This is a genomic window from Aeromonas sp. R6-2 (genome assembly GCF_040908155.1).
GTDB classification, from domain to species: Bacteria; Pseudomonadota; Gammaproteobacteria; order Enterobacterales; family Aeromonadaceae; genus Aeromonas; species Aeromonas schubertii.
On the sequence record NZ_JBFODE010000006.1, the window covers coordinates 169998 to 262373 of the forward strand.

Genomic DNA, 92376 nt, shown 5'->3' on the forward strand with positions numbered 1-92376 from the left:
GCTGTTTGCCTTCCTGGCGCTCGCGCACCTTGAGCACCACCTTCTCCCCGTCCACACCGGTGACGGCGATAGCGGCCTGGACCATGTCGAGCAGGCGCTGGCGGGTCTTCTGGGCCGGGATGTCCTTGGGCGCGGCATACTCCTGCACGACCAGCCAGTCGCGGTAGCGATCGATGGCAGCGTTATATTCGGGCAAGTCCGCGTCATAGAGGCGGTAGCACTCAATCCCCTCTTTCTGGGCCCACTTCTCGAGCCCCTTGAGGTTCTTTTTCAGGCGATTGGCGAAGTCTTCCGCCACCTGCTTGTTCGAGGCAACCGAGTCGAGGGCGATCTGGTAGTTGCGCAGCTGGCACTCGATGCCGCCGTTAAAGAGGCGGTACTGCTTGTCGGCGCGCAGACGCAGGCAGCTCAGCAGCTCCGGCGAGGCCGAAAGGATGGAGACCTTCCACCCCTGGAACTCGCGGCGCAGGGCATCGCCGAGGGCCTGGTGCACCTCGATGAGGGCCGGGAACTCCCCCAAACGCTCGCCGTAGGGCGGGTTACAGATGAGCATGCCCACCTCTTCGGTCCCCTTGAGGGGGTTGGAGAGGTTGACCGCATCGCCAGCGGCGAACTGGATGAGGTGCCCCACCCCGGCCGCCTTGGCATTGGCACGGGCCTTGGCCAGTACCCGCTCGTCGCTGTCGCGGCCAAAGATCTTGCCACCGACGCGACCGAGGCCGCGTTTGGCGCGCACCTGGGCCTCCATCATCAGGCTCTGCCACAGTTCGGGATCGTGGCCGAGCCACTTCTCGAAGCCCCAGCGCGGGCGGTTGAGACCCGGCGCCACGTCGGCGGCCATGAAGGCAGCCTCGATGAGCAGGGTGCCCGAGCCGCACATGGGATCGAGCAGCGCCTCACCGGCCCAGCCACTGCGCAGCAACATGGCGGCGGCCAGGTTCTCTTTGAGCGGCGCCTCGCCGGTGCCCTGGCGGTAGGCACGCTGGTGCAGTGCCGAGCCCGACAGATCCAGGGTGATGTTCACCTTGCCCTTGCCGAGGTGACCGAGGATGCGGATATCCGGCTGCTTCTTGTCCACGTCGGGACGGGCGCTGCTGCGCTTTTGGAAGCGGTCAACGATGGCATCTTTAACCTTGAGCGCGCCGTACTGGGTGTTGCGAATGGAAGCGCTGGTACCGGTGAAGTCCACCGCGATGGACGAGGTGGCCGGAAAGTGTTGCTCCCAGGGCAGGGTATGAACACCCAGATAGAGGTCGAGATCATCCTTGACCGGGAATTCGGCCAGCACCAGCACGATGCGGGAGGCGAGACGGCTCCAGAGACAGGCCTTGTAGGCCTGCTCGAGCTCGCCCTTGAAGTGGACGCCGGCAACGGTCTCACGCACGTCACTCGCGCCAAGACCGGTCAGCTCTTCGGCCAGCAGGCCTTCCAGCCCCTTGGGGCAGGTTGCAAAAAATTGTTTCATCACGCTCACGGGGATGCCATAAAAAGGGCAGCATTATACCCTATTGTCTCCTCGCCACACAGACTCTGAGTGTGACCGGGGACAATAAGGGTGGCTTTAAGAGGGCCGCAACGAGGCGGCCGGAGGAAAAACAGGGCTCAACCAGCCTGACGATAGTCTTGCTGTGGTCGCTGACGCAGACTCATTCGATTATTCATCACCTTGATGACCCCAAAGCGGGGCAGCGACTTGCTGGTCGTCAGTACCAGATCATCGCTCAGGCAGAGGCAGACACTCGCCTGCTCACCAGCCTCGATGACGAGGAATTCACCACGGCCATGGGGGGTCACCATCTCAACCAGCAGCCCCGCCTCGACCATGACTCCCTCCTGCTCTGCGAAGAACCAACTCTGGGGCATCAGGGGCTTGTAAAAACGGGTTACCGCAATGGCATTGAGAACCAGCTGAACCTGATGGGGCACCGACCAGGCAAGATCCTGGGTACGTTCCATCAACTGGTAGTAGAGGGCCGCATCATCGACACAAAAGGGGGCATGAGTAAACGCAGCAGGAACCAGTTGCTTGCCACAATATTCGGTGGCGAACAGCATCTGCTCGGATAAATCGAGCATCAGACGATCAGCCTGATGGTCATAACGCCAGTGCCAGTGATCGTTGGGTGCAATGATCATGGGCGCCCCTTAAACTTGAAAATTGACTCAAATACCATTTTATGCAGAGAGTCAGGTCAATTTCAATTAGCGGGGCGCCCCTTAGTTAAATATTGGTCACAATATCTTTGATTAGTGCCGGCCCCTTGTAAATAAACCCGCTGTATATTTGGACCAGACTGGCTCCTGCGGCCATTTTTTCACGAGCGGCCATGGCACTGTCGATACCCCCTACCCCGATAATCGGCATGGACCCCTTCAGGTGACCTGCGAGCTGACGAATGACCTCTGTGCTGCGCGGCTGCAACGGGCGCCCCGACAGGCCACCGGCCTCCTGGGCATGGGGCATGTCATACACCATCTCCCGGGCCAGGGTGGTATTGGTCGCAATCACCCCGTCCAATTGATGACGAACAAAACAGTCGGCGACCTGTTCAATTTCATCGTCGCTCAGATCCGGAGCAATTTTCACCGTGAGAGGCACATACTTTTTGTAACGTTCGGCCAATTCTTGCTGACGCGCCTTCAAGGATCCCAGCAGATCGTCGAGGGCATCGCCATATTGCAGTTGCCGCAGACCCGGGGTATTGGGTGAAGAAATATTAACCGCAATATAACCCGCATGGTCATACACCTTGTCCATGCAGATCAGATAATCATCCTTGCCATGCTCGAGCGGGGTATCTTTGTTCTTGCCGATATTGATCCCGATGATCCCCTGATAGCGAGCACGTTTTACATTCTCAACCAGGTGGTCAACCCCTTTGTTGTTGAACCCCATTCGGTTGATGATCCCCTCCCCCGGAATGACCCGAAACAACCTTGGCTTGTCATTACCGGCCTGGGCGCGAGGTGTCACCGTGCCCACCTCCACAAAGCCAAACCCCATGGCACCAAAGGCATCGATGCACTCGCCATCCTTGTCCAGACCCGCGGCGAGGCCGACCGGATTGGCAAAATTAAGCCCCATGACGGTGACGGGGCGCGGTGGCAAGGTTTGGCGGAAGAGGCGATCGAGAGGGGTATTTTGGAGGCGGGAGAGCTGTTTGATGGAGAGTTCGTGGGCAACTTCGGGATCGAGCTTGAACAGGAAGTGCCTGGCGAGGGGGTAATACATCGTTGCTCCTTAAAAAAGCCCCGGCACATGCCGGGGCTTGTTCGTCTTATGCCGAGGTACGGCAATTCAACTGGAGCAGGTTCAACTCCCGCAAGGCCACCGAGAACTTGGCGAACTCGTGTGTGCTGGTGGTCTTGAAGTCGGCCAACATATGGGTCCAACGGGACAGGAGTTGCTCATGCTCCGAAATCCAGTCGGCCAGTATGGTACCGCATTCCCCCTGATCTTTGCACCCTTCAAACACCACGGCGGTCAATGCCCGCTGCTGCCAGTCGAGATCCTCGCGAAACGCCGCGCGGGCCATCGCCTGCCAGTGGTTGCCGACCGGCTGGTGGTTGATTTGGGCCAGGAACCAGTGCAGCTCGAGACGGGCACCGAGGCGATAGTAGACATCGGCCACCCGCAGTACATCAACCTGCTGCTCGGCCGCCACCTGGGCCAGATCCAGGCTGGAGAAGAGGCTGCTCATATGCGCCAGCTGGCGGGCGATAGGCTCGGGCACCCCCTCACCGACCAGACGGGCAACCCCCTCCTTGTGCTCTTCCACCTCACTCTCCTCCATCACCTCATAGAGGTGCTCGGAGAGGCTCAGGAAGGCAGGACGGAAGAAGGCGACCGTCTCTTCGATGCTCCAGTTGCGGTTGCGGGTGCGCAGGAACCAACGGGTCGCCCGGCGCAGGATGCGACGACTGTAGAACATCATCTCGAGCTGAGTCTCGGCACTGACCCGGTTATCGAGCCCCTCGATGCCACGCCACAGGGCATCGAAGCCAAACACCTCGCGGGCCATGGCAAAGCAGATGGCCACCTCGGCCACGCTGGCGCCAGTCTCATCGCGCAGACGGTAGGCGAAGTTGAGACCCATATCGTTGACCAGCATGTTGGCGACCCGGGTTGCGATGATCTCGCGGCGCAGGGGATGCTGCTGCATCGCCTCGCCGAAGCGCTGTTGCAGCTGGGTCGGGAAGCTCTTGACCAGCATACGGGCGAGGAAAGGATCCTCGGTCACCTCGGGTGTATTGAGCTGCTCTTTGAGCACCATCTTGCCGTAGGCAACCAGCACTGACAGCTCTGGGCGAGTCAACCCCTGGCCTGCGGCCATGCGTTCGGAGAGCTCCTCGTCGCTCGGCAGATGCTCGAGGGCGCGATCCAGCTTGCCCTCACGCTCCAGAGCCTGAATGAAGCGCTGCTGCTCCTTGATCTGTTCATCGCCACGATAGCGGGTCACCGAGATGGACTGGGACTGACGATAGGCGTTGGTCAGCACTATCTGGGCCACCTCGTCGGTCATCTCGTAGAGCATCTGATTGCGCTGCTTGACGGTCAGATCCCCGGCATCGACCAACTGGTTGAGCAGGATCTTGATGTTCACCTCGTTGTCGGAGCAGTCCACCCCCCCCACGTTATCGGTGAAGTCGGTGTTGAGACGGCCGCCGTTCATGGCGTACTCGATGCGCCCCTGCTGGGTGAAGCCGAGGTTCCCCCCCTCGCCCACGATGCGCGCCTTGAGCTCGCCACCGTTGACTCGCAGGGCATCGTTGCTGCGATCCCCTACCTCGGCGTGGCTCTCCTTGCGGCTCTTCACATAGGTGCCGATGCCACCGTTCCAGAGCAGATCCACATCGAGACACAGCAGCGCCTTGATGAGCTCGTTGGGGGTCATGGTGTCGCGCTCGGTGTGGAGCAGCCCCTTCATCTCATCTGACAGCTTGATGGACTTGGCCGAGCGCAGGAAGATGCCGCCGCCCTGGGAGATGAGCGACTTGTCGTAGTCGTCCCAGGTGGAGGTGGGCAGATCGAACAGACGCTGACGCTCGGCAAAACTCCTGGCCGCATCCGGGGTGGGATCGACAAAGATGTGCATGTGGTTAAACGCCCCCACCAGACGGGTGTGCTCGGAGAGCAGCATGCCGTTGCCGAAGACATCCCCCGCCATGTCGCCAATCCCGACGCAAGTGAAATCGGAGCTCTGGCAGTCGACCCCCATCTCGCGGAAGTGGCGCTTGACCGATTCCCAGGCGCCGCGGGCCGTGATCCCCATCTTCTTGTGGTCGTAACCGACCGAGCCGCCGGAGGCGAACGCATCACCCAACCAGTGGCCATACTCGAGGCTGATCTCGTTGGCGATGTCGGAGAAGGTGGCGGTGCCCTTGTCGGCGGCGACCACCAGGTAGTAGTCATCCTCGTCGTGGCGCACCACGTCTCTGGGCGGGATCACCTCCCCCTTGATGATGTTGTCGGTCACATCCAGGAGGCCTCGGATGAAGAGGCGATAGCAGGCCTTGCCCTCCTCCTGAATGGCGGCGCGGTTGGCCCCGACCGGCATCTGCTTGCAGTAGAAGCCGCCCTTGGCCCCGACCGGCACAATCACGGTGTTCTTCACCTGCTGCGCCTTGACCAGACCCAGTACCTCGGTACGGAAGTCCTCCTTGCGATCGGACCAGCGCAGGCCACCCCGGGCCACCTTGCCCCAGCGCAGGTGAACCCCCTCGACCCGGGGCGAATAAACGAAGATCTCGAACTTGGGCAGCGGCAGCGGCATGTCGGTGATAGAGGCCGGAGCCAGTTTGAAGGAGATATAGGGCTTGTCGAGACCGGCCTTATCCTTCTGGTAGAAGTTGGTGCGAAGAGTCGCCTCGATCATCTCCATAAAGCGGCGGATGATGCGATCATCATCAAGGTTGGCCACCTGATCCAGACGGTGGATGAGATCCCCGTGCAGCTTCTCGAGGGCGTGCTCGTTGCGTTCGATGGCCGGGTTCATCCGCTGCTCGAACAAGTCGAACAGACGGCGGGCAATCTCGGGATAACGGTTGAGGGTCTCCTCGATATAGGCCTGGCTGAAGGTGACACCGGTCTGGCGCATGTACTTGGCATAGGCACGCAGCACCGACACCTGGCGACCACAGAGCCCACCCCCGAGTACCAGACGGTTGAAACCGTCATCCTCGAGGCGCTTCTCCCATACGGCGGCAAAGGCCTCCTGGAAGCGGGTCTGGCACTCCTCCAGATCGAGCGCCTTGCCGGTGAAGGTCATGGCGAAATCGAGCACCCAGAACACCTCACCGGCACCGTTACGCACCTGATAGGGCGTTTCACCGATCACCCGCAGCCCCATGTTCTCGAGCATGGGGAGCACGTCAGAGAGGTGGATAGGCTCATTGCGGTGGAACAGCTTGAGACGGACCTTCTGGGCGTCGCTCTCCTCCTGGGGACGGTAGAAGAGCATGCCGAGGGGAGTCTCCTCGGAGAGAGACTCGAGCTGAATGATGTCGGCCACGGCAGAGCCGGGCAGCACGTCCTCTTTGTAGGCACGGGGGAAGGCAGCACTGAAACGGCGACGCAACAGGTTGCCACGAGTCTCACCAAAGTGGGAAAGCAGTACGGTATCGAGACGATCGTCCCAGCTGCGGGCAGCCTCGATGAGGTTGGTCTGGATCTCGTTCACATCCACATCCACGTTATTGTTATTGACGCGCACTATGTAGTGGGTGCGGGCCAGCACCCCTTCGGTGAAGTAGACGTTGAACTCCACCTCCTCCTCGCTGCCGAAGTACTGCTGCAACACCTGCTGGGTCTTGACCCGCAGGGCAGTGTTGTAGCGCTCCTTGGTCACATAGACCATGCAGGAGAAGAAGCGGCCGTAGACATCACGGCGCACAAACAGGCGCAGCATGTCGCGCTCTTGCATCTCGAGCACCCCGAGCCCGGTGTCGAGCAGCTCCTCATCGCTGGCCTGGATCAGCTCATCACGCGGGTAGGTCTCGAGGACGTTGAGCAGCGCCTTGTAGGCATGAGAGCCCTTCTCGAAGCCGGAAGCCCCCATGATGCGCTCCACCTTGTGGCTGATGAGCGGGATCTGGGTGGCACTGGTGTTGTAGATAGAAGAGGCATAGAGGCCGATGAAGCGATCTTCACCCACCACCTTGCCATGCTCGTCGAAGCGCTTGATGCCGATGTAATCGATATAGGCGGGGCGATGAACCCGGGACTTGCTGTTGGACTTGGTCAGGATCAGCAACTCCTGGCTCAGGGCCGCATGGCGGGCACTGGCCGGCATGGTGCCAAGGCGCATGCCCCCTTCCTTGATGGAGTTCTTCATCAGACCCAGACTGGAGCCGGCCACCGGGGTGATCTCGTGATCCCCTTCAACCCCCTTGACGTCGTAGCGGCGATAGCCCATCAGGGTGAAGTTGTGGGCTGCAACCCACTTGAGGAAGGTCACCGCCGTCTCGCGCTGTGCCTTGGTGTGGGGCGAGGGACGCTTGGGCAACTCATCGATGATGGCCTGCAGACGCTCCTGCATGGGGAGCCAGTCGCTAACGGCCAGTGCCACCTCTCCCGCAACAGAGTGGAGCTCGGCACTGAGCGCCTCCATCTGGGCTTCGTCGGTCAGGTGATCGATCTCGACCAGAAAGGCCGTCTCGACCGAGGTCTGGCCATCGATGTTGTCGATCCCAAGAATATCGGTGATCTCGCCATCCTTGCCACGCACCAGGTGCAGCGGCTGGTGGAGCATCATGTGTGCGGTGATCCCGAGGCGCTTGAGGGCCATGCGGAAAGAGTCGACCAGGAAGGGGCTGTCCTGCACGATCAGCTCGACGATGGTGTGGGGAGATTGCCAGCCATGGCGCGTCAGTTCGGGGTTATAGACCCGAATATGGGGAGTCGTCTCCTTGCGCCGGTTAAGGGCGTTCCAGAGACTGATAGCGGCGCCATAGAGATCGCTGTCGTTGCGATCGACCAGATCGTCGCTGCCCATGTTGCCATAGAACTTGGCGACGAAGCGCTCCACCAGAGAGGCACTCTTGTTGGGCAGTTTCTGATTAACGAGTTGGATGACGTTTTCGAGCAGGACGGAAACGGGTGCGTCTTTCAAAGCCATTTGTTGTTTTCCTTAGCGGACTTCACACCGCAAACGGCAACAAGGTGCCGCGCTGGGTACAAGGGTCAGCGCGAGTGTAATCCCAAGCATGTAACAAGGCGAGCCAAGGTGATAACAGTTTGTTAAAACTTAGGGCAAGATCACGGCGCCGTTTGTCAGATATGCTGCCAAGGGCGTTAACTGACAGGAAAAGCAACTGGCCCGACCGCCCTTTGACCGCAGGGGTGTCGGCAGGAGTGGGTAAAATGTGAGCAGATTGTTACGACAACCGCTCCAGACTGAGAAAGCGATGATCATCCTGGGTTTTAAGCAGAAAACGGCCATAGACGCCGCTCTGATTGACGAAGGGTCTGAGTTTGTCGGCAGAGAGCTCAAGCACCAGCCCCTGCTCGCTGCGCACCACCAGTTTGCGCACCTCCCCCCGATAGAGGCGCAGGATCTCATCGGCAGGCAGGCTGAGGCGAAACGTGTACTGTTTCATGACAGCTCCTAAGAAAGCGGGCGACTGGCGCCCGCCTGGATTTCCTTACATCTTGAGCGCTTTATCGATCTTCTCGAAGAGATCCGCCGCCAGGTTGGGCAGGGCGGCGAGTCGCTCCAGCTCGGCACGCACCAGGGCCTTGCGCCCAGCATCGAGCCGCTTGAACTGGATAAGCGGTGTGATCATGCGCGATGCGGTCTGCGGGTTGACCTCGTTGAGCACCACCAACTGATCCGCCAGGAAGCGGTAACCACTGCCATCTTTGGCATGGAACTGCACCGGGTTGCCAGCCGCGAAGCTGCCGATCAACGCTCGCACCCGGTTCGGGTTACGAATGCTGAACGTCGGGTGCGCCATGGCGCTGCGGATCTCGGCCAACGCATCACTCGCAGGCTTGCTACCCACCAGACGCAGCCAGTTATCGAGCACCAGACCATCGTGAGCCCACTTGGCTTCAAACTCGGCCATCAAACGCGCCCGACAAGGCAGCAGGAAACCGTTGGCCACCTGCAACGCCGCCAGCAGATCCGTCATGTTATCGCTCTGATCAGCCTGGGCTGCCACCAGATCATCGGCTCTGTCCCCATCCCGGGCTACCCGGTAACCGAGCAGCACATTACGCAGGGTACGGCGCGCGGCAGCCTCGTGGCTGTTCTCGTATCCTTCGGCTTTGAGGGCGTCGTGCTGCTCATCGAGTCGGGAGCCAAAGGCCACGGCCAGGGCATGCCGAAGCCCATGACGAACCTGATGGATGGCATCGACATCGGCGGTCTCGAACTGCTCAAACAGTGTCCCTTCACCCGGCAGGGTCAACAACTCGGCCTTGAAGGCAGGCTCGAGGGTATCGTCGCCCAGCACGGCCGTGAACGCCTCCAGCAAGGCCGGTGAGAAGACGATATCCTCCCCTTGCGCCAAACGGGTCACATTGCTGATCACGGCCTGATTGACCAGGGTCTGGGCCGCATCCCAACGGGCAAATTCATTGCGGGCATGAGCGATGAGGAAGGTCAGGGCCTCCTCCGAATAGGGATAATCGAGCCGCACCGGCGCCGAGAAGTCACACAACAAGGAGATGATCGGGCGCTCTGACAGGCCGTCGAAGAGGAAGGTCTGTTCGCACTCCAGAACATCCAGCACCGGGTGCAGCTGCTGACCGGCCCGCTGCAGTGGCAAGCGGCCACCATCCCGGCCATACAGCTCGATGGCCAGCGGAATGTGCAAAGGGAGCTTCTCGGCCTGATCCAGCGTGGCCGAGGTATACTGGGTGACATGAAGGCGATACTCACCGCTGGCGGCATCGAACTCGTCACGAACGGTCAACTCGGGCGTCCCCGATTGACTGTACCAGCGGCGGAAGCGGCCGAGATCGACCCCCGACGCCTCTTCCATGGCACAGACGAAGTCTTCGCAGGTGGCCGCCGTGCCATCATGGCGCTCGAAATAGAGGCGCATGCCCGCCTGGAACTTCTCCTCACCGAGCAGGGTGTGCATCATGCGGATCACTTCCGAGCCCTTCTCATAGACGGTCAGGGTGTAGAAGTTGTTCATCTCGATCACCACATCGGGGCGGATCGGGTGGGCCATGGGGCCTGCATCCTCGGCAAACTGGGGGCCACGGATGGTGCGCACGTTATTGATTCGGTTGACCGGTCGGGAGCCGACATCGGAGGAGAACTCCTGATCGCGGAACACGGTCAAGCCCTCCTTGAGGCTGAGCTGGAACCAGTCGCGGCAAGTGACCCGGTTACCGGTCCAGTTGTGGAAGTACTCGTGAGCGATGACCCGCTCGATACCGTGATAGTCGAGATCGGTGGCGGTGGCCGGGTTGGCCAGCACAAACTTGGAGTTGAAGATGTTCAGCCCCTTGTTTTCCATCGCCCCCATGTTGAAGAAGTCGACGGCCACGATCATATAGATATCGAGATCGTATTCGAGACCAAAACGCTCCTCATCCCACTTCATCGCCTTCTTCAGGCTCTCCATGGCGAAATCGGCACGCTCAAGATTGCCCTTGTCGACGAAGATCTCGAGGGCAACCTGACGGCCGGAGCGCGTGACATAGTGATCGCGCAGCACATCGAAGTCACCGGCGACCAGGGCGAACAGGTAGCTGGGCTTGGGGAAGGGATCTTGCCACTGAACGAAGTGACGCCCTCCGTCGAGGTCACCGCTGGCCACCTTGTTACCGTTGGAGAGCAGATACGGATACTTGCCCTTGTCGGCCGTGATGCGTGTGCTGTAGCGTGCCAGTATGTCGGGACGATCGAGATAATAGGTAATGCGCCGAAACCCTTCGGCCTCACACTGGGTGCAGAAGGCATCACCGGATTTGTACAGCCCTTCCAGCGCCGTGTTGGCGGCGGGATCGATTTCGGTCTCTATGGTCAGTACAAATTCGGCCGGCAGGTTCGCAAGCTCGAGCCCGCCCGGCAGCAATCGGTAATCCCCAAAGGGACGCCCGTCGACGGCGACGGTGATGAGCTCCATTTCGTCCCCGTCGAGCCGTAACGGCTCGTTGTGCTCGCCATTACGACGAACACGGGAGATAGCAGTCACCCGGGTCTGCTCCTCCCCCAGCTGAACATCGAGATCGATGGTGTCGATCAGATAGTGGGGAGCCTGATAATCCAGGCGATACTTGGCCGCAACGGCCTCAGTCGTGTGTGTCATTATTGTTTGCTTCCACGCTTATGTTGACCGTCAAAGGCTGTCACAGCCACCCGGCCCGGTCAACGGTTTCATCCTCCCCCCGAGCGCTATTGCCCCTGCTTTGCGCACGTTTTTCATCTGGGTTGCAGACGGTTGGATGTTGTTAACTCACACGCTTGTGTGATGGCATATCTATTTTATAGGTAAATAGACTGGGCGAGAGCGCCTTGCGAGTAGCCCCGGCACCTACTGAGCCCCCTCTCTTGCAAAGTGATAGATCCATCCATCATTCATCTGCGCCTGCGGTTCAACCAGCTCGGGTAGCGCTTCACAGCCCCCTTTACTGGCCTGCTGCAATGCCATCAGGGCGCACAGTGCCGCATCGTAAGGGTCTGTCCCAGGTACCAGATGTGACGGCAGATGAGGACGTAACTCTGGCCAGGCCTCACTGCCTCTGCCTGCGACCTTGGCAAGCGCCGGATACACCTCAATGGCCGAGTGCCCCTCCCCTTGCACCATAGCAGGCAAGATCGCCATGGCCAGGGTGGCGTTGTTACCCAGTCTGTCGAAGCTCGCCGAGAGGGGTTTCTTCCGGTATTGGCGATAGAGCCAACGGTCACAATCGCGATAGGCATAGGGGTTGTCTATCTCACGCTCCGGGATGTGACGAGGCCCCTGCCCTTCTCGCAGCAAGTCGACGAAGGCGGCTGGAAACGTGAGCGGAGCGTCAATCCCCAGGGTGACACACGGGTGAGCCAGTACCCGCTCGAGCAGCGGTGACTCGGGCAAGGCGGGAGCAAGCAGGGTACGCAAGTTGGGCTCACAGCGAGAGCTCAGACGAAAGAGCGGTGAGATACCAAGCCAGTCTAAGGGGCGACCCGGCGACCAGCCAACGACGGCAACCGCCTGAGCCTTGCCTTGCCACCCCCGTACATCCCAGCCAATACCGATGGCCTGCCATTGCTCATGTTGTTGCATCACACCTCCTCAAAGAGGCAGGAGAGTAGCGAAGAGCGCTCCCCTTTAGAAGGTATTCTTGCCATAACCCGGTACTCTCCCATTTGAAAGTACCCACCGCTGGGCCTAAAATGTCGCGCTTTGCACCCATTCGGACACAATCATGGAAACATTCAACCTGGAAGGCCACCCCCACGTCGAGCTGTGCGATCTGCTCAAGCATCTGGGATGGGCCGATAGCGGTGGACAGGCCAAACAGCTTATCGCCGAAGGCCTGGTCGAGGTCGATGGTCAGGTCGATACCCGCAAACGCGGCAAGATCCGCGCCGAGCAGGTGGTCAACTTCAACGGAATGAAGGCCGTTATCAAGCCGTGATCAGGCAGCCTTGAGCGATAACACCAGCTCAAAGCGAGCCATCGGCTCATCACCATCCCGCTCCGGACAGGTGGCCACCACCTCGATGGGGCGGTTGATCCGCTGCCCCGTGGCAATAGATTCCTCGATCATGGCGTCGATCTGCTCGCCGGCCGCACTGTAGAAGCGCACATCCGCCTCCGGGCGACGAATAAACTCTCCCGCCACACTCTTGAAGGCAAAGTGCACCTTGCGCTTGCGCTGACGACCCTTCTCCATGACCAGCAGGCCTCCGGCCAGATCGGCTCCGGTGGCAAGGGCACCAAAATACATGCTGCCCAGGTGGTTGCGGGTACGCCAACCGAGCGGGATCCGGATGGCCAGCTCCCTGGCATTAATGGTTTCGATGATCGGGGCGCAAAAACCGATGAGGGGAATGTAGCGCCACACGAAGAGGCGCAAGGCCAGATTGGTCTTGAAACGTTGCAGATCCATGGCAACTGATCCGATGAGTTGATGTTACGGAGATGTTGCCTGCATCGAATGGGGAATGCAAGCCGCCACTCGGGCGGCCTGCCACCTCAGGCTCGGCGCCCCTCCAGTTCGCGCCAGGCCCCCTGACTTTGCATATCGAACAGATGCGCATAATGGCCCCCTTTAGCCATCAGGGCATCATGGGTCCCCCTCTCCTGCACCTGGCCGCGCGAGAGCAGCAGGATCTCGTCGGCATCAACGATGGTCGAGAGGCGGTGCGCAACGGCGATCGTGGTACGCCCGCGTCTGGCATTGACCAGCGCCATCGAGAGGGCGGCTTCGGTCTGGGAATCCACGCTGGCCGTGGCCTCATCAAGGATGAGGATGCGCGGGTTACAGGCCAAGGCCCTTGCAAACGAGAGCAGTTGCCGTTGTCCGGCCGAGAGGTTTTGTCCCCCCTCGTCGAGCTCGCTATCAAGTCCCTGAGGCAGCGAACGAACGAAGTGATCGAGTTGAACCTCAGCCAGCACCTGCCAGAGGCGTTGCTCGTCAATGCCCTCACGGCCCAGTCTGATGTTGTCGGCCAGGGTGCCCGCAAAGATAAAGGGATCTTGCTGAACAAGCCCCATCTGCCTCCTGACACCAGCCAGCCCCAGCTCCCCAAGCGGGCGACCGTCGAGTCGTATCTCTCCCCTGCCCGCAGGGTAATAGCCCATCAGCAGGCTGATGATGGTGCTCTTGCCGCTACCGGTGTGCCCCACCAGCGCGAGCATCTCTCCCGACGAGATCTCGAAATCGACCTCGCTCAACACCGGCTGTACTCCGTCATAGGAGAAACCCACCCCGTCGAATGCCACCCTGCCGGCCAGCAGGATGTCGGCTCCTGCACTGGGCTCACGCACCTCATCGAGCAGCTCGAAGACCCGTTCACCGGCCACCATGGATTGCTGTAACTGGCCCAGCTGATTGGTGATCTCGATGATGGGCTCGATCATCCGCCCCAAATAGCTGATAAAGGCGTAGAGCACCCCCACCTGCACGGCACCGCTCCCCTGCCCTTCCCAGGCAAAGAGGCTCAGCAATCCCACCAGCACCAGCATATAGAGCAGGTCGATGAGGGGGCGTAACAAGAGACCATTGATCTTCAAACCACGCAGCCGAGCCTCACGATGCTCCCCATTGACTTTGGCAAACTCTTCGGCAAAACGGCGCTCCTGCACCAGTGTCTGGATCACCGTCATTCCCTGCAGCGATTCGTTGAGCCGACTGTTGATATCAGAGAGGAGACTACGAGTTGCCCGCACAACAGGTACACTCCAGCGCTGATAGAGCCACATGATGGCCCCCACCGAAGGCACCAGAGCCGCACACACCAGCATCAGGCGCAGATCGAGCAAGGCCATGGAGCAGAGGATGGCAAACAGCAACACCAGCTTTTGTACGAATTGGCCGATCACCTGCACATAAAGGTTCATGATCGCCTCGGTATCGTTGGTGATACGCGAAATGAGTGCCCCAGAGCGGTGCTTGTCAAAATAGCTGGCCGGCAGACGGATCGCCGTGGCGAAGACCTGCTCTCGCAAGCGCTGAACCACCGCCTGGGCGATATGATTGAACTGCAGGGACTGACGATAGAAACCCAGTGCCGAGAGCAGTTGCAGCGTCAGATAAGCCAACGCCAGGGTAGCGACGGCCGACCCTACCATCTGACGCGGCGCCAGATAATCATCGATAAAGAGCTTAATGAGCAGCGGCCCTGCCACTTCGGCCGCCGTGGCCAACATCAGCCATCCCAAGCCACGAATGAGCCAGCCTCTGTGCTCGAGGGCATAGGCGAGCAGGCGTTTAACGGTTGAATTCATGCCTCTTCCTCTTCGAGCCTCTGATAACGGACCATGTCGGCATACCAACCCCCCTGACTCATCAAGGCCGGGTGAGTGCCGCGCTGGGTTACCACCCCCTCATCGAGCACCAGGATCTCATCGGCCTGCTCGACCGCGGTCATGCGGTGAGAGGCGATAAGCAGGGTCCGCTTCTGCCGATGGAGCGCATGCAGAATATGTTGCTCCGTATGGGCATCGACTGCCGAGAGGGCGTCATCGAGCAACAGGATGGGTGCCTCCATCAGCAGGGCTCTGGCAATGGCGATCCGCTGCTTCTGTCCTCCCGAGAGCGTGATCCCTTTCTCACCCACTTCGGTCTCATAACCCCTTGGAAAACGGACTATCTCATCGTGGATGCAGGCGATACGTGCCACCGTCTCCACCTCTGCCGCCGAGGCATCGGGACGCCCCAGAGCGATGTTACCCCGTATGGTGGTCGAGAAGAGGAAAGGCTCCTGGGGTACATAGGCCAGCTGATGACGCAGCTCCCCCAGCGAAAGCTCAGGGAGCGGGGTGCCATTCATGGTAATGCGCCCCGTATCGGGATCGGCCAGGCGCAGCAGCAACCGGATAAGCGAGCTCTTGCCGGCACCGGTACGACCCACCACCCCAATCATGGAGCCCTCAGCCAGGGAGAAGTGGATATCCCGAAGCAAGGTACGCCCCTCACGACTCCAACCGACCCGCTCCAGAGTCAGTGGCCAGGGCTGCCGGCATGGCTGGGCAAGGGCCGGCTCGGCGATGGCTCCGCTCTCGGCCAGCAGGGTCTCGATACGGCTATAGGCCGCACTCCCGCGCTCGATAATGTTAAAAAGCCAGGCGATGGCGAACATGGGCCAGATGAGTTGGCCCAGATACATGGTAAAGCTGGTCAACTCCCCCAAAGTGAGATGCTCTTGCACCACCAGATACCCGCCGCCGGCCACGGCCAGAAAATAGGAGGCGCCGATACAGAGATAGATAACAGGATCAAACTTGGCATCGATACGGGCAACCGCCATGTTGCGCTGTCCGGCCTGACGGGTCAGTTCGGCAAAGGTGCGATCCTCCAACGCCTCGACCGCGTAGGATTTAAGTACGCGCACCCCGGATAGCGCCTCCTGAGTCTTGTTGTTGAGGCGCGAGAAGGCGGCCTGTGCCTCTTTGAACTCCCGGTAAATCTGTTTGCCAAAGCGATTCATGCATAACGCCATGACAGGCAGGGGGAGCAGAGAGAGCAGGGTCAGCTGCCAGGAGTACTGGGTTGCCATGATCCCCAGCACCAGAGCGCCGACGATAAAAGAGTCCACCAGCGTCAGCACCCCTTCACCGGCCGTCATCTCCACCGCCTGAATGTCGTTGGTGGCATGCGCCATCAGGGAGCCGGTGCGGTGGCGTTGATAAAAGTCCGGGCTCATGGCCAGGAAATGGGTAAAGAGCCGGTTGCGAAGCACATAAGCCAACCGGTATGAGGCGCCAAACAGGGTGACACGCCAAACATAGCGCAAGCCGTAGATGCAAAGCCCCAGCAGTAACAAGAGACCCAGATAACCCCAGAGATCCACCAGCAGGGCTCCCCCCGTGGTCACGCGATCCACGACTATGCCGACGATCCGGGGTGGAATGGCCGTAAGCAGGGCCACCAGCATCAACAGCGTGATAGCGAGCAGATAACGACGCCACTGCTCACGAAAAAACCAGCGCAAACGCAGAAAAATGGTCACAACCACCTCTTGGACGGATCAGAGTGACCCTATTGTAAGGCGTCATGAATAAAAATCAGTTTCATTCTTTGCCAAGGCCGACAACCCAGGGGGATGAATCCTGGTGCTCATGGAGCTCGGTACTCTCATGGCTCAACAGATAGCGTTCAAGCGCCGCCAGGGTTTGTGCGAAGATCGAGTGCAGCTCCTCGAATCGAGGAGACGCCCCTGACTGCACCGAGTGGATGCACTCACTGCAGGCCCGCTGCAATCGTTTGGCCATCAGGTTGCCGGCCAGTCTCTTGAGGCTTCCCAGGAGGCTACACAGATGGGCCCTCTCCTCCTGTTGCAGGGCAAGCTCTATCTGATACATGGCATGCCGGTGCTCGCTGACAAACTGGCTGGCCATCACCATCAGGGCCTCTTCATCGCCACCGACTCGCGACAGCGCCATGGCGCAGTCAAAGAGTGGCAGTGATTGGGAGGGGATGACGGCCTGTCGGTCACGGGCCGTGACCAGCTCGATAATGGCCTTGTAAAGCTCCGTCTTGCCAACCGGCTTGGTCACATAGCCATTCATGCCGGCATCGAAGCAGTGCCCCCGATCCTCGGGCATGGCACTGGCCGTCAGGGCGATGATGGGCAGTGACTCGGACGAGCGATAGCGACGGATCCTGCGGGTCGCCTCCAGACCATCCATGACCGGCATTTGCAAGTCCATCAGCACCAGATCGAACTCTTCTTGCAATACCCATTGCACCGCCTCGGCCCCGTTATCGACCACCTCGGTGTGAGCCTCTACCCGTCTGAGATACTCAACGATGAGCTGCTGATTGACCCGGTTATCTTCTGCCAACAAGATCCTGATACCGGCGAGCTCCCCCACCCAGTCGGTTCGCTCATCGGGAGACGGGACCCTCTCCTGTTCGCGTTGGGTGAGCAGCGCGTTCATCTTGTCCAGCAGCAAGGGCTCGGTCACCGGCTTGCTCAGGAAATGTTGCAGCTCCAAGGACTCCATACGCTGATGCAGGCCATCGCGGGACCAGGCGCTGATCACCAACACCGGCAACGTGGCGAGCCTGGGCTGCCCACGCAATACGGGCACCAGATCCAGGCCATCCTCATCCCCCAGTCGCCAGTCGAGGATCACCATAGTCAGACGATCCCCGATCATTCTCACCGACTCTCGGGCGTCGGCCAGGGTCGTCGCCTCATGGACGACCGCCCCGGCGCGCTGCAGTACACTGCGCAGCAGATCCATCACCAAGGGATTGTCTTCCAACAGCAGGATTTCGCTCCCTCCAGGAAGGAGGCGCTCTGTATGAGCTCCTCCATAGATGGCGGGTGAGAAGGGAATATCGAAGAAGAATCGAGCCCCCTGACCGGGTTCACTCTCGACTCCTATGGTACCGCCCATCAACCCCACCAACCGCTGGGAAATATTCAATCCGAGCCCGGTGCCCCCGTATTTTCGGCTATAACCGGCATCGAGCTGAGAAAAAGGCTTAAAGAGGCGCGAGCGCTTGTCGGGATCGATGCCGATACCGGTATCACTGACCGAAAATGCCAGCCTTCCCTGCTCGTCGACGCGGATGGAGAGGGTAACCATCCCCTCTTCGGTAAACTTGATGGCATTGCCGACCAGGTTGATGAGCACCTGCCCCAACCGAAGTGCATCACCACGTAGCCGTTCTGGCACCGACGGCGCCTTGTCGATCATCACCTCGAGGGCCTTGCGTTCGCTCATGTCTGCAAACATGGCCGCCAGCGAGTCCAACAACTCGTCGATACTGAAATCGCACTCCTCCAGGGTCAGGTTGCCCGACTCAACCTTGCTCAGATCCAGGATGTCATTAATGAGCAGCAGCAGGTTATCCGATGCCACCTTGATCTTGCCCAGATAATCACGCTGGGTCAGAGTCAATTCGGTTTGCAGTGCCAGGGAGGTAAAGCCGATCACCGCATTCATCGGTGTTCTGATCTCATGGCTCATGTTGGCCAGAAAATCGCTACGGCTCTTGGCCAGCCCCTGAGCGTGATCCGCCATGGCGCGCAGATGCCTGTCCCGATGCCAGAGCATTCCTCCAATGGTGATGGCAGTGAGCAGCACCATCAATGCAGTGGTCCCATAGAGCGCCCCCTTGAGGCGATTGATCTCCGAACTCTGGTCCATCTTCCAGCCGAGCAGGGTAGAGAGCTCCTCCCCCGCCGCCAGACGATCGCGCATTCGATGCATCAGCCCGTCAACCTCCTGCCACTGCAGATAGAGGGGCAGCAGCTTGTCGGCACTGTCTCCCTGCAGCGTGGATAACAGGTGTGGATTCAAGGCGTCATCATATGCCCCCTCTCCCTGAGGGAGCCGACCTGTCAGCTGCTGGCGATAGACATCGCCAAGGCGTCTGGCACGCTCGTGTTGCAAGCCAAATGCCATCAGATCGTTCATGTATCGAGTCAGGATGTTGACGATGTCACCTCCCTGGCTCACCGCATCGTCGAAGGCGGCGTCGCGATAGAAGTGCACAAACGCCTCCACTTCCTGATGCAACGGGGCCAGCGATCGTTCGAGGTCTCGGGTATTCATGGATTGTCCCAGCACGGCGACAGTGCCAAGGCTGATATGATGGAAAAGCTCATCGGCGCGCTGGGTCAGTGCCACGGCTCGTTCAAGTTGCCTTATCTGATAGATGCCGCCCCCAACCAGTAACAAAATGGAGAGCACCAGACAGGCCCATAGCCAGTTGTAGCTTCGTTCTGTCATGTTTATCCCGTGTTATTCTCGTCACTTTAGAATTATTAAGGAGCCGGCATGTCCTCCATCATCACCTATTGTAGCCACTGCTATGTAAAGAACCGAATGAACCTCAGTCGCCCCCCTCAGGAAGCCCGTTGCGGACGATGCCATCAACCCCTCATCGATCTGGCCCCTGTCGTCGCCACCGCTGCCAATTTCGAGGCATTGATCGCCTCCGATATCCCTGTGGTTATCGACTTTTGGGCCAGCTGGTGTGGGCCTTGCCTGCAATTTGCCCCCACCTTTAACGCGGTCGCCACCGAGCTTGAGCCACGCTTTCGCTTTGCCAAGCTCGATACGGAAAAAGAGAGCAATCTCGCCGCCCGCTTCGCCATTCGCAGCATTCCAAGTCTGCTGGTTTTTCAGCGCGGCCAGGTGATTGCGCAGCGCAGCGGCGCCCTGCCGGCATCCTTGTTCAGGCAGTGGCTGGAGACACTCCCCCGGGCATCCTGACTCACCCAGCGTCCCCGTCAACACAGGGAGGCGAGTGGATACGCCGCCGATTATTGTGAGTCTTACCATGTTTTCAGCAGGGTTGACTGTTCGTTACCGGTTACCTGGATGTAACATCCCAATCACCAATACAACAACAATCCAATGGAAACTCATGAGCGATCAACATATTTCTTCGCATCAGCCGCAGACTGTCACCCCACGCTGGCTGGATATGAAATCCGGCATCCTGATTGCCGATCTGCTGCTGCTCTTTGCCATGCTGAGCTGGCTTCCGTTCGACCCCAATGTCAACAAGGGGCTGGCGATCCTCGTCTTTATCGCCATTCTCTGGCTCACCGAGGCGGTGCATATCACCATCACGGCCCTGGCCATCCCGGTGCTGGCGACCCTGCTCGGGGTTGCCGACATGGCCAAGTCTCTCACCAGCTTCGCCAACCCGGTTCTGTTTCTCTTCTTCGGTGGCTTTGCGCTGGCGGCCGCCCTCTCGAAACAGCAGCTCGATGCCCAGCTGGCCGCCAAGGTGATGCAACTGGCCAAGGGGCACCTCGGCTGGGCGACCGTGGTCCTCTTTTCAGTCACGGCCGCCCTCTCCATGTGGATCAGCAACACCGCTACCACCGCCATGATGATGCCGCTGGCGCTGGGCATGCTCAAAGGGCTGGATGTTCACAAAGAGCGTCGGACCCTGGTGTTTGTACTGCTGGGGGTGGCCTATAGCGCCAGCATCGGCGGGATCGGCACCCTGGTCGGCAGCCCCCCCAATGCCATCGCCGCCGCCCAGATGGGGATCGGCTTCACCGACTGGCTCAAGTTCGGGATCCCGGTCGTCGTCATCTTCCTGCCGGTTGGCATTGGTCTGCTCTATCTGGTTACCCGTCCTACCCTCTCTCACCAGGTCCGGAGCCAGAAGGTCAGCATCGTCTGGAATGGCGAACGCAAGACGACCCTGATCATCTTTTTGGCCACGGTCGCTCTCTGGATCGGCTCCCAGCCGCTCTCCAAGGCACTGGGGGGCATTGCCCAACTCGATACCCTGATCGCCATGGGCGCCATTCTGGCTATCGCCGTCAGCCGGGTCGCCAGTTGGGAAGACATCAACAAAAACACCGACTGGGGGGTGCTGATGCTCTTTGGCGGTGGCCTCACCTTGAGCGTGGTCCTCAAAGATACCGGGGCCAATGCCTTCCTGGCGCAGCATCTCTCCAGTGCGCTGGCAACGCTACCGCTGTTTCTGGTTCTACTCTGCCTCGCCGCCTTCGTCATCTTCCTGACCGAGCTGGTCTCCAATACCGCCACGGCGGCCCTGCTGGTTCCTCTCTTCGCCGGGGTTGCCGAGGCAATGGGCGTCTCCCCTGTGGTGGTCTCGGTTCTGATTGCCATCGGGGCCTCTTGCGCCTTTATGCTCCCGGTGGCCACGCCTCCCAATGCCATTGTCTTTGCCAGTGGCCACATCCGCCAACGGGAGATGATGCGTGCCGGATTGGCCCTTAACCTGATCTTCACCCTGATCATCACCCTGCTGGCCTACTTTGTGGGGGACATACTCCACTAAACGCCCCTGTAACGACGAAGGCCAGTCATACGACTGGCCTTCTCTTTTTATCGCACCAAGCGACCTTCAGATCCCGCGTACCGCCTGGATCAGGGGGCTCATGTCTGCAGGAAAGGAGCGGCTGCGGATCGCCTCTTGCACGGCCCGCTCATCGTAGCGGTCAGCAGGATAGAGCACGACGCAGCTCACATCACCCGGGGCCAGGAAGTTGTGCTCACCGAAGTCGGTGTAGCGGGTCGCCCCTATGCTGACAAGCAGCCGAGAAGGATAACCGGCCCCCTCCAGCAGCCCGAGCAGATACTCGGCCGGCCCCTCATCCTCCTGATGATTGAGCTTGTCACACATCCACTCCACCAGCCGACCATGGAAATAGCTGTAGTCGACCACGGCACTGTCCACCCCATAGGGGATCAACTCACCATCGCGCTGCAGATAACAGGCGATGCGATAACCGTCGAGCAGGCCACCAGGCTGCAACCCATCGATGGGCAACAGGGTGGCTGAAAGCCCCTTGCTGCAAGGCCCCCAATTTTTCTTCTCGCTGATCTTGCGTGCATTGGGTCTGCGAATAGAGCAGTCATTGTAGGCACCAAACCCGGTGGGTCGCAGTGCGCTCACCTTGCCATCCCGATATTCGACCTGACACAGCAGGGCGACCTCCGGCTCAATCTGCACCTTTTCATCCCCGGATATGGCGGCCTCTGGCAGTAACAGGGTATCGCTGCTGACCGGAAAGACGCCCAGTTGGCCATCGTGCCCCGGCACATAAAAAGGAAACATCGCCTTGGGCGCCAACTTGTCACGCACCATGACGGCCACAAAATCGGAGGCCTCGCCGGCCTGCTCAAGGTGCCCGGCAAAATTACCGGCCACACCCAGTCCCATCATCTGATGCCACTGCTTCTCTTGCATTACTCCACTCCGCTGCATACCAGCCACTACGGGTGGCCGGGGATCACTCGAAACGCGCTATTAGAGCACAGCTCTTTGGGTGGCGCCCACTACTGAGAGACCAAACTGTGGTCCCCCTCTCTTCAGGTGGAACAAAGGTTTACCCCTCGCCAAGGGGGCAGCACAAGGATAGAATGCGCCCCAGCCTCCGGCTGCATACACCTAATCCGGCTCACCCCTCTTTTTGGATCCAATTGATGACCAAACCTATGCAACTGCTCGATACCGCCATGACCCTCTTCCTCGAGCTGGCCTCCGATAACCTTCCCGCCGACGAGATCGCCCGTTTCAATGCCCTCTATAACGAGCAGGGATTGATGGCCGAAGTAGAGCTCGGCGATGACTGGGAAGCCGATGTAGGCTTTGCCGTCAACGACGAGGAGTATGCCGAGGTGTGGATCGGCCTGGTCAACGAGAGCGAGGAGTTCACCCATTTGTTTGCCCGTCTGCTGCTTTCTCGATCAGACGAAGAGAAGTTCTGTCATATCGAATGGCTGCCGTGATGCCGTGAGCGACGTTATTCCCCTCACCCTGCCGCGCCCCCGCTGGCATTGGAGCCGGTTGCCCCGGCTGCTTGTGATCACGCTGTTGTGGGGGGTAATGCTCTCCATTCTCTGCGTAGGGATGCTGCGCTTTATCGATCCCCCCTTCTGGAGCTGGCGCCTCTTGCGAGCCATCGACCCGCCGGCCCCCATCAAGCAGGTGCAACACAGCTGGATTCCCCTCGAAAAGATAGCCAGTTCACTGCAACTGGCGGTGATCGCCGCCGAAGATCAACACTTCCCCCGACACAGCGGTTTCGATCTGCAGGCCATCGAGGCCGCACTCAAACACAACGAGGCGGGACGTACAGTGCGTGGTGGCAGCACCCTCAGCCAGCAGACCGCGAAAAACCTCTTCATGTGGAGCGATCGCAGTTTCCTGCGCAAAGGGCTGGAGGCCTGGTTTACCCTGCTGATGGAGCTTGGTTGGGATAAGGCTCGCATCCTCGAGGTCTATCTCAACATCGTAGAGTTTGGGCCGGGTATCTACGGCGCCGAAGCCGCCGCACGCCACTATTTTCATAAACCGGCCAGTCGCCTGAGCGCCTATGAGGCCTCCCTGCTGGCGGCCGCCCTGCCCAACCCCTGGCGATATAAAGTCAATCCTCCCTCCCCTTATGTCGCAAAACGCTCTGCCTGGATCCGTCGCCAGATGCAGCAACTGGGCAATGTGACCCTGCAGCAGGTTCAGCAGGCCCCCTGAGTTCCCACCATTTCACATCCACAGGAGATGCGTCACAGACTCCAGACATGGATTTGAACGGAAACCACCAAGACCGTAACATGATACCCACACTCAGCTGTTGGACGTATCAAGGATGAAGATTAAGAGTCTTGTTTTTTCACTCATTGCCACCGGATTTCTCTCTCCGGCCCAGGCTGCGACGCCCTATGCGGGTGCACGCATAGGCTGGTCATACTTTCAGGCCGGTTGTGAGTCATGGGCCACCGGCTGCCAACGTGATGCCCTTGGCGGTGGCGTGTTTGGCGGTATGGAAATCAATCAATGGCTTGCGCTCGAGGGCGGCTACACCTGGCTTGGCAAGGCCAAGGGAGAATACAGGGCCGGTGACGTAGACGGAACCATGCAAAGCGCCGATCTCTCCGCCAAAGTAACCTATCCCGTGCTCGATCCTCTTGCCCTCTATGGCCGAGTCGGCGCGCTCCACTGGTGGGGCAAGGTCGATGGTGAGGGATATCATTACTCCGATCGCGGCTGGGATGCACTGTTTGCCACCGGAATCGAATATCGACTGAACGAACGCTGGCTGGCCCGCCTCGAATATCAGTTCATTGATGGCCTGGGCAACGACAGGCTCGGGCAGAGTGACCATCACCTCACCAGCCTGGGCGTCGTCTATCGCTTCGCAGCCAGCACCCCATCTGCCCCCACCCAGACGACGCTGCCTCCCGTCCCGACCCGGCTCGTATTGGCCCCTCTCTCGGCTGAAACGTTGTTTGCCTTCGACAGCGCCACCCTGCGCGATACCGCAGTACTGACACCGCTGCTCAATCGCCTGCTCGAGGCGCCACAAAGCCGGTTACTCATTACCGGCCACACGGATGATCGTGGCTCGCAATCCTATAACCAAGGGTTGAGTGAACGACGAGCCCAGGCCGTTGCCGATTGGTTGGCAAGTCAGGGCATAGCACCCCAGCGCCTTAGCCCCCGCGGGGACGGGGCTCGCGCCCCTATTGCCGACAACAGCACAGAGGAAGGTCGCGCTCAGAATCGTCGGGTCGAACTGCAGTGGCAACCCTGAGGAGATGGATATGAAAAAAACACTCATCACGCTAACCCTGATCCTCGGGGGGTGCGGAGGCAATGGTGACGATGGTTTCCCCAGTCGGCCCGACGTCTCCCCGCCCGCCCCCCAGTGGCAAGTGCCCCAGGCTCAACTGCTCGATATCGACGGTGATGCGCTGGTTGGCGCGACCCTGGAAGGGAAATATCTCTTTGTGGATCCCAATACACCACCCCGTCTCGAGGGCGCCAGTGAACTACGCTGGCGTGACAGCCAGAACAGTACGCTGGGTATGGGCCAACGCCTTAACTTGACCTCCGCCATGGTGGGCAAACGGATCGCATTTTGTGTCAGCCCGGTAGCACAAGGCACCGCACAGACGCGCGGCGAAGAGCGTTGCAGCCTGCCCCTCCTCATCAGAATGCCAACCGGCTCCGCACCTGAGGCGAAAGCCGTCTCCCTGATGCCTGCCGGTGGGTTGACTGTTGGCGATACCGTCAACGGTCAATATACCTATCAGGATGCAGATCCACAGGACAGGGAGGGGAGCAGCCGTTACAGCTGGTTGGTCGATGGGGTCGTGCTCGCCGGAGCGAGTGGTCAAAGCCTGCTTCTGACCTCCTCGCTTCAGGGCAAGAGTGTGACCTTTTGCGTCAGGCCGGCTTCGGTTCCAAGAGACCCCCACAACAATCCGACACAGGGAGAGACCCGCTGCAGCGATGCCTCCCCCCACATAGGGGCAAAAACTGGCAAGGCTCCGGAGGTCATCAAGCTCGCAGCCCTGGGGTGGCCTGCTGTTGGCAATACCTTGCAGGGAGCCTATCTCTATGAAGATGAAGATGGCGATCAAGAGGGAACAAGCCTGCGCCAATGGAAGCGTGCCGGAGTTTCGATTCCGGGGGCAACCGGCCGCAGCTACCAACTGACCGCGAGCGATGCGGGCACTATAGTGGGTTACTGCGTCACGCCAGTGGCCAAGAGCGGCTTGCCCGATACGGGAATTGAACGTTGTGACACCCTGGGCCCGGTGGTCACCACCCCGCAGGGGATTCCTCCTTCGGCTGAATCGACCATCACAGTCGCCAACGGTGATTGGCCACACGCGGGAGCTCTCCTCACTGGTAAATACCAATACATCCCCTCATCGACGGGACGACCCGAGGGGAACAGTGTGTCATTCTGGCGAGTTTCAGGCCGGGATCAGATTTGCGCCGGCCAACCCTGCGATTACAACATTGCCAGCGATGATGTTGGGCAACCCATCCAATATTGTGTCGTCCCCATCGACAATGCCGGATTGTCAGGCCCCCTGACCTGTTCCCAGATTACCGGAGCGGCCATCAGGTTATATGGACACCTGGAGTACAACCGCACCCTCTATGCCGACATCATCGGTCTTAGCGGGCATTCCCGCTGGCTGGTCGATACCTCCAATATCAGCGGTCCCGGCCATAATGGGTCCATGAGTGAACCTCTTGGAGCCTTTCCGGTCCCGGCTTATCGTATTGGTACCACCCTCTTGGCCGCTTTGCGTGGCCTCCTTGGCTATGACACCAATGCGGTGCACGATCTCAACGGAAACGGCATGATAGACAATCGGGAGTGGGCCGATGCGATTCGAAACCACACAGCCCCCGCCATCGATGCGCGCCACTTTGTGGGCAAAGAGGTGACATATTGCCTGCAGACCGAGCAATATGGCGAGATCTGCCTCAACGCCTCCGAAAGCCGCGGCCCTGGCGACACCCTCTGCACCGATGACACCCAATGCGTCGTCGGGGGTGTTTATTACAATGGCGCCAATGCCGGGTTGAGAGGCATAGCCCCCGTCACACGTCTGCTGCTGGCAGGGGAAGATGCCTCGGGCACCCCCATCGACGGCTCGGCGTACTTCCACCGTCCGTTGAGCAGGGCAGAGGTCAACCTCAAGGATCTGGCCGGTCTTGGAGCCGGACTGCCGGCTCCCGATTCGTCGGGTGAGTTGATCCAGGGAGGCATCCACTGGGCAAGGCTGAGCCATGCCGCCCCCTCACCCACCCCCACCAGCCCGGCGCTGCAATTGTGTCGTCAATTGACCGATGGCGACCCGGTAGGCAGTTGGTCACTGCCCGTCGAGAACAATACCTACTCTACCGACAGCCATGCCGCCCCCAACGGCGACAACCAGGCTCCCACCGCGCAGGGTCTCAACAACTTGACTCTCTGGCAGGTTCATTTTGGAAGTCAGGTCACCCCCGTCAATGAACTCGATCCCGTGTTCGGTTGGCCCAAATATAAGAACTGGAGCGCGACCCAGGCCGGCTCGACAACACACAAGGCGCTGGACTGGCAAAATGGCAGTGACTTTGCCAACTGGGGCAACACCAGCCCACTTCTGGTCAACTGCATCCAGTAATCAGTCATAACCGCACGTCAAAGGGGCCGCGTCACGACGGCCCCTTTTTTCTGCCCTGCTCCAGCTGGGGCAAAAAGTGCCACCACCACACCTCTCTTCGGCGCCGCACCTTAAGCCTGTACCGCCGTGTCTTCATCGCGCCTCCTGTTGCGGCTTCAAGCATGGTCTTCCTCTGCCATCGGGGCAAGGTGGTTCCAGGGCGGGATTACTGTTAGAGTTGGGCCGCTTTGATGGAGGAGTTATGACACAGAGAACCCCGGACCAACTGGTTGAGTTGGCCTACGATCGCTTTTTGGAAGAGGCGGCGGATCACCTGACCCCGGAGCAAGTGGTCGATATCACTCTGGAGTTCGAGCAGCGTGGAGCGGTCGAGGCCACCCTGCCCGTCGAAGATTGGGCCAACGAGCTGGGTGCTCCGGTGAGCCTGACCGACTGGGCCGAGGTGTGGGTGGGACTGCTCGATCATCAGGACGAATTCGACACCATCTATGCCAAGTTTTTGGTCCCGCTCGAGAGCCGAGAGCAGACGCTCCATGTTCGCTGGTATCCGGCCCAATAACGAAGAGGCCCGTCATCATCGACGGGCCTCTTCGCGTTAGCGTCCCGCCTGCTGCTGAGCCAAAGCGTGGCAGCGGCGACACAGACATCGGGTAGCATCGGGCGCCATGGGCAGTGGCCGGGTCTGATTGCACCAGCAGGCCTCGATCCCCTCACCCGCCGAGACGGCGCAGTAGAGGGGCTCACCGCAGCGCTCACAGCGGGCCGAGCTGCGCTCGCCCTTGAGCTCCTCGATGAGCGCGCGCTGCTGTGCCTCGTCCATGGCGCTCCAGCGCCCGATCTCGCCAAGGGTGCGACCACACCCGAGACAGATACCGCCGACGGCGCGGCAATCGCCGATGCAGGGGGATGGCATCAGGAAGGCTCGTCCTCTGAGTTCACCAGCCGGATCCCCTCCCCTTCGATCTGGATGCGGCCCTGCTTGTAGAGTCCACCGATCGCCTTCTTGAAGGTGCCCTTGCTGATGCCAAAGAGTTGGTAGATGAGCTCGGGGTCGCTCTTGTCCCCGACGGCCAACCAACCGCCCTGGCGCTCGAGTCGGGCGAGGATCTTGCAGGAAGCATCATCGGCCTTGCCCATACCGGGCTGGTTCAGGGTCAGATCGAGCTTGCCGTCGTCGCGCACCTGCTTGACCCAGGCGCGGGTGGGACGCCCGGTCTGCAGGCGACCGAAGATCTCGTTTTTGAACAGCATGCCGGGCCAGCGGCCATTGACCACGACCTTGATGCCGAGCGGGGTGTGATCGCCACTTTGTACCGACACCTCATCCCCGGCCTTGAAGGGGGGACGGTCGGTGGCCAGATGACGGTCGATCTTGCTGGTCCCCACCATACGCCCCTCGTGGTCGAGGGAGAGATAGACCAGATAGGTACGGCCCACCTGCATCGCCTTGGCCTGCTCACGCTCGGGGACGAAGAGGTCTTTTTTCATGCCCCAGTCGAGGAAGGCGCCTATCTTGTTGGCACTGACCACCTTGAGACCGGCAAATTCGCCCGCCATCGCCTTGGGCTGGTCGGTGGTGATCACCGGCTCGCAATCCGCATCCAGATAGAGGAACACCTCCACCCCCAGCCCAACCTCCGCCTCGGGCGGCAGTTGGCGACGCGGCAGCAACAGCTCGCCGTAATCCCCCGCCTCGAGCCAGGCCCCCTTGGGTTCGAGCTCGACTATGGTCAGGGTATTTTTCTTGCCAATCTCAATCATCATCTCAATTCCGACACCTAAATCGAGGGCGCATCTTACCGCAAACTGCTGCCAGCAGCATCGCCTGGCTGCACACAATTCAGGCAAACAGGCGAGGGTTGGCTGCTAATGGCCCTACTTTTAGGTAGACTTCGCGCCAATTTTCTTAACGAGGATCCGCAGATGACGCCATCCGTTCGCACCCGACATCTCAATGCCTGGCTGGAGCAGGCACTACCAGGGCTGGGTTACGCCGGCCTGCACGGTTTTCTCTGTGCCCGCCTGACCGGGCCTGATCTGCCGGACTGGCACCACCCTCTCGCCGGCCTCTGGCAAGGGGCGCTGGATGAAAAAACCAGGCAGGCCATCGATAGCCTCATCGACGAGCTTGAGCTCCTGGCCGATGAGGGGCAGCTCGCCCTGCCCACCCAGTGTCGTCTGCCGAGCGGAGATCCCGAGTCTGTCTTCACCGATGATCAGCCCCTGCGCCAGTGGAGCCACGGCTTTAGCCTGGGCTTTGCCTGTTGGCCACGGCCCAACGATCTCAATCACCCGACGACCCAGCTGCGTTTCAGCCTGGCCGCCGAGCTCTGTCTGTTTCGCGACCGCCAGATGGCGCAGATGCTCCATCAGGCCGCCCCTGACGCCCCGGCCTTGCCCGATTTTCTCAAGCGCAGCCGGCAACAGATGAAGAGTGCCCTCAATGGTCTGCTTCATGCGGAGCAGGCGGTAAGCCCGGGCGACTACGCCGAGCCGGAGATCCCGGTAGAGCAGGCCGAACGTTGGCAAGAGTGGTTTGATGCAGCCTCCCGCACTCGCAGCAGCCATGAGCGGGCACGCCTCTATGGCCTTATCGTCGAGGATGCCTCCACCCGGTTTGACCAGGCCACCCTCGAGGCCCTGGGTGGCTATGCCTGGAGCGAGCCTGCCGCTCGGCCCCTGCTGGCCGCCCGGGCGAGTCTGGCCGACTGCCTGCGCGAGCAAGGCCGCCTGCAAGAGGCAGAGGAGCACTACCAGGCTCTGCTTACCCTGTGCCAGGACGACCCGCTCGGCTGTCGCTACCAGCTCTCCAGTCTCTATGCCCTGGAGGGGCGTTGGGAGGCGCTCGCCGCCCTGCTTGAGCGCTTCGACGAGGCCAGCACCTGGCTCTGCTTCAATCGCGCCCTGATGCTCTTCGCCACCCAGGGGCGGGACGCCGCTGCTGCGGCTCTCTCCGAGGCGTGCCGCGCCAATGCGCACGTCAAGGCCTGCCTGCTCGGCAGCCGCAAGCTGCCCAAGGAGGCGCCGCAGGTTTACAGCCCCGGCAATCGGGACGAGGCCGCCAGCTATGCCATGGCAACCCGCGAGGCCTGGCTCAAGCATGGCGCCCTGTTCTGGCTGCGCCAGGGCTGAGACGACAAAGGATGACCCAGGCCATGGAGCAGGCCTTATAAATGGCGTATCATGAGCCAGTATCATTAGAAACCGCCTGGCGGGGCGGTTTGCCCGCAGGAGACGTTATGCACAAACCCATCGGCCTGCTCCAACACTATCCCCCCTATCAGCTGGTCCATGCCGCTGAGATGGTGCGGGAGACTTTCGAGCAATTTTACCAGCAGCGCTACCAGCTAACCGTGCCCCAGTGGCGCCTCATGATGGTGCTGGGTCCCCAATATCCCATCAGCCAGAAAGAGCTGGTGGAGGCGAGCGGCATGGACAAGGTACGCATCTCCCGCGAGATCCACCGTCTCGGCGAGAAGGGGATCGTCTCAACCGAAAGCCACGCCCACGACAAGCGGATCAATCTGGTCTCCCTGACCGCCCCCGGCCTCAAGTTGTTCCAGCAGCTCAAGCAGGACATTGCCAGCTGGGAGACCACCCTGAGCCAGCACCTGCCCGATGACGCTCGCCTGCAGATCAATAGCCAGCTCAAGGCGCTGGATGAGGCGATCGACAAGCTGCACATTCTCGACAAGGAGTGATCAATGGGACTCGAGCGTTTCGCGACCATGGACATCAACATGCTGTTGAGCCTGGTTAACATGCAGCTGCGCGACAACTACGACGATCTCGACGATCTGGTGCGCGCCCATGACATCGACCGCACCGCCCTCGAGGCCCGTCTGGCCGAGGGGGGGTTTGCCTATCAGCCCGCTCAGCGGCAGTTTCGTTAAGCCTTCGTGGATGTGAAAAGGGCCGGCAATATGCCGGCCCTCTCTTATTTGCAGCGCACTCAGGCAACCAGTTCGGCCACCCGTGCCCGGGCTGCCTCCAACCCCTTGGCCACGGCATCCGGCCCCATGCCCATCCCCTCGGCATAAACAAACTCCACCTCAGTGATACCGATAAAACCGAGAAACACCTTCATATAAGGGGTGACCAGATCGCTTGGCTGACCCAGGTGCATGCCACCGCGCGGGCTCACCACCACGGCGTGCACTCCATCCACCAGACCAACGGCGCCTTGCTCGGTGTACTTGAAGGTCACCCCGGCACGGGCCACCAGATCGATCCAGTTCTTGAGCTGGGTCGGGATGTTGAAGTTGTACATGGGGGCGGCAATCACCACCATGTCGCTCCCTTTGAGTTCGGCTACCAGCTCATCGGAGAGTGCCACCACCTGACGGGCCCGCTCACTCAGGTTGTCGCCACCGCGCAGGGCACCGGCAAGCTCGCCGTCAAGAACCGGCAACTCGAGCTCGGCCAGCTCGCGCACGGTCACGGTGTCAACCTCTCCCTTTGCCTGGCGCTCGGCAAGCAGGTGATCGATAAGGGCGCTTGATTGGGAGTAGCCGCCGAGTATGCTGGACTTGAGTACGAGGATCTTGCTCATGATTGTGCTCCTGATGTGTCTGGCTCCCCTGAGCCGATGGAGAGACTCTAATCCCCCGGCGTTTCCCATCACAGCGAAAAAGTTGGCTCCATTCATTCAAAAAATTTGAACCATAGTATCTTCGCCAGAGAGCGACATCCCTGAGAAAAGCCACAGGGCTTGGCAGAACAAACGATTGCCGCTATCATTCGCCGCACTTTTTTGACAGTTATCTCCTACCATGCACAGGCACTCCCCTCTGGCCGGTGCAGTCTGGATGATGGTCGCCGGTCTCTGCTTCGCCGCCGTCAACAGCCTGAGCCAGTATGTCAGCTTCAAGCTGGGCTTCCCCTCCACCCAGGTCGCCTTCCACCAATATCTTATCGCTCTCGTCTGCCTGCTCCCCTGGCTCATTCGCCACGGACTCAAGCACTCGCTGCTTACCCGCCAACTGCGCCTGCATCTGTTTCGGGTCGCCCTGGCGGTGGTGGGTATCCAGTTCTGGCTCTGGGCGCTGGCGGTTCCCATTCCCATCTGGCAGGGGATCGCCCTGTTGATGACCTCCCCCCTCTTCGCCACCCTGGGCTCGGCCCTCTTCCTCGGGGAGAAGGTGAGTCGGGCCCGGCTGCTGGCGACCCTGGGGGGCTTTACCGGGGCCATGGTGATCCTGGCCCCCTGGCGCGAGGACTTTACCCTCGCCTCCCTGCTGCCGGTGGCCGCCGCCCTGTTTTGGGCCGGTTATTCCCTCTTGGTTCGCTATCAGTCAGCCACCGAATCCTCTCACACCCTGGTGGTCTACCTGCTGCTGTTGAGTACCCCCTTCAACGCCATGCTGGCCCTGCCCGAGTGGCAGTGGCCCACCCCGGAGCAGTGGTGGTTGGTGGCCGCCGCCGGCGCCCTGTCAGCCCTGGCACAGATGGCCATCGCCCGCGCCTACAGCGTGGCCGAAGCCTCCTTCGTGCAACCCTTCGACTTTGCCAAACTGCCTATGAACGTGGCCGCCGGCTGGCTGGTGTTTGGCTGGGCGCCACCGGGACGACTGTGGCTCGGCGCCGCCATTATCATAGGCGCCGTGACCCTGCTCACCCATCTGGAGCAGCGCCAACACCGTTGAGATCCCGAGGCACGCCATGCGTGCCTCTTTTTTTACGTCCGTGACCATAAGGAGTGAGATCATGTTGGGAACCGCAACCCGCCCCTCTGCTACCCGCGCCCTGCTGTTGGGCTCAGGTGAACTCGGCAAGGAGGTCGCCATCGAGTTGCAGCGACTCGGGGTGGAGGTGATGGCCGCCGATCGCTACGCCGATGCCCCCGCCATGCAGGTGGCCCACCACAGCGCCGTCATCGACATGCTCGATGGTCATGCCCTGCGTGAGCTGGTGGAGACGTTCCGCCCTCACGTCATCATCCCCGAGATAGAGGCCATCGCCACCGACACCCTGCTCGACCTGGAGGCCCAGGGGCACAGGGTGGTGCCAACCGCTCGGGCCACTCGCCTCACCATGAACCGGGAGGGGATCCGCCGTCTGGCCGCCGAGGAGCTCTCACTGCCCACCTCACCCTACCGCTTCGCCGATGACGAGTCCGGCTTTCGCGCCGCCGTGGCCGAGGTTGGCATGCCCTGCGTGGTCAAGCCGGTGATGAGCTCGTCGGGCAAGGGGCAGAGCGTGGTGCGAAGCGAGGCCGATCTCGCCCACGCCTGGCGTTACGCCCAGGAGGGAGGGCGCGCCGGGCGCGGCAAGGTGATCGTCGAGGGCTTCATCGACTTTGACTACGAGATCACCCTGCTCACCGTGAGCGCCGTGGACGGCATCCATTTTTGCGATCCCATCGGCCATCGCCAGGAGGAGGGAGACTATCGGGAATCCTGGCAGCCCCAGGCCATGAGCGAGCAGGCCCTGATCCGTTCGCGGGAGGTGGCCGGCAAGGTGGTCGAGGCCCTCGGCGGTCACGGTTTGTTCGGGGTCGAACTCTTCGTCAAGGGGGATCAGGTGTGGTTTAGCGAGATCTCGCCCCGTCCCCACGACACCGGCATGGTCACCCTCATCTCTCAGGATCTCTCGGAGTTCGCCCTGCACGTGCGCGCCATCCTGGGGCTCCCCATCGGTCGCATCACCCACTTCGGCCCGAGCGCCTCGGCCGTGGTACTGTGCGATGGCCACAGCCAGGATATCCGTTTCAGCGGCCTTGCCGAGGCCCTGGCCCCGGTGCCTGGTGCCCAGCTGCGCCTGTTTGGCAAGCCCGAGATCCAGGGACGCCGTCGCCTCGGGGTCGCCCTGGCCCGGGGCAGTGACACCCTGGATGCAGTCACCCAGGCCAAACGGGTGGCCGACGGCATCACTATGCACCCTTGATGCCTGACAGGCGTGGACGAGGGCGCTATTATGCGCCCTTCTCTTTTTTGGATCGCCGCCTCAACTGGGGGCGTCTTACCCATCATCCTGTGCGTCACAGCGGGACGCCGCATTAGGAGCCATCATGATCAAGGCAGTGATTTTCGATATGGATGGGGTCTTGCTCGACTCCGAGCCCTTCTGGCAACGGGCCCAGAGCCAGGTTTTCGGTGAGCTGGGACGACCCATGAGCCAGGCCGATTGCGAGGCGACCATGGGTCTTCGCATCGATCAGGTGGTGGCCCTGCGCTACCCGGATCTTATCAATCCGCCGAGCCAGCAGACCGTCGTCGAGCGTATTGTGGCCGAGGTCAATCGCCTCATCCGCCTCGAAGGCACCCCCAAGGAGGGGCTCGATCACGCCCTGACGCTTATCCGTGATCAGGGGCTTCACATCGGCCTTGCCACCAGCTCTCCCATGACCATGGTTCATAACGTGCTGGAGACCCTTGGCATTGCCCATCACTTCGAGGCCCTTCACTCGGCCGAGGTAGAGCGCTTTGGCAAGCCCCACCCGGATGTTTATATCCACGCCGCCGAGAAGCTGGGGCTGGACCCCGAAGCATGCATGGCGGTGGAAGACAGCTTCAACGGCCTGCTGGCCGCCAAGGCAGCGCGCATGAAGGCGCTCATCGTGCCCGATCCCGCCCTGGTGGGGGATCCACGTCTGGCCATCGCCGATCTCGAGCTCCCCTCCCTGGCCCGCCTGGAGGCCACACATCTACGCTAGAACGTGCTCTCTCTCGCGGTTTTCCCCGGCACACAGCGGCTAGACTCAAGACATGTGAAGAGCCCCTATGGGCCGGGAGGAGACCATGATCACCTACACCAGCAAGCGAATCGTCTGCCCCCACTGCGGCCACCACACTGTGGTGGAGCTCGACGCCAGCCAGGGAGATCAAGATTACTACGAAGATTGCATGGCCTGCTGCAACCCCATCCACCTGCGTCTGCACAAGGATGAGGAGCGCGATCGCCTGCAACTCTTTGTCGATGCCGACGACGAGCAGATCTTCTGATATAAACGCGGGGCCATCAGGCCCCGCACTCCTTGCTGTCAGTGGGACAGACATCAGCCCCGCAGACTATCCAGCTGTGGCGCCGTCATGCTCGGCACAAACTCGGTCACCTCATACTCGGCGGCACCAGCCTGCCGAAAGGGATCGCCAGCCAGCACTTGATCGAGCGCCTCACGTGTCAGACCGTTGGCCAGGATCACGCCACCGCTTCGCGGTACCCGCCGCCCAGAGGCGAGAAAATGCCCCGCCGCATAATGCGCCTTGAGCCACTCCACATGAGCCGGGATCAGCTCATCGATCACCGCGATCGGTTTTACGTACGTTAAGGTCACCACAAACACGGAGCTCACTCCTTAACGGTTATTGCCGCGCCGCCAACACCCGCTCCACCGTATCGACAATGGCCTGGGTCTGGGGATCGATTTCGATATTGGCTTGCCAGCCTGGCGTGACCCAGCCCAGATTGGTACGGGCCAGGGTCTCGGGGATCAGGTTGACGCAGAAGCCTTGATCACGCACCTCACCGATGGTGAGGCTGATCCCGTCGATGCCGATATAGCCCTTGGTCAACACATAGCGCATCAACTCAGGGGAGATCTCGAACCACACCTGGCGGTTGTTGGGGGTGTCGATGACCTGGCTCACCCGTACCGTGGTCATGATATGGCCCGACATGGCGTGGCCTCCAATCTCGTCACCAAAACGGGCAGCCCGCTCCACATTGACGCGATCGCCGACACCCAGCGACCCCAGGTTGGTCAGACGCAGGGTCTCGCGCATCAGATCGAAGCTCACCGCCTCTCCCTCGATACGGGTCACCGTCAGACAGCAGCCGTTGTGGGCCACCGAAGCACCGATCTGCAGCCCCTCGCCCCACTGGGCACTCGGCATGCGAATCACATGGGTGCGAAATGCCTCTTTCTCCTCGATGGCCAGGATCTCGGCCACCCCCTGCACGATACCGGTAAACATAGGGCTCTCCTCGTTTGGAACGCAGCAAGGTTACCCTCGCCTACAAGGGGTGGGCAAGGGTAAAACAACCCGCTATAGTCCCGTCGTTTTTATGAAAGGAGAGAACCATGAAGGTCTTTGAATGCTGTGAAGCCGTGCGCGCCGCCTATAGCCAGATAGGCTCGGGTGAGCAGGGTTATGTGCCCAAGGCCATTGCCGCCGCCGTGCGCACCCTCGATGCGGTGGCCTGCGACGAGCGCGTCCCTGCCGAGCTGCGCCAGCAGGCTGCCTTTGCTGCCGCCAACCTGCTCATCAGCGATCACGAGGACGCATAACGTTTTCTTTCGGTGCCCCAGCCGTTACACTGACCCATCGGGCCGGCATCTCGCCGGCCCTCCTTCCCCGCTCTTTCTCTTGGCTCTTTATCGATTGACCCGTCGGAGGTGTCAGTGCAGTCCTATTGGTCCGAGGCACGAAATCTGGTGCGCCTCGCCACACCCATCCTTATCGCCCAGGTGGCCCAGACCACCATGAGCTTCGTCGACACCGTGATGGCCGGTCAGGTTAGCGCAGTGGATCTGGCCGCCGTCTCGGTGGCCGCCAGCTTCTGGCTGCCCATCATTTTGCTGGTGCAGGGGGTGATCATGGCCCTCACCCCCATCGTCTCCCAACTCAACGGCGCCCGTAAGCGGGGGGAGATCGGCCCGGCCGTTCATCAGGGATTTTGGCTTGCTCTGATGGTGATCCCCCTGGGCATGCTGGCCCTCTATCTCAGCCCACTGGCCCTGCAGGTGATGAAGGTCGAGCCCGCCCTCGCGGCCAAGACCACCGGCTACCTGCACGCCATCTTGTGGGGCCTGCCCGCCTTCGCCCTGTTTCAGGTGCTGCGCAACTTCAGCGAGGGGCTCTCCCATACCATCCCCACCATGGTGATCGGCTTCGTGGGACTGGCGGTCAACGTACCGGTCAACTGGATCTTCATCTATGGTAAGTTCGGCATGCCGGCCCTGGGTGGTGTTGGCTGTGGCGTGGCCACCGCCATCGTGCTCTGGGCCATGCTGTTTGCCATGATGGGATACATCTATTTCTCGAAACTGTTCAAAGAGTTCGATCTCTTTGGTTCCCTCGCCCGCCCCAACGGTAGCCGGATCTGGCGCCTGTTTCGCCTGGGTTTTCCCATCGCCATGGCCATCTTCTGCGAGGTGACCCTGTTCACCGTAGTGGCCCTGCTTTTGGCCCCACTCGGGGCTGAGATTGTGGCAAGCCACCAGGTGGCCCTCAACTTCTCTAGCCTGGTCTTTATGCTGCCGCTCTCCATCGGCGTTGCCGTCACCATCCGGGTTGGCCATAACATAGGTGAAGGGGACGGGGCGCAGGCCCGCCGATCGGCCCGCACCGGCCTGCTGCTGGGGCTTAGCGCAGCCGCCTGTACCGCCCTGTTTACCGTGTTGCTGCGTCACCAGATCGCCGGGATCTACACCGATGACAGTCAGGTGATCACCCTGGCGGCAGCCCTGCTGCTGCTGGCAGCCGTCTATCAGCTCTCCGATTCGGTGCAGGTGATTGCGGCGGCGGCCCTGCGCGGCTACAAGGATACCAAGGCGATCTTCTACCTCACCCTGATCGCCTACTGGGGTCTGGGACTGCCTACCGGGGTGGTGCTGGGCATGACGGACCTGCTGCTACCCCGCCTCGGGCCGCAGGGCTTCTGGGTTGGCTTTATCGTAGGCCTGACCGCGGCAGCCCTGATGCTGGGCCTGAGGCTCAAGGTGATCTATGGGCGCACGGCACACGGCTAGCCTTCTGCTCCTGTTACTCCTGGCGGGCTGCCGGCCCGCCATGGAGTCCTCCTTCGATACATACCTGATCCGCCTCGCTGCAATATTGGATGCCGAGCCCCCCGCTCTCGATACTCCTGACACGACCCCCCTACCCCGCCAGCAGGACCTGATGCTCCCCCTGCCCGAGCTCAGAGTAGACTTGCTCGATATCCTGACCCTCAGCCGCTGCGGGCTGGGGCGGGAGATCGCCGAACGCAACGGGCCGCTGGGCATGAGCGCCGATCATCTCACCCTGCTCGACTACGAGCTGACGCTGGTGCGCCGGCTCGAGGGGTGTGACAGCGAGAACCCGGCTACCCGCCAATGGCTCGAGGCGTTGGCCCGGGCCAAGCGGGCCATGTTGCCCCTGCGTGCCTGGAATGCCCTGGCTTCGGATCCCGTCTTGCGTCGCCAGCTCTCGCCGCGGCCTCCCCTGAGCGACCCCGATCCCGCGTCTGATCAGCCTCTCGAGAGCCTGCTGCATCATTGGCTGCAACTGCGCCAGAGCGCCGCAGGTACCCTCGACTGGCACGAGCAAAGGGAGCTGCTCTCACTCTCCGCACAGTTGCGCGATTCGGGTGAGCTCGCCCGTCTGCTCTACACCATGGAGAGTGTCACCCTCTGGCTGAAGGTGACCAACCGCTGGCTCGCCCCGCGCCTGGAAGCCCTCTCCTGCGGCCCCGACCCGGAGCGAGTGATGCGTCTGCGCGGCGCGTTGACCCACTATTATGGCAAGGGCGTTCAACCCGACCTGAGCCGCCTCGAGCGCCGCTTCTTGCGCCTGGCACCCGCCCTGCAGCGACTGATGGCGCCTCCGGCACCACTTCCGGCCCTCACGCCTTGGCATCTTCGCTACGGACAGGGGCGCGAGAGTGGCCTCTACCTCGACTTTCGCCACTCAATCAGTGACCATGCCCACCTGTGGCAACGGCTGCTGAAACGCTGCCAAGTGGGGATACGCCCGTAAAATCAACAAGCTGCGCAAGAACTCGGCAAACGATCAAGGAATGCGATGGGATTGGTTGACAGCCTCGGGGGGCATGGGTAGTATGCCGCCTCGTCAGCACGACGACGTGGGTTTATAGCTCAGTTGGTTAGAGCACTACCTTGACATGGTAGGGGTCGTTGGTTCGAATCCAATTAAACCCACCACGATTTACTATGATGCGCTCTTAGCTCAGTTGGTTAGAGCACCACCTTGACATGGTGGGGGTCGGTGGTTCGAGTCCACTAGAGCGCACCATCACAATTTGCGTCCTTAGCTCAGTTGGTTAGAGCACCACCTTGACATGGTGGGGGTCGGTGGTTCGAGTCCACTAGGACGCACCAGATTGCGGGTTTATAGCTCAGTTGGTTAGAGCACTACCTTGACATGGTAGGGGTCGTTGGTTCGAATCCAATTAAACCCACCACAATCTGCGCTCTTAGCTCAGTTGGTTAGAGCACCACCTTGACATGGTGGGGGTCGGTGGTTCGAGTCCACTAGAGCGCACCATCATGCCGAAAGGCCCGCATCGCTGCGGGCCTTTTTGCTTTTGTGGCCTTGGGCTCAACGGCACACCGGTCTATACTGTATATAAACACAGTAACAAGACCTGCACCTATGATACGCCCCCTGATCGATCCCCCTTCTCTCCCCCTGCCCTGTTTCGAGAATCGGGTCCCCTGCGGCTTTCCCTCCCCGGCCCAGGATCACGCCATCACCCCTATCGATCTCAACACCCTCTGTGTGCGCCACCCGGCCGCCACCTACTTCGTGCGGGCCTGTGGCGAGAGCATGACGGGGGCCGGCATCCACGACGGGGATCTGCTGGTGGTCGACCGGGCCCTCACTCCCCGTCACGGGGACGTGGTGATCGCCTGCCTCCATGGGGAGTTCACCGTCAAGCGGTTGCAGTGCACCCCCTATCCGGCCCTGCTCCCCGCCAACCCGGATTATCCTGTGCTGCCTCTTGGGGATGGGGAGCCTCTCGAGCTGATGGGGGTGGTCACCTTTGCCCTGCACACCCTGGAGCGGGGCACCTCATGAACGCCTATGCCCTGGTGGACGTGAACAACTTCTACGCCAGTTGCGAACGGCTGTTTCGCCCCGATCTCAATGGGCGCCCCCTGGTGGTGCTCTCCAACAACGATGGTTGTGTGGTCTCGCGCAGCCCCGAGGCCAAGGCCCTCGGGGTCAGGATGGCGGTGCCTTTTTTCCAGATAAGAAAAGAGTTCGAGGCTCAAGGCGGTGTCTGGTTTAGCTCCAACTATGCCCTCTACGGGGATCTCTCCCAACGGGTGATGAGCCTGCTCGAGCAGCACTCGCCACGGGTGGAGATCTACTCCATCGACGAAGCTTTTCTCGAGCTCGGTGAACGCTGGGCCGGTGATCTGGAGGCCTATGGGCGGCAGCTGCGCGATCGGGTACGCCAGTGGACCGGCCTCACCGTCGGGGTCGGGATAGCCCCTACCAAGACCCTGGCCAAGCTCGCCAACTATGCCGCCAAGCGTTGGCCAGCCACAGGGGGGGTGGTGGATCTGCGCGATGCGGCGCGCCGCCACCGCCTGATGACCATCACACCGGTCGGTGAGGTCTGGGGCATAGGGCGACGCCTTTCCACCCGCCTGCAGGCTGAAGGGATAGAGACCATAGCCCAGCTGCTGGCTCACCGGCCTGCCTACTGGCGCAGCCGCTACGGTGTGGTGCTAGAGCGCACGGTGCAAGAGCTCTGCGGGCTTCCCTGTCTGGAGCTTGAGCCTCCCGAGCCGCGCCAGCAGGTGCTCTGCAGCCGCTCCTTCGGCCACCCCATCAACACCCAAGAGCGCCTCAACCAGGCCCTGGCCACCTTTATCGAACGCGCCGCCGAGAAGTTGCGCCAGCAATCGCTCTGCACCGGCCACCTCACCCTCTTTGTACGCGCTAACCCGTTTCGTGCCCCCGAGTCACCGGCCCTGCATCTCTCCCTGCCACTGGCTACTCCCAGCGATGACACGGGGCATCTGCTGACCCTGGTGCGCCCTCATCTGGACACACTGTGGCAGCCGAGCCTCAAGTATCAAAAAGGAGGCGTCATGCTCACGGATCTGCGGTCACGCGGCCAATGTCAGAGCGATCTCTTCTGCCCGTCCCCAGACCCCAGACGCCAGGCCCTGATGCAGACGGTGGACAGGATCCGCGCCCGGGGGCTCGGCCAGCTACACTATGCCGCCCAGGGGCTCAGAGAGCCCGAGTGGATGATGCGCCAGGAGCACAAGAGCCCCGACTACACCCACTCACTGGCAGACCTTCCCAGAGTCAGAGCCTGATCTCCCTCACCGAGGCCGAGATCCGAAAGCAAAGTGAGCCCCCTGTGCCTGTCAGATATGGCAATTGGCCTCATATAGCGCTCAATGTAGAGTGGCCCTGCGTAGTTGTGCAGTTCCTCACACGCGCTAATCGCCAGTAGTCCCTTCCTTGAAGAGTTTCCATACTCCTTCCCCCGTCTCCATGCGGGGCTTTTTTTTGTAGCCACCACACCGTTGATGGGCGGGTCTTTGTCCAATAAACCAGCAGGCACATCTCCCTCCCTTCGCCTCGCCTGCACTATGGTTTACCATGCAGCCCATGACGGAGCCTCTCTCCACCCACTCGCCGCCCGCCGACGAACCGGAACCTATGAACAGAACAACAAAACCTGGCACTGAACCCACTCTCTGCTTTCACGACTACGAGACCTTCGGGATCAGCCCGTCGCGGGATCGGCCGGCCCAGTTTGCCGGGGTACGCACCGATCTGGACTTCAATATCATCGGCGAGCCGCTGGTTATCTATTGCAAACCGCCGGCAGACTACCTGCCCGAGCCCGAGGCCTGCCTTATCACCGGCATCACCCCGCAAAAGGCGATGAAAGATGGCCTGTGTGAGGCCGACTTTATCCGCCAGATCCATGAGGAGTTTGCGGCCCCCGGCACCTGTGTGCTCGGCTATAACAGCATCCGCTTCGATGACGAGGTGACCCGCAACACCCTCTATCGCAACTTCTACGACCCTTATGCCTACTCCTGGCAAAACGGCAACTCCCGCTGGGACATCCTCGACATGGTGCGCGCCTGTTATGCCCTGCGCCCGGAGGGGATCACCTGGTGCTTCGACGACGAGGGCAAGCCGAGCTTCAAGCTCGAGAACCTGACCCGCGCCAACGGCATCGGCCATGAGCAGGCTCACGACGCCCTCTCGGACGTGCTGGCCACCATCGCCATGGCCAGACTCATCAAAGAGGCCCAGCCGCGCCTGTTTGACTATCTGTTCGATCTGCGCAGCAAGCACAAGGTGAAGGCGCTCATCGATGTAGTGAGCATGAAGCCACTGGTGCACGTCTCGGGCATGTTCTCTCCCTGGCAGGGATGCGCCAGCTGGGTATCACCCCTGGCCTGGCACCCGACCAACCAGAATGCGGTGATCGTGGTGGATCTGACCCGCGATCCGCAAGTGCTGCTCGATCTCGACGCCAATACCCTGCGCGAGCGCCTCTACACCCGCAGGGACGATCTCGGTGAGCTCGAGTCGGTGCCGTTGAAGCTCGTGCATATCAACAAGTGCCCGGTACTGGCACCGGCTGCAACCCTGACGCCAGAGCGGGCCGATGAACTCGGCATCGATCGCGAGCAGTGCAGAAAGAGCCTGGACTTGCTGCGAAAGCACCCGGAGATCCGCGAAAAGGTGGTGGAGGTGTTCAATCAGGAGTGGCAGGGCGAGCAGAGCCGCGATCCGGATCTGATGCTCTACAGCAGCTTCTTCGGCCCCGGCGACAAGGCCGCCATGGAGATGGTGCGGGCCACCGCTCCCGACTTGCTCGGGGAGCGCAGCTTCTCGTTTAGCGATGCCAGGCTTCCCGAGATGCTGTTTCGCTACCGCGCCCGTAACTGGCCCCATACCTTAAGCGAAGAGGAGGCGCGCCGTTGGCGCAGCCACTGCGCCGACTATTTCGGTGCCCGTCTGCCCGAGTACGCCAGCCGACTCGACGCCCTGGCGAGCCAATATCAGGACGACGAGTCCCGCTTTAAGGTGCTGCACCAGATCTATCGTTATCTCGAGGATCTCTAAGCTGTGACCCGCCTCTCACCCGCCGGCTTGCCCGGCGGGTCATAATCCTTGCATACTCAAGGCATCGGGCGGCCGGATGCCGCCCATCGACCCGGAGCCCAGATGCGTTCACCCCTGCTCTCGCCACTGCTGCTTGCTCTCTTTTGCGCTCCCCTGGCTGCGTCGCCCCTCGTCACCCTTCCCGGCTATCTGCAGCAGTTGCCCGCACAGGCCTACGGGGAGCTCAGACGCAGCTTCGACGACTTCTATCAGGCGACCGATTTCACTCCGGCTATCACCAACAGCTACTTCAGTGACTCCGAGCTCTACGACTTCGTCGGCGTGCCCCTGGCCATCACGGCACGCAATGGCTTCCAACTCGAACTCTTTACCCAGGCCTACAGCCTCTCCAACCAGAGCTATCTGCACCTGAATCAGGATCAGTCTCTCTACGGCATACTGCGCGCCGACCTGATGGGACGCCAGAAGGATCAGCTGGCGGCCGGGGTCGGGATCGGTATTCCCCTCACCGCCTCGCTGTCACTGCGCGCCATCGCCTCAACCCACGAGTTGCCCGGCTATGGCTCATCCCGCTACGCCATCGGCATGGAGTGGCATTTCTAGAAAACCGCACATAAGAGAAGAGAGGCCATCGGGCCTCTCTTCTGATGGGTCGGCTCAATGACGCACCACGCGCCCCTCGCAGGGAGCCAGGGTCAGACGCTCACCCAGGGGCTGGTTGTCCCAAAAGTTCACGGCACCTGCCGGCAACATGACCTGACGCGGCTCACCGGACCAGTTGAAGAGGCAGCGCAGGCTCTGCCCCTGCCATATGATCTCCCCTTGTGAAAACCCGAGATCGCCGAAGCGAGCCGGCGCACTGAGACTCTGGCACAGAGCCAACAACTGCTTGAGCGCTGCGGCCTGCCCAGCGTCGAGGTCTTGCAGGCGATCGCCGGCCAGGATCATGCCACCACTGGCCACCATGGCTGCCAGGTGAAAGGCGTAGTCAGCCTCACTCGCCTGTTGACCGGGAATGTCGCGCAGGCAGACACAATCCGGATCCAGGGCCCAGAGCTGTTCACCCTGCCAGGCGCGGCAGAAGAGCTCGCGGGCGATCTGGCGAATACGCGGCCCCTTGCGCTCCACATCGTCACTCACCCGCATCCCGTCGACCAACCCAACGCTCGGCCAGATGGGGGCGTTGCAGCCGAGCAGGAAGGCATCCTCACCGGCGCCCCGACGCACCGCCGCCATGCCGCGCCGATACGCCTCGATACGGGTCGCATCGGGATCAAGGAAGCGACCTCCGTGGATGGCGCCCCAGAAGTTGGCATCGAGCTTGAAATAATCGATGCCCCACTGGTGGCGCAGGGTAGCAAAGACCGACTCAAGATGGCGCTGAGCCTCGGGATGGGTACCATCGAGCACATACCAGGGAGTACAACGCCAACCGCCATAGGTCACCAGCTCGGCAGCCAGTGGCTGGCCCTGCTCATCTTTCACAAACCAGTCGGGGTGATCGCGAAACAGCCGAGAGCCCGGCTCGGCGATGAAGGGCGCTACCCAGAGGGCCGGCTTGCGATGGGCGGCGCGGATCTCCTCCACCAGAGCAGGCACACCACCGGCAAAACGTTCGGAGGGGTCAAGCCAGTCCCCCATGAAGGCCTGATAGCCATCGTCGATCTGCACATATTCCAGGTCGGTGAAACGAGTACCCATCTGGGCCAGATTTTCACGGATATCCGCCTCGCTCACCTCGGCGTAGTAGTGATACCAGGAGCACCAGCCACTCGGACGACGTCCGGCGCGCCCCCCGTGCTCCCGGGCCAGACGCTGGCCCAGTTCGCTGAGCAGTGCCGCCCGATCGCTCCCCTCGAGGCAAATAAGGGGCTCACTCAACCAGTGTTGACCCGGTGACAGGGGCCGCCCTTCGGTGCGCATCAGGATCTGCAGGCGACCGTCCGGATAGAGGCGAAACTCACCACCAAAGCGCAGGCAAGCACCAAAGGCCAGCAAGAGCCAACCCGAGGGAGTCTGCACCAGCAGCAGGTTATGGACGGTGTGAAAGCCATCGTCATGGGTGATCCGGTAGTTGTCCGCATCCGGACAGCGCCCCACCGCCTCGGGAGCAGACCAGGTCCCCAGGGTCTGGGCCAACATCTGAAACCCTTCCCCATAGATGGGCGCCCCGGCCAGGCCAAGCTGACCATCGAAGAGCAGCCAATCGTCGGGACACACCCGCTCGGCCCCGACATTGTCAAGGCGCACCCGGCATTCTCGGTCATGCCACTCATGAGTAACAAGCAGGTCTGCCAAGGGCATCCGGGTCACGGCCAACTGACGAAGTGAAGAGAGAACGTTTCCCACTGAGGCTCCTTATTTTGGTTATTGTTTCATTAGAAATTATTTATCGCCAGCCTGCTGTCTGTGCAGGCGGCTTCTGTTAAACTGCGAGCCTGCTCACACTTATGGGGTACCCACGTGTCTATGCCCATTTTGCTGCGTTATCTGCGCGATTTTCTGGTGATCCTGGCGGCCCTGATGCTGGGCAAGGGGATATCGGCGCTGCTGCCTTTCGCCTTTCCGGGAAGCATTATCGGCCTTCTGATCCTCTATCTGCTGCTCTCGCTGCAACTGGTCAGGCTGAGCTGGGTCGAGCGTGGTGCCGGCTTGCTGCTGCGCCACATGGGAGTGCTGTTTGTCCCTGTTGCGGTCGGGTTGGTGGCCTGGCTCGAGCCACTGCGCCATGCCCTCCCCCTCATCGTCACCGCCATCCTGAGCGGTATCGTGCTGATCCTCGCCGGCGTCGGTCACCTCTATCAAAGGATGAACAAGCAATGATCTGGCTTGCCTTGCCCCTGACCCTGGCTCTTTACTTTGCCACCCGGACTCTCTACCGACGCCTTCCCTGGCCTGTGATCAACCCGGTTCTGATCCCGACCCTGGTGATCATCGGAATAATATTGCTCTTCAACCTGCCCCTGGAGCAGTACGAGCTGGGGACCTCCCCCATCACGGCCCTGCTGGAGCCCGCCGTGGTCGCTCTGGCGCTGCCCCTCTACCAGCAGTCGCGGCAGATCCTGGCCAGGCTCAAGCCCATACTGATCTGCTGCCTGCTTTCCGTCCTGATCTCGGTGGGCACCACCCTGGTGATCGGCCATCTGCTCCATGCCGAGCCGGCCATGCTCGCCTCGGTGGTGACCAAGTCCATCACCACGCCACTGGCCATGAGCGTCAGCCAGTCCCTCGGCGGTATTCCGGCCATTGCCGCCGCCATCGTCGTCATCGTCGGGGTGGTGGGGGCTATCATCGGCTTTCCCCTGCTCAGGATGATGGGTGTCACCGATCCCGAGGCCCAGGGTCTCGCCATGGGGGCAGCAGCACACGCCGTGGGCACGGCGGCCAGTGCCGAGCAGGGGATCACCCAGGGAGCCTTCTCTTCGCTGGCCATGGTGGTCTGCGGTATCCTGACCGCCGCCGTGGCCCCCCTGCTCTTTGCCCTCTATTCTGCCCTTTTCGGGGTATGAGTGCTGTGAGACGACGCCCACACTTTTGAGCTGTTAAACGTTTCATCTGAGAGATCAACCCGCCCGGGCGCGATCCACGTGATCGCGCTCACACTCTTTGCCCCTCTGCCTCCCTACAATGCCCTCCCAATTGGCCCATGAGGAAGAGTCATGCATCCCCGTTTTGCCAAGCCTTTCAATAACCTGTCCACCGAGCTGCAAGATGCGCTCGCACCTGTTCTCAATCAGGACTCCTTTCAGGCTCGTCTGACCCCAGAGCAAGTGGCCGCCCTCAAACTCGCCACCGGCATGGAAGACCGAGCCCTGCGTCTGGCCCTGTTGCCGCTGGCGGCGGCCTGCTCGGTGGCCCCCATCTCCAACTTCTATGTGGGGGCAATTGCCAGCGGCCAGAGCGGTGCCTGGTACTTCGGCGCCAACATGGAGTTTGCCGGTCAGGGGCTGTTCCACTCCATCCACGCCGAGCAGTCAGCCATCTCCAACGCCTGGCTTGGCGGCGAAACCGGAATCGACGAGATCACAGTCAATTACACCCCCTGTGGCCACTGCCGTCAGTTTATGAACGAACTGACCACCGCCAAGATGATCAAGGTGACCCTGCCCGATGACCACAGCCCGCTGCAGGCCTTCCTGCCTCACTCCTTCGGGCCGGCCGACTTGCAGATCACCGACGCCCTGATGAGCCATCAGGATCATGGTCTCACCTTAACCTGCGAAGATCCTCTGGCGCTGGCGGCCCTGGCGGCGGCCAATCGCAGTTATGCCCCTTACAGCCGAGGCTTTGCCGGGGTGGCGCTGGAGTTTGCCAACGGCCACATCATAGAGGGCCGTTACGCAGAGAACGCCGCCTTCAACCCCAGTCTGCCCCCCATGCAGATGGCCTGTACCCATGCGGTTCTGGCGGGAGAAGATCTCGCGACCCTGCGCCGCGCCGTACTGGTCGAGAGCAAGAATGGGCTTATCAGCCAGGTCGACAGCGCTCGCTCGGCCCTTAAGGCGGTCAGCAGCATCGCCCTCGAGACCCTGACGCTCTGATCCCTCTCCATCACGATCACAAGCGGGCCCCTGGGCCCGCTTGCTTTTTCCGGGCAGCAGCCACAAAATACTGTTTACTTATACAGTACAGGTAATCCCATGGCCGGACGTGGCGCCAGTGGCAACGTGGTGCATCGCTTTACCCAACAGCGCATCGAGACCGTCGATGACGGCTGGTGGCAAGAAACGGCAAGCCCGTCCCCTGCGACCCGGATAAGCCAGGTTGAGGCACGCAGCATCATCAGCCACAACCGCTCGCCCGATGTGCCCTTCGATGCCTCCATCAATCCTTATCAGGGGTGCGAGCACGGCTGCATCTACTGCTATGCCCGCCCCAGCCACGCCTACCTGGAGCTCTCCCCTGGCCTCGACTTCGAGACGCGGATCTTCGCCAAACGCAACGCCCCCGAGCTGCTGCGCGCCGAGTTTGCTCGCCCCGCCTACCGGCCCCGGGTGATCTGCATCGGCGCCAATACCGATCCCTACCAACCGGCCGAGCAACGGCTGCGACTCACCCGCGAGTTATTGAAGGTCATGGGCGATCACGGCCATCCGGTAACCCTGATCACCAAGAGCGCCATGGTGCTGCGCGACAGGGACATACTGGCCGAGCTCGCCGCCGAAGGACTGTGCCGCGTCATGGTTTCGGTCACCACCCTCGACGAGACCCTGCGCCAGCGGCTCGAGCCACGCACAACCCCGGGCAAGGGGCGCCTCAGGGTCATCGAGCAGCTCACCCGCGCCGGCATTCCGGTCGGGGTACTGGCCGCCCCCATGATCCCGCGCCTCAACGAGCACGAGCTGGAGCGGATCCTGGAAGGAGCCGCGGCGGCAGGAGCCGACTGCGCCGGTTATATCCTGCTGCGCCTGCCCCGCGAGCTCGCCCCCCTGTTCGAGGCATGGCTCGGCGAGCACTATCCGGGACGACGTGAGGCGGTGCTCTCCATCCTGCGCCAGAGCCGCGAGGGGGCGCTCAATAGCCCGCAGTTTGGTGAACGGATGCGCGGACAGGGGGAGTTTGCCAACCTGCTCGCCCAGCGCTTTCGTCTGGCGGTGCGCCGTCTGGGACTCGACGTCCCCCGCCTGCCACTGCGGCTCGATGCCTTTCGTCGACCCGGGGAGCAGCTCACTCTCTTCTAATGGCCCCACCCGAACGCAGATCGTGCTGCCCCCCCTCCTCCGTCGGAATGAGCTCGTCACCCCACAGCCGGCACCGCAGATCCCGGAACATCCTGCCGCTCTTCGCCTCTTCTTCTCATGGCAGTGGCTATCGAGCAGCGAGCCAGCCCGCCGTGACGGCATAAAAAAAGAGCGCCATCAGGCGCCCTTTTTCATCGTGCCACTCTGGCACTCTTTGCCGGGTTTACTCGGCACTATCATCGGCCGGTGCGTCGGTTTGCGGGCCATCGGCGGCCGGGCTCTCGCCCTCACCATCCTCGCCCAGCGCAACCAGCTCGTCATCGTCATCGCTCTCTGCGATGCGCTGCAGGCCGACCACGATCTCGTCTTCACCGGTGCGGATCAGACGCACGCCACCGGTGTTACGACCGATGACGCTCACTTCCGCCACCCGGGTACGCACCAGGGTGCCACCGTTGGTGATGAGCATGATCTGATCGGTCTCATCGACCTGGATGGCATCGATCACCTTGCCGTTGCGATCGTCCACCTTGATGGAGATAACGCCCTGGGTGGCACGGCTCTTGGTCGGATACTCGTCCAGCGCGGTGCGCTTGCCGTAGCCGTTCTCGGTCGCGGTGAGGATGGCGCCATCGCCACGGGGCACGATGAGGGAGACCACCTTGTCACCGGCGCCCAGCTTGATGCCGCGCACACCGGCCGCGGTACGGCCCATGGGACGCACGCCCTTGAAGCTGCCGCCCTTGCTCTCGCCTTCAGCGGCCTCGTCATCGGATTCGGCCTCGTCCCCCTCTTCCACCTGGTCATCGGCACGGCCGCTGCCTTCGTGGAAGCGTACGACCTTGCCGGCGTCGGAGAAGAGCATGATCTCGTTGCTGCCGTCGGTGATATCGACACCGATGAGCTCATCCCCTTCCTTCAGGTTGATAGCCCGGATCCCGGAGGAGAGCGGACGGCTGAAATCGGAGAGGCTGGTCTTCTTCACGGTACCGTTGGCGGTGGCGAAGAAGACATACTTGTCCGCATCGTACTCCTTGACCGGCAGGATGGCGGTGATGCGCTCTTCCTCTTCCAGCGGCAGCAGGTTGATGATGGGACGACCGCGGGCGCCGCGGGACGCCTCCGGCAGCTGATAAACCTTGAGCCAGTACACCTTGCCGCGCGTCGAGAAGCACAGGATGGTGTCGTGGGTGTTGGCCACCAGCAGACGCTCGACGAAGTCCTCTTCCTTGATACGGGTCGCGGACTTGCCCTTGCCACCACGACGCTGAGCCTCGTAGTCGGAGAGGGGCTGGTACTTGACGTAACCCTGGTGAGAGAGGGTCACCACCACATCTTCCGGCGTGATCAGATCTTCGATGTTGATCTCGGCGCTGGAGGCGCTGATCTCGGTGCGACGCTCGTCACCGTACTGATCGCGCACGGCCAGCAGCTCGTCACGGATCACCTCCATCAGGCGCTCCGGGCTCGCCAGGATGTGCAGCAGCTCGGCGATGAGATCGAGCAGAGACTGGTACTCTTCCAGGATCTTCTCGTGCTCGAGGCCGGTCAGCTTGTGCAGACGCAGATCGAGGATCGCCTGGGCCTGCTGCTCGGTCAGGAAGTAGTGACCGTCGCGGATACCGAACTCGGGCTCCAGCCACTCGGGACGAGCGGCGTCGCCACCGGCCTTCTCCAGCATGGAGGCCACGTTGCCGAGCGCCCAGCCCTTGGCCACCAGGCCGGCTTTTGCCTCGGCCGGGGTCGCGCTGTGGCGGATAAGCTCGATGATGGGATCGATGTTGGCCAGGGCCACCGCCAGACCTTCAAGGATATGGGCCCGGTCACGCGCCTTGCGCAGTTCGAACACGGTGCGGCGGGTCACCACTTCGCGGCGATGCAGCAGGAAGGCTTCCAGCATCTCCTTGAGGTTGAGCACCTTGGGCTGGTTGTTGTCCAGCGCCACCATGTTGATACCGAAGGTGGTCTGCATCTGGGTGTGTTTGTAGAGATTGTTCAGCACAATCTCGCCAGACTCGCCGCGCTTGATCTCGATAACGACCCGCATACCGTCCTTGTCAGACTCGTCACGCAGGGCGCTGATCCCTTCGATCTTCTTCTCTTTGACCAGCTCGGCGATCTTCTCGATGAGACGCGCCTTGTTGACCATGTAGGGAAGCTCGTGAACGATGATGGTCTCGCGACTCGTCTTCTCGTCCACTTCTACCTCGGCCTTGGCACGCACATAGATGGAGCCACGACCGGTACGATAAGCCTGAATGATGCCGGAGCGCCCGTTGATGATGCCACCGGTGGGGAAATCGGGACCCGGGATGTACTCCATCAGGTCATCGATACCGATGCTGCCATCCGCGATCAGGGCCAGACAGCCGTTGATCACCTCGGTGAGGTTGTGGGGCGGAATGTTGGTCGCCATGCCCACCGCGATACCGGAGGAGCCGTTGACCAGCAGGTTCGGCACCTTGGTCGGCAGCACGGCCGGGATCAGCTCGGTGCCGTCATAGTTGGGCACCCAGTCGACCGTCTCTTTGTCGAGATCGGCCAGCAGCTCGTGGGAGATGCGCGCCATGCGCACTTCGGTGTATCGCATGGCCGCGGCGCTGTCGCCGTCGACCGAGCCGAAGTTGCCCTGGCCGTCGACCAGCATGTAGCGCATGGAAAAGTCCTGCGCCATGCGGACTATGGTGTCATACACGGCACTGTCGCCGTGGGGGTGGTACTTACCGATTACGTCACCGACCACACGGGCCGATTTTTTGTAGGGCTTGTTCCAGTCGTTGCCGAGCTCATTCATTGCGAAGAGCACACGGCGGTGGACCGGTTTCAAGCCATCACGCACATCCGGCAGGGCTCGTCCCACGATGACGCTCATGGCGTAATCGAGATAGGAACTCTTGAGCTCTTCCTCAATGTTGACCGGCGTGATCTCTCTGGCCAGATCGCTCATAGAAAGCCTTAATCCCTAATAAGTTGTTCTTTGGCTTAAACAGCGCGTCATGGTAACACAGGGCGCGTAAATCCTTAAGCCAAAAACGGTTCTGGCCTGTCAGAGGGTGTCCGTTATAATGCCGCCAACGAAAGAACATGCCCATGAGGAAGCTGCGCGCATGAATGCTGAACAGATTGCCACCAATGGTAACGTCGACCCGTCGGAAATCGCCAAATTTGAGGCCGTCGCCTCTCGCTGGTGGGACATGGAGGGGGAGTTCAAGCCCCTGCACCAGATCAACCCGGTTCGCCTGGAGTGGATCGATGGCGAGTGCGGTGGCCTGTTTGGCAAGAAGGTGCTCGATATCGGCTGCGGTGGCGGCATCCTGGCCGAAAGCATGGCGCGGCGCGGCGCTATTGTGACCGGTATCGACATGGGTAAGGAGCCCCTGGCCGTGGCCCGCCTGCACGCCCTGGAGCAGGGGGTGGAGCTCACTTACAAACAGATCACCGCCGAAGCCCACGCCCTGGAGGCTGCCGGCCAATACGACGTGGTCACCTGCATGGAGATGCTCGAGCACGTGCCCGATCCGGCGTCCGTACTGCGTGCCATCGCCACCCTGGTGCGCCCCGGCGGTCGGGTGGTGGTCTCCACCATCAACCGCAACCCCAAGTCTTATCTCATGATGATCGTCGGTGCCGAATACCTGATGAAGATGGTTCCCAAGGGTACCCACGATCACAAGAAGTTCATCACCCCGGCCGAGCTGTGCCGCATGGCCGAGGCCAGCGAGCTGGTGGTGCGCCACATGAGCGGCGTGCACTATCGCCCCTTGCTCGGTGATTTTCGTCTCGGTGCCAACGTGGACGTCAACTACATGGTCTCCTTCAACCGCCCGGAGGCCCGATGAGCCCCCTGCATGCGGTCCTCTTCGATCTCGACGGCACCCTGCTCGACACGGCGCCGGATCTGGGCGCCGCCGTCAACCACGTGCTGGTGCAAGAGGGCTTTGCACCGCTCAGCGAGGCGGTGATCCGACAGACCACCTCCCACGGGGCGCTGGGGTTGCTGCGTGCCGGCCTCGGTGACGAGCTGCTCGAAGAGCTCGGCGCCAGCCGCCTTCGCACCGCCCTGCTCGATTACTACGCCGCGCACCTCTGTCTTGGCACCCGCCCCTTCGAGGGCATGATCGAGTTGGTGCATTGGCTCGAGGAGCGGGCCATGCCCTGGGGCATAGTGACCAACAAGCCCGGCTTTCTCACCGATCCGCTGCTGGCGCAGCTGCCCGAGCTCAAGGGATGCGCGGTCGCGGTGAGCGCCGACACCCTGCCGGTGCGAAAACCCGACCCCGCCCCCATGTTTTACGCCTGCGACAAGCTGGGGGTGGCCCCGGCCCACACCCTCTATGTGGGGGATCATGTGCGCGATATCGAGGCCGGCCGCAATGCCGGTATGGTGACGGCCGTGGCTGGCTGGGGTTATCTCGATGAGCACGACGACCCCGCCCTGTGGCAGGCAGATCTGCACTTTGACACCGTCCAGGCACTGCATCATTGGCTGCGTTTGAGCCGATAACCCCGAAGGCGCCCCGTTGGCGCCTTCTCTTTTGACTCCTTTTTCCCACCGCTCTGAGATCCTTTTCACACTCCTGAGACGTGGTGCTGGCATCCACTCCCCCATGCTCCTACCCTTCGACGCAACCGGTTGCGTACCCGAGAGACAAAACAGGGCCCCAGGGCCGAGAGGTGTTGTATGAAACGTGGCAAGTTGCTCAATGCGCCCCTGAGCGCGCTCATCGCCCGGGTCGGTCATACCGACGAGATCGTGGTCTGCGATGCGGGGCTCCCCATTCCGGACGGCCCCGAGCGCATCGATCTGGCCCTCACCCCCGGCACCCCCTCTCTGCTGACCACCCTCGATGCTCTCCTGTACGAGCTCACCGTCGAGCGCGTGGTGCTGGCTGAGGAGATCAAGAGCGTGAGCCCGGCCTGCCACCAGCAACTGATCGCGCGCATCGAGCGCCACGCCGCCGAACAGGGCAAGCCCGTCACCATCGATTACATCAGCCATGAGGCCTTCAAGGCCCGCAGCAGCCGCAGCCGCGCCATCGTGCGCAGCGGTGAGACCACCCCCTACGCCAACCTCATTCTCTGCGCCGGCGTCGCCTTCTGATGGGAGCGAGCATGAACCCGATTTCCACTCCCCTGCTCGAGCTCACCGGGATCGTCAAGACCTTCCCGGGCGTGCGGGCCCTCGACGAGGCGGGCCTGCGCGTCTACCCGGGCCGGGTCATGGCCCTGCTCGGCGAGAACGGTGCCGGCAAGTCGACCCTGATGAAGGTGCTGACCGGCATCTATCAGGCTGACAGCGGCATCCTCACCTATCGTGGGGCGCCAGTGGCGTTTCGCGGACCGCGCGAGTCCCAGGATCAGGGGATCAGCATCATCCACCAGGAGCTCAACCTGCTGCCCGAGCTCTCCATTGCCGCCAACATCTTCCTCGGGCGCGAGCCGCGTACCCGTTTTGGCAGCATCGATCACGGGCAGCTGCGTCAGCGTGCCGCCGCCCTGCTGACGCACCTCGGCGTCAGGCACGGCCCGGATACCCGACTGGGGGATCTCTCCATCGGTGAGCAGCAGATGGTGGAGATCGCCAAGGCCCTCTCCTTTGACGCCAGCGTCATCATCATGGACGAGCCGACCGATGCCCTGACCGACACCGAGACCGAGCAGCTGTTCACCGTCATTCGCGAGCTGCGAGCCCAGGGCTGCGGCATCGTCTACATCTCCCACCGGCTCAAGGAGATCTTCGAGATCTGCGACGACGTCACCGTGCTGCGCGACGGCAAGTGGATTGGCGAGTGCCCGGTGAGCGAACTCGACGAGGATCGCCTGATCGAGATGATGGTGGGTCGCCGTCTCGACGAGCAGTACCCGCGCCTGGCACGCGAACCGGGCCCGGTCTGCCTGCAGGTCTCGAAGTTAAGCGGCCCCGGTGTGCGCGGCGTGAGTTTCACCCTGCACGAGGGGGAGATCCTGGGCTTTAGCGGTTTGATGGGCTCCGGGCGCACCGAGCTGATGAAGCTCATCTATGGTGCGGCGCACCCCAGTGCCGGCAACATGGCCCTCGGCGGCGAGCCGCTCATTCCGCGCTCTCCGGCCGATGCCCTGGCCGCCGGTATCGCCTACATCTCGGAAGATCGCAAGGGCGACGGCCTGGTGCTCCCCATGTCGGTGCGCGAGAACATGACCCTGTGTGCCCTGGGCGAGTTCGTGCGCGGCATCCACATCGACGGCAATGCCGAGCGCCAGGCGGTCAGCGACTACATTCGTCTGTTTAACATCAAGACCCCGGGCGCCGAGCAGCCGATCCGCCTGCTCTCGGGGGGTAACCAGCAGAAGGTGGCCATCGCAAAGGGGCTGCTCACCCGCCCGCGGGTGCTGATCCTCGACGAGCCGACCCGCGGGGTGGACGTGGGAGCCAAGAAGGAGATCTACCAGCTCATCAACGAGTTCAAGAAAGAAGGGATGAGCGTCATCATCGTCTCCTCCGAAATGCCGGAGGTGCTCGGCATGAGCGACCGCATCCTGGTAATGCACGAAGGGCGCGTCAGCGCCGAGATGAATCGACACGAGGCCAACCAGGAGCGCCTGATGGCCGCCGCAGTAGGAAAACAATGGCAAGAGGAGCCGGCATGACATCCCAAATTGCAGCCCGGACGGGCTTTCTGAGCAAACGCTGGTGGATTGACAACAAATCCCTGGTCGCCCTCTTGGTGCTGATCGCCGTAGTGTCGCTGCTCAACAACCAGTTCTTCACGGTCGACAACCTGCTCAATATCCTGCGCCAGACCTCGGTCAACGCCATCATCGCCGTGGGCATGACCCTGGTGATCCTCACCGCCGGCATCGATCTCTCGGTCGGCGCCGTGCTGGCCCTGTGCGGTGCCTTTGCCGCCAGCATGATCGGTATGGAGCTGCCCATCTATGTCGCCGTGCCCGCCGCCCTGCTGGCCGGGGGCGCCCTGGGGGGCCTGAGCGGCGCCATCATAGCCAAGGGCAAGGTGCAGGCCTTCATCGCCACTCTGGTCACCATGACGGCCCTGCGCGGCGTGACCATGGTCTACACCGAGGGGCGCCCCATCTCCACCGGCTTTAGCGACGTGGCCGACCAGTTCGCCTGGCTCGGAACGGGATATCTTCTCGGCATCCCGGTGCCCATCTGGCTGATGGCCCTCACCTTCCTGTTTGCCTGGTACCTGCTCAACCACACCCGCCTGGGGCGCTACATCTACGCCCTGGGGGGCAATGAGTCCGCCACCGCCCTCTCCGGCATCAACGTGGCGCGGGTCAAGCTCGCCGTCTACAGCCTGTGCGGCGTCTTCTCCGCCCTGGCGGGGCTGATCGTCACCTCGCGCCTGTCGTCGGCCCAGCCGACCGCCGGCATGGGCTACGAGCTCGACGCCATCGCCGCTGTGGTACTCGGTGGCACCAGCCTGATGGGGGGCAAGGGCCGCATCATGGGGACCCTCATCGGGGCCCTCATCATCGGCTTTCTCAACAACGCCCTGAACCTGCTCGACGTATCCTCCTATTACCAGATGATTGCCAAGGCCAGCGTGATCCTGCTCGCCGTGATGATCGATAACAAAAGCAAGTGATGACACACACAAGGAATGAAACGATGAAAAAGCTCAATACCCTGCTCGCCGCCGCCGTTCTGTCTGTCATGGGCACCGCCCACGCTGCCGATCAGACCCTGGCCCTGGTGGTCTCGACCCTGAACAACCCCTTCTTCGTCACCATGAAGGAGGGGGCCGAGGCCAAGGCCAAGGAGCTGGGCTACCAGATGATCGTGCTGGACTCCCAGAATGACCCGGCCAAGGAGCTGGCCAACGTGGAAGATCTCACCGTGCGCAAGGTGAGCGCCATCCTGATCAACCCGACCGACTCCGCCGCCGTCGGCAACGCCATCGTACTGGCCAACCGCGCCGACATCCCGGTGCTGACCCTCGACCGCGGTGCCGCCCAGGGCAAGGTCCAGGCCCATATCGCCTCCGACAACGTGGCCGGCGGCAAGATGGCCGGTGACTTCATCGCCGAGAAGCTCGGCAAGGGCGCCAAGGTGATCCAGCTCGAGGGGATCGCCGGCACCTCTGCCGCCCGCGATCGCGGCGAAGGCTTCGCCCTGGCGGTCAAGGCCAACGGCTTCAAAGTGCTCGCCTCCCAGCCGGCTGACTTTGACCGCACCAAGGGGCTCAACGTCATGGAGAACCTGCTGGCCGCCCAACCCGAAGTGCAGGCCGTGTTCGCCCAGAACGACGAGATGGCGCTGGGCGCCATCCGCGCGGTGCAGGCCGCCGGCAAGGAGGTAATGATCGTCGGTTTCGATGGAACTGACGACGGCAAGGCCGCCGTTGCCAAGGGCAAGCTGGCCGCCACCGTGGCCCAGCAGCCGGCACTGATCGGTGCCATCGGCGTCGAAACCGCCGACCAGGTGCTCAAGGGGCAGGAAGTGGATAGTGCCATTCCGGTACCGCTGCAAGTCGTCACCAAGTAAACTCCGCTGCGGGGGCCCTCGCCCCCGCATGGTGCTGCCTGGCGTGCGGCCGCAACGCGACCTCACCCCAAGCCGTATCGAAACAGGATTATCTATGAAGCAACTCGTCGTCCTCGGCAGCGTCAATGCCGATCATGTCCTGCGCGTCCCTCACTTTCCCCGTCCCGGCGAGACCCTACGCGGCCACAGTTACCAGGTGCTGTCCGGCGGCAAGGGAGCCAATCAGGCGGTGGCTGCGGCGCGCCTGGGCGCCGACATCGGCTTTATCGCCCGCATCGGCGATGATGCCATCGGCCACCAGATGCGCGATGGCTTCGCCGCCGACGGCGTCGAGGTGAGCGCGGTCGAGTGTGACCCACTCCTGCCAACCGGCATCGCCATCATCTATGTGAGCGATGAGGGGGAGAACAGCATAGGCCTCTCGGCCGAGGCCAACGGCGCCTTGACGCCCGAGGTGGTCGAGCGCCACGCCGACGCGATTCAGGGGGCCGACACCCTGCTGCTGCAGCTCGAGGTTCCCCTCGAGAGCGTGCTGCGCGCCGCCACGCTCGCCCATGCGGCCGGCACCCGGGTGGTGCTCAACCCTGCCCCGGCCCAGCCGCTGCCCCAGGCGCTGCTCGCCCTGGTCGATCTCATCACCCCGAACCAGACCGAGGCCGAACTCCTGACCGGCGTGGCGGTCACCGACGAGGCGAGCGCCCGCGAGGCGGCCCTGCGCTTCCACGCCATGGGGATCGGCAGCGTGATGATCACCCTGGGCGCCCAGGGGGTCTACTGGAGCGAGCAGGGGAAGGCGGCCCTCATCCCCGGTTTTCGCGTCACCGCAACCGACACCACGGCGGCCGGCGACACCTTTAACGGGGCCCTGCTGGCCGAGCGGCTGCGCGGCGCCACCATGGCGGAAGCCATTCGCTTTGCCCACGCGGCGGCAGCCATCTCGGTCACTCGCCTGGGCGCCCAGAGCTCGATCCCGACCCTGGCCGAGGTGCGCAATTTCCTCAAGGAGCATGGCTGATGGCCAACATTCGGGACGTGGCGGTGCGGGCCGGGGTCTCGACCACCACCGTCTCTCACGTCATCAACGAGACCCGCTTCGTGGCCGAAGAGACCCGGGAGCGGGTGTTCGCCGCCATGCTTGAGCTCAACTACGCGCCGAGTCTGGTGGCGCGCAGCCTCAAGGTCAAAGAGACCCACAGTATCGGCATGCTGGTGACCACCTCGAGCAACCCCTTCTTCGCCGAGGTGGTGCGCGGGGTGGAGCGCTACTGCTTCGAGCAGGGCTACAACCTGATGCTCGGCAACACCGAGGGCGAGGCGGCGACCGCCCTCTCCTACCTCAAGATGATGCTGAGAAAGCGGGTCGACGGCCTGCTCATCATGTGCAGCGAGGGGCAACAGGAGGTGCTGGGTCAGCTCGACTGGCTCAAGGGGCTGCCGGTGGTACAGATGGACTGGGGCACGGGGGGGGATGGCTGCGATCTCATCGCCGACAACTCCCGCCACGGGGGCATGCTGGCGACCCGCCACCTGATTGCCCTGGGTCATCGCAAGATTGGCTGCATCACGGGGCCGCGCTCGCGGGCACCGGGGGCCGACCGGCTGGCCGGCTTTATCGACGCCCTGCAGGAGGCGGGGCTCCCCCTGCACAGCGAGTGGATCGTCGAAGGGGCGTTCGACTGCGCCAGCGGCCATCGCGCCATGCAGAGTCTTCTAGCGCTGCCCGAGCGGCCCACCGCCCTGTTTGTCTGCAACGACATGATGGCGATGGGGGCCGTTAGCGCCGCCACCGAGGCGGGGCTGCGCATCCCGGAAGATCTCTCCATCATCGGCTACGACAACGTGGAGCTGGCCGAGTACCTCTCGCCGCCGCTCACCACAGTCAACCAGCCCAAGGAGGAGCTCGGCCGCCTCGCGGTGACCACCTTGCTGGCACGCATCAATGGCAGCCAGGACGCCTCGCGCCTGATCACGCTGGAGCCCAATCTGGTGATCCGCCGCTCCTGCGCCTCCCCCCGCCCCTAAGCCGGGCAATCCAGTGGGGTCAGACCGAGTTCCCGCGACAGGGTGAGCAGGCTCTCCCCCAGCTGCCCCTGATGGGAGAGGGATAGCCAGAAACGAATGGGCCATCCCTCTGCCAGCTGACGGGCAGTGGCGCTGCCTATCTCCTCGACAGCCAACGCGACGCCGCTGGCAATCACCCTCTCTTTGAGCTGCTCATCCCACTCTCCCACCACGGGGAGAGAGAGGATCACACGGCTGACCATCTCCTGCCGCAGCGCCAGGCCATCGAGCAGATGAATCAGTTGCGTCACGCCGTGCAAGCGGATCACCAGGGGGAGACCCCGCTCCTGCCAAAGCATGGCCGCGTGGGGCAGCGCCACCTGCTCCAGCATCCCCACCTCGTCGAGCCATTCGGGCTCGCAATGCTCCCCTTGCGGCAGCCAGCGCAGATAGAGCAGCAGGGCGCTCACCTCTCCTGCGCTCTGTAGCGGCTCGAAGCTGTGCTCCAGGGGACTCATGCCCCCCTGATGAAGCCACTGCAACAGGGTCTGACTGCGCTGCTGACGCAGCAGCAGACGCTCTGCGAGACGCCGCTCGAAGAAGACCAGATCACCCAGGTCCCCCCGCTTGGCCTGATCCAGCGCCTGGATGGCATGATCGATGAGATTGCTCACTTCATCCGATCCACCGGCCAAGGCAACGCCCAACCGACAGCGGGGGATGAGGCGCTGCTCCCGGGTGATAAAGGGCTCGCCGATCACCCCCGGGATCTCTTTGACCCGTTCGCTCAACCCGGCACTCTCGGCCGGGGGCATCACCAGGGCAAATTCGTCCCCTCCAAGGCGGTAGGCCGTGCCATGGGGCCAGTCGCCGAGCCGCTGGGCGATCACCTGCAGCAATCTGTCTCCCACCTGATACCCGAGCTGATCATTAACCTGCTTGAAGCGCTTGAGATCGAGGATAACCAGGGCCCCTACCCGCTCGTGACACAATCCGGATCCGAGGGCCTGGTAGAAGGCTCGTCGGTTGCCCAACCGAGTCAGGGGATCGAGTAAAGAGAGGCGCCGATTCTGATCGTTGGCCCGGCACAGGGCCAGCACCAGCACCATGCCGGCCAACAGCAGCAGCAATTGGCTGATCTGAAGCCAGCGCAGGTCCCGGCGGATATGTTGGACCGAACTCTGGCGCTGTTCACCGGTCAGTGCCTCCTGCTCGAGGACCTCAATACGACGAATGTCATTAGTGACTCGCTCGACCAGCTCGTCCATCATAGGGCCGGGACCAAGCTCACCTCCGTCGATCCGGGGGGCCAACCGCTTGAGGTTATCAAACAGGGAGCGGGTCGCCTCCACCATTCCGCCCTGCCTGCGCAGTTCCGCAGACTCCTCGCTAACCAGGAAGATATCGACCCGATTCCAGAGGAGATCGAAGAGCAGGGTGAGATCGTCCCTGGAGAGAGCCCCCGCCCGATAGAGTCGCAATCCATCGCAGAAACGTTGTGACTCCAACACCAGCTGGCCCATGTGCCAGTAGTTGGTGCGATAGAGGTAATCGACGCTCTTCTCCTGTTTCCCCTGCAGATAAAGAGCCAATACCGACACACCGATAAAGAGCAGTGCCGTGAGCAACATCATGGCGTTGTACAGCAGGCGCCTCATCGAATTATCTCTATGGTCACCAACTGCCATACCATGGCAGCCTCATTTTCCGGTGTTTTGAGATCCGGGCGATCGCTGAAAGGCAGCAGAAGCCACAGGGGGCCCTTGTTGCGACGGGTGAGAGGCTTGCCATTTTCGCTCATGGCCAGGATGGCGGGGTAGCTCGAGAAGGGTCTCAGATCCAGCTCATAACGGTAGTGATTGAGGGCCGTCATGGCGATGCGTTTGGCGCCCGTCCCCTGCAGCACTTGCTCAAGGGCGGGGCCTTCATAGCTATTGCTGCCCTGGGTCCAGGCGGTAATGGTACGAAAATGGTGTTGGGGCAGCGACGTTAACTGGGCTCGGGTGAAGGTACGAATAGGCTCACCATTGCCATTTTTCAGGGTCAGCAGCACCTCCTCCGCCTGAGCCCCGAACACCAGAAGCAACCCGAGCCACCATCCGCGCATTAGACGCATAGCGCACCTCCCACTTCACACCATGTCGGGATGAGTGTGGCGGGATTTCACTCCGATGGCCAGGAGAGTGCTGCGGATCAGCGATGCGCCATCCAGTCGTATTCAGGCTTGAGAGGCTCGGATTGCACGCCGTGGGCCACCAGCAAGCCGTCCACGAAGGCGGGCACCAGATGGGTGGCCAACCCATAGTGCTTCTCGTCAAACTGGCTGTCGACCTCACTGGGCTCCAGATTGAGCTCCACCGAATGGGCTCCGCTCAGGCTCGCCTCATGGACGAAACCGGCGGCCGGGTAGACGGCCCCCGAGGTCCCGATAGAGATGAAGAGATCGCAGCGCGCCAGTGCCGAATAGATGCGATCAAGCCCTATCGGCATCTCGCCGAACCAGACCACATGAGGGCGCAGGGGGTGGGGAAACTGACAGCAGGAGCAGAGATCGCTCTCGGTGATCGGCCCCTTCCACTCGATAGTCTGTCCCGACTGGGGACAGCGCGCCTTGAGCAGCTCGCCGTGCATATGGACAAGGTTCTTGCTACCGGCGCTCTCATGCAGGTTGTCGATATTTTGGGTCACCAGGGTCACAGTGCCCGGAAAGAGGCGCTCGAGGCGAGCCAGGGCGTAGTGGGCGGGATTGGGATGAATACAGGGCTGCTGCAGCTGGGCCCGCCGTGCATTGTAAAAGCGCTGTACCAGAGCCGGATCCCGGGCATAGCCCTCGGGGGTGGCCACATCCTCGACACTGTGATCCTCCCAGAGTCCATCGCTGGCGCGGAAGGTCTTGATCCCCGACTCGGCCGAGATGCCTGCCCCGGTCAGGATAACGATATGCTGGTAGTGTCGTTCCATAGCCTTACTCCTTTTTCCTTGACCCTAGCACGCGCCTTCCCCTGCGACTATTCGCCCTTGGTCTGATGGGCAAGCCAGGGATCGAGAGCGGTCAGATCAAGGCGCACAAACACCATGGCCCGCCCCGTCACCAGCGACACCGGCAATCCGAGCCGCTGCACCAGAGCCAGCATGGGGCGATTCTCGGCCAGGATCTCGGCCATCCACTCCCGAACCCCCTCCCCCCTGGCGAGCAGGGCGAGGGCCAGCAAGATATGGCGAGCCGCCCCGCGACGCTGGAAGTGATCGGCGACCACACAGGAGAACTCGGCCCGCAGAGGATGGCGCCGACGCCGGATAGACTGGGCCTGCGCCACCGGGTAGCCCTTGTCGTCACACAGCAGCAGTGACAGCTGGGTGTCACGCGGATAATCGGTAAACCAGGCCACCTGCTCCTGGCTCGGCGGCTGCTTGGCACGCATGAATCTCAGGTAGACGCTGCGTTCGCTCAGGTCGTGAAAGGCCTGAACCAGACGCCCCTTGTCACCGGGCACCACCTCTCGCAGCAACACCCGATCGCCGCCCAGAGTCAACGACAGCGGCATCTCTTTGCGTGTATGAGGCCAGGGCCCCTGATCCAACAGCTGATGCAGGAGCGGCATGTCGGCCCCCTTGCAGCGATAATCAATGCCCACCTACCAGCGCCCCTCAAAGCCGCGCGCCAGCCAGACCTCGTCGTCGAGCAAGCCGTAGGGATCATCCAGATAGAGCCGGCACCCCTTGTCCCGGGCCCGCTCCAGAAAGTGCTCGATAAGCCCCCCCTGCTCGAGCAAGGGCAACAAGCGTGAGCCAACCAGTATGGCCTCCAGGGGCAGGCGCTCGAGCAGCTCGAAGGAGAGGGTCTCCCGACTATCGACGAAGAGGGCCAGCGAGGCCCCCGCCAGGCGAGCCTGCAAGGCGAGGGAGAAGCGTTCTGGATGGGAGAGCAGCTCATCCCGGGAGCGAATGACCAGCGTCCATCGCCCCTCGCCCTCGGCCTGCTGACGCAGGGCCGACCACTCCTTGTCGAGAGAAGCGAGCAGCAGCCAGCGACTCAGGGGGGCCGGCACAGGGGCATCCGGCCGCCCCAGGACGCCTGCAATCTCCCCTGCCCAGCTTCTCACCCGGCGCGACTGGGGAGGACGAAGATGGGGGGCAGGTGCCCCCTCGTAACCGCGCAGCAGCAGGGGAAGCAGGCGATGGGTGTCGAGGGGCTTGGTAAAGGCTCCCACCACCTTGACACCGCGCAGGGAGAGCAGTTGTGCGGCCCCGTCGACCAGGGACTGATCGTGCCCCGACAGCAGGATCACCGGCGCCGTCACCTTTACCTCGCGCCCCAATACCCGAATGGCATCATCGTGTGCCAGCGCCAGATCGCTGACGACCCAATCCACCGGCCCGGTCTCCAGTGCGCGGCGCAGCTCGCTCTCGTCGCGAACCAGGGTCACTTGGGCGCCCATCTCCCGGATCTGCCCGGCCATCTGCGCTCCCTGAAAGGGGTGATCCTCGAGCAGCAACACCTGTTGGCGACCCAGCCACTCATGCCAGGCCTGCAGTGCCCGCTCGAGTCGGGGGCGCCAGAGCGTATCGAGACTCAGGATCCCCTCCCCCTCATGCAGGGCATCCCAGTAAACCTTGCCACTGTGGTGGGCGGGACTAAAGAGCAGGAACTGACTCTTGCCAAACCAGCTTCCCCACTGCCAGTCGCTGGAGGGCTCGGCCCGCAACAGGGCAATCTCGGCTGGCAGCTGGCTCTCGAGGGCGAGGCAATAGCTGCGATCGTCGAGGGCATAGAGGGTTACGGGACGAAACTCATCCTGCTCACCGCTTGCACCTCCCAGCAGCGCTGTCAGCTCTTCATCTGTGATGATGTTGATCATTGTCGTCACCTCTGCGCAAGCGGCATACCACGCTCTCCAGCGCCGCACCGAGGGCGGCCTCTCCATCCCATTGCGGATGCTGCTGCCAATAGTCAGCCAGTCTGACCAGCTCGGCGGCGCCTACCATTTTTGCCGAACCCTTGATCCGGTGCAATTGGGAGGCCCACCCTTTGCTATCCCCCTCACGCCACTGGCGTTGCAGCAGCGCAAGATCCTGTCGGCTGGTGGTCTCATAGAGGGTTATCAACTCATCATTGAGCAGTCCACTCGGTGTCTCATCGGTAACGGTGGGCAGGCACCCTTGCATCAGATTCGCCAACTCCTGGCGACGCACCGGCTTGTCAAGATGGCCATCGCAGCCACAGGCCGTGAGTCGCTCGGCCGCCTGGACACTGAGATCGGCGGTGATCACATAGACGGGGATCCCATCCCAACGGGCATCGCCCTTGATTCGTCTGCACAGCTCGGCGCCGTCGACCAGCGGCATCTGCAGATCGGTCAACACCAGATCGACCCTCTCCCCACGCTCCAGATGCTGCAGCGCCTCGGCGCCATCGGCCGCCTCCACCACCCGGGCCCCCAACTGCCCCAGCTGCATAGCCAACACCTGGCGGTTGAGGGGGTGATCCTCCACCAGCAGCACCTTGAGTCCGGTTCCCGTCGCAGGGGGCTCGTGGCTCTCACCCTGGCTCGCCGTGGTCAGGGCCGTCAGGATGGCGCCGGGCAGCAGCCGCTGACCACGCCAGCGCCAGCACGGGAGCCCAAACTCATCATGCTCCAAACCAAGGGGTTCCCCTTGCCGGGCGATCCCGAGCCGGCCCAGCCAGGGATCCCAGCGAGCCGCCTCGTCGGACGGCATCAACAGCGTGACGCCCTCTACCACACGCTTGCGGGGGAGTTGCAGGGGCGATGGTTGCAGCGGCAGGCGACACCAGAAGCGGCTCCCGGGCTGGCGTGCCGTGACACCGATCACCCCCCCCATCTGGCTCACCAGCTGGCGACAGATGGCCAGCCCAAGGCCGGTTCCCAGCCCCTGGCGTCTGGCCTCCTCACCCTGCTCAAATGGCTGGAAGAGGCGTGCACCGAGCTCCTCTTCGATACCCGGGCCCTCGTCCTCCACCGCCAGATGCAGCAGGCCATCGCCCACCCCCAGGGTGAGGCTCACCCGGCCGCTTGGGGTGAACTTGATGGCATTGGAGAGCAGGTTGTGGACTATCTGGGCGAAACGATGGGGATCGAGCCACAGGGTTACCGGCAAGTCAGGCTCAACCCGCAGGCTCAGGGCCAGCCCCTTGTCCCTTGCCTTGGGCCAGTGGATGGCCGCCACTTGCTCGCACAGCAGGGCCAGATCGACTCGCTGTGGAGTCAGGGCCAGCTGGGTGCTCTCGTTACGGGAGAAGTCGAGAATATCGTTGAGCAGACCCAGCAGCTCGTCACTGGCCTGTCGAACCCCCTCCAGTGCCCTGCCCTGCTCTGCCGAGAGCGGCGTACCGGAGAGCCACTCCAGCAGGCCTATGATGGCGTTCATGGGGGTGCGGATCTCGTGGCTTATCGAGGCCAGGAAGCGCCCCTTGGCCTCGACGGCGGCCTCGGCACGCTCCCGGGCCTCCGACAGCCCCTTCTCCACCTCGCGCCGACGCACGACCTCGAGGGCCATTCGGCGTCTGGAGCGCCAGATCAGCAGCGAAATACTCCCACCAGTCAGGAGCAGCAACAGGGAAGAGCCAATCCAGAGTCCATAACTCACCCCTTCGACCTGGGTCACCGAGAGCCGCAGCCAGCGCTGACGCAGCTCATCTTGCTGCGTCGGGGTGATCCGCATGATCCCCTGATCGAGAAAGGTGGCCAGATGGGGTGACGCCGCAGCGACGGCAAACCCGAGGCCCCAGCGCTCGGTCGCCAGATCGTTGATCCTGAGATCGTGCAATCGATTGAGCTGCAAGGGGTATTGCAACTGATAGAGATCGGCCAGCATGGCATCGCCCTCGTTGAGCCTCAGTCGCCGTGCCCCCTCATCGAGGGTGGCGACCCGCTGCCATTGAGCCGGCGCCAGGGTAGCAAGCAGATCCGTGTCCCACAGGCTCTCCGGCACCCATACCCGTTTACCGGCCAGTTGAGCCAGCTCGGTCACGACGCTGGTAGGGGTGACGATGGCCCAGTGGCTGCGCACCATGATGCGGGTAAAACGCAGGGTATCGGCCAGCGCCGATGTCTCGGGTAACCCGAGCAGCAGATCAACCTGCCCACCTTCCAGCCGCCCCAACGCCTCCTCCCGAGTGGTGACCGGAACCCAGGAGATGGCGATACCGTGGGGTCTGAGCAACCCTTTGAGCACATCGACCGCCCACCCTACCGGCTCACCGCGGCTTCCCACGCTGGAGAAAGGGCTGAGACCCGGGTTTATCGCCACCCGAATCTCCCGGGTCCGAGCCAACCAGGAGAGCGTCTCGTCACTCCACTCGGGAGGGTTGATCGCCTGCGCGGCATGAGGAACGTACTCCTCGGCCAGCCGGTAGACCCGGGTCGGGGGAAGGTAACGGATGGCGATATCGATAGCCTCGCGCAATCTGGGCTCGTCTCGCATCACCAGGCGCATGGACATCAGTAATCCCTGGCTATCCAGGGTCCGCAATCTGGCATCGAGATCGGGATGCTGGCGCAGGGTATCGCGCAGGGAGAGGTAGTCACCGAAATAGGCCTGTGCCTTCCCCTCCTGCAACAGCTGGTAGGGAGAGACCCCTGCCGGAGCGGGCTTCAGGGCCAGCTCGGGCAACAGTTCCCCCATGGTGTCAGGACTCAGCCAGGCGGCGGGTACCATGGCACTCCCCCTCCTTGCCCCGGCCCTGTAGAGCAGTGCCGAGCGCACCGTGAAGAGGGGCCGACTCTGCACGCCAAGCAGAGGATCCACCCCCTCCGGGCTCATGATGGGCAGCAGATCGCACGCCCCCGCCAGATAGGCCTCCCGGGTGGCACGCCAGGTTGGATAGGAGAGATAGGTGACGCGCGACCCCAGAGAGTCGGTCAGTTGTCTGATAAGATCCCGCGCCAAGCCACCCCCTTTCACCAGATAGGGAGGGTAATCGATGGCCGGATAGCAGAGGGAGATCTCGGGTTGGCTGGCCAACCAGGCGCGGGTGGGCTCGCTCAAGGGTAATGAGCCGGCCAGGGCTGGCACGCTAAAAAGGGAGAGTGAAAAAAGCCAGGCTAGGCCTGGCTTTTTGTTACTCCTTGAGCGGTTCGACATTCTCGACCCTCGCCTTGAGCTTCTGCCCGGGTCGGAAGGTCACGACGCGTCGCGCCGTGATGGGAATGTCTTCACCGGTCTTGGGGTTGCGACCCGGTCGCTGGCTCTTCTCTCTGAGATCGAAGTTGCCAAAGCCGGAGATCTTGACCTGTTCGCCCCGCTCCAGGGCTTGCCGGATCTCCTCAAAGAAGGCTTCCACCAGCTCTTTGGCCTCGCGCTTGCTCACCCCGAGTTGGGTGAACAGGTGCTCTGCAATGTCGGCTTTGGTCAGCGCCATAGATCAATCCCTCAAGGATGCGTTCAACTCTGCCGAGAGAGCCTGAACCACGCGATCGACGGTTTCGGCAATCTCTTTCTCCTCCAGGGTGCGCTGGGTATCTTGCAACACCAGACTGATGGCCAGGCTCTTCTTGTCCTCGGCCATACCAGCGCCCTGGTACACGTCAAACAAGTTTATTCCAACTACCTGATTTCCGCCAACTTTTTTAATTACGGCGAGAACGTTACCGGCCAGGACCTGACGGTCAACCACCACGGCAATATCGCGGCGGTTGGCCGGGAACTTGGAAACTTCGGCCGCGACCGGCACCTTGGCCGGGGTCAGCTTGTCCAGCTCCAGCTCGAACAGGACGGCACGGGTCTTCAGGCCCAGGCTCTTCTCGAGGCTCGGGTGGATCACCCCGATATGACCGATCACCACACCATCGCGCAGGATGGCGGCGCTCTGGCCCGGGTGCAGGGCGCTGTGCTCGGCACGTTCGAAGGTAAAGGAGGCACCCTCGGCGGTCAGATCCAGCACGGCTTCCAGATCGCCCTTCAGATCGAAGAAGTCGACGGCACGGGCCTTGGCGTCCCAGTGTTCATCACCCTGGTTACCGGTGATGATACCGGCCAGCATGGGCTCCTGGCGGATGCCGTTCTCGGCCGACGCATCCTTGATAAAACGCAGACCCTGCTCAAACAGGCGCACACGCGGCTGCTGACGGTTCTGGTTGTAGACGACAGCCTGCACCAGACCCGGGAAGAGCGACACGCGCATGGCGGACATCTCGACCGAGATCGGGTTTGGCAGCACGATAGCGTCGCTTTGCGGGAACAGGATCTGCTGGGCCTTGGGATCGACGAAGCTGTAGGTGATCGCCTCCTGGAAGCCGCGGTCGACCAGCAGGTGGCGAACACGCTTGAGGGTCACCTGCCCTTCGGCCTGCTCCACCATGGCGAGCGACGCAACGGGTTTCAGGTTCGGGATGTTGTTGTAGCCGTAGATACGGGCTACTTCCTCGATGAGATCTTCCTCGATGGCGATGTCGAAACGCCAGGAGGGGGCCAGCGCGGTCCAGCCGTCGGCATTGGCGGTCACCTGCATGCCGAGGCGAGTCAGGATCTCGACCACCTGCTCGTCAGCGATCTGGATGCCGATGACACGCTCCATCTTGCTGCGACGAAGGGTGATGGGTTGTGCCTTGGGAAGGTGCTCGTCGGATTTGACCTCGATCACCGGGCCCGCTTCGCCGCCACAGATATCCAGCAGCAATCGGGTGGCCCGGTCCATCACCTTGGCCTGCAGCTCTGGATCCACCCCGCGTTCGAAGCGGTGGGACGAATCGGTGTGCAGGCCATAGGCACGGGCACGACCTGTGATGGAGAGCGGCGCGAAGAAGGCGCACTCGAGCAGGATGTCGGAGGTGGTCTCACACACGCCGGTGCGATCGCCGCCGAAGATGCCGGCCATGCAGGCAGGGCCCTGGGCGTCTGCGATAACCAGCGTGTTCTCTTTGAGCTTCACCTCGGTGCCATCGAGCAGGGTCATGGGCTCGTCAGCCTTGGCGCGGCGCACCACCAGCTCCCCGTCCAGCTTGGCCAGATCGAAGGCATGCATCGGCTGACCGTATTCCAGCAGCAGGTAGTTGGTGATGTCGACGATGGCGTCGATGGAGCGGATGCCGCCACGGCGCAGCTTCTCTTGCATCCAGAGCGGGCTCTGGGTCTTGAGATTCAGCCCCTTGATGACGCGACCCAGATAACGGGGACAATCGGCTGGCGCCTCAACCCGGATCGGGAAGCTGGCGTCAATGGTGGCGACAGCCGGCGTCCAGGTCGGCTCGACCACGTCGGCACGGTTGAGCACGCCGATTTCGCGGGCCAGACCCGCAATACCGAGGCAATCGGCACGGTTGGGGGTGAGATCCACGTCGATGGCGACGTCGTTGAGCGCCAGGTAGTCGCGGATATCGGTGCCGATAGGGGCGTCAAGCGGCAGCTCGATGATGCCGTCGGCTTCGACGTCGATACCCAGCTCGCTAAAGGAGCAGAGCATGCCGTGGGACGGCTGGCCACGCAGCTTGGCTTTCTTGATGGTGAAATCACCCGGCAGAGTCGCCCCGACCTTGGCCACGCAGACTTTGAGGCCGGCGCGGCAGTTCGGCGCACCGCAGACGATGTCGAGCAGCGCTTCTTCACCCACGTTGACCTTGGTCACCCGCAGCTTGTCGGCGTCCGGATGCTGGCCACACTCGACCACTTCACCCACCACCACGTTGTTGAACTGGCCGGCCACCGCTTCCACGGCGTCCACTTCCAGACCGGCCATGGTGATCTGCTCGGCCAGTGCATTGTCACTCAACTCGGTGCGGACCCACTCCATCACCCAGGATTTACTGAATTTCATGTTCTCTCGCCCTTACTTGAACTGCTTGAGGAAGCGCAGGTCGTTTTCGAAGAAGGCACGCAGGTCGTTGACCCCGTAGCGCAGCATGGTGAGGCGTTCAACGCCCATGCCGAAGGCAAAGCCGGAGTATTTTTCCGGATCGATGCCGACCGAACGCAGCACGTTCGGGTGCACCATGCCGCAGCCCAGCACTTCCAGCCACTTGCCGTTCTTGCCCATCACGTCCACTTCGGCGCTCGGCTCGGTGAACGGGAAGTAGGAGGGACGGAAGCGAATGGTGAGATCTTCCTCGAAGTAGTTGCGCAGGAAGTCGTGCAGGATGCCCTTGAGCTCGGTGAAGCTGGCATGCTCGTCAACCAGCAGGCCTTCGACCTGGTGGAACATGGGGGTGTGGGTCATGTCGTAGTCGTTACGATAGACGCGGCCCGGGGCAATGATGCGGATCGGGGGCTGCTGCTGCTGCATGGTACGGATTTGCACGCCCGAGGTGTGGGTACGCAGCATCAGGTCCGGGTTGAAGTAGAAGGTGTCGTGATCGGTTCGCGCCGGGTGGTGGGCCGGGATGTTCAGGGCATCGAAGTTGTGGAAGCCATCTTCGATCTCCGGGCCACGCGCCACGGTAAAGCCCATCTCGCCAAACAGGCGCTCGATACGCTCTATGGTGCGGGTCACCGGATGCAGGCCACCGTTTTCGATGCGACGACCCGGCAGGGTGATGTCGACGGTTTCGGCGGCCAGCTTCTGATTCAGCACGGCAGCTTCGAGGGCATCACGGCGCAGGCCCAATGCATCCTGTACGGCCTGCTTGGCCTGGTTGATCACGGCACCGGCGGCGGGACGCTCTTCCGGCGACAGGGCACCGAGGCCCTTCATCTGCTCGGTAAAGAACCCTTTTTTCCCCAGATACTTGACCCGGACTTCGTCGAGCGTGGCGATGTCGCTTACGCCCTCAATTTCGGCCTTCGCCTGGCCGACCACTTCTTCAAGCTGCTGCATGTCTTCCTCGTCACCACTCCCCTTGGGAGCTGCTCCAGCAAAAAATAGGAAAGGGCATGATAGTACTAAAAAAAGCGGGATCCTGCCTAGGGTAAAGCGCGTCTTGTCACGTTTTTCCCCTCAAGGGGGTAAAACCCCTCCCACGAATGGCCATCCCGGGTGTGGTTCCCATGAAACATGGGATTCGGCGGGATATCACGGTTCAGGCGTTTGGATGTGTTAAGCTCACCTCATGTATGCCTTGTGCGGGCCCCGTGATGAAATGCCTCCCTGCGCTTTTGTTACTGTTATCGCTCCTGCCCACCTCCCGCGCCGAGACGCTGGATGCCTACTGCGATCACTGGGAAGATTTTTGCAATCGGGACGGTAGCGGCATCTATCTCGACCTGCTCCGGGCCGTCTATGGTAGCGACATGGGGGTCGCTCCCCATATTGTTCCCTACAAACGCGCCATAGCCCTGACCAGGAGTGGCGTTCTGGCGGTGCTGCTCGGTAGCTATCGCAATGAAGTTGACACCCTCCACTATGCAAGCCAGCCCGATGGGGTGGATCTCATCACCGTCTATATGACCCGGGAGAAAGCCGCGCTCTGGCAAGGAATCGATCAGCTCAAGCACGGGCGGCTCTTGCTACAGAAGGGATGGAGCCTTGACGAGACCCTTGGCATAGAGGGCACCTATACCGAGGTAGAAAGTGCCGACAAGGGGTTCGCCCTGCTCACCAAGGGGCGTTACGACTATTTTGTGACCGATGCCCTGCCCTCCAGTCGGGTGCCCCCTCCCATAATGGCAAAGAAACTGCAGGGTGAGCCTACCTATCCCGCCTTTACGGCGACCCCATCAGGCGCCAAGGCCCTGTCACTCTGGGAACTTCGCATGCCACGGCTCATCGCGTCGGGCCAGGTTGCCCGTATCTATGAACACTATGGACGCCTTGCCGAGTTCAACGGCTACCTGCTCCCCCTCTATCGAGAAACGAAACGATAAAAAAACCGAAACCCTCACGGGTTTCGGTTTAGTCGTAACACTATCAGGGGGTATTAGCTGACTTTACAGCTCTTGAGACCCCAGATCCGAGCCACATAGTCCTCGATGGAGCGGTCGGAGTTGAACTTGCCCATGGTCGCGGAGTTGATGATGGCCTTCTTCGCCCACAGGGAAGGGTCACGATACCAGGTATCGATCTTGCGATGCGCCTCGGAGTAGGAGACAAAATCAGCCAACGCCAGATAGGTATCGCCCCCTTCGAGCAGAGCCCGCTTGATGGAGGAGAGCTCCCCCGGACGGCCCGGCGTGAAGTAGTCTGTATCAAACCAGTCCAGCACCGCCTTGATCTCGGAGTTGGCGTAGTAGAAGTCGTACGGGTTGTAACCGCGCGCCTTCAGTGCCTTCACCTCATCCACCGTCAGACCGAAGATGGCGCAGTTCTCTTCACCCGCCTCTTCGGCGATCTCGATGTTGGCGCCATCCAGGGTACCGATGGTAATGGCACCGTTGAGCGCCATCTTCATGTTGCCGGTACCGGACGCTTCATACCCTGCGGTAGAGATCTGCTCGGAGACATCGGCGGCCGGGATCAGTTTCTCTGCCAGGCTGACGCGATAGTTGGGCATGAAAACGACCTTCAGCTTGCCCTGGATCCGGCTATCGTTGTTCACCCGCTCGGCCACCTTGTTGATGGCGTAGATGATGTCCTTGGCCAGCTTGTAGCCAGGCGCTGCCTTGGAGCCGAAAATGAACACCCGCGGGTGCATATCGTAGTCCGGATTGGCCAGCAGACGACGGTAGAGAGCCATGATATGGATAAGGTTCAGCTGCTGGCGCTTGTACTCGTGCAGACGTTTTATCTGAATATCGAAGATGGCCTCGGCACTCACCTCGATGCCAGTCTCGGCCTTGATCACCTGAACCAGCTTCTCTTTGTTGTGACGCTTGATGGTCATGAACTGCTTCTGGAAGGCCTTGTCATCGGCAAACTTCACCACAGAGCGCAGCAGATCCAGCTTGAGCGGCCACTCCTTACCCACCACCTCGTCATAGAGGGCTGCCAGCTCGGGGTTACAGGCCAGTAACCAGCGACGAGGGGTGACCCCGTTGGTCACGTTGCAGAGCTTGTCCGGCCAGATCTGGTCGAATTCGGGGAAGAGATCTTCTTTGACCAGACGGGAGTGCACTTCGGCCACACCGTTGACCTTGTTGGAGCCGATGACGCACAGGTTACCCATGCGTACCTTGCGGACATCCCCCTCCTCGATGATGGAGAGCTTGGCCTTGATGGCATCGTTACCCGGCCACATGGGCTCAACCTTCTCGGTAAGGAAGCGGCTGTTGATCTCGTAGATGATCTCGAGGTGACGGGGCAGTACCCGCTCGAAAAGGTAGACGGCCCACTTCTCCAGTGCCTCGGGCAGCAGGGTGTGGTTGGTATAGGCAAAGACCCGGTAGCAGATATCCCACGCCTTCTCCCACTGCAGATCCTCTTCATCCACCAGTACCCGCATCAACTCGGGAATGGCGATGGTCGGGTGAGTGTCGTTGAGCTGGATGGCGATCTGGTCGGCAAAGTGGCTGAAGTCATCACCGTGGGCACGCTTGTAGCGACGCATGATGTCTTTGATCGAGCAGGCGCAGAAGAAGTACTGCTGGATGAGACGCAGCTCCTTGCCGGCTTCTGTTTCGTCGTTGGGATAGAGCACCTTGGAGATGGTCTCGGCCTGGGCCTTCTCAGCCTGGGAGTCGAGGTAACCACCGGCGTTAAACACATCCCAATCGAAGAACTCGGAGGCGCGAGACTCCCACAGGCGCAGTATGTTGACAGTGTGACCGCCAAACCCGACCACGGGGATATCCCAAGGCACCCCTTTGATCTTGCGACCGGCGTGCCACACCTTCTTCATGCGGCCATCGTCCCCAAACACGGTTTCGACATAGCCGTAGAGCGGGATCTCCTGCACCGACTCGGGACGGCAGATCTCCCAGGGGTTGCCGTACTCACGCCAGGAGTCCGGACGCTCGATCTGGCGGCCATCCTGGATCTCCTGACGGAACAGGCCGTGCTCATAGTGGATACCGTAGCCGATGGCCGGGTAACTCAGGGTCGCCAGGGAGTCGATGAAACAGGCGGCCAGGCGGCCCAGGCCACCGTTGCCGAGGGCCATGTCTGGCTCGCATTCGCACAGGTCGCTGAGATTCAGTCCGAGATCGGCCAACGCCTCATCACAGACTTTATAAAGAGAGAGGTTGTGGAGGTTGTTCGAGGTCAACCGCCCCATCAGGAATTCGGCCGACAGATAGTGGATGGCGCGGGTGTCTTGCTTGAGGTGGGTCTGCTGGGTGCGAGTCAGACGCTCGTACACCTGCTCGTTGACTGCGGCTGCGGTTGCCTTCCACCAGGACTCTTGAGAAGCCTTCTCTTCACTGGTGCCGAGCGTGGAGCGCAGGTGACGGACGATGCTCGCCTTGAGCTGCTCCTTATCCAGGAGAATGTCGGTCTTCTTCTTGGTTGCCATAAGCTTTTCCCTTCGTTACTGAAATGCGGGGCCAATTTCCCGGCTCATAGAGTGAGTCAATTATTATGTTCATCATGAAAACTGGCTGGAGGCATACTAGCGAAACCAGTTCGATGAAAAGTGAATCCAAGTCACACTTTAAACGCCAGAAATGACAGGAAAATGATGAAAACCCTTTCTTTTCACCTTGTTCAAGGATTCTTTTTAATCCCTTCCAATTCAATTAGATATGAAAGCATTTTCGAGACAAATGGCTGAATAGGTTTTCATAAAAACGGCCCTCCAGCACATAAAGAAAACAGACAGCACCAATGCCAGAAAAGGTACTGTCTGTCCAACCTGTGCTACCACCCTTTGAACTGGTTGCTGGCAGGGTCGTAGCGGTAACCAATCTCCCGCAGACGGCGGCTCAACACCTCTTCATTCATGTCGTAATAGGAGAGCAACTCTTCCAGTGAGCCGCACTCCAAACGCAGCTTCTCATTGACGATCCCAAGCAGAATATTGGCATCCAGCAGCCTGAGCTGACTCGCATCCATGATGGCCCCTCCTTACATTGCCTGCATCTATAACCATGGACACTGGCGGCGACCGCGGCAAGCCACACCCCCTGCAGTGCTCACATTTTTAGCAACAGAGGTTGATCCGAAGGCACGAACAAACTACTGTATACCCATACAGCTTGTTTTTATGTACAGGTGAGATATGACCCAGTTAGCCGCAATCCACTCCCACTCCAGCGCTTTCACGAGTTGGCCACGCCACAGACCTTGCCTGCGCCCTGATCCGGCGGCTCAGGACACTATCCTCGACCTGCTTAAACGCACCCGGTTGCACACGGGCTGGATCCTGTTACTCGCCCCACCGGGCGCTCCCAGCGCCGCCGATCTGCAATCCAAGGGGATCGATCCCACCCGAGTATTGCTGCTCCCCCGAAACCGCATCAAGAACTGGCAAGGGGTCCTGGAGAAGAGCCTGGGAAACGGCTGTTTCAGCGCTGTGCTCGGCTGGCTGCCCGAAGACATCGATCTGGACTTTCAGCGTCTGGATCGCTCCCGCCAGGCAACAGGCACACTGATGCAGATCTTTGTCCCGCCCTTGTGCCACCCCTTTGGCCAGAATCTGTTTCATAACCATTGAAAATATGGGGCGGCCTCTGCCGCCCCTTTGCCCGATGTCATCACCGCCGATGATTAAGGCAGAAATCAGCGGTACCTGGGTCAGTCTCCATTTCACCATGACTGATGATAAGAAAGGCTCTCTGCCATCCTTTGGGCCTTTATCAGTCGCAGCACCCTGAATGGTCGGCCACTGCGTGGCCCTGTCGTCAGGCCCTATAACCGCAGATGCACAGTAACCGGCATTGAGGCTTTTTATCGCCCCCCTCTTCGAGTGCCACTCACCCAATTTGTGCAGCAGATCGACAATCTGCTCAGGCAATGCGCATTACAAGAACAAACTGTTAACAGTTCGTTATCTATTGTGTATTCTCCCACTACTGGTCTGATTTCTTACCTCCTACCAGATCATTAGAATCACGCCGGTATTCAATGGGATATGAAGCTAAAAAACAAAGATCTTGTCGCCATCCGAGCGGCACGGGTCAGGATTGACCCGAAAAGATCAACACCAAGAGAGACGATCATGACTACTGCTTCCTTCAAGAAGAGCCTGCTGGCTGCCGCCGTGGCCCTCGCCAGCACCCAGGCTTATTCCGCCGCCTTCCAGCTCAACGAACACTCTGCCTCTGGCCTTGGCCGTGCCTATGCCGGTGAAGCCGCGGTCGCCGATAACGCCTCCGTGCTGGCTCGCAACCCGGCCGCCATGACCATGTTCGACAAGATGGCGGTCTCGGTTTCCGGCACCTATATCCACCCGGATGTGGATGTAGACGGCAAGATCAACGGTGTGATCCCCGCCAGTGAGAAAGGTATTGCCCCCGATGCCTTCGTACCGGCCGCCTACTTTATCCAGCCCCTGAAAGAGGATCTGGCCTGGGGTATCGCCATGTTCTCCAACTACGGCCTCTCCACCGAATATCCGGAGGCCTATCGCGCCGGCTCTGCTGCGGGTAATACCGAGCTGCTGACCTTCAATATCAACCCCAACCTGGCCTATCGCGTCGCTCCGGGCTTTAGCCTCGGCGCCGGTATTAACTTTGTCTACGCCGAAGCCGAGCTCAACCGTTTCGCCGGTGTACTCGCTCCCGCAATTTCCGCACAAACCAAATCAAAAGTATCTGCCGACACCAATATCAGCCATATGAAGGGCGATGACTGGGGCTTTGGCTGGAACGTGGGCGCTCTCTACGAGTTCAATCAGGACAACCGCCTGGCCCTGACCTACCGCTCTCAGGTCAATATCAAGTTTAAGGGTGACTACAAGGGGCTCTCCACCATCGGTGCGGGCAAACCTGGCCAAACCGTGGATGGCGAGCTGAATATGGAGCTGCCGGCTCAGGCCGAGCTGGCTGGCTATCATCGCCTCAACCCCCAGTTTGCGGTGCACTACTCCGTCAACTGGACCGACTGGAGCGCCTTCCAGGAGCTCAAGGCCACCAGCGACAGTTGTGTCAGTGCCGATGGTGCCGGCGTCTGTCTCTACAAGCCGGAGAAGTTTAAAGACTCCATGCGCTACGCCATCGGCGGCACCTGGTACATCAACCCGAGCTGGGAGGCCCGCATCGGCTTTGCCTATGACAACAGCCCGATCGAGCCTGAGTATCGCAGCCTGAGTATCCCCGATTCCGATCGTATCTGGTACAGCGCTGGTGCCACCTACCATATCGACAAGGATATGAGCGTCGACTTCGGCATGGCCTACCTGGATGGCAAGGAAGTGGATGTCAACGAAGGACTGGTCTCTCATGAGGATCAATCCTTGCGCTGGAAGGGTACCTCCCACGGTAACGCCTTCCTGGCCTCTGCCCAGTTCAACATGAAATTCTGATTTCACTGTTTCATAAAGGCGTCCTTCGGGGCGCTTTTTTTATGCTCACGATCTCTATTTCGGCGTACACCTGTAGCGCACACATGTTCTCTTTTCCTTTTTAATCAAACTATTAAGTAACAGATGCACAGCAGTAGCTACTGTTTTACCCCCTCCGACCCCATTCCGGTTGCGATACTCCTCAGACCAGATAAAATTCTGCCGCCATAAAAACCACAATAGAAACGTCAGGGAGAGCTATGCGTACTTATTTCAAACCTTCTGTGATTGCCTTTGCGCTGGCAGCAAGCCAGGCCCACGCCGCCGGCTATCAGTTGGCCGAACAGTCAGCCACCGGTCTGGGCCGCGCCTTCGCCGGTGAGGCCGCCATTGCCGACAATGCCAGCGTCCTGGGTCGTAACCCCGGCGCCATCACCCGCTTCGACGCCCCTGCTCTGTCGGGTGGCCTCATCTACTTGAAGCCGGATGTAAACATCGATGGCCAAGTAAAGGACATCACGGGAACCAAGGGGGCCAATGCCCACGACATCGCCGATGCGGCCTGGATCCCCAACCTCTACTTCGTCACCCCACTCAACGATCGCCTGAGCCTGGGCCTCTCTGCCACCTCCCACTACGGCCTGGGAATTGAGATGCCACAGGGCTATGATGCCGGCCACTTCGGCAATGTCTCCGAGATCAAGACGGTCGATCTGGGAATGGCACTGGCCTATCGCATTACCGACATGCTCTCCTTTGGCGCCGGGCTCTCCCTTATCAAGGGTGAGGGAGAAGTGGGTGGCACCTATCCCACTACGCTGACCAACGGCCAGAGTGTGATCGCCAAACACGTAGAGGGAGATGGCAACGCACTGGGGTGGAATGCCGGCATCCTGCTGACCCCGAGTGAGCAAACCCGTATCGGTCTCTCCTATCGCAATGGCGTCAATCTGAAGCTCAAAGGTGACGCGACCGTCAGCAAACCGGTTGCCCCGGGCAAGTTCGCGACCATCAGCGATCAGGGCAGTCTGATCCTCCCCCTGCCCGCCACTGCCGAGTTGGCCCTCTATCAAGCGCTGAACGAGCGCCTGGCTCTGCATGCCAGCCTCAACTGGACTGACTGGAGCAAGTTCAAGTCTCTGACCGCAGAGCTCGATCATCTGGGAACCCTCCCCATCAAGGAGGAGCACTGGGAAGACAGCTGGCGTTATGCCCTGGGGATGACCTATCAGCTGACCCCCAAGTGGCAGCTGCGCTCCGGGCTGGCCTACGATCAGAGCCCGGTGCCGGCCGATCGTCGCACCATCTCCATCCCCGATGCAGATCGCATCTGGTACAGCGCCGGCCTGGGCTATCGCCACAGTGACGCCCTCTCGGTGGATCTGGGCCTGACCTTCATCGATGGTAAACGGGTCAGTGTACATGAGAGCCTGAGCCAGCCGGTCGTCATCAATGGTCAACCCATGACCTATCGCTCCGACTTCAACGGCTACTCCGAGGGCGATGCCTGGCTGGCCGGAGTGCAAATCAACTATCAATTCTAACCTTTCTGCTACCGGCGCCCGTTCGGGCGCTGGTACACTTCCCCGCTACGCCATACACTCTGGGTGATTCTTATTGCGGAGGCCCCATGTACTCCTATGTCGCCAGACAGCCAATCCTCGATGCGCAGCAGCAGACTCATGCCTACGAACTGCTGTTTCGAGACAGCCTCAGCAATGTCTTTCCCGATATCTCATCGAGCACGGCCACAACCCAACTGGTCGTCGAGCAGTTTCTACACCAGAACATCGATCAACTGCTGGCCGGTAAGGTGGCACTGATCAACTTTACCCATGAGCTGCTGCTCTCCGGGCTGGCCGAATGCCTGCCGCGGGAGAAGGTGATCATCGAGATCCTGGAAGATGCCACGCCCGATGCGGCCCTGCTGGAAAAGGTAAAAAACCTCCACGCGGCGGGCTACCGACTCGCCCTAGACGACTTTACCCTGGCACCGGCCTGGGAGCCCTTCCTTCCCTATATTGAGCTCATCAAGTTTGATCTGCGCACCACCCCCATGCTGCAGATCCGCCGCTTTATCTACCAGCATCGCCATCTTGACCTCATCTATCTGGCCGAGAAGGTCGAGACCCTGGAGGAGTTCGAGCGAGCCAAGGGTGCCGGCATTTCACTCTTTCAGGGCTACTTCTTCAGTCGTCCCGAGCTGGTCAAGCGGGCCAGCCTTAAACCTTCCCAACTGGTGGTGATGCAGTTACTGCAGGCGGTCAACCAACCCGAGATCGATCTCAGGCGGGTGGAGCAGCTGCTCGGTCAGGATCTCTCCCTCTCTCTGAAACTGCTGCGTTATGTCAATCATCTCAAGGGAGGCGCCAACCCTATCTCCTCCTTTCGTCAGGCGGCTATCTACCTGGGTGATGAGGAGCTGCGCCGTTTCGTGGCCTTGGTCGCGGCTGGCAATGCGGGGATCGGCAAGAGTGACGAGCTCTACCAGATGTCTCTGATCCGGGCTCGGTTTTGTGAGTTGTTGGCCGAGCATCAGGGTCGCTCCGGCGCCTCGGAAGCCTTTATGACGGGGCTCTTCTCCCTGCTCGATGTGTTGATGGAGCAACCCATGACCAGCCTGCTGGAGTCGATCCCCCTGGCAAGCGTGATCAAACAGGCCCTGCTCGAGCGAAGCGGTCATCTGGGGACCTATCTGCTGGCTGCCGATGCCTGTGAGCAGGCCAACTGGCCCGCCCAGACACGCTATGCCACCACGCTACAGATGAGCGACGAGGTTCTCTCCCAGCACTATCTCACCGCAACCATCTGGACCAGTCAGTTGATGGCTCCCACCTAAGGAAGCGCCAATGCCAACGCCGTGGCCTCCCCGCCACCAATGCAGAGGGATGCCATGCCACGACGCGCCCCAAGACGGTGCATGGCGTGGATCAGGGTCACCAGGATCCTCGCTCCGCTCGTCCCCAGAGGATGACCGAGGGCGCATGCACCGCCATGTACGTTGACCCTGTCATGGGAGAGATCCATGGCTTTCATGGCCAGCATAGGCACCATGGCGAAGGCTTCGTTGATCTCGAACAGATCCACCTCGCGGCTGTGCCACCCCAGCTGCTCGAGCAGCCTGACCATGGCACCAACGGGGGCCGTCGTAAAGCCGGCAGGTGCGGCCGCATGAGTGCTGTAGCCACAGATCTTCGCCAGGATTGGCAACCCGCGGCGCTGCGCCTCATCCCGGCTCATGAGCAGTAGCCCTGCGGCGCCATCCGAGATTGAGCTGGCGTTGGCCGCCGTGATCGATCCCCCCTCTCCAAACGCCGGTTTGAGATGAGGGATCTTCTCGGGCCTGGCTTTACCCGGCTGCTCATCCACCTCGAGCAGGCTCATCCCTTTGTTATCGACGACACTCACCCACTCGGAAACAAACGCGCCCTCTTCGATGGCCCGGCGAGCCCGTGACAGAGAGGCGATGGCATACTCATCCATCTCGGCGCGCCCAATGCCCTGCTCATCGGCCACTTTCTGGGCATAGTGCCCCATCAGGTGACCCTCATAGGCATCCTGCAAACCGTCCAGGAAGAGATGATCGAGCAACGTCTGATGGCCCATGCGCAGGCCTGATCGCGCCTTGTCGATCAGATAGGGAGCACGGCTCATGCTCTCCATGCCACCGGCCAGCACCACCTTGCTCTGCCCGAGGCGGATCTGATCGGCCGCCACCATGACGCTCTTCATCCCCGAGCCACACACCTTGTTGATCGTGGTACAAGGGACCCGCTCCGCCAATCCGCCCAACAGGGCCATCTGACGGGCAGGCGCCTGCCCCAACCCCGCCGAGAGCACGTTCCCGGCATAGAGCTCTTCCACCTCATCCCCCGCCAGCCCGCACTGGGCGAGCAGCGCCTGTACCACCCTTGCGCCCAGCACAGGCGCCGCGAGCGGCGACAATGCCCCCATAAAACTGCCCATCGGTGTCCGACGGGCGGCAACGATCACCACTTCCATGTCTGAATCCCTCCTGGTTACATTTTCACAACATTACCATTATTCCCTTGCCGGACAAGCGGTTGCACCGGCAGGTCAGTTTCGGTAAGGTGCCATGCAAAATTGACACACCAGTGGCACCATGGGAAACAGGGAAGAGAGCTACACCATCAGCGAGTTGGCGCGGGAGTTTGATATCACGACCCGCAGCATCCGCTTCTACGAGGATCAGGGGTTACTGCAGCCCACTCGGCGCGGGCAGAGCCGCATCTACAGCCGTCAGGACAGGGTCCGCCTCAAGCTGACCCTGCGTGGCAAACGCCTTGGCTTTAGCCTGGCCGAGATCCGTGCCCTGCTCGATCTCTACGAAACCGACAAGAGCAGCCGCACCCAGCTTACCACCATGCTCACCATGATAGAGAGCCACAGGGCCGGCTTGCGTCAGCAGATGGAGGATATCCGGCAGGTGCTGCAGGATCTGGAGGCGGCCGAGTCGCGCTGCCAGAGCGCGCTGACGGCTCTGGGTGACGAGCAGACGCCAACATAGAAGAAGGGGCCCATCGGGCCCCTTCTCTGTTATGCCGCCTTGTTCCAGCGGTTGGGATCAAACTCGGGACTGTACTTGTCGACGATCACGGCGCAGGCCGCATCCCCCGTGATGTTCAACGCGGTACGCACCATGTCGAAGATGCGGTCGAGGGCGAACAGCAGGGGCAGACCCTCGATGGGGATCCCCGCCGCCAGCAGCACCGCCACCACCAGGAAGGTCGGCCCCGGCACACCGGCCTGGCCGATCGCCCCCAGGGTTGAGGTGATGATGATGGCCGCCCAGGCGCCCATGCTCAGATCGATCTGGAACACCTGGGCAAAGAAGATGGCGACCAGACCGTAGTAAATGGCGTTGCCGCTCATGTTGATGGTGGCACCGAGGGGCAGCACGAAGGAGGCGGTGGCATTGGTCACCTTGAGCTCCTTCTCGACCACCTCCATGGTCACCGGCAGGGTTGCCATGGAAGAGGCGGTGGAGAAGGCGACCACCTGAGCCTTCTTCATGGCGCTCATGTAGCGCATGACCGGGGTGTCGGAGAAGAGGGCCACCAGACCCGGATAGATCACGAATCCATAGATGAGGATGGCCGCCACATAGACCACAAACAGCTTCATGACGATGGTCAGCACGTCGAAGCCGTAGGTACCAATGGCATCGGCCATCAAACCGAAAACCCCGAGGGGGGCAATCAGCATCACCTTGTTGATCATCCAGACGAAGGCATCAACCAGGGTGTTCATGCCATCGATAAGCGGCTTGGATTTCTCGCGCGGCTGTTTGGCGATGGCAATACCGAGGAACAGACAGAAAACCAGGATCTGCAGAATATTGGCCTGGGTCAGAGACTGAAAGACGTTGGTCGGCACCATGCCCAGCAGGGTGCTGATCGCATCGGGCAGTACACCCTTGTCGGCATACTCTGCCGAGAACATCCCCTCAACGCTGGAGAGATCGACCCCCACGCCCGGCTCGAACACCTGCCCCATCACCAGGGCCAGCAGCACGGCCAGGGCCGAGGTCAGCATGAAGAAGGCCAGGGTCGTGACCCCGATCTTGCCTGCAGCAGGGCTGGCGCCCAGGTTCGCCGCCCCCGAGATGATGGCCACCGCCACCAGGGGGATCACCAGCATCTTAATGAGCTGAATAAAGAGATTACCCAGGGGGGCAAAGAGGCTGGCCTGCTCCCCCATTGCCGCGCCCACGGCGGCACCCAGCACCATGGCGACCATTACCTGGAAGCCAATGTTCCTAACGAGTCCTTTTGATAACACAGGATTTTCCTTATTACGTGCTATTAACAGTTTTGGATTTTTTTACTAACAGGGGCGTTGAACTCCTGTTCAACGCCCCGTGGCGGTGCTTTATCGCACATTTAAATGCTAAATAAAATGGAAGGTTTCGAATAATCACGCTATTGATTTTACGAACAATTTAAAGAGATTCGTCCGTATCGTTATCTCCCCTTCCCATGGGCCTCTCAGGCTTCACTCACCGCCTCGGCAGACTTCTCGAGCAGTGACTTGTCCTCGGCCATGCAGGCCGATGCGGTGAACAGCACGTCGGTAGAGCTGTTGAGGGCCGTCTCGGCAGAATCTTGCAGTACCCCGATGATGAAGCCCACGGCCACCACCTGCATGGCGATGTCATTGCCAATGCCAAACAGGCTACACGCCAGCGGGATCAGCAGCAGGGAGCCACCGGCCACCCCGGAGGCACCACAGGCGCTAACGGTGGCCACCACGGAGAGCAGCAGGGCGGTGGCGATATCGACCTCAATCCCCAGGGTATGCACAGCCGCCAGACTCAGCACTGTGATGGTGATGGCCGCGCCGGCCATATTGATGGTCGCGCCGAGGGGAATGGAGACCGCATAAGTATCCTCCGGCAGGCGCAGCTTCTCGCACAGGGCCATGTTAACCGGGATGTTGGCCGCAGAGCTGCGGGTGAAGAAGGCCGTCAGACCACTCTCGCGCAGGCAGGTGAGCACCAGCGGATAGGGGTTGCGGCGAATCTTCCAGAAGACGATGAGCGGGTTCACCACGAAGGCGATAAAGAGCATGCTGCCCAGCAGCACCGCCAGCAGTTGGGCATAGCCAAACAGGGCGTCGAAACCGGTCTCGGCCAGGGTCGAGGAGACCAGACCCAGGATCCCCAGCGGAGCACAGCGGATCACCGCCTTCACTATCCAGGTGATGGCGTGGGAAAGATCGACGATCACGGCCTTGGTGCTCTCACTGGCATGACGCAGGGCGACCCCGAGACCAATGGCCCAGGCCAGGATCCCGATATAGTTGGCATCGAGCAGCGCTTTCACCGGGTTGGTCACCACGTTGAAGAGCAGGGTTTGCAGCACCTCGGTGATCCCGCCGGGGGGCGAGAGCTCGGCACTGTTGGCCACCAGATGAAGGTTGGAGGGAAAGAGGAAGCTTGCAATCACGGCCACCAGGGCTGCGGCAAAGGTGCCCAGCACATAGAGGAAGAGGATTGGCTTCATATTGGTCTTTTGGCCCTGCTTATGGCCAATGATGGCCGCCATGACCAACACGAAGACCAGTACGGGGGCCACCGCCTTGAGCCCGCCCACGAAGAGGGAACCCAGCAGACCGACCGATTTGGCCAATTCGGGAGCAAAGGTGGCGAGCAGTACGCCAAGGACCAGACCGACCAGGATCTGGCTGATGAGGCTGGTGCTGTTGATAAGCCTCAGCAAGGGGTGTTGTTCTTTTGTCATCGTCATCGAATCCCTGAGCACTAACGGGCGGCGTCCATTGCTGCGGCCCAGGCATTTCGCGGCAAGTTGACGCAGGGGGCGATCCCGCCCACCTCACGCACCGTTGGCGCCATATTATTGTGTTAGTACGCCCGCCTGAGCAGAGGCACTATCCCATCAAGCTGATGGGATTTCCACTATAAATAAGCGTGAACAACCAATGAATAGACAAAAACCAGATTGTTATCCCAAATCAACAGGAGCAACCAGGCTGTAACACAAGGAGCGCAAAGGGGCTATCAATGAACAAGGGCCCCATCAGGGGCCCTTGTACTAGGCGGCTTCCAGATGCAATCGATCAATCACCTCGTTGACCTCCTGCACCGTGAGTCGATGGGGCTCATCGGGTTGGGGCGGCATCAGAAGATGGCCCCCCTCGAAATCAAAGCGACCTCGACCGTGAACATAAATCCGCCCTTTGAAAAAGGTTTTGACATGCTTGGCAATCATCAAAGGCAGATACTTCTTAAACACGCGCATGCGATATCACCCTCGTTAGTTCTACTCAGTTGACCACAGCGTCTGCGAAAAAGTTCTGATTATTTGGTTTTTTATTCTCTATTTTTGATACCAGCCACATTTGCAACCAAATGTTACAAATTTGTTTACCTGATTGTATGCGGCCCCTCGAGCCAGCGCAACTCTCCTCGCCCATTCTCGAAATCGATGCAGGCCATCCCCGAGGTGGCAAACAGGGGGGCCTCATGGCCGGGACAGAGCGCATGCACCAGATAGCCCACCAGAGGAAGGTGACTCACCACCAGCAGGCTCTCTGCGTTACCGGCAAGGGCCTCCAGATAGCTGGCAACCCGGGCCGCATCCCCATAGGGGGTGATCTCGTCACTCTCTTCGACGACGCGAGCCTCGGGAAGTTCACTGCATATAGCAAGCCAGGTCTCTCGTGCTCTCAGATAAGGACTGTGGATCACCCGATCCAGTCCGGTCATCTGAGGGGCCAGCCAACGCGCCATCTGCACCGACTCGTGGATCCCTTGCTCGGTGAGGGGACGCGACTCGTCACTCTTGGCGTTCATGCCGGCCTGACCATGACGCATGATGTAGATCTTCATTACTACCTCGCCCACAGGGCCTGTTGAATGCGCTCGGGATCTTACCCTGCCCGCCAGGGCGAAACAATTGCACCAAGTCGCAGAAAAGGGTTTGCCTCGTCAACGGCAGAGGTCAATAATTGTCTTTACTTCCCAATCACTTGCGCATCGGGTCCCACTATGACTCCCCTTGTCAGCCCCAATGATGACCGACTCTACCGCTACCTTGTGCTCGACAACGGCCTGAGGGTGCTGCTCATCGAAGACCCGGCTGCCGACAAGTCAGCCGCATCGCTGGCCGTCAACTGCGGCCACTTCGATGACCCGGCCGATCGGGAGGGGATGGCCCATTTTCTCGAGCATATGTTGTTCCTGGGTACCCGGGATTTTCCCAAGGCCGGTGAATACCAGCAATTTATCAGCCGCCATGGCGGCAGCAACAACGCCTGGACCGGGACCGAATACACCAACTACTACTTCGATATCGACGATGACTATCTGGAACCGGCCCTTAAACGCTTCGCCCAGTTCTTCATCTCCCCCACCTTCACACCTGAGCTGGTGGACAAGGAGCGCAATGCCATCGAGTCGGAGTATCGCCTCAAGCTGCAAGACGATGTGCGTCGCAGCTATCAGGTACACAAGGAGACGGTCAATCCTGCCCACCCCTTTGCCAAGTTCTCTGTGGGTAACCTGGAGACCCTGACCGACCGGCCGGGGCGGGCCTTGCGCGACGAGCTGCTCGACTTCTATGAGCACCATTACAGCAGCGATCGCATGGCGCTGGTACTCCTGGCCCCCCGCCCCCTCGATCAACTGCAGGCCTTTGCAATCGACCACTTTACTCCCGTATTGAATCGCAATCTGGGAGCCCCGACGATCCGGACGCCCCTCTACCGCCCTGACGATCTCGCCATTCGTATCGAACTCACCCCGGTCAAGGAGAGCCGCCGTCTCTCGGTGGTTTTCCCCTTGCCGAGCCTGGATCATCTCTATCGCCAAAAACCGCTCACCTTTCTGAGCCATCTCATCGGTGACGAGAGCAAAGGAAGCCTGCTCGCCCTGCTCAAGCGGCTCGGCTGGTGTAATCAACTCTCGGCAGGCAGCGGCGTCAGCGGCAGCAACTTCAAGGACTTCTGCGTTACCTTCGCCCTCACCCCCCAAGGGCTCGAGCGGGTAGACGAGATTGTCGAGCTGCTGTTTGGCTATCTGGCGCTGGTGCGGCGCCACGGTCTCGAGCCGTGGCGCTATGAAGAGAAACGTTGGGTACTCGAGTCGGCCTTCCGCTTTCAAGAGCGAGCACGACCCATCGATACCGTATCGGGGCTGGTACTCAATCTCTTTGCCTACGCCCCCGACGATCTGCTCTACGGGGACTACATGATGACGGGGTGCGATCCGGCGCAGCTCGCCGGCCTGATGGATGCCTTTACCCCCGATAATATGAGGCTGATCATCACCGCCCCCGAGGCAAGGGTCGACCGTCATGCCCTCTGGTACCATACCCCCTATGGAGTGACGCCGCTGCCGACACGGCTACGCCAGATCTGGCGCGAGGCAGCCCCCCATCCTGAGCTGGCGTTGCCCGAGCGCAACCCCTTTATCTGTCAACGTCTCAGCGCCCGGCTCCCGACCCTCTCCACCGATATTCCGGTCCCCCTCATCGATCGCCCCGGCTTTCGCCTCTGGCATCTGCACGACGATCATTATCGGGTGCCCAAGGGTAACCTCTATGTGGCATTTGACAGCGAGCACGCGGTCAAGAGTCCGCGCCATATCGCCATGGCCCGGCTGGCGGTCGAGTTGTTGAGCGATCATCTCGGTGCCCTCACCTACCAGGCAGAGCTGGCGGGCCTCTCTTATCAGATCTACGCCCACCAGGGAGGTTTCTCCATCGCCATTCAGGGTTTCTCGGAGCACCAGCTTGCCCTGCTCGACATGATCCTCTCCAACCGCACCCTGGGTTATCCGGATCCCGAACGCTTCAGGGAAATCAAGGAGGCGCTCATCCGCAACTGGGAGAATCAGGCCCACAGCCGCCCCATCAGCCAGCTTTTCAACCAGCTCACCTCCTTGCTGCAGCCCAACAATCCTCCCTTCGAGCAGCTGTTGCCGCACCTCAAGGCCACCGAGCTTGGGGACATGCCCGAGTTTGTCGCCAGCCTGTTTCAGGAGATCCACGTGGAGTGTCTGGCACACGGGGACTGGCTGGAAGCTGAGGCGATGGCCCTGGCCGCCCTGCTCGAGCGGCACCTTGCCCCCTACAGCCAACCAAGCCGCGAGACCCGCCGCCGCCTGATCGATATCGGCGGACGCGGCACCCTCATCCGCGAGCATGGCTGCGAGCACGCCGACTCGGCTCTGCTGGTTTACTACCAGTCGCGCACCACCCGCCCCAGAGATATCGCCTGTTTCACCCTGGCCAACCACATCATGTCGTCGACCTTCTTTCACGAGCTGCGCACCCGCCAGCAGCTTGGCTATGTGGTGGGCAGCGGTAACCTCCCCCTGAACCGTCATCCCGGCCTCATCTTCTACATCCAGTCACCGGTAGCCGGGCCCCAGATCCTGCTCGATGCCATTGAGGAGTTTATCGATCTCTTCCCGCTGGCCATGCTCGAGCTGACCGAAGCCCAGTGGCAGGCGAGTAAAGCGGGGCTGCAGGCGCAACTCTCCGAGCGCGACGCCAATCTGCGCACCCGCGGGCAGCGGTTGTGGGTCAGCATAGGCAACAAAGACTGGGGATTCGATCAACGGGAGCGGGTGCACGACGAGGTGGGACGCCTCACCCGCGCCGATCTCATCCGCTTTATCACCCGGCTGCGTTCGCGCACCTCCGACAGATTGATCCTCTGCAGCTACGGCCAGGGACACCAGCACGACGAGCGGATCGAGGGCAGGCTCATCGATGACACCCGGGCGTTTCGCCTGAGTGCCCGCAAATTTTACAACCTTTAGCTACAGCAAGACCCGCCACGGCGGGTCTTCTTCTGATGTTCCCTGTGCGAAACCCAAAAGAAAAAGCCGACCCTCTGGGTCGGCTGGAAATACCACATCAAATACGGCTTGGCCGCAAAGTGAACATGAGCGTGAAAATCAGACACCGATTGTGTCGGGCAGCCTGGCCGCCGCGAAACCAACAGTGATTGAGAAACAGGCTCATCATAGGGAGTCGGGGCGGCAGTGGCGTTGATCTACATCAAAGGTGGTAGCGTCTTGTGGGCACGGCGTACCAGGCGGTAACACACCTCATCGAAGTAGGAGAGCTGACCGCTCACCACCCTGGGATGAGTCACCTCGCTCTGGCGTCCCAACACGCTCACCGAGAAGTGGGGCTCAAACAGGCGACGCACCTCGAGCTCGCTCACCGAGAAGGGGGGCTCATGCTGAGGATCGGGCTGATACTCCACCGTCACCAACAGGATCTCCCCCCCCTCCAGCACCATGCGGGCCAGTTGCTGGGCATAGCGAAGACGCAGGGGAGCCGGCAGGGCGATCAGCGACGCCCTGTCGTAGACCAGGCGGTAGCGCTGATCCAATTGCCAGGCGGCGAAAAAATCCCCCTGATAGATGTGCAGATCCCCATGGCCAAGCCGCTGATAGGGTCCCACCTCGGTCCGCTCCGGGGTCCACCCCTGCTCGCCAAAGAACTGCTCAACCGCCAGTGGCGACAGCTCGAAGCCGTGCACCGGATGGCCCTGCTCACAGAGCCAGACCATGTCCCGTGATTTGCCGCACAGGGGAACCAGGACCGGCTCATCCATGGGCCGGTCCGCCCACCAGGTCTTGAGCCAGCCATTAAAATCGCTCTGATGGAACCCGATCCGGTTCTCTTCCCAACGCTGATGCCAGAATGCAGCTTCCATCGTCTCTCTCCGAAGGTGTATAGCCAGCCCCGACCTCCCACCCGGGGAAAACCCGGCGTGCAGCACCGGGGCGGCGCCAAAGGTGTGTAACGCATACCACTATGCCCAAGGGGCCCGGGGTCAGCAAGGGGCAATCGCCCCCTCACGCCATGGCGACGTGCTCCTGGCTCGCCATCTCCTCGAGCCGGGCCGCCAGCATGGCAAAAGCAGGACGCTCCTCCCCCCTCTCTGACAGGCAGGACGATGCCAGGTGAGACAGACCGCTCACGGCCGCCATTGCACCATCTCCAGAGGCCTGACTGCGGGCCAGCAACTCCTCCATCAGGCAGCCAAAGGCACGCACTTCGATGCTCTCGAGGGCCCGACCCAGTGGGGTGCCCGGCTCATAGAAGGAGGCGGCACCAAAGTCGCCGAGCAGAGCCCGGCCTCTGGCGTCGTGCAGAATATTGTGACCATAGAGATCCCCGTGCAGGATCCCGCGCCCATGCAGATGCGCCCCCACCGAGGCGATGGTCCAGAGCAGCCGGATCGCTGCGCTCAGAGTAAGATGAAAGCCCTGTGGGTAGATATCCCGGGTGCAGGAGTCCAGGCTCGGCGGTCCCGCCAGAGTGACCAGGGCGGGATCGACAAGATCCATCACCAACGCCGGTGACCCTTGAGGGTGAGCCTCCACCTCCCCAAGCAGCGGGATCAGACCCCGGTGCTCCCCGGCAGCAAGCGCCACCGCCATCTCACAGTCGGGCAGGCCGTCACTGGTCATGGCCCCCTTGAAAAGCTTGACTGCCACGGGGCGCTCGCCCGGGAGCCTAGCCGAGAAGATCCGGCCCGAGGCCCCCTCCCCCAGCAGCTCCCCGAGGCGCAAGGCATCCCAGGGGATCGCCGGAGTCGCCCCCCTTTCCGGCTCGGCGCAACACGGATTGCCGGCAAAGGCAAGCCAGCTCAGGCGCGGCAATGTCAACAGCGAGGATGGCAGCACCCGTAACCGGTTGGCCGACAGGCGCACCAACTCGAGACGCCGGCAGCGGGACAGATCCGGCAAGGTGCAGAGCCGGTTGCCCGCCAGCATCAGTTTTTGCAGGCCGCCGCATTGGCCCAGCTCGTCAGGCAGGCGTCCAATTGCATTGTCGGTCAGGATCAACCAGCGCAGATGTGCGGGTAGCGAGGCCCCGGGCACCCTCACGATGCGGTTGGCCTTAAAACCCACCATGGTGAGCGACGGGCAGCGTCCCAGCACCTCGGGCAACTCGGTGAAGTGATTCTCCGAGCAGAAGATGATGCGCAGCTTGCTGAACCCGGCCAGCGCGTCCGGAAGTGTATTTAGCTGGTTGCCGGTCAGATCCAGCACCTCCAGCGTCTCTTTAAGGCTCAGGATCTCGGGCGGGAAGGTCGTCAGGTTTTCACTGAGTTTCAAATAGCGAGCGCCGTCCAGCTCGCCCGAGCGCAGCTGCTCAAGGGAATGCATAACCGTATCTCTGTTGTGCTGGCCCGATCTAACCTGGGCTATCAGAGGCCGCCGAGTGGCTCGGCGGCCATAAAAAGGGGAGCATTATAGTGGATTGGGGTCAGAGATCGCCCCCTTTGTGCGACAAGGCTCACGCCTCGCAAGTGCAAGCTCTGATTAGGGCCTTACTCCTTGGGCAGACGCAGCTCCCCTTTGAGGATCACATGGGCCTGACCCAATATGGCGAGCCGCCCGTTGGGCTTTCGCTCCAGACGCAGCTCGCCGCCACGACGGGAAGCCTGACGGGCCATGAGACGGCTGCGCCCGAGTCGCTCGCCCCAATAGGGGGCCAGGATGCAGTGGGCCGAGCCGGTGACCGGGTCTTCCTCGCACCCGACCCAGGGGGCAAAATAGCGCGAGATAAAATCGAAGGCCGGGTCAGCGGATGGCGCGCTCACCACCACACCGCGCCCGGGCAGACGGCGCAGGGCACCGTAGTCGGGCGCCAGCGCCTCGACCAAGGCGGGCTCATCGACCACCACCATCACCTTGGGACCGCTCATGGCGTAGCATTGCACTCGACTTCGTTCAATGCCGAGGGCCACCAGCAGCGCCGAGTCAGGCTCGCACGGCGTCGCGGGCAGCTCGGGAAAATCGAGGGAAAGCCACTCACCCTGCACGCTCACCGACAGGGGCCCGGAGAGGGTCTCGAAGGTTTTCCCCTCCCCTTCGCCGAGTATCCCCTGCTCGCGCAGCACGGCCCCCACCGACAGGGTGCCATGGCCGCACAGCTCGACCTCTACCTCGGGGGTGAACCAGCGCAGGCGCCCGGTATCGAGCGCCAGGAAGGCGGTCTCCGAGACCGCCATCTCGGCGGCGATGGCCTGCATCAGGGCCGGTGTTAACCCCTGATCCGTGATACAGACGGCGGCGGGATTGCCCCCAAACGGGGTCCGGCTGAAGGCATCGACCTGATAGACGGTGAGATTCATAGTGCGCTCCTTATGTTGGCTGAGCGCGAGTGTACCAGAGCACCAATGGTGCCGATATTGGCCATAAGTGGCCGTGACACGCCGAGGCCTTGCCATGGAGAAGCATTGTGGCCGCTGCCACTATGGCAGGGGACACCCTGGCTCAACGCCATGCACAGGCAGTCCCTATTGAGTCGTTCGCCTGCCCCCTGTAGACCTGGATTGCTCGAGCTCTACGGCTGGCCTTCTCGCTCCCACCTGACAGCGCATTCACGATCAAAGTACTGGCGATTGCAGATAAACAACGTAGTAGATTTCACTTGGCACCACATTTGAGGCGTCTATCGTGCAGCCGAAGACGGCATTTCATATCCATCATCGACCACGACTGTCAAACATTGACGACTCTGGATGGGCCCTCAGAGATGCAAGCGTCGAGCAGAGCACTAGAAGTAAAAAAGACGCCGCAGTGGCTAATGCCAGTCAGTTAAGACTGACTGGCATTGTTTTTATTGGATTTTTTTACGCTGTACTTCTGCGGTCTTGGCTTCACGCAGCGGGGGTAA

General features: G+C 61.3%; 79 protein-coding genes and 5 tRNA genes (1 of these 84 cut by a window edge). 46 read left to right on the forward strand and 38 right to left on the reverse strand.

The genetic code is table 11. The annotated features are described in order from the left end of the window. The 7 genes from rlmKL to AB5Y48_RS01140 form a co-directional block, all read right to left on the reverse strand. A protein-coding gene (gene rlmKL / locus AB5Y48_RS01110) for a bifunctional 23S rRNA (guanine(2069)-N(7))-methyltransferase RlmK/23S rRNA (guanine(2445)-N(2))-methyltransferase RlmL (protein ID WP_050664896.1) crosses the window boundary here: on the reverse strand, window positions 1-1465 show its 5' portion. It extends 647 nt beyond the left edge of the window; 1465 of the gene's 2112 nt are visible here — the first part of the coding sequence; it begins with the start codon at window positions 1463-1465; its stop codon lies off the left edge, out of view. Window positions 1466-1602: 137 nt separating this feature from the next. Further along, the gene (locus AB5Y48_RS01115; protein WP_050664897.1) at window positions 1603-2136 is read right to left on the reverse strand and encodes a cell division protein ZapC; all 534 of its coding nucleotides are present in this window, start codon (window positions 2134-2136) and stop codon (window positions 1603-1605) included. Window positions 2137-2221: 85 nt separating this feature from the next. Next, window positions 2222-3232: a quinone-dependent dihydroorotate dehydrogenase gene (gene pyrD / locus AB5Y48_RS01120; RefSeq protein ID WP_136613555.1), complete on the reverse strand. Its 1011-nt coding sequence runs from the start codon at window positions 3230-3232 to the stop codon at window positions 2222-2224. A gap of 46 nt (window positions 3233-3278) precedes the next feature. Beyond that, a complete protein-coding gene (locus AB5Y48_RS01125; protein WP_368163505.1) occupies window positions 3279-8117 on the reverse strand; it encodes an NAD-glutamate dehydrogenase in 4839 nt (1612 codons plus the stop codon). 259 nt (window positions 8118-8376) lie between these two features. Beyond that, a complete protein-coding gene (locus tag AB5Y48_RS01130; protein WP_050664900.1) occupies window positions 8377-8598 on the reverse strand; it encodes a DUF2835 domain-containing protein in 222 nt (73 codons plus the stop codon). Window positions 8599-8643: 45 nt separating this feature from the next. Beyond that, entirely contained in the window at window positions 8644-11268 is a 2625-nt protein-coding gene (gene pepN, locus AB5Y48_RS01135) for an aminopeptidase N (RefSeq protein WP_368163507.1), read from the reverse strand. A 225-nt stretch (window positions 11269-11493) separates the two neighbouring features. Beyond that, window positions 11494-12225, reverse strand: coding sequence for a DUF429 domain-containing protein (locus AB5Y48_RS01140; RefSeq protein ID WP_368163508.1), 732 nt, complete (start codon window positions 12223-12225; stop codon window positions 11494-11496). A 142-nt stretch (window positions 12226-12367) separates the two neighbouring features. On the opposite strand from AB5Y48_RS01140, the gene ybcJ reads away from it, so the two are divergent. Then, window positions 12368-12580, forward strand: coding sequence for a ribosome-associated protein YbcJ (gene ybcJ, locus AB5Y48_RS01145; RefSeq protein WP_050664903.1), 213 nt, complete (start codon window positions 12368-12370; stop codon window positions 12578-12580). On the opposite strand, the gene AB5Y48_RS01150 is transcribed toward ybcJ, so the two are convergent. The 4 genes from AB5Y48_RS01150 to AB5Y48_RS01165 form a co-directional block, all read right to left on the reverse strand. Next, complete coding sequence (locus AB5Y48_RS01150) at window positions 12581-13054, reverse strand: DUF4442 domain-containing protein (protein WP_050664904.1); 474 nt, start codon at window positions 13052-13054, stop codon at window positions 12581-12583. Between the two features lie 86 nt (window positions 13055-13140). Then, the gene (locus AB5Y48_RS01155) at window positions 13141-14895 is read right to left on the reverse strand and encodes an ABC transporter transmembrane domain-containing protein (RefSeq protein ID WP_368163509.1); all 1755 of its coding nucleotides are present in this window, start codon (window positions 14893-14895) and stop codon (window positions 13141-13143) included. Continuing rightward, window positions 14892-16619 carry an ABC transporter transmembrane domain-containing protein gene (locus AB5Y48_RS01160; protein ID WP_368163510.1) on the reverse strand — a complete coding sequence of 576 codons (1728 nt, stop codon included), beginning with the start codon at window positions 16617-16619 and terminating at the stop codon, window positions 14892-14894. The genes AB5Y48_RS01155 and AB5Y48_RS01160 overlap by 4 nt, the downstream gene beginning before the upstream one ends. A gap of 61 nt (window positions 16620-16680) precedes the next feature. Then, window positions 16681-19356, reverse strand: a complete 2676-nt coding sequence (locus AB5Y48_RS01165; protein WP_368163511.1) for a response regulator — start codon at window positions 19354-19356, stop codon at window positions 16681-16683. Window positions 19357-19404: 48 nt separating this feature from the next. Between AB5Y48_RS01165 and trxC the strand changes: the two genes are divergently transcribed. After that, window positions 19405-19842: a thioredoxin TrxC gene (trxC, locus tag AB5Y48_RS01170; RefSeq protein ID WP_060586202.1), complete on the forward strand. Its 438-nt coding sequence runs from the start codon at window positions 19405-19407 to the stop codon at window positions 19840-19842. Between the two features lie 154 nt (window positions 19843-19996). Next, on the forward strand, window positions 19997-21397 hold the full coding sequence (locus AB5Y48_RS01175) for a DASS family sodium-coupled anion symporter (RefSeq protein WP_368163512.1): 1401 nt from the start codon (window positions 19997-19999) through the stop codon (window positions 21395-21397). 66 nt (window positions 21398-21463) lie between these two features. Here AB5Y48_RS01175 and AB5Y48_RS01180 read toward each other — a convergent pair whose 3' ends face one another. Continuing rightward, window positions 21464-22309: a DUF5718 family protein gene (locus tag AB5Y48_RS01180; protein ID WP_050664910.1), complete on the reverse strand. Its 846-nt coding sequence runs from the start codon at window positions 22307-22309 to the stop codon at window positions 21464-21466. 236 nt (window positions 22310-22545) lie between these two features. On the opposite strand from AB5Y48_RS01180, the gene AB5Y48_RS01185 reads away from it, so the two are divergent. The 5 genes from AB5Y48_RS01185 (at window position 22546) to AB5Y48_RS01205 (ending at window position 27589) form a co-directional block, all read left to right on the forward strand. Beyond that, entirely contained in the window at window positions 22546-22851 is a 306-nt protein-coding gene (locus AB5Y48_RS01185; protein ID WP_060586205.1) for an HI1450 family dsDNA-mimic protein, read from the forward strand. 97 nt (window positions 22852-22948) lie between these two features. Continuing rightward, the gene (gene mtgA / locus AB5Y48_RS01190; RefSeq protein ID WP_368163560.1) at window positions 22949-23593 is read left to right on the forward strand and encodes a monofunctional biosynthetic peptidoglycan transglycosylase; all 645 of its coding nucleotides are present in this window, start codon (window positions 22949-22951) and stop codon (window positions 23591-23593) included. A 115-nt stretch (window positions 23594-23708) separates the two neighbouring features. Beyond that, window positions 23709-24653, forward strand: a complete 945-nt coding sequence (locus AB5Y48_RS01195; RefSeq protein WP_368163514.1) for an outer membrane beta-barrel protein — start codon at window positions 23709-23711, stop codon at window positions 24651-24653. Window positions 24654-24663: 10 nt separating this feature from the next. Next, a complete protein-coding gene (locus AB5Y48_RS01200; RefSeq protein ID WP_368163516.1) occupies window positions 24664-27030 on the forward strand; it encodes a hypothetical protein in 2367 nt (788 codons plus the stop codon). Window positions 27031-27271: 241 nt separating this feature from the next. Then, window positions 27272-27589: an HI1450 family dsDNA-mimic protein gene (locus AB5Y48_RS01205; protein ID WP_368163518.1), complete on the forward strand. Its 318-nt coding sequence runs from the start codon at window positions 27272-27274 to the stop codon at window positions 27587-27589. A gap of 36 nt (window positions 27590-27625) precedes the next feature. Here the strand turns inward: AB5Y48_RS01205 and AB5Y48_RS01210 are convergent, their stop codons facing one another. Together AB5Y48_RS01210 and AB5Y48_RS01215 are read right to left on the reverse strand one after the other, a co-directional pair. Continuing rightward, window positions 27626-27943 (reverse strand): DUF1289 domain-containing protein, encoded by a 318-nt coding sequence (locus tag AB5Y48_RS01210; protein WP_050664917.1) that lies wholly within the window; start codon window positions 27941-27943, stop codon window positions 27626-27628. Continuing rightward, window positions 27943-28791 (reverse strand): S1 RNA-binding domain-containing protein, encoded by an 849-nt coding sequence (locus tag AB5Y48_RS01215; protein ID WP_368163561.1) that lies wholly within the window; start codon window positions 28789-28791, stop codon window positions 27943-27945. The genes AB5Y48_RS01210 and AB5Y48_RS01215 overlap by 1 nt, the downstream gene beginning before the upstream one ends. 162 nt (window positions 28792-28953) lie before the next feature. Here AB5Y48_RS01215 and AB5Y48_RS01220 point away from each other — a divergent pair, with 162 nt between their 5' ends. The 3 genes from AB5Y48_RS01220 to AB5Y48_RS01230 all read left to right on the forward strand — a co-directional run bounded on the left by AB5Y48_RS01220 (window position 28954) and on the right by AB5Y48_RS01230 (window position 30923). Then, window positions 28954-30162, forward strand: a complete 1209-nt coding sequence (locus AB5Y48_RS01220; protein ID WP_368163520.1) for a UPF0149 family protein — start codon at window positions 28954-28956, stop codon at window positions 30160-30162. Between the two features lie 107 nt (window positions 30163-30269). After that, window positions 30270-30731 (forward strand): MarR family winged helix-turn-helix transcriptional regulator, encoded by a 462-nt coding sequence (locus tag AB5Y48_RS01225; RefSeq protein ID WP_050664919.1) that lies wholly within the window; start codon window positions 30270-30272, stop codon window positions 30729-30731. 3 nt (window positions 30732-30734) lie between these two features. Beyond that, complete coding sequence (locus AB5Y48_RS01230) at window positions 30735-30923, forward strand: DUF4250 domain-containing protein (RefSeq protein ID WP_050664920.1); 189 nt, start codon at window positions 30735-30737, stop codon at window positions 30921-30923. A 59-nt stretch (window positions 30924-30982) separates the two neighbouring features. Here AB5Y48_RS01230 and AB5Y48_RS01235 read toward each other — a convergent pair whose 3' ends face one another. Further along, window positions 30983-31582, reverse strand: a complete 600-nt coding sequence (locus tag AB5Y48_RS01235; RefSeq protein ID WP_060586216.1) for an FMN-dependent NADH-azoreductase — start codon at window positions 31580-31582, stop codon at window positions 30983-30985. Between the two features lie 256 nt (window positions 31583-31838). Here AB5Y48_RS01235 and AB5Y48_RS01240 point away from each other — a divergent pair, with 256 nt between their 5' ends. From AB5Y48_RS01240 to AB5Y48_RS01255, 4 genes are all read left to right on the forward strand, one after another. Next, complete coding sequence (locus tag AB5Y48_RS01240) at window positions 31839-32675, forward strand: DMT family transporter (RefSeq protein ID WP_136613570.1); 837 nt, start codon at window positions 31839-31841, stop codon at window positions 32673-32675. Window positions 32676-32736: 61 nt separating this feature from the next. Then, entirely contained in the window at window positions 32737-33915 is a 1179-nt protein-coding gene (gene purT, locus AB5Y48_RS01245) for a formate-dependent phosphoribosylglycinamide formyltransferase (protein WP_368163523.1), read from the forward strand. Between the two features lie 124 nt (window positions 33916-34039). Beyond that, window positions 34040-34684 (forward strand): hexitol phosphatase HxpB, encoded by a 645-nt coding sequence (hxpB, locus tag AB5Y48_RS01250; protein ID WP_060586220.1) that lies wholly within the window; start codon window positions 34040-34042, stop codon window positions 34682-34684. 85 nt (window positions 34685-34769) lie between these two features. Next, window positions 34770-34973, forward strand: coding sequence for a CPXCG motif-containing cysteine-rich protein (locus AB5Y48_RS01255; protein ID WP_043157967.1), 204 nt, complete (start codon window positions 34770-34772; stop codon window positions 34971-34973). Between the two features lie 53 nt (window positions 34974-35026). Here AB5Y48_RS01255 and AB5Y48_RS01260 read toward each other — a convergent pair whose 3' ends face one another. Further along, on the reverse strand, window positions 35027-35314 hold the full coding sequence (locus AB5Y48_RS01260; RefSeq protein ID WP_050664925.1) for a YciI family protein: 288 nt from the start codon (window positions 35312-35314) through the stop codon (window positions 35027-35029). A 19-nt stretch (window positions 35315-35333) separates the two neighbouring features. Next, complete coding sequence (locus AB5Y48_RS01265) at window positions 35334-35945, reverse strand: riboflavin synthase (protein WP_050664926.1); 612 nt, start codon at window positions 35943-35945, stop codon at window positions 35334-35336. Between the two features lie 107 nt (window positions 35946-36052). Here AB5Y48_RS01265 and AB5Y48_RS01270 point away from each other — a divergent pair, with 107 nt between their 5' ends. From AB5Y48_RS01270 to AB5Y48_RS01325, 12 genes are all read left to right on the forward strand, one after another. After that, window positions 36053-36259: a YaeP family protein gene (locus AB5Y48_RS01270; RefSeq protein ID WP_050664927.1), complete on the forward strand. Its 207-nt coding sequence runs from the start codon at window positions 36053-36055 to the stop codon at window positions 36257-36259. A gap of 114 nt (window positions 36260-36373) precedes the next feature. Beyond that, the gene (locus AB5Y48_RS01275) at window positions 36374-37723 is read left to right on the forward strand and encodes an MATE family efflux transporter (RefSeq protein ID WP_224162401.1); all 1350 of its coding nucleotides are present in this window, start codon (window positions 36374-36376) and stop codon (window positions 37721-37723) included. Next, on the forward strand, window positions 37701-38711 hold the full coding sequence (locus AB5Y48_RS01280; protein WP_368163526.1) for a DUF3080 family protein: 1011 nt from the start codon (window positions 37701-37703) through the stop codon (window positions 38709-38711). Before AB5Y48_RS01275 ends, AB5Y48_RS01280 begins: the two co-directional genes overlap by 23 nt. A gap of 108 nt (window positions 38712-38819) precedes the next feature. Next, window positions 38820-38896 (forward strand) — tRNA-Val (locus tag AB5Y48_RS01285). Between the two features lie 14 nt (window positions 38897-38910). Continuing rightward, window positions 38911-38987 (forward strand) — tRNA-Val (locus AB5Y48_RS01290). A gap of 9 nt (window positions 38988-38996) precedes the next feature. Then, a tRNA-Val gene (locus AB5Y48_RS01295) sits at window positions 38997-39073 on the forward strand. A 6-nt stretch (window positions 39074-39079) separates the two neighbouring features. After that, window positions 39080-39156: transfer RNA gene (locus AB5Y48_RS01300), tRNA-Val, on the forward strand. Window positions 39157-39162: 6 nt separating this feature from the next. Further along, window positions 39163-39239, forward strand: a tRNA-Val gene (locus tag AB5Y48_RS01305). A gap of 108 nt (window positions 39240-39347) precedes the next feature. Further along, the gene (umuD, locus tag AB5Y48_RS01310) at window positions 39348-39773 is read left to right on the forward strand and encodes a translesion error-prone DNA polymerase V autoproteolytic subunit (protein WP_060586230.1); all 426 of its coding nucleotides are present in this window, start codon (window positions 39348-39350) and stop codon (window positions 39771-39773) included. After that, complete coding sequence (locus AB5Y48_RS01315; RefSeq protein WP_368163528.1) at window positions 39770-41032, forward strand: Y-family DNA polymerase; 1263 nt, start codon at window positions 39770-39772, stop codon at window positions 41030-41032. The genes umuD and AB5Y48_RS01315 overlap by 4 nt, the downstream gene beginning before the upstream one ends. A gap of 349 nt (window positions 41033-41381) precedes the next feature. Beyond that, window positions 41382-42809 (forward strand): exodeoxyribonuclease I, encoded by a 1428-nt coding sequence (gene sbcB / locus AB5Y48_RS01320; RefSeq protein WP_368163531.1) that lies wholly within the window; start codon window positions 41382-41384, stop codon window positions 42807-42809. A 102-nt stretch (window positions 42810-42911) separates the two neighbouring features. Continuing rightward, window positions 42912-43412: a hypothetical protein gene (locus AB5Y48_RS01325; RefSeq protein ID WP_050664933.1), complete on the forward strand. Its 501-nt coding sequence runs from the start codon at window positions 42912-42914 to the stop codon at window positions 43410-43412. Between the two features lie 54 nt (window positions 43413-43466). On the opposite strand, the gene AB5Y48_RS01330 is transcribed toward AB5Y48_RS01325, so the two are convergent. After that, entirely contained in the window at window positions 43467-45113 is a 1647-nt protein-coding gene (locus AB5Y48_RS01330; protein ID WP_368163563.1) for a glycoside hydrolase family 36 protein, read from the reverse strand. Between the two features lie 165 nt (window positions 45114-45278). On the opposite strand from AB5Y48_RS01330, the gene AB5Y48_RS01335 reads away from it, so the two are divergent. The 4 genes from AB5Y48_RS01335 to AB5Y48_RS01350 all read left to right on the forward strand — a co-directional run bounded on the left by AB5Y48_RS01335 (window position 45279) and on the right by AB5Y48_RS01350 (window position 48490). Continuing rightward, on the forward strand, window positions 45279-45632 hold the full coding sequence (locus tag AB5Y48_RS01335; protein ID WP_050664935.1) for a CidA/LrgA family protein: 354 nt from the start codon (window positions 45279-45281) through the stop codon (window positions 45630-45632). Then, window positions 45629-46318 carry an LrgB family protein gene (locus AB5Y48_RS01340; RefSeq protein ID WP_050664936.1) on the forward strand — a complete coding sequence of 230 codons (690 nt, stop codon included), beginning with the start codon at window positions 45629-45631 and terminating at the stop codon, window positions 46316-46318. The genes AB5Y48_RS01335 and AB5Y48_RS01340 overlap by 4 nt, the downstream gene beginning before the upstream one ends. A 150-nt stretch (window positions 46319-46468) precedes the next feature. Next, a complete protein-coding gene (gene cdd, locus AB5Y48_RS01345) occupies window positions 46469-47350 on the forward strand; it encodes a cytidine deaminase (RefSeq protein ID WP_368163532.1) in 882 nt (293 codons plus the stop codon). 99 nt (window positions 47351-47449) lie between these two features. Beyond that, on the forward strand, window positions 47450-48490 hold the full coding sequence (locus AB5Y48_RS01350) for a PA0069 family radical SAM protein (protein ID WP_224162395.1): 1041 nt from the start codon (window positions 47450-47452) through the stop codon (window positions 48488-48490). Between the two features lie 223 nt (window positions 48491-48713). Here AB5Y48_RS01350 and gyrA read toward each other — a convergent pair whose 3' ends face one another. Beyond that, window positions 48714-51437 (reverse strand): DNA topoisomerase (ATP-hydrolyzing) subunit A, encoded by a 2724-nt coding sequence (gyrA, locus tag AB5Y48_RS01355; protein WP_136613581.1) that lies wholly within the window; start codon window positions 51435-51437, stop codon window positions 48714-48716. Window positions 51438-51612: 175 nt separating this feature from the next. Between gyrA and ubiG the strand changes: the two genes are divergently transcribed. The 8 genes from ubiG to AB5Y48_RS01395 all read left to right on the forward strand — a co-directional run bounded on the left by ubiG (window position 51613) and on the right by AB5Y48_RS01395 (window position 59000). Further along, a complete protein-coding gene (ubiG, locus tag AB5Y48_RS01360; protein WP_050664963.1) occupies window positions 51613-52329 on the forward strand; it encodes a bifunctional 2-polyprenyl-6-hydroxyphenol methylase/3-demethylubiquinol 3-O-methyltransferase UbiG in 717 nt (238 codons plus the stop codon). Next, window positions 52326-52994, forward strand: a complete 669-nt coding sequence (locus tag AB5Y48_RS01365; protein ID WP_368163535.1) for an HAD family hydrolase — start codon at window positions 52326-52328, stop codon at window positions 52992-52994. Before ubiG ends, AB5Y48_RS01365 begins: the two co-directional genes overlap by 4 nt. Window positions 52995-53171: 177 nt before the next feature. Beyond that, a complete protein-coding gene (gene rbsD / locus AB5Y48_RS01370; RefSeq protein WP_136613584.1) occupies window positions 53172-53591 on the forward strand; it encodes a D-ribose pyranase in 420 nt (139 codons plus the stop codon). Between the two features lie 11 nt (window positions 53592-53602). Beyond that, entirely contained in the window at window positions 53603-55117 is a 1515-nt protein-coding gene (rbsA, locus tag AB5Y48_RS01375) for a ribose ABC transporter ATP-binding protein RbsA (protein WP_368163538.1), read from the forward strand. Further along, a complete protein-coding gene (rbsC, locus tag AB5Y48_RS01380; RefSeq protein WP_005352039.1) occupies window positions 55114-56079 on the forward strand; it encodes a ribose ABC transporter permease in 966 nt (321 codons plus the stop codon). The genes rbsA and rbsC overlap by 4 nt, the downstream gene beginning before the upstream one ends. A gap of 23 nt (window positions 56080-56102) precedes the next feature. Continuing rightward, a complete protein-coding gene (gene rbsB / locus AB5Y48_RS01385; protein ID WP_050664944.1) occupies window positions 56103-56978 on the forward strand; it encodes a ribose ABC transporter substrate-binding protein RbsB in 876 nt (291 codons plus the stop codon). 94 nt (window positions 56979-57072) lie between these two features. Next, a complete protein-coding gene (gene rbsK, locus AB5Y48_RS01390) occupies window positions 57073-57993 on the forward strand; it encodes a ribokinase (RefSeq protein ID WP_136613586.1) in 921 nt (306 codons plus the stop codon). Beyond that, window positions 57993-59000, forward strand: a complete 1008-nt coding sequence (locus tag AB5Y48_RS01395; protein ID WP_224160126.1) for a substrate-binding domain-containing protein — start codon at window positions 57993-57995, stop codon at window positions 58998-59000. The genes rbsK and AB5Y48_RS01395 overlap by 1 nt, the downstream gene beginning before the upstream one ends. Here the strand turns inward: AB5Y48_RS01395 and AB5Y48_RS01400 are convergent. The 9 genes from AB5Y48_RS01400 to pheS all read right to left on the reverse strand — a co-directional run bounded on the left by AB5Y48_RS01400 (window position 58997) and on the right by pheS (window position 70746). Further along, on the reverse strand, window positions 58997-60637 hold the full coding sequence (locus tag AB5Y48_RS01400) for a diguanylate cyclase (protein ID WP_168929891.1): 1641 nt from the start codon (window positions 60635-60637) through the stop codon (window positions 58997-58999). The genes AB5Y48_RS01395 and AB5Y48_RS01400 overlap by 4 nt on opposite strands. Next, complete coding sequence (locus AB5Y48_RS01405; protein ID WP_136613588.1) at window positions 60634-61095, reverse strand: hypothetical protein; 462 nt, start codon at window positions 61093-61095, stop codon at window positions 60634-60636. Before AB5Y48_RS01405 ends, AB5Y48_RS01400 begins: the two co-directional genes overlap by 4 nt. A gap of 77 nt (window positions 61096-61172) precedes the next feature. After that, window positions 61173-61940 (reverse strand): Sir2 family NAD+-dependent deacetylase, encoded by a 768-nt coding sequence (cobB, locus tag AB5Y48_RS01410; RefSeq protein ID WP_050664949.1) that lies wholly within the window; start codon window positions 61938-61940, stop codon window positions 61173-61175. 47 nt (window positions 61941-61987) lie between these two features. Next, the gene (locus AB5Y48_RS01415; protein WP_050664964.1) at window positions 61988-62581 is read right to left on the reverse strand and encodes a GNAT family N-acetyltransferase; all 594 of its coding nucleotides are present in this window, start codon (window positions 62579-62581) and stop codon (window positions 61988-61990) included. 33 nt (window positions 62582-62614) lie between these two features. Then, window positions 62615-63838 (reverse strand): response regulator, encoded by a 1224-nt coding sequence (locus tag AB5Y48_RS01420; protein ID WP_168929892.1) that lies wholly within the window; start codon window positions 63836-63838, stop codon window positions 62615-62617. Further along, the gene (locus AB5Y48_RS01425) at window positions 63816-66986 is read right to left on the reverse strand and encodes a transporter substrate-binding domain-containing protein (protein WP_368163541.1); all 3171 of its coding nucleotides are present in this window, start codon (window positions 66984-66986) and stop codon (window positions 63816-63818) included. Before AB5Y48_RS01425 ends, AB5Y48_RS01420 begins: the two co-directional genes overlap by 23 nt. A 73-nt stretch (window positions 66987-67059) precedes the next feature. Further along, window positions 67060-67359 carry an integration host factor subunit alpha gene (gene ihfA / locus AB5Y48_RS01430; RefSeq protein WP_005351990.1) on the reverse strand — a complete coding sequence of 100 codons (300 nt, stop codon included), beginning with the start codon at window positions 67357-67359 and terminating at the stop codon, window positions 67060-67062. 3 nt (window positions 67360-67362) lie between these two features. After that, a complete protein-coding gene (gene pheT, locus AB5Y48_RS01435) occupies window positions 67363-69750 on the reverse strand; it encodes a phenylalanine--tRNA ligase subunit beta (RefSeq protein WP_368163543.1) in 2388 nt (795 codons plus the stop codon). Between the two features lie 12 nt (window positions 69751-69762). After that, the gene (gene pheS / locus AB5Y48_RS01440; RefSeq protein ID WP_050667543.1) at window positions 69763-70746 is read right to left on the reverse strand and encodes a phenylalanine--tRNA ligase subunit alpha; all 984 of its coding nucleotides are present in this window, start codon (window positions 70744-70746) and stop codon (window positions 69763-69765) included. A gap of 257 nt (window positions 70747-71003) precedes the next feature. On the opposite strand from pheS, the gene AB5Y48_RS01445 reads away from it, so the two are divergent. Continuing rightward, window positions 71004-71732 carry a hypothetical protein gene (locus AB5Y48_RS01445; RefSeq protein ID WP_368163546.1) on the forward strand — a complete coding sequence of 243 codons (729 nt, stop codon included), beginning with the start codon at window positions 71004-71006 and terminating at the stop codon, window positions 71730-71732. A 53-nt stretch (window positions 71733-71785) separates the two neighbouring features. On the opposite strand, the gene AB5Y48_RS01450 is transcribed toward AB5Y48_RS01445, so the two are convergent. Both AB5Y48_RS01450 and AB5Y48_RS01455 read right to left on the reverse strand, forming a co-directional pair. Then, a complete protein-coding gene (locus AB5Y48_RS01450; RefSeq protein WP_050667541.1) occupies window positions 71786-74254 on the reverse strand; it encodes a glycogen/starch/alpha-glucan phosphorylase in 2469 nt (822 codons plus the stop codon). A gap of 344 nt (window positions 74255-74598) precedes the next feature. After that, on the reverse strand, window positions 74599-74793 hold the full coding sequence (locus tag AB5Y48_RS01455; protein ID WP_050667540.1) for a DUF4250 domain-containing protein: 195 nt from the start codon (window positions 74791-74793) through the stop codon (window positions 74599-74601). A gap of 166 nt (window positions 74794-74959) precedes the next feature. Here AB5Y48_RS01455 and AB5Y48_RS01460 point away from each other — a divergent pair, with 166 nt between their 5' ends. From AB5Y48_RS01460 to AB5Y48_RS01475, 4 genes are all read left to right on the forward strand, one after another. Then, complete coding sequence (locus AB5Y48_RS01460; RefSeq protein WP_136613594.1) at window positions 74960-75394, forward strand: cell division inhibitor; 435 nt, start codon at window positions 74960-74962, stop codon at window positions 75392-75394. Between the two features lie 504 nt (window positions 75395-75898). After that, on the forward strand, window positions 75899-77203 hold the full coding sequence (locus AB5Y48_RS01465) for an outer membrane protein transport protein (RefSeq protein ID WP_136613595.1): 1305 nt from the start codon (window positions 75899-75901) through the stop codon (window positions 77201-77203). Window positions 77204-77442: 239 nt separating this feature from the next. Next, the gene (locus AB5Y48_RS01470; RefSeq protein WP_136613596.1) at window positions 77443-78726 is read left to right on the forward strand and encodes an OmpP1/FadL family transporter; all 1284 of its coding nucleotides are present in this window, start codon (window positions 77443-77445) and stop codon (window positions 78724-78726) included. Window positions 78727-78812: 86 nt separating this feature from the next. After that, window positions 78813-80021 carry an EAL and HDOD domain-containing protein gene (locus AB5Y48_RS01475; protein ID WP_050667536.1) on the forward strand — a complete coding sequence of 403 codons (1209 nt, stop codon included), beginning with the start codon at window positions 78813-78815 and terminating at the stop codon, window positions 80019-80021. On the opposite strand, the gene AB5Y48_RS01480 is transcribed toward AB5Y48_RS01475, so the two are convergent. Continuing rightward, entirely contained in the window at window positions 80018-81184 is a 1167-nt protein-coding gene (locus tag AB5Y48_RS01480; RefSeq protein ID WP_368163550.1) for an acetyl-CoA C-acyltransferase, read from the reverse strand. The genes AB5Y48_RS01475 and AB5Y48_RS01480 overlap by 4 nt on opposite strands. 121 nt (window positions 81185-81305) lie before the next feature. On the opposite strand from AB5Y48_RS01480, the gene AB5Y48_RS01485 reads away from it, so the two are divergent. Next, complete coding sequence (locus tag AB5Y48_RS01485; protein ID WP_050667534.1) at window positions 81306-81710, forward strand: MerR family DNA-binding transcriptional regulator; 405 nt, start codon at window positions 81306-81308, stop codon at window positions 81708-81710. 29 nt (window positions 81711-81739) lie between these two features. Here AB5Y48_RS01485 and AB5Y48_RS01490 read toward each other — a convergent pair whose 3' ends face one another. The 4 genes from AB5Y48_RS01490 to sixA all read right to left on the reverse strand — a co-directional run bounded on the left by AB5Y48_RS01490 (window position 81740) and on the right by sixA (window position 85553). Next, entirely contained in the window at window positions 81740-82984 is a 1245-nt protein-coding gene (locus AB5Y48_RS01490; RefSeq protein ID WP_050667533.1) for a dicarboxylate/amino acid:cation symporter, read from the reverse strand. 206 nt (window positions 82985-83190) lie between these two features. Further along, window positions 83191-84444 (reverse strand): serine/threonine transporter SstT, encoded by a 1254-nt coding sequence (gene sstT, locus AB5Y48_RS01495; protein ID WP_050667532.1) that lies wholly within the window; start codon window positions 84442-84444, stop codon window positions 83191-83193. Window positions 84445-84756: 312 nt separating this feature from the next. Then, entirely contained in the window at window positions 84757-84963 is a 207-nt protein-coding gene (locus AB5Y48_RS01500; RefSeq protein ID WP_050667531.1) for a DUF1107 domain-containing protein, read from the reverse strand. Window positions 84964-85088: 125 nt separating this feature from the next. Further along, window positions 85089-85553, reverse strand: coding sequence for a phosphohistidine phosphatase SixA (sixA, locus tag AB5Y48_RS01505; RefSeq protein WP_136613598.1), 465 nt, complete (start codon window positions 85551-85553; stop codon window positions 85089-85091). A gap of 159 nt (window positions 85554-85712) precedes the next feature. Here sixA and AB5Y48_RS01510 point away from each other — a divergent pair, with 159 nt between their 5' ends. Further along, entirely contained in the window at window positions 85713-88490 is a 2778-nt protein-coding gene (locus AB5Y48_RS01510) for an insulinase family protein (protein WP_368163552.1), read from the forward strand. Between the two features lie 236 nt (window positions 88491-88726). Here the strand turns inward: AB5Y48_RS01510 and AB5Y48_RS01515 are convergent, their stop codons facing one another. From AB5Y48_RS01515 to AB5Y48_RS01525, 3 genes are all read right to left on the reverse strand, one after another. After that, window positions 88727-89398 carry a thiopurine S-methyltransferase gene (locus AB5Y48_RS01515; protein WP_224163694.1) on the reverse strand — a complete coding sequence of 224 codons (672 nt, stop codon included), beginning with the start codon at window positions 89396-89398 and terminating at the stop codon, window positions 88727-88729. A 142-nt stretch (window positions 89399-89540) separates the two neighbouring features. Continuing rightward, window positions 89541-90860, reverse strand: a complete 1320-nt coding sequence (locus AB5Y48_RS01520) for a protein kinase (RefSeq protein WP_368163554.1) — start codon at window positions 90858-90860, stop codon at window positions 89541-89543. A 164-nt stretch (window positions 90861-91024) separates the two neighbouring features. Then, window positions 91025-91831, reverse strand: coding sequence for a PhzF family phenazine biosynthesis protein (locus AB5Y48_RS01525; RefSeq protein WP_368163556.1), 807 nt, complete (start codon window positions 91829-91831; stop codon window positions 91025-91027). Window positions 91832-92376 lie beyond the last annotated feature (545 nt).

What these genes read in the sequence shown, in the direction of transcription:
- AB5Y48_RS01115 (WP_050664897.1), bottom strand. Translation starts at nt 2,136, where the DNA reads ATGATCATTGCACCCAACGATCACTGGCACTGGCGTTATGACCATCAG.
- pyrD (WP_136613555.1), bottom strand. Translation starts at nt 3,232, where the DNA reads ATGTATTACCCCCTCGCCAGGCACTTCCTGTTCAAGCTCGATCCCGAA.
- AB5Y48_RS01125 (WP_368163505.1), bottom strand. Translation starts at nt 8,117, where the DNA reads ATGGCTTTGAAAGACGCACCCGTTTCCGTCCTGCTCGAAAACGTCATC.
- AB5Y48_RS01130 (WP_050664900.1), bottom strand. Translation starts at nt 8,598, where the DNA reads ATGAAACAGTACACGTTTCGCCTCAGCCTGCCTGCCGATGAGATCCTG.
- pepN (WP_368163507.1), bottom strand. Translation starts at nt 11,268, where the DNA reads ATGACACACACGACTGAGGCCGTTGCGGCCAAGTATCGCCTGGATTAT.
- AB5Y48_RS01140 (WP_368163508.1), bottom strand. Translation starts at nt 12,225, where the DNA reads ATGCAACAACATGAGCAATGGCAGGCCATCGGTATTGGCTGGGATGTA.
- ybcJ (WP_050664903.1), top strand. Translation starts at nt 12,368, where the DNA reads ATGGAAACATTCAACCTGGAAGGCCACCCCCACGTCGAGCTGTGCGAT.
- AB5Y48_RS01150 (WP_050664904.1), bottom strand. Translation starts at nt 13,054, where the DNA reads ATGGATCTGCAACGTTTCAAGACCAATCTGGCCTTGCGCCTCTTCGTG.
- AB5Y48_RS01155 (WP_368163509.1), bottom strand. Translation starts at nt 14,895, where the DNA reads ATGAATTCAACCGTTAAACGCCTGCTCGCCTATGCCCTCGAGCACAGA.
- AB5Y48_RS01165 (WP_368163511.1), bottom strand. Translation starts at nt 19,356, where the DNA reads ATGACAGAACGAAGCTACAACTGGCTATGGGCCTGTCTGGTGCTCTCC.
- trxC (WP_060586202.1), top strand. Translation starts at nt 19,405, where the DNA reads ATGTCCTCCATCATCACCTATTGTAGCCACTGCTATGTAAAGAACCGA.
- AB5Y48_RS01175 (WP_368163512.1), top strand. Translation starts at nt 19,997, where the DNA reads ATGAGCGATCAACATATTTCTTCGCATCAGCCGCAGACTGTCACCCCA.
- AB5Y48_RS01180 (WP_050664910.1), bottom strand. Translation starts at nt 22,309, where the DNA reads ATGCAAGAGAAGCAGTGGCATCAGATGATGGGACTGGGTGTGGCCGGT.
- AB5Y48_RS01185 (WP_060586205.1), top strand. Translation starts at nt 22,546, where the DNA reads ATGACCAAACCTATGCAACTGCTCGATACCGCCATGACCCTCTTCCTC.
- mtgA (WP_368163560.1), top strand. Translation starts at nt 22,949, where the DNA reads ATGCTCTCCATTCTCTGCGTAGGGATGCTGCGCTTTATCGATCCCCCC.
- AB5Y48_RS01195 (WP_368163514.1), top strand. Translation starts at nt 23,709, where the DNA reads ATGAAGATTAAGAGTCTTGTTTTTTCACTCATTGCCACCGGATTTCTC.
- AB5Y48_RS01200 (WP_368163516.1), top strand. Translation starts at nt 24,664, where the DNA reads ATGAAAAAAACACTCATCACGCTAACCCTGATCCTCGGGGGGTGCGGA.
- AB5Y48_RS01205 (WP_368163518.1), top strand. Translation starts at nt 27,272, where the DNA reads ATGACACAGAGAACCCCGGACCAACTGGTTGAGTTGGCCTACGATCGC.
- AB5Y48_RS01210 (WP_050664917.1), bottom strand. Translation starts at nt 27,943, where the DNA reads ATGCCATCCCCCTGCATCGGCGATTGCCGCGCCGTCGGCGGTATCTGT.
- AB5Y48_RS01215 (WP_368163561.1), bottom strand. Translation starts at nt 28,791, where the DNA reads ATGATTGAGATTGGCAAGAAAAATACCCTGACCATAGTCGAGCTCGAA.
- AB5Y48_RS01220 (WP_368163520.1), top strand. Translation starts at nt 28,954, where the DNA reads ATGACGCCATCCGTTCGCACCCGACATCTCAATGCCTGGCTGGAGCAG.
- AB5Y48_RS01225 (WP_050664919.1), top strand. Translation starts at nt 30,270, where the DNA reads ATGCACAAACCCATCGGCCTGCTCCAACACTATCCCCCCTATCAGCTG.
- AB5Y48_RS01230 (WP_050664920.1), top strand. Translation starts at nt 30,735, where the DNA reads ATGGGACTCGAGCGTTTCGCGACCATGGACATCAACATGCTGTTGAGC.
- AB5Y48_RS01235 (WP_060586216.1), bottom strand. Translation starts at nt 31,582, where the DNA reads ATGAGCAAGATCCTCGTACTCAAGTCCAGCATACTCGGCGGCTACTCC.
- AB5Y48_RS01240 (WP_136613570.1), top strand. Translation starts at nt 31,839, where the DNA reads ATGATGGTCGCCGGTCTCTGCTTCGCCGCCGTCAACAGCCTGAGCCAG.
- purT (WP_368163523.1), top strand. Translation starts at nt 32,737, where the DNA reads ATGTTGGGAACCGCAACCCGCCCCTCTGCTACCCGCGCCCTGCTGTTG.
- hxpB (WP_060586220.1), top strand. Translation starts at nt 34,040, where the DNA reads ATGATCAAGGCAGTGATTTTCGATATGGATGGGGTCTTGCTCGACTCC.
- AB5Y48_RS01255 (WP_043157967.1), top strand. Translation starts at nt 34,770, where the DNA reads ATGATCACCTACACCAGCAAGCGAATCGTCTGCCCCCACTGCGGCCAC.
- AB5Y48_RS01265 (WP_050664926.1), bottom strand. Translation starts at nt 35,945, where the DNA reads ATGTTTACCGGTATCGTGCAGGGGGTGGCCGAGATCCTGGCCATCGAG.
- AB5Y48_RS01270 (WP_050664927.1), top strand. Translation starts at nt 36,053, where the DNA reads ATGAAGGTCTTTGAATGCTGTGAAGCCGTGCGCGCCGCCTATAGCCAG.
- AB5Y48_RS01280 (WP_368163526.1), top strand. Translation starts at nt 37,701, where the DNA reads ATGGGCGCACGGCACACGGCTAGCCTTCTGCTCCTGTTACTCCTGGCG.
- umuD (WP_060586230.1), top strand. Translation starts at nt 39,348, where the DNA reads ATGATACGCCCCCTGATCGATCCCCCTTCTCTCCCCCTGCCCTGTTTC.
- AB5Y48_RS01315 (WP_368163528.1), top strand. Translation starts at nt 39,770, where the DNA reads ATGAACGCCTATGCCCTGGTGGACGTGAACAACTTCTACGCCAGTTGC.
- sbcB (WP_368163531.1), top strand. Translation starts at nt 41,382, where the DNA reads ATGAACAGAACAACAAAACCTGGCACTGAACCCACTCTCTGCTTTCAC.
- AB5Y48_RS01325 (WP_050664933.1), top strand. Translation starts at nt 42,912, where the DNA reads ATGCGTTCACCCCTGCTCTCGCCACTGCTGCTTGCTCTCTTTTGCGCT.
- AB5Y48_RS01330 (WP_368163563.1), bottom strand. Translation starts at nt 45,113, where the DNA reads ATGCCCTTGGCAGACCTGCTTGTTACTCATGAGTGGCATGACCGAGAA.
- AB5Y48_RS01335 (WP_050664935.1), top strand. Translation starts at nt 45,279, where the DNA reads ATGCCCATTTTGCTGCGTTATCTGCGCGATTTTCTGGTGATCCTGGCG.
- AB5Y48_RS01340 (WP_050664936.1), top strand. Translation starts at nt 45,629, where the DNA reads ATGATCTGGCTTGCCTTGCCCCTGACCCTGGCTCTTTACTTTGCCACC.
- cdd (WP_368163532.1), top strand. Translation starts at nt 46,469, where the DNA reads ATGCATCCCCGTTTTGCCAAGCCTTTCAATAACCTGTCCACCGAGCTG.
- AB5Y48_RS01350 (WP_224162395.1), top strand. Translation starts at nt 47,450, where the DNA reads ATGGCCGGACGTGGCGCCAGTGGCAACGTGGTGCATCGCTTTACCCAA.
- gyrA (WP_136613581.1), bottom strand. Translation starts at nt 51,437, where the DNA reads ATGAGCGATCTGGCCAGAGAGATCACGCCGGTCAACATTGAGGAAGAG.
- AB5Y48_RS01365 (WP_368163535.1), top strand. Translation starts at nt 52,326, where the DNA reads ATGAGCCCCCTGCATGCGGTCCTCTTCGATCTCGACGGCACCCTGCTC.
- rbsD (WP_136613584.1), top strand. Translation starts at nt 53,172, where the DNA reads ATGAAACGTGGCAAGTTGCTCAATGCGCCCCTGAGCGCGCTCATCGCC.
- rbsA (WP_368163538.1), top strand. Translation starts at nt 53,603, where the DNA reads ATGAACCCGATTTCCACTCCCCTGCTCGAGCTCACCGGGATCGTCAAG.
- rbsC (WP_005352039.1), top strand. Translation starts at nt 55,114, where the DNA reads ATGACATCCCAAATTGCAGCCCGGACGGGCTTTCTGAGCAAACGCTGG.
- rbsB (WP_050664944.1), top strand. Translation starts at nt 56,103, where the DNA reads ATGAAAAAGCTCAATACCCTGCTCGCCGCCGCCGTTCTGTCTGTCATG.
- rbsK (WP_136613586.1), top strand. Translation starts at nt 57,073, where the DNA reads ATGAAGCAACTCGTCGTCCTCGGCAGCGTCAATGCCGATCATGTCCTG.
- AB5Y48_RS01395 (WP_224160126.1), top strand. Translation starts at nt 57,993, where the DNA reads ATGGCCAACATTCGGGACGTGGCGGTGCGGGCCGGGGTCTCGACCACC.
- AB5Y48_RS01400 (WP_168929891.1), bottom strand. Translation starts at nt 60,637, where the DNA reads ATGAGGCGCCTGCTGTACAACGCCATGATGTTGCTCACGGCACTGCTC.
- AB5Y48_RS01405 (WP_136613588.1), bottom strand. Translation starts at nt 61,095, where the DNA reads ATGCGTCTAATGCGCGGATGGTGGCTCGGGTTGCTTCTGGTGTTCGGG.
- cobB (WP_050664949.1), bottom strand. Translation starts at nt 61,940, where the DNA reads ATGGAACGACACTACCAGCATATCGTTATCCTGACCGGGGCAGGCATC.
- AB5Y48_RS01415 (WP_050664964.1), bottom strand. Translation starts at nt 62,581, where the DNA reads ATGCCGCTCCTGCATCAGCTGTTGGATCAGGGGCCCTGGCCTCATACA.
- AB5Y48_RS01420 (WP_168929892.1), bottom strand. Translation starts at nt 63,838, where the DNA reads ATGATCAACATCATCACAGATGAAGAGCTGACAGCGCTGCTGGGAGGT.
- ihfA (WP_005351990.1), bottom strand. Translation starts at nt 67,359, where the DNA reads ATGGCGCTGACCAAAGCCGACATTGCAGAGCACCTGTTCACCCAACTC.
- pheT (WP_368163543.1), bottom strand. Translation starts at nt 69,750, where the DNA reads ATGAAATTCAGTAAATCCTGGGTGATGGAGTGGGTCCGCACCGAGTTG.
- pheS (WP_050667543.1), bottom strand. Translation starts at nt 70,746, where the DNA reads ATGCAGCAGCTTGAAGAAGTGGTCGGCCAGGCGAAGGCCGAAATTGAG.
- AB5Y48_RS01445 (WP_368163546.1), top strand. Translation starts at nt 71,004, where the DNA reads ATGAAATGCCTCCCTGCGCTTTTGTTACTGTTATCGCTCCTGCCCACC.
- AB5Y48_RS01450 (WP_050667541.1), bottom strand. Translation starts at nt 74,254, where the DNA reads ATGGCAACCAAGAAGAAGACCGACATTCTCCTGGATAAGGAGCAGCTC.
- AB5Y48_RS01455 (WP_050667540.1), bottom strand. Translation starts at nt 74,793, where the DNA reads ATGGATGCGAGTCAGCTCAGGCTGCTGGATGCCAATATTCTGCTTGGG.
- AB5Y48_RS01460 (WP_136613594.1), top strand. Translation starts at nt 74,960, where the DNA reads ATGACCCAGTTAGCCGCAATCCACTCCCACTCCAGCGCTTTCACGAGT.
- AB5Y48_RS01465 (WP_136613595.1), top strand. Translation starts at nt 75,899, where the DNA reads ATGACTACTGCTTCCTTCAAGAAGAGCCTGCTGGCTGCCGCCGTGGCC.
- AB5Y48_RS01470 (WP_136613596.1), top strand. Translation starts at nt 77,443, where the DNA reads ATGCGTACTTATTTCAAACCTTCTGTGATTGCCTTTGCGCTGGCAGCA.
- AB5Y48_RS01475 (WP_050667536.1), top strand. Translation starts at nt 78,813, where the DNA reads ATGTACTCCTATGTCGCCAGACAGCCAATCCTCGATGCGCAGCAGCAG.
- AB5Y48_RS01480 (WP_368163550.1), bottom strand. Translation starts at nt 81,184, where the DNA reads ATGGAAGTGGTGATCGTTGCCGCCCGTCGGACACCGATGGGCAGTTTT.
- AB5Y48_RS01485 (WP_050667534.1), top strand. Translation starts at nt 81,306, where the DNA reads ATGGGAAACAGGGAAGAGAGCTACACCATCAGCGAGTTGGCGCGGGAG.
- sstT (WP_050667532.1), bottom strand. Translation starts at nt 84,444, where the DNA reads ATGACAAAAGAACAACACCCCTTGCTGAGGCTTATCAACAGCACCAGC.
- AB5Y48_RS01500 (WP_050667531.1), bottom strand. Translation starts at nt 84,963, where the DNA reads ATGCGCGTGTTTAAGAAGTATCTGCCTTTGATGATTGCCAAGCATGTC.
- sixA (WP_136613598.1), bottom strand. Translation starts at nt 85,553, where the DNA reads ATGAAGATCTACATCATGCGTCATGGTCAGGCCGGCATGAACGCCAAG.
- AB5Y48_RS01510 (WP_368163552.1), top strand. Translation starts at nt 85,713, where the DNA reads ATGACTCCCCTTGTCAGCCCCAATGATGACCGACTCTACCGCTACCTT.
- AB5Y48_RS01515 (WP_224163694.1), bottom strand. Translation starts at nt 89,398, where the DNA reads ATGGAAGCTGCATTCTGGCATCAGCGTTGGGAAGAGAACCGGATCGGG.
- AB5Y48_RS01520 (WP_368163554.1), bottom strand. Translation starts at nt 90,860, where the DNA reads ATGCATTCCCTTGAGCAGCTGCGCTCGGGCGAGCTGGACGGCGCTCGC.
- AB5Y48_RS01525 (WP_368163556.1), bottom strand. Translation starts at nt 91,831, where the DNA reads ATGAATCTCACCGTCTATCAGGTCGATGCCTTCAGCCGGACCCCGTTT.